We start from the raw sequence: 85,646 nt of genomic DNA, 5'->3' as shown, positions 1-85,646 counted from the left end.
CGGAGCATGTCCCGCTCCGCGGGACATGCTCCGGCAAGCCGGAGCATAGAGAGCGAATTGCGCAAGCGCAATTCGGATTCCCGCGCAAGCGCGGGAATGGAATTCCGTAAACGGAATTCCTGACGGAATGCAATTCGCGCAAGCGCGAATTGGAGGCGACCGCGCAAGCGCGATCACCCAGACTGACTACGAGGGGAGGTGCATCGGGTGCAGGACTGTGTAGGGCTTGGGGTTCTCAGCCACCATCCCTGCAACAAGGGTGACGGACTGTCGGCTCGATCGGGTGTCGGCCTCACTGTAGTGACGGGCTCCGCTGCGCTCCACCCGAACCACTCCCCCAGCCTCGAAACCGGCCGTTCACGTTCACTAATACCCTGCCATCATACATGCCGACCCCTTGCTGTGTGGCGGATTCCATCAGGTATCACCCGAGAGTGGGAAGGTGTGGCTTGTATGATGCATCACTGGTGCTAGCTGTGTAGCGTTTGGGCTCCAGGCGCGTCAGCATCAGCCCCGGCCATAAACTTACCTGATCAATTCGATTCATGCGGACTGGAATAACCTCAGCCACAGGACGGAAGCCCGATATGCGAATGCCGGAATTCGGCGTGCGGAGGTACATGAGCCGTCCGGCCGCCAGGCCGTACGGCGGAGCTCATCAGCAACACTGGCCACGCCTGCAGCGTTTTGAGCGTCACGGTCGGTGCCGCCCGATACTCAGAGCCGCTGCTGTTGTCCCGAGCCCGCACCGGACCATGGTGCCGCACGCGAAGCGAGCTCAGCCACAGGCGCCGGCCCCCTCGAACCGGTCGTTGTCGAGGGCGACACGCCCGTCGCCGAAAGCTGCTTGTGCCGCGCGGTGCGCAGCGTGGCTGTGGGGGTTCAGGTGGCGGCCGGTCTCTAGTGACACATAAGAGCGTTCCGCGCTGAAAATGGTTCTGACCTGCGGTGATGCGAAACCGTTTGTTCTGGAGATCCAGAACAAACGGCTCCCGGGTGTTCTGGATCTCCAGAACAAAGACCCCTCGAACCTGACGGGTCATCAGGTCACCGCGCGCCACGGTTTGTTCTGCCCTTCCAGAACAAGCCGGTTTACCTAGTGCTACCGTTCAGGCTGAAATGTTGATCATCTCTGGAGGACTGTGCTGATGGACCAGCTGCCGATCGTCCGCCCCGGCGAGCGAGTTGTTGCGCGGTCGGACGGCAAGGGCGGCTTGATCCTGGGCGTGGAGAAGATCAAGGGCCGTGAGTTCGCCGCGAGTGCGGAGTGCAGCGGCTACGTGCTGGACGCCCGGCTGCTGATGGACGTCCTCGGCAGCCTCAAGATGCCCGGCTCCTGGTTCCAGGTCTGGTGCAAGCTCGTGGCGCTGCAGAACGCCAACCGCGCCGACGACCAGACCCGCGCCGCCGCCCGCGGCTTCGTGAAGACCAACCAGCGCGACCTCCAGGCCCGGTGCAACCTGTCGGCGGCCTCGGTGAACGAGGCGTCGCAGTTCTTCGCGCACGTCGGCTGGATGCGGACCGCCAAGCGCGGTGTCCTCCAGCTGAACCCGTGGCTCACGGTGGCCGGTACCTCCGGCGAGCAGGAGAAGTGGCAGGCGCTCTGGAACAGCGCGGAGGGCCCGGCCTGCATCATCCCGCACGCCGACTACCCCACCGAGTGGCGCCAGGTGCGGGAGGCGGAGAAGAAGGCCGCGGAGTCCGCCCGGCGTAAGGAAACGGTCGTCACGCTCCGGCAGCGTCGGCCCGTTCGTAAGGCGAGCGCATGACCTCGCGCGCCATATCCTCGGTACACGTCGACCTGATCGGAAGTGGTGAGGCTCCGTGAGCAGCTCTTACGTCCCCAGCCCTCCCACAGAGGCTCCCGTCGCCATTCCCCGTGCTGTCCTGCGCCTCCTGTCGCTGGTCGATGTCTCCACCGCCGGCCGCCGGGTCCTGGACGAACTGCTGTACCTCAGCGACCCAGAGGCCGGCACTGCCGCGATCAGCCAGAACGAGATGGCGCGCGAGCTGGGCGCCAGCAAGCCGACCGTGAACCGCGGCTTCAAGGAGCTCCGCGAGTGCGGGCTGGCCTGGAGCCTTGAAGATGGCCTCTACCAGCTCCACCCGCTCCTCACCGGCGGCAAGGTCGCCTACCCCATGCCGATCCCGGAGATCCGAGCCGCCGAGCCCGAACGCTTCACCGCGCAGCGAAGGGCCCGGTTCGCCGCCCAGATGGCCAACCTCGCTGCGACAGGCTGACGCGGAGGGCCCTCGCAAGTCCTCCAGCGGTCTCTCGGCCCCGCGAAGACACCAAGGCGCTGCACCCCGGGTGCAGCGCCTTCGTCGTACCTGTTCACGATCAAGCCGGTAGCACTAACTAAACCGCCTTGTTCTGGGAGAGCAGAACAAACGTCAGCCGCTCCGCCGTCCTTGCCCGCCGCAAGGATCGGACGGCCGGTAGCACCAGGTGAACCGGCTTGTTCTGGAAGAGCAGAACAATCAGTGCCCCTCGGAGCCCGGGCGGCATGCAGCAGCTGTGCATAGATCTCCCGCCGGGCGTAGCCGAGGATGTGCCGCGGCTCTACTGTCCGCCTGCGGAGCAGGGAGCGCGGGCTCATGCTGCAGCACGCAGCAGCTGGCCGTGCTGCACCCGCCGGACCAGGCTTGCTACCCGTGCAGCACCCTTGTCCCGCCCGGCCCATGCAAATGCTGCGCCCACCCCGCACTCGGGCCTACTGCTACCCGGGGTCCACCACCAGGAGCACGAGCAGCAGCACCTACAGCACCGTCCCGGCCAGGGCCCGGCGGTCACCGGTCAGGGCGTAGCGGCGGGCAGCAAACCCGTGGTCGAGCGGCTCCCCGATCTGCTCGCACAGCAGCACCAGGATGTCGGCGGCCTCGGAGTCGGACAGGTACGCCGGGGCGATTTCGAGCATCAGCTCCCCCATCGCGTGGCTGCTGGCGACGAGGTCGTCGACGACGCGGCGCAGCGCGGCGACGGCCGGGTCTGCCGCCGGATCGGCGGGCGGTGGTGTCGGGGCGGTGCGGACATCGCGGACGGCCTGGCGGACCACAGCGCGCACCGCGGCGGCGTCGAGGGCCTGGAGACCACTGTGGGCGAGCGCGGCGAGTCGGCGAGCTCAGCTCCGCGACGGTGTCCGTGCGGCCGGAGACGGCGATCAGGGCCCGCTGACACAGCCCGTAGTCGAGCGCGGCCGCGGCGCTGGGGTCAGTGTCTCGCGTGCGAGACGTCCCAGGGCTGGCGGCGACGGCGCCGTGGATCGCGGCGAGCGTGCGGGCGACCTCGAGGAGCCGGTACGCCTGGGCGCGGCTGATGTCGAACTCCGCCCGGCAGTACGCCTCCCAGCTGCCGTGCCCGAGGGGCGCCCAGATGCGGACGGCGTGCGCGTTGCGCACCCGGGTGGCGAGGACCGCGACGGAGCGGCGGACGTCGTCCATCGCCTCCCGCAGCCCGGCCGTCATCTGCCGGGCACGTGCTGCGGTGAGCAGCGGCTGCCCTGGTTCGACGATGTGTTCCTGGTCCTCGTCGTGTTCGCCCACGACGCCATCGTCGTGCGGGTCGGCGTGCTTCACCAGGGGCGTACGCGAGCACGGGCAACAGCGTCCTCTCACACCCTTACAGCCCTCACAGTGCACCGCGTCTACCTGGGGAAACGGCCTGTGAGCCTCCTAGCCTGGCAGCGTGCTCGGCGCCGCAGTGCCTCGTCGGCGGCGGTCAGTACCGCCGTCCGTGTCCGGGCAGGCCAGCAAGGATGGCGTACACGCTCGAGCTGCCGCTGCTGTCGGCGCGCTCGGGGTTCGAACTGTCGCTGCTGTCGAGGCGCTCGCGCCGCCACCCGTGGGCCGGTGGGGCCGCGACCATCCGTACGACCCCTTGCCCGGCCGGGCGTGGGGTCGGTGCGGAGATCGGCTCTCCGGACAGCGGGCACCGCTCGCCTTCCGGCATGTGGTGTTCGGCGAGTTTGTTCTTGAGGGTGGTTCGTGCCCAGGTGCCGCAGGCGCACTCGTAGCTGTCCTGGATCTCCTCGCCGCCCAGCACGACGGTTCTGGACTTCGGGCAGGTGCCAGGGCCTGCCGGTGCGGGGTGCTCGTAGAGGCGGCCGGTGGCCAGGCTCGCCTTCGTCCGGGTGCCGCAGGCAGGGCAAGTGATCGGCTTCGTCTTCCATGGTGCCCGGCCTTGCTTCGGCATCTCGTCACCCTTTGCTCGGCCAGTGCGCCCATTTGGTCAACTCGGCTTTGCTGCAGATCAGTTGGGTTCTCCCCGGGCTTGCTCGCTTCTACACCTCCCCTCTGCGCCCCGGGCCAGGGCTTCACCGTGGGCTCCTTCTTTCGGGTGTTTTCCCTCCTCTGGTCCTTCCGGCCCAGTGACCGATGGGTCGCTGCCGGTTCGTTTCCGGGCCGGAATCGTGAGGTGCTCGCGGGTCGGCCAGGCGACCGCCGTGGCTCCGAGGCCCTCGGCTCGTTGAGCCTCCGGCCGTACCGCCGGGCCCTATGGCGGGGTGGTGACCGCTGCTGTGATGCGAACGAGGACCGATGTCGAAGAAGCCCGCCCATGACCCGACGTACGGCTACGACCATGAGACGAGAACGGTCCGGGTCGGTCAGCACGACCTGGCGCGGCTGCTGCTGATGTTCCGCACGCTGATGTGCGAGCAGTCGCCGGGAAAGTGGAAGCACATGGACGACTTCGACCTGTCCTTCGAGCGCCTCGCGGACGCGGTCGACGCCAGCTCGGAGCTCCGGTACGGCAAGCACTGGACAGGGCCTGATCTGCGGATGCGCTGCACCACGACCGAGCCGGCCTACACCTGGCCGACGGGCGCCCCGTACGACGGAGAGGCGACGTTCACCTGGAAGGTGCCCAGCTACGGCTCACACGCCACCAAGGACAAATCCTTCCGCGGCATCACGCACGAGGCACTGTGCGGGTTCAGCTGGGCGAAGGGCGACCGGCCGCGCCAGGTGGCGGGTCCGCCGGAGTGCGCGGAGTGCCGGCGCGAGGTGCAGCTCGGTGCCGAGCGTCCGCGCGGCCCCTGGTGATCGACCATGTGGATACGCGTTGCCACCGGGTGGATATCCGGCTGGATACCCGTTGCCACCGAATGGCGGTGGTGCCGCGAGAGCCGGCGCGAGGCTCAACTGGGCGCTTGAACGTCCTCGCAGTGACCGGTGACAACTGTCTGGGTACACGTTGCCGCCAGGGTGGCTACCGATGGCAACGGCAGTGGCTACAACCGGAAACACCCTGGTACTGGGACTGTGATGCCGCGACCGGCTGCCTGCTCGGGCGGCTATCCGAGCCAGGTGATGGTGAGGACGGACAGGCGGTGTAGGGGCCTGTTGATCCAGTAGGTGAGTGAGAGCTGGCCGACAAAGGCGTGGCGCACGTCCTCGCCCTCGGGGTCGTCGGTGTTGAACGGCTGGAAGCCGAAGGGGTCGGCCGCGGCGGCGTCCAGGACGTTCCACACGGTGGCTCGCGCGTGCTCGGGCAGGGCGTCGAGGACCTTGGCGGACGGGAGCGAGAAGCGGACCTCGTACGGCCGTGCGGTCACAGGCGCTTGGTGCGGAGTTCCACCATGTCGATGAAGTCGCTGTCGTCGTAGCCGGAGGCGACGAACGCGTCGACGCCCGGGGCGGAGGCGATGCGGCCCTGCCACTCCCGGACGACTTCGTAGAGCCCGCCGAGGGAGAACGTGCGTCGCGATTCCTCGAGCGCGGCCGCCCACTGCCGCTCGAAGGCCGGCACCCAGGAGTCGGCGCGCGCGTCGGCGCGCAGCTGGGCGAGTAGTTCGGCCGGCGCCCCGGGCGCGGGGGCGTAGGTGGTGACGGGGGCGTGGTCGGGCTGCGCGCTCATCTGGTCCTCCCGACGGGTCGTCACCTCACCGTACGCGCGCCGAGTGGCCGTGGATGCGGACATGGGCCAGATCCCCCTTACCGGGTGCGCAGGGCGCGGGCGACGGCCTGGGCGTGCTCGCGCAGAGGGAGGTCCTGCTTGTCCCAGGTGGCGGCCACGTAGTTGAGGAGTTCGGCCGTGGCGCGCTCCGAGTCGCTCGGGTCGCTGACGAGGAGCCGGTCGGCGACATAGGCAACGTCAGCGGCCGGGGTGGAGTGGTCCTGGTCGTCGGCGGGGCGGTAACCGGCGGTCAGTGTGAGGGTGTACTCGTTGCCGGTGCGGGTGAGCGCGGTGATGGTGTTGAGGTTGAGCGGCCCGAAGGACGGCTGTTCGAGGGCGGCGCGGATGAAGTGCCAGTGGTTGCCGATCGCGGCGGCGACGGCGTCCCAGGCGTAGGCCGCCCGCTCACCGTCGGGGTTCGGCTCCACGGTGGTGAGGGACAGTTCGAAACCGGTGCCGTCGGCGTCACGGAACCCGACGGTCTCGTCGCCGGGCGAGGCCGGGGCGACGAAGGTGATGTGCGGGCTGCGGCGCAGGGCGTCGGCGATCCGGACGGCGTCGTGATCGGCGTCGAGCAGCGGGCTTTTGTCGCGGTCGATGGCCGGAAATTCCGTGGTCATGTATTCGCTCCTAGTCAGTAATCCAGATCGAGGTAATCGATGTCGCCGATTTCCACGTCCGACAGTCCCATGGCGCGGCTTCCGCCGTCCTGGAAATACACTTCTTTGAAGCCTTCGGCGATGATTCCGCGCATCTCCTGGTCGCTGGCGCCGGTGTCACGGGCGTCGAAGAGGCGCTGCGCGTACGTGGCGGGGAGCTTGACGGTGAGGCGGCGGAAGCGGCCGTCGTCGGTCGATCCGGCGGAGGAGGTGTACCCGAACCGGGCCCGGGTCTCCACCGTGATCCCGCCGGAGGTGGCGGCCTGCTTCTGGCGGCGCTTGCGCACCAGCGGCTGCCAGCGGGCCTTGACCGTGTCGTCGATCTTCGCGGCGATGTCGGGGCGGGCGTGCTTGCGGGCGCCGCGCCGGTAGCGGTTGACGGAGTCGGCGGTGACTCCAAGCTCCTGGGCGACGGCCTTGGCGCTGCCGAACTGCTTGATCAGGAATCCGACCTGGCCCTTGAGCGTCTTGGGCGGGTCCTTGGTGAACGCCTCGCGGTCGGCCCGCTGGATCGCGTCCTCGATCTCGTTCACGGCTCAGTCCTCGTAGGAGTAGCGGTCAGGGACCGGTTGGGCGTCCTTGGCGGCGTCGAGGTTCACCACGAGGCGCTCGGCGATGCCCTCGCTCTCCGGGATGAGGTAGCGAAGGGCGCGCAGTTCGCTGACGGCCTTGCCGAACGCTTCCCGGCCCTCGGCGGCCAGCCGCTCGGGGCGGCTGAGCGAGGTCAGCTGGTGCATCAGGGGGCGATCGTCGTCGGCGTATCCGACGGTGAGCTCGGCAAGGACGCCCCGGGCGCGCCAGGTCAGCCGCATGTCGCGCATCGCCTGGGCGAAAAGGATCGGGTCGTGGCCCGCCGGCTGGGTGGGCAGGGCCCAGCGGGGAGGGCGCTTGCGGTCGGTCATGGTTGGAACCCTTCGGGTGCGGACTGGCAGGACGAGTGGGAGGGCGGGCGCCGGGGTGGGCTACTCGCCGTCTTCGAGGACGGCGTCGCCGCCCTTGATGTGGCGGGCCGGGTTCAGGCCCTTCTCCATCAGGTCGACCGCCCACAGCATCGGCTGGACGCCTTCCAGCTTGGCCAGGCCGGGGGTGGGCCCGAGGCGGAACCCGCCCGGCTGCGGCTTGCCCGAGGCGGCGTAGGGGAGGAAGTCGAGCGGGCTCTCACCCGGGCTCGGGTAGACGACGCAGTCGGAGAGCACGGCGAGTGGGTAGAGCCCGGTCATCCGCGCCATGTTGCTGAGCTTGCGGTGCATGTTGACCCGGGCCTTGCTGATGACGGCGGCCCGGATGTCGGGGCGCCACGTCGGCCGGGAGAGAGCGGGCCAGGTCTCGCCCTCCTTGTAGTGCTTGCCCTGAGGGCGTTCACGGAGCTTGCCGACACCGCCCTTCACCGTTGCCTTGATCGCGGACAAGACGGCGGCCAGCGCCGGGTCGTTCTGCTTGTGCTGCTCCATCGCGGCGAGGAACGCCGTGTCGTCCAGGTCCTTGGTGACGCCCATGTCGGCGAGGGTGTCGACGTAAGCCGTCTTGAGGCGGTCGTGCCACGGGTCGAGGTACGCGCCGGTCTCGCGGCGCAGGTACGCCTCGATCGGGTGCACGTCGTACCCGAGCTCCTGGGCGTAGGCGAGGGTGTGCGTCTGGTACCAGGCCGGGCCCGTCGGCCGGGAGCCGTCCGGCGTGAACGGGCTGGGCAGGCGCGGGTCCTGCTCGATGTGGGAGAGGTCGGCCAGCCAGGAGCCGGGGATCTTCGGGTTGAACTTCGGGCCGTGGAAGTGGTCGGGGGCGGAGAGGCCGACGACCAGGCGGGCTGCGGCAGCGAGGAAGGCGGTGTTCAGGTCGAGGCCGACCGCGTACGGCAGGGTGCACTCCTCATCGGACAGCGTCTCCACCGAGCGGATCCACTGGTAGGCCTCCTCGTTGAGGAAACCGCCGGTCCAGCCGGAGTTCACGACGACGGGGTGCTCCGGGGTGGCCTCCGGCGGCGCCGGGTCCATCGGCTCGGTGCCCAGGCTGCCCGCGTTGTAGCCGGAGACCCAGTTACCGGTCTGAGGGTCCTGCACGGCCTTGGTCGGTGGGCGCAGCGCGGTCATCAGTTCCAGGCCGGAGACGGCGGTGGAGCCGCGCGGGGTGATGACCCGCTGGGCGTACACCCCGAGGACGCGGGCGATGTCGGCCGGCGCCATCTCGGCGACGCCGGGCCAGGAGCGCTCGTCGAGGGCATCCCAGGACAGGATCGCCAGCTGCACGCACTGGCGGTCGCGGCCCTGGGCCTTGCGGTAGATCCGCGCCCACGGTCCGAAGCCCCGCTGGGTGAGCTGCCACTTCGCCTTCGCGACCTGCTTGACGACCGGGTGGTCCTCGGGCAGGCGCAGGGAGCGGCGCTGTTCGTGGCCTTCCAGGCGCTCGGGCAGCCCCAGCTTCACGGCGGCGGCCGCGGTGAGCACGATCAGTGGGTCAGAGTCTTTGCCGTACCGGTTGAGCTTCGCGGCGCCCAGGCCGGACTCGTGCAGCGTCCACTCCACCAGCTCCGGCACGGTCGTCGCCGGGCAGTCCAGCACGATGCCGCCCACCGCGTACGCGGAGCCGTCGCCGTCCAGGACAGCCAGCGGGCCGTGCGGGAAGCGCGGGTCGGTCGCGGGCGCGGCCTTCTTCGCGGCCGGGCGCCGGGACGGCGTCGCGGTGCGTCCGGCCGGACGGGCGGGGCGCTCCGGCGCGGTGGAGGCCTGCGCGGGGTCGGTGGTGTCGGCGGCCTCGGGTGCGGCCGGGCCCGCCGTCGTGGCAGGCACCGGGACAGGCTGCGGCGCGGCCACGGTGGTCGCGATGGCCGTTCCGTGGGCCGGGTACTTCGCCGCCCACCCCTTCAGTAGCCGCTGGTAGGCCTCCAGGCGCGGCGGCTTCGGCTCGGAGCGGCCGTTCTCCCAGTTCTTCACCGTCTGGGTCGTCGACTTCAGGGCCTGCGCGAGGCGCGCCTGGGTAATTCCGGCGGCCTCGCGCAGCCGGGCGCGCTCTGCCGGGGGCGGGAGCTGCGGCTCCTCCTCCAGCAGTGCATCGATGTTCGCGAACAGCTCTTCTTCGGACGCCATGTCAATCTCCCTCCGTGGCCTCACCCTAGCATCACTTACCCTCTAGATTTAACCCTATCATTTAACCCTTCCGGATTGTCTCTCGGGTGTGTAGAGGACACCTTCCGCAGGTCTTGCCACACAGCAGACAGGCGACGCGCCTCACCACCTCACCTGCAAAAACATGGTGTGAGGCTCACAGCGGCCGGACCCGGACACTGATGGTCGGCTCCGAGTCCAGGTGCTCTGATCGGCCCGGGCCCCCTGCTCCCTGGGAAGGCACATCGGCTCGGCGCTGGTCACTACTGTCGCGCGCATGGAGAAGCAGATGTCCCGCCTGGACCACTGGGCGCTGCGGGCGTTGCTGTGGCTGGCCGTGCTCGCAACGGCCCCGCTGTACCTGGCGTGCCTCTACCGGATGGGCGAGCGCTGGGGCCGGCAACTGCCCGCCGGCGACGATCTGCGCTTCTGGCTGCCGATCGTCGTACCGCTCACCGCGTTCAGCTACACCACGATGTCCAGCCTGTCCTGGTGGCACAGCACCGAGGAGCGCCCCTATCTACTGGGGCGCACGGGTTGGTGGTTCCTGATGGTCTTCGCCATCGCCCTGTCCCTGATGGCGGGCGTGTTCGGCTCCCCGCACCACGACATTGCCGCGCTCCTGCTGGCCGCGATGCTCACGGCCATGGGCGTCCTGGGCCTGTGGCTCCTGCCGCCCGCCCTGTCCCCGCAACTGCTCCTCACTCTGCGGCCGAAATCGGGGTCGTGCTCGGGACGCGAGCTCACTTCTCCGTCTTCTGCGACCGATCAGGGGCGGGAAGATGGTCGAGCACTCCCTGGAGCAGCGCGTTGACGTAGGAGCGCGGCGGAAGGTCGTCCATGTCGATACGGCTGGCCTGGGCGCTGATCTGACGGTGCAGGACGTCGTCGGCGGGGTTACGGAACTCCGCGAGCTTCTTGACGTAGGCCTTGTCGGTCTGGCCCCAGGACACGTTGGAGACTACGCCGCTGAACTTGGCCTGCCCGAAGACGGGCGGCACGTGATCGAGGATGGCGCGCAGCAGCATCTGACAGGCATAGGGGTTGCCGCCGGCGTGGTTGTCGTTGAGTTCGCGGGCAAGGGCCAGGAGCTTGTCCACTCGCAGAGCGGTGTCCTTGGCCTCCAGGTCGAAGAGCAGGCCTTCGCTCACGTACGGCCCCGGTACGGGCCCCGGGGGCGCTGGGATAGCAACGGCAGCCGGCGCCGTAAGGTCCCCGGCCATGGCGGTGACCCGCGCTGTGGTGGTGCGCGCGTACTCCTCGAGGGTCGTGACAGAGCGGTAGTGGCGCAGTTCCCGGGTGAGTTCGCACGACCAGGCGCCGCTGGCAGGGACGCTCCGCGACCCGTTCCAGGTCGCGGGCTCCAGGCCCAGGAGCCCGTAGAGCCGGACTTGGAAGTTCTCGGGCAGGCCGGGGAGCTTCGCCAGGATGGTGTCGAGGGTGAAGCGCTGCTTGACGACCATCTGGGTCGACACCACAGCGATGCGCTGCATCCCGACCAGAACGTCCAGGACCTGGAGGAACGGCTCTCCGATGTAGGACCGCAACTCCGGCAGGTGCAACGCGGCCGCGATCGTGAGGGCTGGCCGGTCGTCCTCGGCGATGTGGGGCCCAAGGTGGGAGGTGAGACCGTAGGAAGGCCCGACGTGGCCGGTGGATCCGACCCGAGGCAGGGAACGGATCAGCTCCTGGGCATCAACATCATGCTGATCCAGCGTCGCGACGGTGAACTGCCAGACGGGCCACTCCCCTCCCATGAGGTACTGGTGCGCCATGGTGCGAAGGAGCAGGCTCTGAGCCGGGGAGAGCGGAGCCGTCAGGTCGTTCAAAGTCGTGGTCTTTCCGTCAGTACGTGGATCACGCTCGTGACCCAAGCCAACACGGAGCGGCACCAGGCGCACAATGCCTTTCCCGCAGTGCGCCGCCCGTGGCTGCTCGGCCCCCCTATTCACCGCCGACCGGGGCGAGATCTTCCAGCGTGATGTTCTCGCCGCGCGGGCGCACTTTGGTCCCGCGAGCAGTTCCGCGGGGGATAGCGGCCCGGACAGAACCGCGGTGGTGGCCTACGGTCGTGGTGGCGTGGGGCGCTCATCATCCAACCAGTTAGGCGAACATCAATGAACTGCTGGCCGATCCCTGCAGCTCCCTGCGTCCGTGTCTATCTCAGCGACCCGTACGCCGACCAGCTCGGCGGCGACGAGGCCCGCCATCTGCTGGCCGCCGCCTTCGCCAACCACCTCGCCGGTGTCGAGCCGCAGCTGTCCTGGGGGACCTTGTACGACGTGGCCTGCGTACGGCAGCTGCACGACCTCGCTGATCTGTTGCTCGCCGCCGACGGCCGCGCGCTGCCTCCTGCGGAGCACCTGCCCCCCGAGGCGGAGGCCCTGGCCATGGAGGCGGCGCGGGTTGCCGAACGTATCCGCCGCGAGGCGGCCACGCTCCAGCTCGGCGTCGTCGTCTCGCGCGCCACTGTGAGCAGGCGGTCTGCGGTTCGCGCTGGTCGTCCTCTCGCCGGAACTGACGGAGGCGGAGCCGAGGCCGGTTAGGTGCGCGCCCTGCAGGCTGGGGTACTGCCTGCGGCTGGTAGGCGCGACCGAGGCCCTCGCCGGGATGCAGCGAGGGCCTCGGTCGTACGCGGGGTGATGGGCGCCCTACACCTTGACCGGTTCCTCGCAGGCGGTGACCGCGTTGAGGGCGTGGTGGTGGCGGGCGGTCACGGTGTGAGCTCCCAGGGCCAGGCCGTGGGGCGTGAAGTGAGGTGGGGGGAGGTGGCGTTCGAGGGCGGGGAGGTAGTTCCAGCGCAGGCCGGGGTGGGCGGAGTGGGCGTAGTGGTGGAGGTCGCCGTAGGGGAGCCAGGTGGCGGCCGCGAGAGCGGCGAGAGCGCGGTTGCGGGGGTAGAGGCGCAGGCAGCGTCCGGCTTCGACGTGCGGCTGGGGACCGGTGCGGTGTTCGGGGTCGAACCAGGTGTGTTCGACGATCAGGCTGAGCCAGGCAAGGAGCGGGTAGAGCAGCAGGCGCGGGAGGAGCCAGCCCGCGAACAGGCCTGTCCATCCGGCCGTGAGGTAGGCGGCCGCGGGGACCGTGAGGAGTGCGGCCTGGCGGGCGGGGTGGGCGCGCAGGTCGCGGGCGAGGCCGGTCAGCGTGGCGGCGGCGCCGGCGGGGGTGAGCGGGTGGAGGAGCGCGAGGGCGAAGCGGATACGGCTGACGCCGGGACGTAGGCCTGCCTGGTGCAGGTCGGTGAGGTTGGGATCGGTGGCGAGGGTGGCGGCCGGGTGGTGGTCGCGGACGTGGCGCTGGTGGCGTACGGCGACGGGGGCCAGTCCGAGAGGGAGGTGGGCGAGGGCCTCGGCCAGGAGGTGGTTGGCGGTCCGGGTGCGGGCGAGGACGCCGTGGACGGCGTGGTGGCTGGCCTCTTGCAGGTGGCGCAGCTGGACGGCGACGCCGAAGGCGGCCGCGACGGCCAGGGCGGGGTGATGGGCGGCCAGGAGCCAGAGGCCGGCGATCTGGGTCCACTGTCCGGCGAGCAGCAGCGTGGGGGTGAGGTTGTTGGCGCGGGCGCGCTGCAGGGCGAGGAGCTGGCGGGCGGGGGCGGTGTGTGGGGTGTGGCGGGCGAAGTGCAGGCGGTCGGCCTGGCGCAGGAGTATCCCGGCGGTGATCAGGGATAAGGCGGTGAACATGACGGTCCCCCCTGGGGCAGGGGCAGGGACATCCCCCGCCCGACTGACACGCACAGTACAGCTAGTGCACTAGATGTGCGGAGGGTGGTCATGTTTCGTGTGCTGACGCGGGGGACGGGCGGTCCGGCGGGCTGGGATACTGGGGGCTGACTCCGGACGACGAGGGATGACTGGCATGCCTGAGGACGAGCTCGCACAGGGTGAGATCGCGGCCCTGACCCGCCGCTACGAGAACAACCTGCAGATCCTGCGCGGGGACATCGCCGGCCTCGACAACCGCCTGATGGGAGTCGAGCAGTCGGTCACCGCGGCCCGTCACGACGTCCACGACCTGCGTGGCGAGGTGCAGGCCATGAACGACAAGATCGACCGCAACCAGGCGCAGATCGTCGAGCTCCTCACCCAGCTGGTCGGCCGCAGCGCCAAGTAACGGCCCGGTCGGCCCTCCGCGCGACGGGGGCTGCACGAGCGGACAACGATGGAAGGGACCGCAGCCGATCGGCTGCGGTCCCTTCGGTGCGTCTGAGGGTGTGGGTCAGAGGGCGGCGACGGTGGCGTTGACCTGTTCGGCGTCCCAGGTCCCGGCGTCCAGCTGCGGGCGGGCGACAGCCTCGTAGGACTGCAGGGCGCGGGGCGCGGAGTCGGCGCCTTGGCCCCAGACGGACTCGAAGCGCGCGGTCCAGCGGCCCACGCCCTTGAAAAAGACGCTGGAGCGGCCGCGGTTGTACTCGGCGTCGCCCTGCTCCTCCTCCACCAGGGCCGCGGCGTGGGCGAAGACGACGAAGTCGACGGCCTGCTCGGCGCGCAGCCGGTCGCGTACCGCAAGGCCGCAGGTGACACCGAGGTCGCGATGCTGGCCGATGAGGTCCAGCAGGGTGCGGGCGAACTCTTCCTTGGCGAGGTCGGCGGCGTAGACGACGAAGAGCCGGTCGATGCGGCCGCCGGCCTCGGTGAAGCGGCGGTTGGCCGCGATGTACTCACGGCGGCCGGTCAGCAGAGTGGGGTTCGTGGTCAGGTCGGCGGCCAGAATCCGCTGAGGCTCTGAGCGGGCTTCGGTGACGGTTTTGACCAGCAGCGCCGACAGGCGCGGTACTTCGGAGGCGTAGACCCGCAGGTGGCCGTCGGCGATCTCGCCGTAGTCGGATATCAGCTCGGCCTCGAGCTGCGCGCGGACATGGTCGTAATACGCGGCATCGTCCATGGCTGCGAGGTTATTGGCCCGGCGCAGCGAGATGAAGTTTTTTCGCAGCCACAGGTGGCCCGCCGCCAGGAGCACGATGAGGAGGGCCTGCACGGCGAGCAGGGCCTTGAGGTTGACCCGGTCGACGGCCCAGCCGACGACGGGCACGGCCAGGCCGACGATGCCGATCGCGGTTCCGAGGGCGGGTGACCCTAGGGCGGCCGTCGCGCGGCTGAGCGGGTCCCGGCGTGCGGCCTCGGGCATGGTCGGCTCCTCCCCCAGTCGCCGCCCTCGTACGGGGCGGCGGGTCGACGGTTCCCCGGGCCCGGGGAACCGGTACAGCCAGTGGCGCAGCAGTTCGGTACGTGGCGCCCGCGCGGGTGTTCAGGCCGGCGGCGCGGTGAGAGTGATGTCGTAGTCGATGTCCCAGCGGTCCGCGGGGATGAGCAGGTCCGCGGTCTCCACCGGGCGGTCCTCGCGGTCGTAGAAGGTCCGCTCGATCCAGGTCGCTAGCGAGCCCACCGCGACGCCCAGCTTGCTCGCCTGCTCGCGGTCGACCTGGACGGGCCGGGGGCGTTCAGAGGCGCGGGCGACCGTGATGTCCAGGTGGGCCATGCGGTCCACGACGCTTGCCCCGGCGAAGGGCCCGCCGTCGGGCAGCACCACCACGGTGCCGCCGGTGATCGCCATCGGCTCCCAGCTCACCGCCGTCATCACCGGCCGGCGCGCGGTGTCGAGGAACTCGTACTCGGTGCGCACGCACAGCGCGCCCTCGCGGATGTCCAGGCGGGCGGCGATGTTCTCGGGGGCGGGGGTCTTGGCGGTGGAGTGGGCGTCCCAGGTCGCGATCCCGGCCGGGGCCAGCGGTACCGGCGGGGTGCCGGGGGCGGGGCTGCGCCGCATGAGCAGGCGCGGGCGGGGTTCGCGTACGTAGGTCCCGGCGCCGGGGCGGCCCTCGAGGAGGCCTTCGGCGATGAGCGTCTCCTGGGCCTTGCGGATCACGTTCTCGCCCTCGCCGAACTCGGCGCCGAGCTGGGCGCGGGAGGGCAGTCGGTGGCCGGTGGGCCAGGTGCCGTCGGTGATCCGCTCGCGGAAGGCCTCGGCGACGCGCTGGTAGCCGGCCGGGGTGCTGTCGGCCATGGATCTCCTCGCCCGCGGACGTGCTGACTGCTGGTCAGTACCGGGTTGACGACCGGCCCTCAAAAATCTAGTGCACCAGCTAGGATCTAGTGCACTAGAAGTGCTCCGAGTGAGCATCGGCGGTTCGGTGGGGGACATCGTGGCCAGCGCACAGCACGGCACCACGCTCCGCACGGCCCTGGACGCACTCACCCGCCTGACCGGCACCGAGCCGCGCACCACCACCGACGCCCACGGCGTGACAGTCGAGATCGACGTCGACGCACAGCTCACCGCCCGCTGGCAGGACCTCGTCGACATCCTCGACCTCGCCACCGCCTACGGCATGAGCACCACCCGCGCCCGCAGCCACGTCTGGCTGCGCTTCACGGAAGAGACACCCCGCCCATGACCGCGCTCACGTACATCCCCTTCGCCAAGGGCCACGGCACCGGCAACGACTTCCTCATCCTCCACGACCCCCAGGACCACCTCGAGTTGCAGCCCGACTACATCACCCAGCTGTGCAGCCGCCGCGAGGGCCTGGGCGCCGACGGACTGCTGCGCCTGGTGCGCACCACCGCCCACCCCGACACCCGCGCCATGGCGGGCCGTGCCGAGTGGTTCATGGACTACCGCAACGCCGACGGCTCCACCGGATCCATGTGCGGCAACGGCGCCCGCCTGGCGGGCCGCTACCTCGTCGACGCCGGCCACCACCTGCCCGGCCACTTCTCCCTCGCCACCCGCGCGGGCCTGCGCGACCTTCACGTCCCCGCCGACCCTCACGAGGACGTCGCCGTCGACATGGGCCGCCCCAACCTGCCCCGCCCCGCCCGCGTCCACGTCACCGTCGGCGAACGCCGCTGGCCCGCTCTGCACGTCGACGTCGGCAACCCCCACGCCGTCGTCTTCACCAACGACCTCACCCAAGCCGGCGACCTCCAGCAGCCGCCCCGGATCACCCCGGCCGGCGCCTACCCGCACGGCACCACGGTCGAGTTCGTCCACAACCTCGGCTCCCACCACCTGGTCGTGCGCGTCCACGAACGCGGTGTCGGCGAAACCCCCTCCTGCGGCACCGGAGCCTGCGCCGCCGTCACCGCCGCACGCCACGTCGGACCCCAGCCCGCCGGACAGGCCCGCTACGCCGTCGACTTTCCTGGCGGCCGCCTGCACGTCGACGTCGACACCGACGGCGCCATGACCCTGAACGGGCCCGCACTCCTCACCGCCCGCGGCATCCTCGGCCTCCAGGCCAGCCCCCATGTCCTCGCCCGCGCCGCACCCGCAGCCACCTTCGACTGAGCCGGAGCAGTCGCCCCGACCGCTGCAGGATCAGAGAGACAAGGGCCGTCGCCAGCTCCCCGGAACCCGGGAGCCGGTGACGGCCCTTCGCCATCTGCGTCGTGCGGCTGCCGGGTGCCGGAGGCGGTTACTGGAGCTGGTCGAGGACGCGGCGGGCGAAGCCGAACCAGCTCTGCCCGGCGCGTCGCGCGCACAACCGTGTTCAGCAGGCATCTCACCGGGCTGTGCTGTTCACCTGAGCCCAGGCGGCCCTCAGACGGTCCTCTCCCGCACCGTGCCCGGCAGTACGGAAATGTGCGCGCATCTTGCGGTAAGAGTCTGGTCTGTGGACGGCCACCAGGTGGTGCACAACGGAGACAAGCTGCGCATCGGTCAGCGGTCCGGTGGCAGCGGTCCACTGCGGCTCTTCGGGCGCAGAAGGCAGGGCTGCCCCGCCTTGCTGAGCAAGCTGAGTGGCCAGCGCCACTGCCTCATCACGCGTTAGGGCCAGGTTCTCCGCGAGGGCCAGGACGACGGGTCCGACAAGCCTGGCGCGGTCGTAGGCGCTGTTCATGCCTACCTCAACGAGTACGGGGAGTCGCGGATGCTGAGGCGTGGTGCTCGATCAGACCGGCCCAGACGGCCGTGCCCCGCACGTGGCCGGCCAGCAGAGCCCAGGCTGCGGCGGTGAGCAGCGCGGGCCGTACGACAATGAGTACGAACGGCGGGCGGTGCCCGCGGACCATGGCCAGGCCGCACACTCCCGCCACCACGACAGCCCGCACCACCCCAGGCGTACGGCAGCGGTTTCAGGAGCTCCCCGCCAGAGCGCGTCCAGCGACGACCCTGCTCTCGGCGATCACCGCCACCGCCGCTCCCCTCCGCGGCCGAACAATGTCACCCCCCGTGCGCTGGTTGTCGTCTGGCGCGCGGGCTGCGTCAGTAGGAGGAGTCCTCGCCGAGTTCCACGCTGACTTCCTTGATCTTGCCGCTGGTGCTGAGCGTCGCGTACACGTACCGCTCGCCCTTGGCGCCGGCGTTGCGTGCGAGCCGGATCGCGTTCTCGAGCTCGTCCAGCGTCATGTCCTTGTCCTCACCGCTGTACTTGATCCTGGATGACATACCGGCATCCTGACGTTCACCGCCGTCTTCAGCAGGCGTTTGAGGGAAATCGGCTCCTCGGGCGGCCCGCAGACCAGGAGGACCTGACGGCGGTACGGGCATGGGCCCGTGGCCGCGCCCCGAGCCGGTGAGCCGGCCGGGGGTACGGCCCTCCCTGCATTCTCGGGAGGGCCGTTGTGCACCTGCGCCGCACCGTCCTGGGGTCTGCACCTACCACTGGTGGCGCAACCGGATGTGGTCCTGCGTCACGTGGGCCAGGAGCTCGGTGTCGTCGTCGGGCACCGGACGCCCAAGGCTGTGGGCGAGGGCGCGGTACAGGTGCAGCGCGTCCTGTGTCCCGGTCGCGGCGAGCACGGCCGACCACAGCGGGTCCTGGGGGCGGGTCTTCTTCTCCACCGCCGCCAGGACCTTCAGTTGGTCCTGGAAGGTCAGGCGGGCCAGCTCGCGCTGACCGGTGCGCTCACGCAGCTCCTGCCAGGTGCTGGTCCGGCCTTCCCGGGCCGCCTTCTTCAGTGCCCCCAGCGTGAAGGGGACGAGGAAGGCCAGCCTCTCGGCCTGCTCCTGCTCCGCCCGCAGCGCCTCGGCCTTGGCCCGCTCGCGTTCCGCGGCCAGGGCTTGCTGCGCGCGCTCACGCCGGTCGGCTTCGATCTCGGCGAGCCGTTGTTCGCGCGCTGCTTCCTGCCGGCGGCGCGCCCGTTCGGCCTCGTGCTTGCGAGCAGCGCTGCGTTCCTGCTCCAAGCGCTGGTGGCTGGCCTTGGCACGCTGGTACTTCTCCCGCGCCAGGCGGACGATCTCGCGTTCCGCGACGCTGACGTTGTCGTCCTTCATCAGCTTGTTGATCTGTGCGAGCAGCCCGACGGTGGGCGTCTTCTGCAGTTGCTGCAGCAGCGTGCTGCGCTGTCGAGACCGCTGGTCCAGCAGGATCTGGCCCTGGTCGCGGGCGATCGTCAGCCGGGTGACGTTGTCCGGCAGTGTCTCCGTTTCCAGCAGCTTCTTGATGGCGGCCACGGCGGAGTAGACGTGCTCCGGCTGCTGGCGCAGGGCGCGGTCCAGGTGCATCACGGCCCGCATGACCGCGTCGTTCTCCCGCGCGGTGCGGGTGCTCTCCGGCCTGGGACTAATCGTGACGATCTCACGCGGGGCCGACGGACCCGACCCGTACGGTGCTGGCCGGTCGGTGAGCGGGGCCCGTTCGGCGTCAGGCCGGGTGGTGGTGTTCACGCCCTTCGCCGTCAGCTTCACGTCGTCGAGGCTGTCCCAGGTGGTGCCCTCGCCGGGGTGCTCGGTGCCGAACCGCATGATGCGGCCGCCGCCGGGCCGGTCCTCGAACCGGATGCGCTGTACGTATCCGCGCTGGTTGAGGACGTTCGCGGGGACCGGTACGCCGGGACCGAGGATGACCTCCCACGTGCTGGCGTTCCAGTCGACGGGGTAGCTGCGGTCGAGGTGGACCAGGAGCGTGCGTCCGTCATCGAGCTCGGCCAGGACGGCGGAGCCGAGCGGCTCGGGGTAGCTGAACTGGGCAGTCGTGCCCTGAGCGCGCAGCCAGGACGACAAGTGGGCCTTGGCGAACAGGTGGTTGGCGCTGTCCTTGCCCTTCGCCGTACGCGCGCACTTCTCCCCGGAGCCGTCGGAGCCGTAGTGCGCGAAGTGACAGATCTTGTCGTGGTACAGGCGCGTGGTGAGTCGGCGGCCGCAGCCGCCTTCGAACTTGGTGCCGCACCAGAGCGTCTGATCCTGGTGCTCGAGCCGGAAGGCTATGAGTTCGTCGACGGTCTCCGGGCATACCGCCGGGTCGTCGGAGTCCGAACTCCCGAAAACCGCAGTCTGGATGAGGCGACGATCCATCGTGCTCCCTGTGGTCCAGATGAGTGACTGGCAGCATTGTGCACCTCGCCACTGACAATCGCGGGGCACTCCGCGAAAGGGCCGTCAGCCCGGCTACGCCGAGTTCCCCCGGACGCGCGGTGAAAGGAACGCCGCAGCAGGCGGGAAGCGGGGAAAGCGGGCGGGAAAATCCCGGGTCATGGCGAAGAATCGTAAGACCAGCAGGCCTGGTCCGAACAAGCAGGCAACACGGGTGGCCATGCAGCGCAAGGCCCAGCGTCTGCTGGAGACCGACCCCCTATTCCACGGCAGCCCGCCGTACGAGGGGTACCGGGAGTGGCTCGTACCAAATCCGCGCACCGGCCGGTTCGATCTGTCGGCATCCGCTCCGGCGGACACCCGGGCCTTTATCGAGCGGATCGAAAAGCTTCTGCTGCCGCTCTACCAGGGGCGGGTGCCCTCAGCGGCCACCTATCTGGATGACCGCATCAAGGAAGGCGTCCTGGTCTTCGCGGAAGGCGACGACGCCCACCACAAGGTGCGGGAAATCCCCGTCACGGAATTCGCCGCGCAGATGGGAAGCCACCACGAGGAAGACGACCACCACGAAGTGTGCCCGCAGCTGAACTGCGTGGGAGAGCAGCACGTGGCCGCCGAGCACCGGGTCTGGATCCACTTCCACCACCTGCACGCCAGCGGCCAGCTGCTGCTGAACGACCGCGATGCGATCCGCTTCACCATCCCTCCGCAATCTCCCGGAGGCGCGTGGCAGTTCGTCTTCTGACCGGGGCGAGAGCCCCGCCCAGCACCAGACCGGGGCTGCACGCACCGGCGGTCTCCAGCAGGAAGGGTCCGGGGCGATGCGACGGGCTCCGGCCGGTGTCGGGCAGACGAAGCCCGCGGTGGCCGGTCCTCGGTTGGAGGCGTTGCGGCAGCCGCTGCTTCTTGCTCCCTCCCGAGCCTTGTACTGCGGCCGGACTGGCCGACGCGACCGCAGGCTCCTGCGGGCCTACGCTGGAAGCCTGGCCAAGGGGGGCCGCCGGGAGGTCCGTGTGCCGCGCTCCGCCAAGACCGCAGACCGTGAGGCCGCCGCCGAGGTGCCCCGGTACGGGCACGCCATCTGGAAGGGCGCGATCAGCTTCGGTCTGGTCAGCATCCCGGTGGGCGTGGTCGCGGCCACCGAGAACCGCTCGGTCAGCTTCCACCAGTACCACCTCGAGGACATGGGCCGGATCCGCACCCGCAAGGTCTGCGAGCTCGACAACGAGACCGTCGCCCAGGACGACATCGGCCGCGGCTACGAGACCGCCACCGGCGACCTGATCGAAGTCACCGACGCCGACCTGGCCGCCCTCCCGCTGCCCACCGCGAAGGCCATCGAGATCGTGGCCTTCGTCCCCGCGGCCAGCATCAACCCGATCAGCCTCGACACCGGCTACTACCTCGCCGCCGCCGGCCCGGTAGCCGCCAAGCCCTACACCCTGCTGCGCCGCGCGCTGGAACGCAGCAGCAAGGTCGCGGTCGCCAAGTTCGCCTGGCACGGGCGCGAACGCCTGGGCCTGCTGCGCGTGAAGGACGACGCGATCGTGCTCCAGAGCCTGAAATGGCCCGACGAGATCCGCTCCGAGGCCTCCCTCGCTCCCCCGGCCGTGGAGGTGACGGAGACGGAGATCGACGCGGCGCTCACCCTGACCGACACCCTCGCCGCCGACGACCTGACCGGCTTCACCGACCACTACCGCGAGGCGGTGGAGGCCTTGCTCGCAGCCAAGTCCGGCACCGGCACCGGCCCTGCCGCAGCCGGCCGGGAGGAGCAGCCCGCAGCGCAGGTCGTCGACCTGATGGCCGCGCTGCAGGCCTCCGTCCGCGACGCCCAGCAGGCGCGCGGGGAGACCACCGCGCCTGCGGACGCGACGGTGCACGCGCTGCCCAAGAAGACGGCGAAGAAGCCCGCGAGGAAAGCAGCCAAGAAGACGGCCGCGAAGAAAGCGGCAGGGGGCCGGGGGTCGCGCAGCGCCTGAGGGGTTGAGCCTGGGGTGTTGTTCCGTGCCTGTGCGTGCCGCTGGCCTCCCGTGGGGAGGTCCGGGAGGCGCGGCGGGCTCCCGGCTGCCTTGCGGCTGTCCGGGCCCGGGTGGCCGCTTCCCGGCTGGCGTGCCGGAGCGGCTACGTGATCAACGATGCACCTGTTCCGGCCGTCAGGGAAGTGGCAGGCGGATCTGCCTTGGTTTCGCTGGAAAGGCCGGGAGACGCGTGACAGCAGACCCGTACGGCTGGGAGCTGCCCGGACGCCGCCGGTTCGGGAGCTCACCAGCCCTGCATGCCCTTCTCGAACCCGTGCAGCAGCGGGTCCAGTTCGTAGCAGGCGCCGCACAGGGCACAGACCCGTACCCGCGGGTCCTGGGCAGCCTGAAGGGCGCCTTCGACGGAGAGCACCGGCGCTTGCTCGGGTGCCTCGCGGCAGTCCGGGGCGTGCAGGACACTGCTCGCGCTCTGGCCTGGCCGGGGCTTGGCCAGTACCCAGCCGGACGGCCGCCGGGGCCCCAGGATGCGCCGGCTGGCGGGGAGTTTGTGGGTGGGCACCGCGTCGTAGGAGACGCCGTCGACGGGGCGGGCGTGTTCGGGCGCGCGGACCCAGACCCGGTACTCCACCTCTTCGATCACCCCGTCCTCCCGCCCGGAGTATCCGGGCAGGCCTACCTGGTAGATCCATCCCGCCTCCAGCTGACGCCGTTGGTAGAGGTGGGCGGTCACTACTTCCCCGGTGGGCAGGATCACCTGGACCGGCGGCGGGTCGTCCGGGACGGGCGCCGTCATACGCCGGCGCTGGACCCGGACCGAGCACCCTTCTGCGCGGCGACCTCGGCCTCGCGAACGGCGCGGCAGGACGGGCACAGCGGATTCCCGCCGACGCCGTAGCGCAGTGTGGCCTTGCCGCACTTGGCGCACGGGCCGCCCTGGCCGCTCGGGATGACCTGGGGCGGTGCGGGGACGGGTCTGCTCATCAGCGGGGTTCCTCTCCCACAAGATGCGAATGCATGTTCTATTTCGGTGATTCTCTCACGCACCCCGCCCAACCGGACCGGCCGCGGGGCCGGGCATCAGGCGACCTCACCGGCCTGGCTCAAGGACACAGAGTCCGACGGCCTGCTGGTCCGGCGTTCGGCGCGGGGCCCGGCGCAGCGCGGCGGCCTCGGTCACGGCAGCCTGGCGGCGGCGCTGCGCTCGGGCTTGCTCGATCGGCGTCGGTGCGTCGTCCGGGCTGAGGGCGGTCTCGGGGAACGCGCGGCGGCTCAGTTCACGCATGGCCCGGTTCTGCCATTCGATCGCCTGGGCGATGCCCTGGTCGACGCGTCGCTCGGGCACGGCGGCGTGATGGGCGGCGAGCGCACGGGGGGAAGCCGGGCGTGGCCATGTCCCGGGTCTTCACCGGCGCCTGGGGCGCGGCGGATGCTGTCGGCGCGGTCACCGTCTCGCGGGGCGCGGGAGCCGTCGGGCCCACCGCCAGGACGCGGACGGAGCGGACTGTCTGGGTGCCGGTCGTGTCGTTGATCGCAGCGACGATCCGGGGGCTGATCAGGCGGAGCTGGGTGGCTGTACGCGGCGGATACCGGGCGCAGGTACAGCTGGCCGGACACTGCGCGGAGGTGAGTGCCTGGGAGTGCTCGGCGAGTTTCAAAAAGCCGGCCGCGATCTGCGGCCACCGGTCCAGGGTGCTCTCGCCAGCGGCCGGGACGTCCCGGTCCCGGCTTCTGGGGCTTGCGTCAAGTGCGGGACACGCGCGATGTGCAGTGCCCGCTCAACACCTTGATGTGATCTGCATCACTTCGAATGTGACCGATTCGAAGGGGCCGCTTTGCGCAAAGCGACAGTCCGGGCTGCCGCATCTGACAGAACGGCAGGTCACGCACGGTGGCGGCGCGAGGCGGCGGGGTGGCGGGAGGTGGCGGCGACAACTGCGAATCTCTGTACGCAAGTTGCCGTAACCGGAGAGTCACATTCCGTTGAAAAATCATTGTCATGGGCTCTGCACGAATCGGCGTACCCAAGCGCTTTCCTGTTCCCACGAGCAATGAGGCTCCAGGCACCCGGCCGCTCCCCTGGGGACGGTGCGGCCCCGCGCTGACAGAACGTGAAGGACTCCGAAACACCGTGGACCTCGATACAGCCAGTTTCCTGCTGGCACTCGCCGCCGCCGGACGCGCCTACGCGCCCGACGTGCGGTCCGTACTCCGCCGCCTGCTCGGCGCCGGAGTCAGGGTCGGCGCCGCTGCCCTGACCGAGCACACCGCGCACCACCCCGCTGCCCTGGACGAGGGGGAGCGCCGATGACCGGCAGCCAGTCCGGCGACCCCGCCGACCATGCCACCCGCGAACCCCGCGACATGCTTCCCCACGCCTTCTGGGCCTTCCACGAGCTCTACCACCGCGCCTACTACGAGTACGCGCGCGTCCAGCTCGGCAACGCCACAGACGCCCGCGACCTGGTCGACCGCGTCTTCACACACATCGGCTTCATCTGGCGCAGTATCACCGCCGAGGAGAACCTCGGCGCCTATGCCTGGGCACTGCTCAAGGAGCGCGTCGACAGCGAGCTCACGGCCCAGGGCCGCGACCCGGCCGCCGCCGAGACCCTTGCCTTCCACCGCGCGATAGGCGCCGCCACCGGGCCGCTGCTGGACGACTTCCGTCGACAGTTCAAGGCGCAGGTTAGTGAACTGGAGTCCTCCGTGGGCCTGTTCGCCGCAATGGCCCGCCTGCCCGAGCGGCAGTTTGATGTCATGGTCCTCAACTACGCCCTGGGCTTCAGCACCGGCAGGACGGCCCTCGCCATGGGAATCAGCGAGGCCACCGTCCGCTCCACCAGGCGTACGGCCAAGAGCCGCTTGGCCGCCGACCTCAAACTGGACGTCGGTGCGGACGCCGACGACGAGGAGTGATCCACAGATGCCCCGCCCCCGGCGCAGCATCGAAGACGCCCTGGAGCAGGCCCGGGTCTTCGACGGCGAGTACACCCGAGCCGACCTCGACGCCTCGCGCCACCGCATCACCGAGGAACTGACCGAGTTCCGCTGGATGCAACTGCTGGCCGCGGACGGCCCCACCCGGGCCCGGGCTGGCCGGCTGCCCACCAGCCTGCACGAGCGGGCCGCGCACGACCTGCGCGCCCTGTGCCAGAGCATCGTCCACGCGGGCGATGCCGCCCGCCGCATCGCCCGCTTCGACGATGTACGCGACCCCGGTGGTGCCCTGGCCTTCGCCTGCCTGCTCATCCTGGCGGGCAAGGACGAAGGCGCCCAGTTCTGGCTCCAGTACGCCGCCGGTGCCGGCAACGTCACCGGCGCCCTGTGCCTGTACCTCCTGCACCTGCGGCGTGGCGAACGCCGCGACGCCCAGTACTGGGCCGGGCAGATCGCCCAGCTCGAGGCCGAACCGGGGCCGTGCCAGTACATGCCGGTCGCCCACGAGGTGGTCACCACGACCGGGGCCGCCACCGGGATCGCCGTGCACTACGCACTCCCCCAGGCCGAGGCCGCCGTGGCAGAGGACGCGGTCAAGGATGCCGTCGACGAACTCGACGCCCCCCGCCTCGACGGCCTGGGCCCCATCCCCCAGCCCAGCGCCGACCTCGCCGACCAGTGGGACGACCTCGTTACCCGTTGACTGGACGCCGGCGGGATTCCGGGCACCACGTACCGGTCCCCGTCGGCGTCGCGTGCTGACTACTCCCGCAGAGGCAGGGGAGCCGGCCTGTGCGGGTGGAGGCGTCGGATTCCCGGGGCTGGCCGCGCAGACCGGCTCTGACCTTCACCTAACCGAGTGATTCGGTCACACTATAAGGAAAGCTGCTTAAAGCCCAAAAAGTGCATGAGGGGCCACCAGATGGTGGCCCCCACACTGACTAGGGTGCGCCGGGCTACCAGCGGTACCAGCGGGCGTTGGCGCTGGTGCAGTGGGTGGCGAGGTCGGCCTCAGCGGTCCGGAAGCGAAGTGGCTGGGCTGCGGTCGCGGTCCAGGTGAGCGAGGGCGAGGAGCCGCTCTTCGGGATGCCGGGCCAGTCGGGCCATGGCCCACGCGGTGCGTGCGTCCATGCCGTCGCCGAACGCGGCGGCCAGGCGGCGGGCCTGCCATGTCGTGCGGGGCGCGAGCACCCAGCGCGCGAAGGAGAAGCGGACCATACAGCCCGGTGCAGAGCGGCGGAGGTTGCCGAGGACGAAGGCAACGGAGCGGTTCGCAGGGGGCACGGCAGAAGTCTGCTGGCGAGCGGGCCGTCCGAGACCGGGGTTGCGCTCTGCTCACCGCAACGAGTCTTCCCAGCACGACTGTTGACCGGCCCTCCTCGACGGACAAGCCGTGTCACCTGTTCGCGTGATTCCGCAGAGGCGGCGCCTCTCATCACCGCCGATTTGATGCATGATGGCTGTACCTGGCCCGAGGCGGGCCACGTTCTGATCGCCGCCCGATCCGGCGAGGGGGAACGCAAGGAGCGTAGGACAGCACCGGCCTTCTCCACACAATTCCGTCATCAGAGGTTCCTCAGTGCCCTTCGGCACGCCAGGATCGGGCAGGCGCGCCAGGAAGGCCCTGCGGTGAGCCCGCGCAACTCCTCCAAGTCTCACAAGATCCGCTACTGGTCCCAGTCTCAGGGCAAGTCCCGCAGGGCCAGCACGGCCATGGACCACCCGGCCCCACAGGCCTCCCGGGCCCAAGCCCGCTTGGAGAGCGACGTCCTCGAAGGCCTGGGTACCTCTCCCGGTCTGTGTGCGCATCCCTTCGGTATCAGCGCGCTGACCCCCACTGCGACGGGTCTCACCCTCCACCTTGATCCCTACCTGGGCCGGTCCCGGTCCTCGTTCCCCCAGCACGTGCTCGGCCGCCTCCTCCCGGCGGCCCCCGCGCCTGGAATCGCCGATGACATGCGCGGGATTCCAGGACTGCGGGTGAGCACTGGCCAGTCCACCGAGCGCCGGCTGACTCTGTACTCGGTCAGAACTCCCGGCCCCGCCCCGTCGCTCACGCTGGCGCTGCCGGCTGCCGTCACCGAGGGGTGGGCCGCTATCGAGGACCGCTTGCATCGCTGGTACGCAGAACACGATCTGCGGATTCTGTGGCGCACTCCGGAATTGCACCCGGTGGAGACGGCCTACCTCGGTGACTTTCCCGCCCTTGATGACGGCCGCGAGCAGCGGTCGCTCGTCGGCAGCGCGCTGCTGCGCCGTATCGCCTTCTTCCACACGGTCGCCGACTTCTACCGAGTCCAGTGCTGGGAGGACGGCGTAGGTTGGAAGATCGATGCCCGAACCGCCCAGCCGCGTCCCCACGGCCATGACCGACTCATCCAGCAGTTGTGCCACCCGCGGTGGGGCCTGCCTGTGCAGAGCTCCCACCGGTTCTGCTTCTGCGGCGACCCGTACGGCCCGCTCCAGTGGGGCCACACCTGCTCGTTCTACTTCGACGGCCACCGCTCCGACGAGCGGGACCGACTGTTTCTGCGGATCCACGCCAGCCCGGAAGGCTACGACTACGACCGGCAGGTCGAGACTCTGCAGCACGTCGGTGCCCCACCTGGCTGGATGGCGCGAGCCTTTCCCCAGCAGGCCTTGCAGGAGTACGCCCGTAGCCCGTTCCGGCTCAGCGGCGAGCCTCGGAGCCTCTAGGCGGAGGCCCTTCGTGCGGTTCTGCAATCGGCTTCAGGAATGGCTTCCGTTCGGGATCTGGTGGGAGTCGCCAGACAGGGCTCGGGGCGGAGCAAGGGCCGGTTCCACTTCAGGCTGGCTTCCTGATCACCACTGGGATGCGCGCCGGGGGGGGTACGGATCTTCGGTGTTCGGCTGCGCCTGGGTGGGCGGCGGGCGCATTGTCAGACCGGCGTGTTGTCATACACCGCATACAGCCAGTGACTTCGGCGTGAGGAGCCGGATATGCGGGTGCAGATCACAGGGCGTGTGAGGGATCTTCGGCGAGGAGCGCGGTCGCCCTGGCGGGCAAGACGTCGGCCTCTTGATCGATTACGGTACGCGCGGATGACGGCCTGGCGTCTGCTCTACAAAGGGTCCGCCGCGTGCCTGGTCACCCTGACCATCTGCATGGCCATCCTGTATATCGGCTGGTGGACCAGATGGTAGCCTACGCCCTTCCCCGATGCCCTCGACGCCTGTGGGCCGCTCGTCTTCCTGGCCTTCGCCGGTTGGATGCGTCAGCGCACCGGCCGCAGCGAGTGGGAGAGTGCGCACGCGGCGAAGCCGCGTCTGGTGAAGTCGGCGGAAGAGCTTGATGCCCTGGACCACGCGGGCTTCGAGTACGCGATACGGGACTTGATGCGCCGGGACGGCTTTCGGGCCAAGCGCGTCGGCGGGGCTGGTGACGATGTGTGCGATGTCTGGGCCGTCGATCTGGACGGCCGGGTGTGGACGGTCCAGGCCAAGCACCGCAGGGACGGCAAGCACGGCGCCGCGATCGGCGTAGACGTACTGCAGCGCCTCAAGGGAACGGCAAGCCCGGTCCACCGGGCCACGTTCGCCCTGGTGGTCACGAACGGACGGTTCACGAAGAGCGCCGTCCCCTGGGGGCACAAGCACGGAATCCACCTGGTCGACCGCGACCTTCTGATCGCCTGGGCAGCCGCCTCGCGCCCCTTGTGGGAACTGCTCGACCGCGTGCCCCCTCCGCTGCGCCACCCCGCGGACTGGCAGCGTGGCAAGGCCTGAACCGGTCGAGCCCGCTGGCCCTCAGCCTGAATGGTGGTTCCGCAGTTTCGCCACACGGGATCAACGATGATGCAGAGCGTCAATCAGCTTGGCGGCGGCGCGAACGACAGGATGATCGGGGGGCTAGCCGTCAGAATTCACCGTAGATTCTCGCGCCCCACCGGTAGTGCGGGCTCCCATCGGTGTCGGGCTTGCCGGATGGCGGGCGTGTTGCGGATGGCGTCGTCAGAGCTCAGCCGCTTGCCGACGTTCGCCAAGACCGAGGTGAGCCAGACGCGAGGTTCGCAGGCCGTTTCTTTCCAAGGACTGGAGCTCCGTAGCGTTGCGGGCAAAGACCTGCTGGAAGGCGAGCTGCGGGGAGAGCTGGATCAGTTCTGGGCAGGGCCGCACGATCCCGTAAAGCAAGTGGTCGGAGTGGACTGGGATGCCGTACGCCCAGCAGGCCTGACCACTGGTCTCTTTCGGAAAGTGGATGCGTACGCCGTCGTCCTCCCAGGCCGTCTGGGCCAAGGCAACGAACACGTCCTGCACCTGACCGTGTGTCAGCTGGTCCCACCACGCCTGCCCGGCGGCCTTGGCTTCCCGTTGCAGTTCATCGCGTTCCCTCCTGCGCTCCGCGTAGAAACGCCGCTGTTCCTCGGCTTGCTGGGCCAGGAGCCGCCGAACTGCTTCACGCTCGGCCTCCTGCTGGGCCGCCTTGCGCTCTTGCAGCTCACGCCGGCGCTGCTGCGCGATCTGGCCTGCTGGCGTGGCGAGCCACACCTCTCGCCGGGCGCGCGCCGCGGCCTTCGCCTTCTCTTCCCGGACCCGCTGGGCCTGCGCTCGCTCATGCCGCTGCTGCGCGGCGAGGGCCTCCGCTTCCTCTCTGCACCGCCGGGCCTCCTCGATTCGGCGCCGCTCCCGCTCCGAGGAATCCTGGGCCTGGGCGGATGTGCGGGAAGTCCACCACAGCTCCCGCCTCAACCACTCCTGGCTCGCGCCGGTGTCCCGGACCACGCTCTGCTGATGCGGGAGGCTTCGGCAGGGCCTCAGCTGCCCGCGCACGACCCAGCACACGAACTGTGCCAGGTCTGCTTCCCGGAACGACCAGCGGTCTGAGGCGAAACTTCCCAGTCCGTCGTCGACCCTCCATACCTCGCCAACTTCCTGCGGGGCTCGCACCCGGACGGACGGCACCACGCCCATCCACACCGGGGCCTGGCCGTGCGGCGACACCCAGCACACCCCGATCCCCGCGGCCGCGTACCGGTCGGTGCGTGCCTGGATGTCCTCCACGGTGATCGCGGACAGCTGTGCTTCCCAGGCGATGCGCTGGCTCCCGTCGGGCGAGGTGGCCATCACGTCGGCTCGCCATGAACCGTCCGGGGCCGCGACCTCGAGCTCGGCGTACCAGCCGGCGTCCCGGACGGCCCAGCAGCACTCCAGCTTGAGCATGTGGTGCTCGCGCGACTCGTTCGCCAGTGAGCAGTTCTGCGGCCGGCCGCCGTCGTGGCAGAAGTACTTCACCTTGTGAGGCGAGTGCTTGGCGTGCACGGCCCACCCGCATTCCGGACATCTCAGCGCCACCCTGGGTGAGACCCGGAAGACCTGCTCCCACGTCAGGCCAGCTCCGAGATCCGGCTGGGTGGAATCGATCCGGCCTACTTCAGGGTGAAGAGCAGTGAAAGGCATAAAAGTTATCTCCTGCACTATTAGCCGTGTATGGCTCGGAATTTGATACACAGGAGATAGCAGGCGGCACTGACAGTGAGAATTGCGGTGGCGCTGGTCGCGGGTCTGACCCAGGCACTGACTGACGCTTCTGTTGTCCTTGCGATGAATCGTCGGCTCGCGGGCAGCGCCACCGCGCGCGTGACCATCGATGTCCGTCCCATACGTGCCAGCCGAATCAGCCGGAGCCCTCTTCCGCACAGGGACGCCTGCCTGTGAAGCAGCCGGTGGGTACGTGCCGAGCCGTCGCTCGATCGCCATCACTGTGATCCTTGAGAGGATCGGTTCGTGACCGAAGAAGCGGAGGGCCAGAGCAGCATGTGGGGAGACGGCAAGACCCTGTACGACGTCGTCCCCGTCCTTGAGGCTCTCGTCGAGACTGTCGGGCGGGATCTGGTCTTGGAGGAGTACGCGCTAGCGCGTGCCGCGGCGGACATGGCGGCGGCATTGATCGTGGAGCAGCGGGAGTCGACGGGGATCGCCGACGAGAAAACGGCACTGCTCGTCGTCCGCGCACTCGCCGAGTCGGCTGCTGCTACAGAACGCGCGCTTGATGGATCCAGTTCGTAGCAACGCACCATGGCGGTCAGACTGCACTGAGAACCACTCAAGGTCCGATGCGACAGGACAGTGGCCGGTCTTTCCGCGCGTGGGCCTTCGTGGTCCCCTGAAGCCTTGTGATCAAGGGGGGTGGAGGCGGTGGACAAGGCACGCCTGTTCCAGAACGGCACGATCGGCCCGAAGGTCTTTGCGTACGAGATCGACGGCGAACCCTGGTGGCGCAGCCAGAAGGCCCCGCTGATCTGCGCGTTCTGTAAGACGCCCGTGGTGTCCCAGCGCATCACGGTGGGCCGTGCTCCCCGCGGTGCCCTGTTCCGGCTCGCCCGCGACCGGCAGCACGAGGACATCTGCCCCCTCAACCCCGTCGAAGTGCTACAGAAGATCGCACGCGGCTCTCAGGGCGTGGCCGTCATCGACGGCGACGAGCTGCACCTGGTCCTGCCCGACGACGTGCACCAGATCGGCGCCGCCGCCCCCGTCATCGACACGGACCCCGCCGACGGCGGAGACCCGTTCGGCGTGCACGTCTCCACGGTCCGGCCGCTACTGCCCCCTCTGATCAACAGCGCGGTCGTCATCGTCCGCTTCCTGCAGAAGCACGATTACGACACCGACGTGGTCGCCCAGTTCAAGGTGCGGTGCCCCGGCGAGAAGGAGGCGGTGAGCTGGGGTGAGTTCTGCTACGGCCCCGCGCCCGCCGACCAGGCCCGGCTGTACACACGCCTGGCCCGCGGGTCCAGGCCACCGCACCCCGTGGCCGTCTATGGCCGCATCGCCAAGGTCGAGAAGGACAGCAGTCAGGGCCGGCCCGTCCTGCGGCTCGCCGACGGGAGCGGCTTCACCGTACGCATCCGGTCCGAGCACGACAGCCTCCTCGCCCCGCTCGCGGCCGGCGCCTTCGTCATGGCCGTGGGCACCTGGAAGATCTGGACACGCCGCACGGGCAGACCCGAGCTGCAGTTGTTCGCCGAAGAGCACTGGCAGCTCGCCTACTGGTCCTACGACGCCGCCACCGGACACAGCAGCCCGCCCGCCTGCCCACCGCCGCTCTCGCTCGCCCAGCGCACCCTCCGGCAGACCCGGGCGGCCACCACCCGCAAGCCCGGACCGCGACGGCCGACCCGCCTCGCCCCCCAGATGCCGCGCTCCACCGGGCCGTCCCCGTCTGCCGCACCACCACCGGCTGCTCAGCCTCCAAACCCGCCAGTGGCGCCAGCACCTCCAGCATCGCCCGCCCCGGTCGGACCGGATGCGGCACCACCCAAACCGCCGACGCCCACGACACCGCCGCTTCCGCCGAAGCCCTCGGCGCCGCCCCCACCGGCGGTCCCTCCCCGCCAGCGGACGCGGCGGAGCTGGTGGCCCTTCGGCCGTCGCTGATCTCGTACGCAGAGCGTTCGATCAGATTGAGTCGAGAGTGGGGCGGACACGCAAGAAGGCCGTTCGGCAGATGCCGGACGGCCTTCGAGAAGTCTGAACCCTGGGTGTGTGGCCTGCCCCTTTCGGGGCTACCCAGCAGGCCGAGGTCCGCCGCAGCCTCCTCGCCGACCTGGACGCCGCTGTTGCGCGGCATCAGCGAGCCGCCCGAGGCCCTGCGGAACCTCCCGCCGCTCGTCGACCTCGCCTGACGCGCCCCGAAGCCCGTGGACCCCGGCGGTCGGCCGCCGGGGTCCACGCACGTCCAGGAGCAAGGCCCGCGCTACTCGAACGCGTTGGGCTCGGTCGCCTCACCGGGCCCCGCGACGTACAGGGCCAATGTCGTCCAGGTGCCGCCGCACCTGGAGTTGGGGCAGGAGCGGATCTCCCACACGCCGTCCTCGGTCACCTCTCCGGGCGGCCACTCGACGTTCTTGAGGCAGTCCTTGCAGATCATCTCGATGTGCCGGCGTATCCAGGTGCCGGCGGGGAGGTTCGCCATCCCACCGCCCTACGCACCACCCTACGAAGGTCCCTCTCCTGTCAGAGGTCACCGACCGGGCGCGCTGCAGGCCTTCGCTCACACCTCACACCCTGACACAAAACCCTTCCCACCTGCACGAACAGGGTGTGAGCCTGACAGGCGGGCCTGCTTTCGTCTCGGCTAGACGGGCGGGCGCCGTGTGCCGCCGCCGCTGCCGTTGAGCGGGATCAGCGTCTCCAGATGGGCGCCCTTGACCCAGGAGCCCAGCAAGTCGCGGTGCAGGGCCACGATGTCCTGGCGGACCGCCAGGCCGAGCGCTGCCTTCGTGAACGTGCGGCAGGTGGTGACGAACAGGGCGACGTCCGCGCCGTGCTCGGGACGGGCGGTGCCGACGAACTTCTGCATGTCCTGCGAGGACACGCTGCGCTCCGGCGCGTACTTCTTGACCTGCACGACGAGCTTGCGGCCATCGGCGAGGTAGCCGACGACGTCGGCGCCCAGGTCACCGCTCTTGCCGCTGACGACGACCTTCGTGCAGCCGTCCCGGCGGCACAGGTCGGCGACGTACTTCTCGAAGTCCTGCCATGTCAGCGCGTCGACTTCCGCCATCGACAGCTCCCGCGCCTTCGCTTCCTCCTCGGCCCTCCACCGCTGGTCCGCGGTGACCGCGGACCGGTGCGCACGCATCAGGACCCAGCCGATTGCGCCCACCGTCACGATGGCGAGCGCGGCCAGCAGCACGGGCCACACCGTCGCCCAGTTCCCCGCCACCCACACTGCGGCGACCACGGCTGCCGCCGCGGCCCACCCTTGGAGCTGCCTGCGCGTCCGCTTCTTCAAGCGTCGGCGCCGTCGTCGTGCTGCCATCACTCCCCCACTCCCCTGAGTCTGTGATCCGCAGTGTGAAAGCCCTGCTCGGCCCCGGCAAGAGGGCCTGGCGCCGCCTCGGGCGCTGCCGTGGTCACTGGTCGAACCGAATCGGGTAGGAGACCGTCGGCGTCGGCGCGGGCTTCGGGTCGTCCCAGCCCTCGAAGTGCACCGGGTACGTGACCGTCGGCGTCGGTCGTGGCGAGTGACCAGGACCGTCGCTGTCGGCCCCTCGTGTCGTCCCGCCGTAGCCCACGGCCGCGAGCCCCAGCAGGAGCAAAACCGACAGATCTCGCTTCGCTCCCGGCGCCCACCGGAAGTACCGGCGTACCTTCCGCCCGCCGCGCTCGTGCTCCTCAACCTAGGGCAATGTTCCGCTCCTTCGCCGCAACTCGGTTGATCCGACGTCCCGTTGAGATGAGGACACCACCCGGGTCTGACAATGCGTCACGAGTGGGCTGCCGAGAGCAGCAATATCCGGACGCCGACGCCTCCCCCCGCGCCTCCCGCTGAAGTCGGCGACCAGGCTGTTTCCGTGACAAGGGAAGCAGGAACCAGCCGAATGCGGCCCTGTAAGGCGGGCGCGCCGGGCACGGCTTCACTGGCACAGCCAGTCTTCGTCAGGTCATGCCTCTGTGCCGGCCTCGGGCCGGGGCTTTCGAATACGGGTGAACTCCTTGGCCCGTTCGACGCGTGAGCGGTGCGGGCCGCCCGGCGTCGTGCACCGGGCGTCGGCGCCCTGGCCGCAGTCAGGGCAGCTCACCTCATACACCCGCCACGGGGGCGGCGGCTTCGGCTGGTTCCGCTGCCGTTCCCTGCGTTCGTCGATGATCGGCTTCAGCCGCTCGTCATGGGGCACGCGCCGCACCTGACGGGTGCGGCTCCCGTTGTCGACGACGCACTCCTGGCCGCTGCCCGCCCGGCAGCGTGGACAGCTGGTCTTGATCCAATACCGTTAGTTTAAGCTCTCCCTGGGGCGATTCTGATGGATGCTCAGGGAGTGGGTATGGGGCCGGGGTTGCGTGACGTGGTGAGTGTGGGGGTGCTGGCCCGGGTGTATCCCGCGGGTCTGGTGGACCAGGTGCTGGAGTCGTGTGAGCGGGTCGAGCGCCGTTCTCGGCTGCTTCCGGCCCGGCTGGTGATGTATTTCGTGCTCGGGATGGCGTTGTTCTCGCCGGATCCGTACCTGGAGGTCATGCGCAAGACGACGTTCGGGCTGCGGCAGATCGGGCTGCTGGGGGCCTGGAGCGAGCCGAGCAAGCCGTCGATCTTCCTTGCTCGTCGGAGGCTGGGATCGGAGCCGCTGCGGGAGTTGTTCGTCCGGGCCGCTGTGCCGCTGGCCGATCCGGTGGAGAGCTGGGCGTTCTGGCGGGGTCTGCGGCTGATGGCGGTGGACGGGACCTGCCTGGACCTGGCCGACACTGCGGCCAATGAGGAGGAGTTCGGGCGGCACGGCGGCCAGCCCAAGGCGGGCAAGACACCTTACAAGCGGGCGGCGTTCCCGCAGGCCAGGGTCGTGGGACTGGTCGAATGCGGTACACACGCCATCGTTGACGCGCAGGTGTCGGCGTACACGGTGCACGAGGCGGTGACCGGCCGGGACCTGGCCCGCTCGATGGGGCCGGGCATGCTGGTGCTGGGTGACCGGGGGCTGCCCGGCGTGGACCTGTGGCGGGCCTGGTCGGCCTCGGGAGCGGATCTGCTGCTGCGGCTGGCGAACAGGCGCTACCGGCTCGACCCCGAGCAGGTGCTGCCGGACGGTTCCTGGATCACTACGATCCACGGCCGGACAGACCACCGGCGCGAGCATGGCATCACCGTCCGGGCCTTGCGCTACCAGCTCGACGACGGCCAGGAAACCTACACCCTGCTGACCACGCTGCTCGACCACGAGCTTTACCCAGGGCCCGAGTTGGCCGCCCTCTACACCGAGCGATGGGAGATCGAGACGACCTTCAAAGAACTCAAGACCCAGCAGATCGGCGCGAACACCGTCCTGACCAGCAAGACCCCGGACGGAGTCCTCCAGCAGATCTGGGGCCACCTCCTCGTGCACTACGCACTGCGCGTCCACATGCTCGAAGCAGCCCGCGCCAACACGGACGCCCTCGACCCCGACCGGCTCTCGTTCACCACCTGTCTGCGCGCCGCCCGCCGCATCGCCCTGATGCCGCCGGCGGACTTTCCCCCCTCACCACCGCAGCCCCTTCACCCTCGCCCTCGTTCTTGACGAACTCCTGGCCACGATCAACCCGCCACGGCGGCCACGGACCAACCCGCGCGTCACCAAACGCATCATCTGCCGCTACCGCGTCAAGAAACCCGGCGACCAGGGCACACCCACACCCCCACACACCCCAACACTCCAACCCCACCAACTCTTAAACTAACGGTATTGGGTCTTGATCCAGTGCCGCCGCGCGATCTGCTTGTGCAGCTGCGGGCGCTGTTGCGGCCGCGCCACCGGTGTGCGGGGCGCGGTGGTCTGGGCCGGGGCCGGCTTGTCGAGGCGCGCGCGGGCCTTCCACCTAGCGATCTGGATCTCCTGGCGCGGCCGGAGAAGACGGCCGGCTTCGGCCGCTGCCTGAATCAGCTGCTGCACCTGGGGGCGCAGCTGGTATTCGGGCCGGTTCCGGGGGAGGCTGCGGAGGTCCTCCAGGAGAGCCTGTACGCACTCGGCCGCCGCCGAGGCGACCGAGGCGAGGTGGTCGGCGGCCGCGCCGACCACGCGGATCTCCTCCTCGGTTCGGTCGGGGACGGCGGTCATGTTGACGTGGGTGAGCAGCGTCCGAACACGTGGGGTGTGGCCTGCGGCAACAGCGGCGTCCAGGTCGGCGAGGAGGCTGCGGCGGACCTCGGCCTGCTGCTCCAGCCAGCGCCCGGCGTCCGCGACGGCGGCCGCCAGCTGTGCCTGCGTCTCCTCCTTGGCGCCGGTGACCTCGGCGATCTGGTCACACAGCCGGGTCACCACGACGACGGCCTCCACCTTGCGGGCATCGGCGAGCCCGCGCAGCAGAATCCGCGCCTGCAACTCGACGTCCAGAACCTGCTCCCGCAACTCGATGTCCGGGGCTTTGTATGCCCTGCCGGGAGTCCAGGCCGGGGCGGGCCTGCTGGTACGGGAGCGGATGATCTTCTCTACCGCCGGTGTCGACAGGCCGCGCTCGGTCATCGTGCACGTGTCCAGCGCGAACCACTCGGTGGGCCGTGCGAACGCCTCGGTGCCGATCTGTACCCGGCGGGCGGTGCCTTCGCTGTCCAGCCGGATCCGGTGCACGTACCAGCGGCGGATCAGGGTGTCCCGGTCGACCGGCACCGACAGCCCCAGCACCGGCTCGATACCGTCGTCGTCCCACACCGGCTCCACCGCCTGGTCCAGGTGCACGCGCAGCCGGCGGTGCCGGGAGGTGATGTCCACCAGCGAGCCGACCTGTGCCCCGTCCGGCTGGGCGAAGGCGATGTCAGCCTCCTCGCCCCGGCTGCGGAACCAGGCGGCGGCCGCGGACTTCACGTACAGGTGGTCGGCGCTGGAGATACCTCGGGCGCGGCGGCCGCAGATGTGGGGCTGGCAGTCCGGGCCGGGGTGATGGGCGAAGTGACAGACCCGGTCGGTGTAGAGCTTCGTGGTCAGCTGGGCTCCGCATCCACCGAGGAGCAGACCACACCAGAACGTGTCGCGCTGATGCCGGCGGCGGAAGGCGTCCAGCTCGATTGCCTCCAATGGCAGCAACAGCGGCTCCTCCGAGTCCGCGCTGCCCAGCACCGCCGTCTGGATCTGCCGCCGGTCACCCCTCATACCCCCACCCTTCGTCCCAACTCATGCTCCCACCACAGGTATTGGGTCAACAGCCGATCTCCGTGTTCACGCCGTCGTACGCAACGGCGGTGACCGCCGCACGACGGCCTGCGTCCCGGCCAGCCGAGCGGCACGCTCTGGCGGCTGCTGTTCTTCCGGCCCTGCTCGCTCGCGGCCCGCAGCGCGACCCGGGCCAGGCCGACACCGACACCTCCCCGCCGCTGCTCACGCCTGCCCCCAGGTGGTGTAGCCAAGGCCCAGGTGCCCCAGCCCGGACAGCCGCTGCGCCTGGTCGACCAGCCGGTTGCTGAACAGCCGCCGGGCCGAGGCCTCGCCGTAACGGTCGATGTGGGCGAACAGCACCTGGTGGTCCTTGAGCGCCCGCACCCGCCAGTCGCGTACCTCGTCGGGAGTCAGCTCCTCGAGGACCAGCTCCCGCTCCTCGTCGACGTCAGCGACCGCCGCGACCTTCGGGACGCGGGCGATGGCAGTCGGGCGGAGCGCGGACGGCCCGGCCGGGGCCACCGGCCCGGCCGGAACCTGATGCTGCGCGGCCGCGGCTTCGGCACGGGCCCGCGCAGCCTCCTCCCGCTGGGCACGGAGCTGCTCCCAACGGCGCTGCTTGGCCCACGCTTCGGCAGTGACGTCCTGGTGCAGCTGCACGGCGGTGGCCGCGCGGCGCTCCGCCGCCGAGGCCTCGGGCAGCGCCGCGTCGACCCGGGCGGCGACTGCTCTGCGCTGCGCGTGGCGGTGGGCCAGCTTGTCCTCGCAGCGCGGGCAGTCCTGCCCCGAGCCGATCAGGGTCCGCTCGTCGCACAGCGCGTCGCCGCACTCCTGCCGCTGCGGGAGCCCCACCGCGAGCAGCCAGCCCACCGGGTCCGTGATCGGCCCGCGCATCCGCAGCTGCTGCGAGAGCCGCCGGGCCAGCCGGTCGGCCAGCACCTGCTCCGCATCGACCTGGTGGCACAGGCCCGTCACCCGCACCAGCTCGCGGCGCGCCGCGTCCCGCACCAGGCGGCGGGCGCCCTGACGCTCCAGGCGCGCCCACACCAGGTCCACCGGAGCCAGGACGCCCCGCAGGTCCTCCGGGGGCAGGGGCACCCTCCCCTGCTGCTGCCTGCCCTGACCCACACCATCCACAACCCTCACCGGGCCAGCGGCCACCGGCCCGCAGCTGACCTCCAAGCCTCCGACGACCGGGGACTCCTGTGGCTGTTCCCCGCGGAGCGGGCCGCCGTCCTCGCGCACGCACGCGCGGTCCGGCAGACGGCGGTTCCCCCCACGGCCTTCGCCGGAAAAGCCACCATCAAGCTGCAGTGGAACGACGGGAGTAGCTACAGGAGCGTGAGAGGCGTGAAGGTGTGCTGCATCGGCGCGGTCTCCGGGCTCCGCCTCCAGGCCCTCCACAGCACCCTGGATCCCAGCAACCACAGGGGCCACGGCTGCAGCCGTAGCCTCATGATCTCCGGATGCAGTACCAGCGCGGTCTGAAAACACCAGGCTCGCGGCCTCCCGGGCCTCCCGGACAGCGATCCCGTTCGCCTTCGCGACCGGCAGTACCCGGACCCGGCTGCGCCCGTTCAGGCCCGACGCCGTCTCATCCCGGCCAACCCACAGCGCCCCCTCTGCCTGCAGCCGCGAGACCATCTTCGCCCCACCCGCCGGCGAGCAGCCCATCAGCCGGGCAGCCGTCGCCGCCGGGCGGCCGCGCTCGGTGTCCACGCTGCCCGAGCACAGCCGCAGCCAGCCCCGCGCGTTGCAGGACAGCACCATCAGCAGCAGCCCGAGCCGGTCCGTCGCCGCCCCACGCCCCGTACGCTGCGCGAGCATCCCCGCCGGAGTCACCCGGCCGTCCCCGTGGTGCCAGCCCGGCGCAAACAGGACCTCGATCAGCGCCAGGAGCAGGATCAGCTCCACCCGCGACAACGCCAGCACGTGCCCCCGGTCCTCACCGTGCTGCGCCCGGTACATCGGGATCACCCAGCACTCCAGACCCGTCACCCGACCCGTCTCGCTGACCGTCTCCCTAGACCCGACCACGCCCCGCACACGCAACTGCGGCAGGACATGGTGCGCGACCCGGGACGGCCGCAGCCCGAGCCACCTGCCGAGCTCCTTCGCGGTGATCGCCGTCCGGTAGTCCGCCGCCACCTTCGCTTTCGCCATCAGCACCACCGCAGCCAGACGCGCCGGATCACCCGCCCCGTCCAGGGCAGGGGCGGACACCAGGGCACGCACCGCGCCGAGCAGCCGGGTGCGCATCGTCTCCGTCAGCTGCAACGGGTTGCCCAGCTCCAGGGGCACGACCGGCCCGGCCTGCGCCGGGACCGAGCGCAGCCGACGACGGACAGCCCCGCCGCCGGCCGTACGAGGACGCGGGAACACGGCGGCCGGTGCCGCCACGGCGCTCATCGGCCCACCAGCCCGGCCAGAGCGGAACCCGCAGTACTGGTCGTGATCTTCTGCGTCAGCATGACGCCGGTGTACGCGCGAAAGCGGACACCCCTCTTGAAATGCGTTTTCGGCGCACACCCGGCGACCATGCACCGGTCAGCCTGTGGACGGAGGGCGGCCAGGCAGGACGGGCGCTCCGCCGAGCCCACCGGCGCGGGAGCCCACGGCCCCCGCGCACGAGGACGGCCGCCCTGGGCGGCCAGCGCCGCAAGGCCAGCGCGCGAGACCACCGCGAACCGGTACGACCTGCAGAGAACTGCAGAAAGGGAAACTTCATATAGGAAGCCGTGAAACGCGCCAAAACGGCAGGCCAGTCCCGTGGGATGGGGCACATCGAAGTTGCAGACCCGGTCATTCCGGGCGCGCTTCACATGACAAGGAACGGCAGTCTCGTGCACTATGGCGAGGACACCTCTCAAAAACACGGACGCACCACACCCCTCGCGGGGCGCGGACAACGGCCGGGTGGATGGGTGAGTGGCCCCCTCCGTGAGGAGCGGGCACCGATCGAAGATCCAGGGGCGAGTCCTTTCCTTGTGTAGGTCTTTCGTCTTTGCGTGATTCGAACGGATGTTCCAAAAGCCCTTGCCGGGGCCGATGGAACGGTGCAGAAGCCCTCGTCAAGGGGCTACTGCGGTGCGGTTACCGCTGCTGCGGTTACTGCGGTTGTAGTTGTGGTGACGCTCGGTCTTGCCGGACCGGGTGGAACGACCCGCTTGTCAGGCGGGGTAGAACAGCAGAAGACCAGCTCGATGAGCTGAGCCCAGATCCGGGTGAACCGGGGCCTGGGCGGCCGACCTGGACAGTGAGTCTGGTCGGTGAGACGGGCCGCGAGAGGCCGAGGCGGATTGTCAGTCCGCTTCTTGGCGCGCGGTCGATGGCCGTTAGGTCATCCCGACCCCCATCCAGGAGTCGGCGTCAGCATGCCCGCGGCGGGCCTCGATGGAGTGAACACGGTGAGGAAACGGCCAGGTTGCGCGTTTCGTGCCGCACGCGCGGGTACCCTGCATCCCGCGATCACCTCCCATTAGGTGCGTCGCCAACGGAGGCTGAGCCACCGTTCGAGAAGCCCCAGCAGACCAGGCCCGGTTGCTGGGGTTCTCGCGTTTATGGATCACTGCTGTGCACAGGGTAGCTGCACATGCTGACAAATTTGCGGGACGAATTTGCGCGATGTCCGAGACGCCCCAAAAAGCCATGCAGGGATGCCCGCCTGACGGGAAGTGGGAAAGTCCGACTCGTGGGTTCATTGGCCACCCCGCAGTTCACGGAGGTGGGTGACGAACTCCTGGGCCTGGGGGGCGTGTCCGTAGTGCGTCTGGAGGGCCTGCCCAAGGTCGGCGGCCACCATCGCGAGGCTGGGCAGCGACTTCCGCTCCCCCGCCAGGGCCCGCTCTCCGTAGGCGAGCGCGGTGTCCAGGTCCCCCTCGCGCGCGGCAACCACCCCGAGCGTCACGCGGGCCTCCGCGATCCGCATGGGCGACCGCTCCGTCCCGTCGAAGTCCGTACCCGCCCGAATGACCTCGGTGGCGAGTTGCCCCGCAAGGCGGTTCTCGCCCGACTTCCTGAGCGCGTCCATGCGGTAGAAGTCGTATTTCGCGGGGTCGACCACGAAATGGTTCTCGATGTTCTCGGGGTACGGCAGCAGCTCGAGGATCTGGCGACCCTTGTCGAGCGCGATCTCGGTCTGCGACCGGTCTCCCAACCGGGCCCACGCCTTCGCCTTTTGCGCGTACAACTGCGCGGCGACACTCTCGTTGGGCGCCACGGCGATACCGGCCTCCGCGGCCGCGATGACGCCGCGGTAGTCGCCCCGGGTCAGCGCGAACCACGCACGCATCTCGTGCGCCCAGCCCTGCACGCTGAGCTCCCCGGCCTCCTGACCGAGCATCAGCGCGGCCTGCCGGGTGGCCTCCGCGTCGCGGGGCCGGCCGGAGTCGTACTCGACACAGCCCACCAGGAGCGAGAGCTTCCCGGCGAGCGCGATGATCTCTCGGTGCTGAGCGAGGCTGACCCGCTGGTGCTGGAGACCGACAACCCGCGCGAGCCACGCCTTTCCCTCCAGGAGCAGTTGGTCGGCGGGCATGTAGGCGTACTCGCAGCACAGTCGGTCCGCCGTGATCCGCAGCGCGTCCAGCGTCGCGACGTCGACGTCCGACGCACGCAGCCGCGCGATGATGTCCACGGTGTCCATGCCGCTGACCTGGAGAATTTCAGCGCGTCCGTCACGGCGAGACTTCTCAGGGAAGAACGCCCCAGTGGTGGTCCCGAAGGTCTGGGCGATGGCGGCCCTGTACTTGAGCGGCTGAGCGTCCCCGGCTTCCCACCGCTTCCACTGCCGGACCAGGTCCTGTTCGCTCACGACCTGGTCCTCGGGGAGCCGGGCCATCAGTGCGCGCACTGCATCAGTCTGAGACCAGTCCCGCGCCGCGCGCTCTTCCACCATTCGGCGAGCCCAGTCAGGACGCTCGTCAACCATCGGCGTTCCCCTTCCCCGTACGGTCCAGCGGCGCAGCCTGCGCACCGCCGGGGTGATGCCCGCGGAGCGGAAGCCGGCCCTTCTGTGGCCGAGCATGGCACGGGCTGGTGATCGCGCGGAGGTGACAAGTGGCGGTGACATTCCAGATGTCACCAGCGGTCGTCACTTTGCGCAGCGTCTCAAGGGGCGCATGGTGTGTGCCGTTCATACGAGTCGATCCACGTTCCCGGGGGAGGCGAACGGCGTATGCCGAGTTCCGTCCGGCGTCGGCGAATTGAAGGAACACCGAGTGCAGCAGGTGATGCTCCATGGATCCTCCTTCGCTGCGGTCATGGGGATCTGAATCAGCGCATCTTCCCTGTGTTCTACGGTGCGATCTCCGAGGCAGCACGTCGGGCCTGGAGCACGTACGCGTATGCCGTCCCGAGGTGCCCGTACGTGCTGCTGTCGTCTCCCGCCAGGGCCGATGCTGCCGATTCGGCGGCGCGCTCCAACTGGCGAGCGACGGAGGCCGGGATGTCCGCAGTGGCGAAGTCCCGCAGCGCTCCCGCCACCTCGGTGAGGCCGACGCCCTTAGGAAGGCCGTTCGGCCCTTCGATGCCCGCGAGCGCGGGAATCCACCCCGTGTCCGTGTCCAGGGAGCTGCGGAGTTCTTCCATCAGCTCGGGGGCGGTGAGGCGCTGCTCGTTCATTCGAGGGTCCGTTTCCAGAAGTCCAGAGGGGCTGGCTGCGGCGGCACCCCGGCGAGACCGGGACGCCGCTCGCGGAGGTGCGTCAGGCGAGCGGAGCGGCGTAGCGCAACTTCCAGCCCTTCCCCAGTACGTGCTGGGTGACCTCGACTACGCGGCCATCAGCCGTCTCACCGATGTGGCTGATGGTCAGGACCTCAGCGCCCTCGGGCAGCCCGAGTCGGGTGGCCTCTTCCGAGGTCGCCTCGCGGAGCTCGATGTCCTCGGTGGCGGTGTCGCCCTGGTCGTACCCGGCTTCCTTCATCCGGCTGATGATGCCGCCGATGCCGGTGTCCTCCTGCTCGATGCCTGCGGCCTCTGCGACGTCGGCCGGGATGTACGTGGTGACGAGCTGGATGACGCGCTCACCGTCGAACATTTCGCGAGCCCGTACGACGACGTCGCCATCGACGCCCAGGAGCTCCGCGACATCCGCCGGCGCGGCGGCACGACTGACGGTTACCTCCGTGCGCGGGCTGCGGCCGGACCGGCGCAGCTCAGCGTCGAACGCTCCGCGAGCGCCGTTCTCTTCGCGCTGGCCGGTGGTGTACCGGGTCCGCGCGTCACGCAGGATCACGCCGTTGTCTTCGATTCGGTTGCTAGCCATGTGCTGAATGCTCCTTGCTGGTGTGGTGGTGGACGCTCGATCCGTCCTGGCGCTTGCGACGTCAGGACGGGAGTTCTTGCTACTCAGCCGCTCTCCGGCGAGTCGATGACCCACTCGTATGCGAGCTTCCATTTCGAGCGGGGTAGTACGTGGAGGCAGATCTCCACGATCCGGCCTTCGACGGTCAGTCCCTTGTGGGTGATCTCCAGGACTGCCTGTTCAGCGGGGATGCCGAGCGCTTTGGCCTCCTCCTTCGTAGGAGACCTGACTTCGATCTCCTCGCGCAGACGGACCTGCCGGAAGCCAGCCTCCGCCATTCGGGACTTGCTGCCGCCGATGCCGGTGTCGTATTCGGCAAGCACGGGGCAGGCATCCACGACGTCGGGCGGGAACCAGGACGTCGCCACCTGGACGACCTCCAATGCCTCAGCGTCGTCAGGAATGCCGACCGGCATGATGCGCTCGCGCTTCAACGTCTTCGCCCGGTGGTGCATCTCGAAGATGTCGGCGACCTTCTTCGGCGGGACGTCCCGACCGATCGTGACGATGGCGTCCTTGGGCTCGAGGCCCATGGCCCTCATCTCGGCTTCGAAGGCACCGACGGCGCCGCCGGCCTCACGCAGCGCGGGCAGGTACCGCCTGGTGCGGTCGGACATCATCTTCCCGATCACCAGGGACACGAACGTTCCCTTGCCGCGCCGAGAGAACACGAGCCCTTCGTCCTCCAGGAGCCCGTAGACCTCTCGGGCGGTCTGGTAGGCGATGTCGTGCTGCTTCTGGAGTTGAGGGACGCCGGGCAGGCGGGACCCCGGCGCGAGTACGCGCCGCTCGATCTTGTCCCGGATGTCGGCGGCGATCCGCTCGACCTTTCCGGGCTCCCTCTTCGTCACCATCCCCTGCCCTTTCGATCCCAACACGGCGAGCGTCTCTCGCTGCCGGTCCCGCACAGCATGGCATGTCTAGTTGTTTCCCGAAAGCCGGGCGCGACACGGGTCGTTTCCATGCGCGAGTGAACGCCTATGTGTCGGAGCAAAAGCGCAGCTCAGAGCGATCTTTGGAAGCTACTTAGCTAGACAGGTTGACGAGACCCCCGGCATGGGTCTCTAATCAAGGTGTTCCCGGCGCAGGGCGAGTAGCTGAGCGCGGGGAGCAGTGACCACTTGCACTACCGCAGCAGATCGCCACTTCGGTGGCCGGAGTCCAAAGCCCTAGCCACCTCGGTGGCCGGAGCCCGAGGCACCTCTAACTCCTCCGCCCATGGTCTGCGGCGAGTACCACCCGCAGCGCTGATGCGTTGTCCGTCCTCCAGGATCCGCCGGTTCGCCGTGCGGCCTGGAGGGCGGAGAGAGCACCTGCGACGCACCCCTGCCCCTCCGTACGAAGGAGCCCTCATGCTTACGCGAACCCGTGACCTCACCGCTCAGAAGCGTCCGCGCCGGGCCCGATCCCGCGCCATCAGCACCCTGCCGCCGTTAGTCGTCTCCAGCCTCAAGTCGCACGAGGTCGATCTCGCCTACTCCACGCTGGTCTGCCCCACCTGCCGCACCTGGGTGCCGATCAGCGCGCCGCAGAGTGCGCGGTCCAAATTGGTCCCCCACCACACGGAGAAGGCCGGCTCCGAGGACCCGGTCCGCTGCCCCGGCAGCCACCGCCTGGTCACCATCGACCTGACCGTCGACCAGTGGTTCCAGCGGCTGGAAGAGGGCCTGACCCAGACGAACGGACGACGCTCCACCCGCGTGATCCGCAAGCCGAAGACCGGTTCGACTCCCGCCGTCATGCAGATCGTCGGCGGCACCGTCGACGACAAGACGGCCCGCAAGCTGGACGAAGGCCACGTCCGCGGCTGCTCCACCTGCTCCATCACGGACGACAAGGGCACCGTCCTGCGCGCCGCCGACATCACCTCACGGTGCACGGACGGCCGCCGCCTCGCCCAGCTCGCTGCGCACACCAAGCGTCTCGCCCCCGCCCGCCGCAAGGCGCAGATGGACCGCGAGGACCTCAACGACCGTCGCGCGTGGGGCCTGCGCCTGCTGCACGAGCAGCAGTGGCAGAACATCTCCGGGCCGGTCGCCGACGCCGACCTCCGGCGCGTCCGCGACACCCTGGCCGCGCTGATCCAGACGCTCAACCCGCGCAAGGCCGACGCCCCGAAGCTCACCGCCTGGGAGCGCGCCGACCTGATGAGCGCGATCACTCTCCTGGCGACGCAGGAAGAGCAGCTCACCCGGTAGGACACTTCGACAAACGACCGCGGCCCCGGCCATTCCGAGTGATCGGGGAGGCCGGGGTCGCGGAGCTTGAGTACGGGCGGCCGACTGGCCGGCCCGCCACATATGTACGACAGCCCCGGGGTGGCCGCCCCGGGGCTGTCTCTCCATGTACGGACCTATCCAGGAGGCCCAAATGCGCGACTCCATCGTACGCACCACCTACTCCCCCGCCGCGAACCTGCCGGTCAACACCAACTGGCGTGACCGCGCGGCCTGCCGTGAGGAGGACCCCGAGCTGTTCTTCCCCATCGGCACGACCGGCCCGGCGGCGCTGCAGATCGCCGAGGCCAAGGCCGTCTGCCGTCGTCGGTGCCCGGTGATTACCGAGTGCCTGCGCTGGGCGCTGGACTCGGGCGAGGAGGCCGGGGTGTGGGGCGGCCTGGACGAGGTCGAGCGCCGCCGCCTCAAGCGCCGCAACTCCCGCCGCGCGTCCGGGGCCTCGGCGTCGTGAAAACGACCCGCACCCCATGCGTGCCCCGGATGCCGCGCGGGCCTGCCGACGGTGTCGAGGACGAAGCCGCGCTGCGGTCCCTGCACCTGCTGGTGCGGCATCTGACCGCTGACGGTGACCGGCGTGCTGCGGCCGCGGGCCGTCAGGCGCGGCGCACGTACCAGCAGATGACCGCGATCTGAGTCCGCCCGCCAGGCGGGACGCCGACCCGTTCGTTGGCCGGTCCTACGGCTCCAGCACAACACGGCGGCCCGCCCGGCGGGCGGCTGTCTTGCACGGTTTCTCGGCTCCGGCGTCGCCTGGAGCACGCTCCTTCTTACTTGAGGAGGCTCGTATGCCTGCCCTTCCCGTACACCGCGAGTCCTGGACCGCCGCTGACTACGACTCCCAGGAGGTGCTGATCCTCCTCGGTGTCATGGACGCCCCGGGCCGCGTGAACGCCGCCCGCCTGGCCGCCCCCGAGCCCGTCCCTGCTGGGGACGGCTGGCCGCGGCGGACTCTCGTCGACGAGGTCTGATCTGCCGACTGCCTGATCCGCCTCGTTCCGGCCGCGTGAAGTCGCGGGACGGGGCGGTGAGGGGAGCCGGACAGCCCGGACGCCCGGTCCCCGCCGGTGCACGCGATACGAGGAGAACCCGTGGCACAACAGCAGATCCACGCCGTCCAGCCGCAGACCCGTTACAACGAGGGCGACCTCGTCCTGTTCCGCGACGTCGAACGGTTCTGGCTCGGGCTTCCCGGCCACACGTTCGTCGGCCGAGTGGTGCGTGCCTGGCGCCACGTCGACACCGGCAAGGTCCTCTACGACCTGACCGAGCTGAGCAGCAACCGGGCCCGTGCCGGGATCGACCCCGATTACATGCGGCCGCTCCCGGCTGCCGACGCGATGCACGACATCGACACCGCGCCGCTGCGCGAGCCGGACACCGGGGCGATGACCCCGGCCGCAGTCGCCTGGCTGCGCCAGCACCTCGGGAAGGACAGCAGCGCGCTGCCCGCCCGGCCCTGACCACCTGTCCTGAGCAGACGGCCCTCCGGGGCCCCGGCATTTGAGCTGCCGGGGCCCCGGAGGGCCTGGTCACGACCCTACCGACCGACGCCGACCCGCGGTGCCCCTTTCGTACGGAGGCGCCACACGTAAGGGAGGACACCCCGTGGCCAAGACCGCCACCCGCCGTAGGCGGCAGCCTGCCCCGGCCGCGAAGCCCCGCGCCAACGGGCGCGCCGCGCTGGCCTCGATCCCCGCCCAGACCGCCGCCCTCGAGGAGACGGTGCCGCTGGTGCACCCGGAGGCCGACCCGGTCCTGGCCGACGCCGCCGACCGCGCAGCCGACCTCCGGGACCAGGCCGCCGCCGACGTCGCCCGCATCCTGGCCAACGGCAAGGCCCGCGCGACCGAGCTGCTGAACGACGCGCGCACCGAGGCGCGCACCGAGGCGGCCTCGATCACCGAGACCGCCTCGAGCGAGCAGTCCCGCCTCCTGGCCGTCGCCCAGGCCGACGCCGACCAGATCCGCACGGAAGCCGCGAGCACCGCGGCCGCCGCCGCCGACCAGGTCCGTGCCGATGCCGACGCGAAGGCCGAGCAGCTGCTCGCCGACGCCCGCCGCCAGGCCGACCAGGTCACCACCACGGCGGCCGCGCAGGCCGACGAGGTCCGCACCGAGGCCAAGCTGGCCGCGGCGAAGACCCTCGTCGACGCGGAGACGAAGCGCACTGAGCTGCTCGCGGCTGCGGAGCGCACCGCCACGGAGACCCGCACCCGTGCCGCCAGCGACGCCGAACAGGTGCTGGGGCGGGTGCGGGGCGAGGCCGACCGGATGCGCGAAAGCGCGGACGACCAGGCCGCGCAGGTTCGGACCGGGGCGGAGCGGATGGCCGTCGGCCTTCGTGCCGACGCCGACCGTGCCCTGGCCGACGCCCGCACCTCCGCTGAGGAGCTGCGGGCCGCCACGGACAGGGACGTCACCCGGCTGCGGGAACAGGCGGAGATGGACGCGGCGACGGCCCGGGAGGCAACGGCGAGGGCCACGGCCAACCAGACCGCCGCCGCGCAGGCCCTGGCCGAAGCCGAGCGGGTCCTCGAAGCGGCGACGCAGCGCACCGTGCAGCGGGCGCGGCGCCGGGAGATCCGGACCGAGTCGCGCGCCGCACGGCGCAGGGCCCGCGATGAGGCCCGGCCGGTCGGCGGGGTGCCGCCGCTGTCCGGGCAGGAGCTGGTCCTGGTCGTCGGGATCGTCCTGGCGGCCGCGGTCGTGTCCACCCTCGGGCTGCTGTCCTCCTACACCGCGCTGGAGACCAAGGCGGCCGGGTGGGGCTGGGAGTGGCCGTGGCTGCTGCCGGTCGGCATCGACGTCGCCATCCCGGCGTTCACCGGCGCCAACCTGGTCCTGATCCGGATGGGCATGGAGCTGCGCTGGATCCGCTGGGTGCCCCGCGCGCTGACGGCGGTGACCGTGTACCTGAACTGGCACGCCTCGGACTCTGCTTCCGGCCGCATCGGGCATGCCGCCCTCACGCTGCTGTGGGTGGTGTTCTCGGAGATCGCCTCGCACGTCTACGCGACGCGGATCGGCGCGGTCACCGGCAAGGTCCGGATGGAGACGGTACGGCGCTCGCGCTGGATTCTCGCCCCGATCCCGACCGCCCGGCTGCGCCGCCGGATGATCCTGTGGGAGATCACCTCCTACAAGGAGGCGCTCACTCGCCTCCAGGAGCAGACGTATCTGCGAGCGCAGCTCAAGGAGACGTACGGCTGGCCGTGGAGGTGGAAGGCTCCGCTGGAGCTGCGGATGGCGCTCAAGCTCGGTGAGGCGCCCGCCGCGCTCGCCGACACGCTCACCCCCGCAGACGTGCTCACCGTCGAGCGGGTGGAGGAGAGCGCCCGCGCTCACCCGGACATGAGCGCGCTCACCCCGGGCCAGACGCAGGGCGAGCGTGAGCGCCCGGCGCTCACCTCTGGCGCTCACGAGGGTGAGCGCGACATGGGGGACGACGACGCTCAGCGAGCGGACGGCGCGCTCACGCGCAGTGAGAGCGAAGCGCTCACCGAGCGCCGCCACGCTCGCATCCGTCTCCTCTACACCGAGCTCGGGCGCCGACCCGAGTGGACGGAGATCCGCGACGCGCTCACCGAGGCGGGCCTGGACGGTTCGACCGGAACCCCGGTCTCCCGGCCGACCGCCCAGCGGCTGCGCGCTCAGGTCGAAGAGGTCACCCCGAGCGCGTAGGCGAGCGCTCGGTGAGCGCGGTGCGCTCGCCCCCGGTGAGCGCCAACGCGCTCACCCTCTGGCAGAACCCCTGCCGCTCATGGTCGCCCCCGGTCCGCGCTCACGCTCGGGAGCGTGAGCGCGGACCGGTGACGGCCACGGCCGGCAGGCCGCCCGCCCGCGCCCGCCCCGAGCGGGGCGCGGACGAAAACGCTCCGATCACCACCCCGCGCAACAGCCTCGGGGACGGACGCCCTCTCCCCAATCCCCGAGACCTGGAGGTCTTCCCGAATGAACAGCAACGACCCGAACTACTCCCCCCTGCGCGACGTGGCGCAGAGCCCGGAGGCAACCGCGCGGTACCTGGCCGACGTTCAGCGGGTCCTGCTGGACATCGGCAGCAACCTGGAGACCCTCGCGCTCGAGACCCGCGTGCACCTGCGCAAGACGCACGTGGAGGGCGACCGCTTCTACCACGCACGACTGCGGGCCATGCCCGTCGAGCAGGCGCTGGCCAGCGTCCTGAACAGCCTGGAAAAGCTCACCAAGAACATGGAGAAGACCGCCTACAAAAGGCACGCCCACGACGAGAAGGCCGCGAACACGGCCCGAGAAAGGAAAGAAAAGCAGCTGGAAAAGCAGAGGAAGAAGAACCCGCGCTCGCTGCAGGCCGCTCCGGGGTCGCATCAGCAGGCTGGACATCAGCCCGTATCCGGCTATGGTGGACCCACGTCGGTATTCGACCTGCGCGGCCGAGGGAACCGGGAGTCCGCGTGAACCCCGGTGGCCGCCCGCTCACGAAATCCGAACGCAAGCAGTTCAACCGGGCCCAGCATGAGCAGAAAATCAAAATGCAGCTCGTTGCGGAACACGGCCCGGAGCTCGGTAATTTCTACTACTGGCTGAGGCTGATGAACATTCGCGGCACCCAGGCATTCCGGACCGGGGACGTGCAGTTCATCCGCGATGTCGCGCTCGCGCTGGAGAACGTCTACCGCAAGCACCAGCGCCGCTAGTCCAGCATCGGGCCGCTTCGCCCGCACCCCGATGAAGGGGCCGTCCCGTAGCGCGGGGCGGCCCCTTCGGTGGTCCCATCGCGTGCCGCGCGTGACGCGTGCCGCGCGTGCCGTGCGCGCGTGTACGCGAGGCGACGGCCGACTGTCAAGCACGGACGGGAGGGTCGCATGTCGGATGACGGCGACAGCAATGTGCTCCATCTCCCCGCTCGGGACACGGATTCCGGCACCGTTCCGGAAGCCCCCGACGCCGGGAGTTATTTCTACACCGAACCCCCAGAAACACCGGCAATAAATACTGCTGACCCGCAGGCGGCAGGCTCTCTCACTGTGCCGTCCGCACCGGATCCCGCGATGTCCCTGCGCTCCGAAGGAATTCAGGGGTCGCCGGAAGGCGCGGATGGCGACGAAGGAGATGATGATGAATATGAATTGCCGCGCTCGTTGGCCGACCGGCTGGGAGACTGGATTGAGTTCCGGCTGGAAAGGGCGCGGGACCGGATGGCGGGTGAGGCGCCTCTGCGTGAGGCGGACATCGCCCGGAAAGTCGCCCTGATAGAGGCGCATACGGCGCAGGAAGTCGGCCTCATGGAGGCCAATGCCAAAATGCGCCAGGCCCTGGTGAAGGGAAAGGGCGACAAGGCGGCGGCCCGGGAGAAGGCGTCCGCGTCCGGCCTTGGTGCGGACAAGGGCCGTACGAAGTCCCCTACCGGCGGTGGCGGTTCACGCGGAGGCGGCGGAGGCGGTTCCCGGGGCGGATCGGGTACCGGCCCCGGAGGGAGCCGTCCTGGCGGCGGCAACCGCCCAGGAGGCTCCGCCAACCACACCAAGACCCCCGGGAAGGGTCCTGAACGGGGCACAGGCGGCCAGGGAGGCGGCGGCGGGCGGAACACTCCATCCGCCCCCGGCAAAGGCCCGCAGAACGGCTCCAGCGGCCTGGGCCGCGGGGGTGGCAAACTCCCGGCCGGGCACGGCAGTTCAGGCAACAACGGTGCCCCCGGCAAACCCCTCCCCCACACCCGGGGCGAGCGGCTGGGCGCCCGCCAGGCTGCCCGGCAGGAGCGCCGGGCAGCCCGGCAGCAGGCGGGCCTGGCCGACCGCAGCGCGGACCGCGCACAACGCCGAGGCCAGCGCCAGACCCAGTGGGACAAGCGCCAGAGCGACCGAAGCGACCGCGACGCCCACAAGCAGCAGCAGCGACAGCAGCGGGCCGCCGAGCGGAAGAAAGCGAAGGAGACCAAGTCCGCGACGGCCGCCGCGAGCGGGCGGGTCACCCTGGGCGAGGCCCTCGCCCGAGAGGCCGAGCGCCGCTGGGACAGGCGGCGCGCGGAGCAACTCGCCAAGAATCCCCCGCCCAAAAACAGCAACACGAAGACCATGCCGCTGGCGGGCCCGGCCGCCACCAAGCCCGGCGCCGGGACCTGGAAGAACGCGAAACCTCTGAGCGGCAAGACCCCGGTGAACAGCACCAAGAACGTGAAGAACCCGCCGCCCGCGGCCACCGGCACCGCGGGCACGGCGGCCCCGGCTAAGCCCCATCCCGCACCCCACCCCGGAGCCACCCCGTCCGCCGGCCCGCCCCGCACGCCCGCGCCGGCCAAGGCCCCGCCCCCGCCGGCCAAGGCTCCGCCCGCGGCGGCAAAACCCGGCCCCACCCCGGCGAAGCCGACGGACGGGTGGAAGAACAAAGCCGCTTTCACCAAGGCCAAGGCGGCGCAGGACCTGGCCGATGCCCTGGCCCACAAGCTCGCGCCCAAGCCCGCTCCAGACCCGGTCACGAAGGACACCGGCAAGAGCACCACGAGCGCCGGAGCGGCCGCCCGGTCGGCGGCTGAGCAGCAGGCGTTGAACCAGCAGTGGCTCATCGACGCGCTGCGCGCCCACGAAGCTGCCTGGAACGTGTTCGGGGAACCGCCGCGTACGGCACGCACAGCCCGGACCAAGGCCAAGGGCAAGCGCCCGCACCGCGACACCGGCGCTGCCCAGGCCACGCAGGCGGCCGGTGACACCAGGGGCACCCAGAAGGCCGGTGAGCAGCAGGACCCGGACGCGGCGGGCTGGTTCGACGCCTGGCTGGATCACCTCCGTGATCTGCGCGAGGAGCGCCGGGAACGCTCCCGCGCCCGGCACGCACGATTCAGTGCCGCGCCCGCGGATGCGGCCGAGCCCCGGCAGTGGGCGGACATCCCCGACCACCACGCCCGCCCGCCCCGCCGCGCCCAGACCACGCAGGACATCGTCGACGCGGTCCTCATCGAGGACACCGAGAACACCGGCGGCCCGGCCGCCAGCACCCCGGGCCCCTGCGGGTACCCCCGCCGTCCCCAGACCCCCACCAAGGAGGCCCCTATGGGCGCAGACGTCCATACCGCTTCGCCCCAGGCCGGGATGACGGCCCAGCACCGCACCAACGTCACCTTCGACGAGTACCTGGTCGACATCACCAACATCGCGCTGGCCGCCGGGCTGGACAAGGACCGCGCGGCGGAACTCGCCGTCGCGCTCGGCAAGGTCGCCACCGCGCTTCGCGAGATCGCCGGTGACCTCATCGGCGACCACAACATCTCCCCCAAGGTCGTCGACCGCGTCACGGACCTGGCCGACTCCGCCGCCCGGATGCGCCAGAGCGCCGAGCGCTGCGCCACCGAGTGCGAGATCGCCTCCCAGGCAGCGCAGCTCGCGGCCCTGTCAGTGGCCCGCGTCTACGGCGAGGACCTCCAGGCCATGGACGACGCCGGCCTGGCCCAGGCCTCCTCCGCCGCCCACCACGACTAGAAGGCGAGCACCCCCTTTCATGAGCAAGCCCGCACCGCAGAGCAGCACGGCGGCCGTGACCGCCGACGACAACAACCGCTATAAGGCGCTGCAGCACAAGCTGAAGACGCTGGCCACCACCATGGACATGGCCGGGGACGAGCTCCAGACGCTGCTGCGCAACATGCGCGCCAACGCCGACCGGGCGGCGACCCTCGCAGCCCACATCGCCCACGCCGAACTCGACAAGAAGTTCGTGGAGATGACCAACCAGGTCTCCCTTGCCCTGGGTGGCGCCGCCGTGGAAGTACGCAAGCTCCACGAAGAGGCCCAGGAAGTCACCGGCCTCGCCCACGGCGCCCAGCGCACCCACGCCCAGCTGTACGAGGGCCTGGACACCATCCGCTCCGGCCGCCCGGAGCGCACGCCCAAGCCGGGCTTCTTCGTCCACTAGCTCCCGGCCCCGCCGAACTGCTGATGGGCGGTCGCGCCACCGACGGCCGGCCGCCCATCGCCCTCTCCCGAAGGGAACACCCCGTGTCCGTGCCGCGCAGCGTCGCCCTGGAGCGCACCCTCTACACCCTGGCCGCCCCGGTCCTGGCCGCGGCCCCGAACCTGCACCCCGACAGCCCCGTCAACGCCGTCGTACAGCTGGCGGGCGTCGCCGGCGTCGGCGGCTGGTTCCTCGCCTGCAAGAGCGATCAGCTCGGCGCCGGACGCAAGATCTTGCGGTGGGCGCCGCTGGTCCTGGCGGCCGCCGTCGACGTTGCCGCCGGGCACACGAGCGGCTGGGGGCCGTGGGGCCTGGACGCGCTCCTGGCCGGCGGCTGGGCGGCAGCGGGGATGCTGGTGCTGCCGTTCTCCCGGCATACCCGCGCCCACCACCGTCCCGCTCTGGCCACCCCGCTCCCTGACCCGCTCGAACTGGAGCCCTTCGTCGAGCAGGAGTCCGCCTGGCAGCCGGACGACGGCGCGGACGCCTTCACGCGCAGCGTGCGCCAGCTGTGGGAGAACCGCGGCATGCCCGGCCGCACCCTCGTCATCTCCGCCACCCCGCACGAGGGCATGCCCAACGACCTGGAGATGGTGCTGCGCGCCAGCGAGCCCGGCCGTCCCATCACCGGCCTCACGGTCGAAGGGGTCGCGGCCGCGTTCGGTGTCGACGTCAGCGACGTGCAGATCAGGGAGGTGGCCCGCCAGTACGGCCGCGAGGGCGGCCCCGGCTGGAAGGAAGTCCACGTCACCCCCGACCGCAACGAATGGCGCCGCACCAAGACGCCCACGACACAGGAGTGGTGGGCTGACCGGATCGGCTGCGAGAACGGCCCCGTAGCCGCCTCGGTCCTGCTCAAGAAGGTCCGCGATGCCGAGCGCGAGGTCACTCACTACATCGCCCGCGTCCCCGACGAGCGAGGCGAACCCCAGGTGAACCTCGACGCCCTCGCCGCCGCGCTGGCGACGAAGTACGACGAGGGGCGGCTGTTCGTCACCCGCGACGGCGCCGATGTGCTGGTCTCCCTGTGGGACGCCAGCCCCCTGGCACGCACGTTCCCCGCCAGCCGGGAACTGCTGACCCCGGACGCGGACGGCCGCTGGGTGACCGGCTACCTCGGCAACGGCCAGCCCGCCCGCAACCGCGTCTACACCGACCGCGGCGCCGCCCACGGCCTGTTCGTCGCCCCCTCCGGCGGCGGCAAGACCCAGCTCATGGGCCTCCACGTCGCTGCCGACGCCTTGTTCGGCGCGGTGGTGTGGCTGGCCGCCGAAGCCCCGGACGAGAAGGCCGCCAAGCTCGGTGCCTACACCGACCGCTACGGCATCGGCGCCCTGTACATGCTCCGGCTGCTGCGGGCCCTGAACGCGCTGATGGAGATCCGCGGCGCGATGGTCTGGGACGACGGTCTGGTCCACGACTGGAACCCCACACTGCCGGGCTGCCCGTACCGGATGCTGTCCGCCTACCTCGACGAGTTCCTCTCCGCCGCCCGCCATGGCCTGTACGGCACAGAGATCATGGATCTCGCCGAGACGGTGTCGGTCAAGGGCCGCAAGTACGGCGTCGGCCTTAAGGTCGCGGGCCAGTCCATCTACGTGCAGGACGGGTTCACCCAGCTGCTGTGCGAGAACCTGCGGGAGAACTGCATCCCGGTCGTCCTCAAGGTCGCCCCCAAGAAGATCAGTGACATGTTCAAGGCCCTCGGTATCCCGCCGGAGAACACCCCCGGCCCGCTGCCCCGCTCGTTCTCGCCCGAGGAAGCAGGACGCATCGCGCGGGTCATGCGCGGGGAGCCCGAACCGCCCGCCAGCTCCGACACCGGCGGCGCCGGCTGGATCGTCGAAGCCAAACACCCCGAAGTCCTGCGCACCCTCTACATGAACTTCAACAAGAGCCTCGACGACTACTTCCCCGACATCACCGCCACCCTGAGCGACCACGAGATCCGCGAGCTCAAGACGCGGGACCTGTGGTTCGACTGGACCCTGCCGCCTCAGCCCGGCGAGTTCGGCCCCGAGCCCGACGACGAGGACGAAGAGAGTCCCAAGCGCAGCGGGCGCCGAGCCAAGACAGGAGCGCCCGCTGCCAGGAGGGACACGGTCAGCTCACCCCGCCAGGCCCTGGAAGCCCTCAAGCACCTCTCCCGCACCTGACCGCCGGAACTCCGCACACCCCGCCGCAGCCGGCAGAACCCGTGCGCACCACCGCGCCGGTGGCGCATCCTGATCCGCAGGGCTGAACACCTGGGGGGTCACGATGGGCGTCGCGCACCTGCACTACGACTGCTGGAACTGCGGCGAGGAAAACGTCATCGAAGGCGACAGCTGCACCTGCTGCGACCGCATCGACAACATCCCCTACGAATGGGACTGCTGGTACTGCGGCGCCACCAACGCCACCCCCGACCTCGACTGACACCCACCCACTCACTGCACTGCACCAGGGGCGCCACCGGACACCCGGCGGCGCCCCTGCGCGTGCGCGCCCGCCACCAGGAGCCGCGATGCCCTACGCCCCGCCCTCCCCCGCACCTACCAGCGCAACCACGCCCACCACGGCACTGACCCTCGAAGAACGCCTCGCCCTGGTCAACACAGCGATGAACGCGCGGCTGGACGAAGCAGCCGTCGCCCACGAGGTCAACATCGCCCACATCCCCATTGACCCCTTCGACCTCGCCGACATCATCACCTCCCCCATCCCCAGCACCCCGGCCGCTCCCCCCGCTCCGTACGCCACCCCGGCCGCCGCGCTCCTGCAGCGCGCCCACCATCAGCTGCTGACCGGCGGATGGTGCACCGGCGCCCTGGTCAACGCCGACGGGGCCCACTGCATGCTCGGCGCCATCCGCGCCGAAGCCGGGGTCGACCACCGCGCCGAGAGCACCGCGATCGGCGTGCTCCTGGACGTCCTGCACCGCACGTTCGGCCACGCTGCGGTCTCCCTCCCGGCGTGCAACGACGCCCACAGCAGCGCTCGCGTCCCACTGCGCCTGCTCGGCCAGGCCGCCGCCCTCGCAGACGCCCGCGGCCTCTGACCGCACCCCGACCGGGCCCTGTGCCCGCACCCGACGCGCGGTTCGCGCTTCGGGCGCGAGCCAGGCCGCCCGGCCCCGCCCGCACCTCCCACAGCCAAGGAGCTCCTGTGACGCAAGCCCCGAAAGTCATCGGCGTACTCACCGAACCGGCACCGGCCAGCTGGTGGCGCCGCAACCGTCACCGCGTCTACCTCGCCCTCGGCCTGTGGGCCGGATGGCAACTGTGCACCCACCTCCCCGGCCAGGCCGCCACCCCCACACCCCGCCCCGCCTACAACGGCCCGGCCACACCCGGACCCGACAGCAGCGTCAAGCCCCTCCCCCAACCCACCTCCCACACCCGGTGAACCTGATGAGCCAGCTGCGCTGAGCGGTCGCCCCGCCCGGCCACCAGCGCCCCGCCCCACCAGGCGGCGGCACTGGTGACCGGGCAGGCCCACCGGACCGCACACCGCGCTCCCACCCGCCCAGGCGCCCCGACACCCGAGGCGGCGGGGCGAGGCATGTCCGCCCGACAACCAGAAGGACTCACTCGTGCTCATTCCCCGTCCCCGCCGCCGCATCGGACGGCCCCGCCCGCAGCGCCCCGGCCCCCGCTACCCGCAGCGCCCCGCCCGGCTTCCTGGTACCTGGAGCCGGTGATGCCGCGCCCTCGGAAGAAGCGGCGCCGCGAGCTCAAGAAGGTGCCGCGCAGCACCGCGACGCTGAAGGAGTTCGACCGGCGCTCCTGTCCCGAGGGCCTGGTGACCAGACGCCAGCTGCGCGAGCGGGGCCTGTGCCCCGGCGGGCACGGCCCGGTCGCGGTCCTGCGCTGCAAGTACTGCGCGTACCGGCCCGACCAGTCGTGCAACCACCCCACCCGGGCCTGGCTTTACGACGTAAAGAACGCCCGGCCGAAGCGGACGCCGACGATGGCGCAGGAATGGGCGCTGGACAGGGCGATGGCCGCGAGGTCCACCTGCCCGCGGTGCCTACGCCGGTACTACTTCTGCCTCCCGCTGCGCACCCAGGGCTGCTGTGACCCCTGCGCCCGCGGCTACGAGCCCAGCCCCGACACCTACTTCGCCTCCACGGCCCCGGTCATCCACCGGCTGGCCGCCTGATCAACGAACCCCTCGAAGGAGAGTCACCGTGGCTCGTCCACCCCTTCGCCCGGCCCTGCCCCCGCGCGCCCGCACCGCCGTACTGGGTGCGGCCGCCGCGCTCATCACGGTCGCCGCGGCCGCCGTCCTCGAGTCCGGCCGCTGGCAGTTCTACGCCGACCGCCACCGCCTCGCGCTCACGCCCCGGCCCCGCCGCTCCTGCCCCGACTGCCAAGGCGCGGGCGGCTGCTGGATCGGCGGACCGTTCCCGGAGATGGAGGCCTGCGACTGCTGGACGAACCGGCGCGAGCTGTACATCCGGCTCCTGCCCGTCCCGGTCTGGCAGCTCGAACCGCCGTTCTGAACGACCTCCGCCCCGGCCTGTGGCCGGGGCGGAGCCCGCTCACGGGGCCGACTGCAGCATCGGCAAGAGGTCGGCCGCCCCGCTTCTCTTCCACCCGGAAATCCGAGATCAGGAGAACCCCAGCATGCCTCGTCTGTTCCTCAGCACCGAGCGCCTAGCCCTCTTCGGCACCCTGCTGGCCACCTTCGGCGAGCTGCACCCTGCCTGCGACCACTGGGTCCAGGGCAGCAAGACGGCCTCGCGGAAGCGGCTCTACGGCGACGACCTGGTCCACGCCGACGGCTCCCCCGCCACCGCGGACTCCACCCGCCCGACCATGACCACGACCACCCTCGGCAGGCGCGCGGTCGCCTCCCACGTCGCTTCGTACACCGCCGTGCAGCTCGCCGCGACCCTCGCGATCACCCGGGCGTTCGGCTACCGCGTCACGCCGACCGCGCTGCTCGCCGGCGCGGCCATCAACGCCTCGACGCATGCTGCGATCGACCGCGGAGCCCTTCTGCTGTGGCTGGCGAAGAAGACCAAGAAGACCGGCTACATCGATCACTGCCAGGCGGTCCGCCTCGACGACGAAGGCGCGGTCACCAAGGAGATCACCGGACCGGGCAGCGCATGGATGGAGCTGGATGCCGCTCTGCACCGCGCGATCGGCGTCGGCGCCGCAGCCATCACCGTCTGGCTGACCACCCGCCCCGGTTCCCGCCGGTGACTCGTACCCGACTGGACCGCTACCGGGCAACGGCCCGGTGACGCACCAACCCAGCCCACAGGAAGGGTCCACACGCTATGCCGTTCCACGTGATCTACGAGGTCGACGTCCCGATACACCGCAGCGACGACCCGGACCAGCGGGGCCTGCACGTGTTCACCGGGGAAGCCGACTCCCCCACCACCGCACTGCAGTTCGCGCACGCCGCATACGACGCCGCACTCACCGGACACACCTCACCCGTGCCCAACGGAGAGCCGAGCGGGTGGCGGGTGAGGGGTGCGCGGCCCGGCTGGGACCTGGAGTGGGACGCGGCGACCGTCACCCCGTGGCACAACCCGCACGGCTGGATGACCCGCAGCCCGATCCCCCTGTAGATGCGCCCCGGGACAGCCGCTCTGCTTGCCGGCTTCGTCGGCTGTCCCGGGCCTACCCAACCCGTACGAGACGAGAGGGCACGTCCAGTATGACCACGAGCCCGCCGTGAGCGACCGCGCTCGCACGAAACAGTCCGTGGAGCCGGGCCTGGTGCCCCGGCCCGGAGAACTCCTGAACTGGCGTGCCAGCCTGCACTACGACCGCCGGGACAACTTCCCCTGCACCCTGTGCAAGCGGCTCACGCCGATGCGCTCCCACTCCGGAGAGCCCGTCCACAAAGCCTGCGCCGAGGACTGGATCACCACCCACCCCGAAGAGGCCCGGCGCACCGGCCGGTTCACCTCTGACGCCCAGCCCCGCACCCGCACCGATCACGACCACGCCTGACCGCACACCCACGCCCGAGCCCGGCACCACGCCGTGCCCGGGCGTGGGCGTTCACCCCTACCTTGGAGAAGCAGATGTCCGTCGACGCCTTCATAGCCACAGCCGCGTCCATGCTCCGCAACGGCGACGACCCCGAGTCCGTGCGCACCACCCTGGGCCTGTCCGCCGAGGAGCTCGACCAGGCTCGCGCATTCACCGAGCCCACCACTCCCGAAGCACCGAAGCCCACGGAGCCCACCGCGACTTCGCGGCCCGCCCTCAAGGGCGTCCAGGCGCTCCTGGTGTGGGCCGAGGAGCACGCGGCGGCCGGCATCCGGGGCCGCGCCGCCCGCATCCGCAGCGACCTGGCCGACCTCGAGGCCCGCCGCGCCGTCGACCTGGCACAGCAGCAGGCCGAACAGCGCGTCGCCCAGGCCCGCGCCGACCTCGAGGCCGCCCAGGCGGAACTGCGCGAGCTCAAAGCCCAGCCCCGCACCCAGGCGACCCCCGCCGCGCGCGAACTCGCGGCCGCCAGCAGCCGCACGTGCCCCCGCAGCCCGCAGGAGCTGGCCGCGGTGCGGGCCTGGGCCCGCGCCCACGGCCACCAGGTCGCCGACCGCGGCCTGGTCGCCAAGCAGGTCCTGGCCGCCTACGACCACGCCCACCCCCACACCACGCCCAGCCTGAAGGAGGCCTCGTAATGGAGCTCGCGCCACACGTCGTGGACGGCTACGTCGACGCCGCCCCCATACCCGGACCCCACGGCAGCGCCCGCTTCCAGCTGGTCCTCTCCCCCACCGACGGCAGCACCAGCACCGACATGAGCCTCGCCCCGGACCAACTGGCCGCGGTGGAAGAGGTGCTGGACTGCACGGCCGTCGAGCCGCGTGTCGCCGAGGTGCTGCTGAGCGCGGTCCAGCCCGGCGACCTGATCCGGGCCACCGGCACCCTGCTCTACCCCCAGCAACCTGACGGGACCGTCCAGCTCGTCATCACCGCCCTGGAACTCCTCGCCGCAGCGCCGGTGGGCGAGGCCTACGACCTGGTCCTGGAGTGCTACGGCCCCTACGTGATCGCGTTCAGCGCCGAGCAGGACAACGTCCCCGTGTGGCAGCGCGACGGGACCTGGGTCGGACAAGCCACCAGCGCCGAGACCATCGGCGCCCTCATCGACGCCTACGAGAACGGCAGCCCCCGATGACCACAGCCACCCCCGCACCCGCGCAACGCACCGTCCTGGAGCGGTTCCCCGCCGGTCACCCCCGCGGCTCCTGGCCCGCCGACGACTACGCCGCCACCCAGCGCGCCCAGGGCACCGACGCTCACGTCGTCATGGACCTCACCACCGACGCGTTCCTCGTCGTCACCCACACCACCTAGCCCCACCCCGAATGCCCTGCCCGCCCCGGGGCGGCGCGGCACTCCGCGTCCCAGTCCCTCACCACCGAACAGGAGGCTCCCTTGCCCCCGACCCGTCTGACCTCATTCGGCTACCTGCACCTGCCCACCGGACCTGACGGCTCTACCACCCCGCCCGCCGCCGACCGGATCGAAGACGTCCGAGACCGGCTCCGCGACCCGGCAGCCGCCCGCGACATCCTCGACCTGGACGGCCTCAACCCCCGCGTCCAGGACGTCGTCCTGAACACCCCCGGCGCCCGCGAGTTACTCGCCAACCTCACCGACTACGCCAGCCTGCCCGCCGGACCCCGCCGCATCGCCATCGGCTGCGCGGGAGGGCGGCACAGGGCCAGCAGCCTCACCGAACTCCTCGCCCGCGAACTTCGCCACCGTGGCCGCGAAGTCATCGTCGAGCACCTGCATGTCCACCTGCCGCGCATTCTGACGGTCCCCGCCCACGCCCGCACCGCCAACACGGAGAAGGAGAACATCCGATGAAGCGCCTCCCGTTCCACCGGTGCGGCAACGCCGACACCCTCTCCCCCGAAGACCGGGCCACCGTCGACGAGTTCCGCGCGCTGCTCGCTGCCACCCGCCACCCACAGCCCTGGACACCCGGACGGTTCCAGGACATCGCGGTGCGCGTCGGCCCGTTCATCGAGCGCGCCCACACTCGCCCCGGCGACGACCACGGCACCGAGATGATCGCCGTGGCCCTGGTCCACCCCGACACCCCGCACGCCGCCGCCTCCCTCCACGGCCGCAAGCTCGGCTACACCGACCGGGGCTGGCTGCGCTGCAAGACCACCTCGATCCTCGGCGTCTGGCAGCAGGCGTACACGATGCTCACCCACGCCGCCGCCAACCTGCCCCTCCCCGACGACGTCGGCATGGGCCCCGCTCACTACGGTGTCCACGTCGAAGCCCACCGCCCCGACAACACCGGCTCGATCCTGCTGCGCCTGGGCCCTTACACCCAGACCTGGCTGGCCTCCCGCGACGCCGACCGCCTCAACACCGAACTGGCAGGCCGCGCCGCACTCGTCGTCCCCGGCTTCACCGTCACCGCCAAGGACGCCCTGTTCCACGTCAGCGACCACGACAGCTACTTCGCCCCGTACGGCGGTGACATCACCGAGCTCCTGGCCGACGCGATCGCCGGGGTGAGCCCGTGACCACCTCGGCGCTGTACGAGATCGAGACCAGCCAGGCCGACGACGGCACAAGGCATCCCGCCGAACAGCTCTGGACTCCCGGCGAGGACGCGACGGAGAACGGCTTCCTCACCCACCGCGGCCTGTACGTCACAGGAGTCGACGACGACAGCGCCGACCGCCCCTATCCGGTCGCGTTCCTCGTGCTCGGGCACCAGCGGTGGGCCGACATCATCGAGGCCGCCGCCGCGTTCATGGCCCGGATCCACGGCTGGCGCAACCTGCACCTGTACCCGGGCGACGACCCCTCCGTCCTCATCCCCCGCATCCCGCGCGCCGTCCACACCCACGGCGTCTTCCTACGACACCCGCACCCAGACCACAGCGACTGCGGGTGCGAATGGGACGGCACCTGGCGCATGATCTGGGTACCCGCCACCGAACCCGGCGCCATCCCGATCACCGCACTGCGGCACCCCGCCGCACCGGCGACCGCCGCAGGCATCCCCAACCCCGACGTAGGCGCGCCCGCCACCTGGGCGGGCTGACAGTCGAAGGCCCGGTTCCCTCACAGTACGGGGGAGCCGAGCCTTCTTGCGTTACTGGGCGGCGCTTTGACCGGTCAAGGTCAGCCGGTGCGAGAGGGCTCGGCCTTCGCGTTGTTCAACAGGTGCTTCACCAGCCGGGCCCGTTCCTCACGAGACATCCGGGACAACAGCACCTGCCCGGCCTCCTCGCCGTCAGTGAAGGGGAACGAGCCGAACTCCGAAGCGGGCAGACTGGCCGCCCGGGGCTCGGGGACCGACTCCCTGTGCTCGGTGTCAGTGGTTACCGCGGTAACCACCTTCGCCCGCTCCTGATCGACGCGAGGGCTAACGCTCTCGGTGGTTACCGCGGTAACCACTGGATCAGAAGCGGAGGCCGGCGGTGCGGAGGCTGGCGGGGACTGCTTCCGCAGGGCCTGAGCCTCTTTTCGGGCCTCCCGCTCTGCCTCCCACGCCGCTACCTGCTCCGCAGCGGGCACGCGAGCCAGACGGCGCGCATCCCGAACAGCCAGGTCTCCCGAGCGCAGGGCCTCCTGCATCTCCGGGGACAGCTTGAGTAGAGCGCGGCGCTGGGAGATCCAGCCGTGCGTCCAGCCGCGAGCTGCAGCCGCCTCGCGGCTGCTCGCGTACTCCGAGACGACGGCGTCTACGGCCTTGGCCTCCTCGATCACGTCGAAGTCGCGCCGGCTGACGTTCTCGTCAACGGCCGCGCCCAGGAGGTCCCCTCGCGATGCTGCGACGCTCTCGTCGTGAACGAGCAGGATGTCGCTGCGCCCGAACTTCTGGGCGGCGGCGAGACGCCGGCAGCCGTTGACGACGACGTATTTGGCGTCGCCGATTTGCTCGGCGTCCTCCGGCCACAGCGCGAGGTAGCCCTTGGCGGACACTGCCAGACACGGCTGGAGCTGTCGTGTCGCGATCGACTGCAGATCGTTCAGATCGCCCACGGTGTCGCGCGGGTTGCGGGGATTGGCCACCACCAGGTCGAGGGGAACGCCCGCAGAGGCTTCAACCGGGGCCGGGACCGCTACCGGCTTGTCGTCGACATTCGACAGATTGACCCGGCGCCCCATTAGACCTTGCCCTTCACCGGCGACTTGCGCTTCTGCTTCGGAAGCGGGCGACCGCCGATCCCGAGCTCCAGCGCGAGACGGAAGAAGTCCTCCCGCGCCTCAAGACCGATCCGGCCCTTCGGGTACTGCGTGCAGACCTGCCCCTCGGCCGCCGCACGCTCGTGGATCTTGTAGTGGCGGATGACCGTGTTCAGACGCGGCCACTCCTTGCCGTCCACGTAGTCCTGAGTCTGCTCCAGGTCGACGCGCCCGTCCCGCGGATCCCAGTCTCCGATCAGGATGCGATACGGCATGTTCCGCGGTTCCAGGACCGTCTCGATGGTGCGCCGAGTCGGCGCATACGCCATGGCGGCCGGCGGAAGCGGGACGACCACCTCATCGGTCGCATCCAGAGTCGCACTCAGGATGTGCTTGTCCTCGATGCTGCCAGGGCTGTCGACGAAGACGAACTCGTACTGGTCCAGCTTCTTAAGCCGAGCCAGTTCCTCCGGCTTGTCATCGCACTGGAGGTAGTCGAAGGGCAGCTCTTCCTCAGCCACCCGGTCCGCCCACCAAATCGTCGACGCCTGGGGGTCGGTCGAGACAACCAGCACCGAGCTCTCGCCCGCCGCTGCGCCTCCCAGGACTTCCCCTGCGATCGCGGCGAGGTTGACCGTGTTGGTCGTCTTCCCCACGCCGCCCTTCTGGTTTACGAACGCGATCACGCGTGCCATGTGGTTCTCCTACGGCCCGTACATTTCGCGGACTCTCCGGTACTCCGGGCCACGCGCCACTATCGCAGAACCCGCCCCGAACTAGAGGCCTGACGGCTCGCCACGCCGAGGGCTATGGCAAACGCCACGTCCGCAGAGTGGTTACCGCGGTAACCAGTAGGTGACGGATCAGCCCCCGACCTCGAGGCGGGTGGTTACCGCGGTAACCACCCGCCTCGGTTACGACGACCTGGCTTGCCGCCGGGCCACGACTGCAGGCTCTACAACGCGGTCATGTATGCGTGGATGGCAGCCTTGAGCGCGTCAGCGTTCCGCTGTGCCGGACCAAGTCCGTTCCGGATCTGCTCGCTCTGCTGGAGGATGACCGAGCGTTGGTGGTCAGGCATGTCGTCCAAGACGGTCCGGAAGCCGATGTGCCTGTTCCTCGCAGGGAGCCGGCCGAGAACGGTGAGCCCACGGTCGGCGAGCTCGGCGTCGACGAGGAAGTCGAACTCGTCCGCTGCATCCTGGACCTGCAGCACCAGGCCTGTCACAGGAAGATGGGCCAGCGGGATGCGCGTAAGCCGGGTGTGCAGCCACGCGACCGCCGACTCGGCGGGAGACAAGGCAACCGCGCGATGTTCGAGGACTGCCGCTCGCATGGTGGCGGTCTGTGTCGCGCGCGGGAACACGCCACACACCACGACAAGGTGATCATCGGCTAGCGGCGAGAGTCCGGCCATGGGCGGGTCGAGGTAGCTGGCTTTTACCAGGATGGTGTGGTCGAAATGCTTCCTGGCTCGGGCAAGTGCACCTGCCAATTCTCCCGAGCCATAGGCGATCCTCTCCTCGAACATGCCACCAGCCCCTGGAGACAAGCGCACTGGCCGCCAGTGGGCACTCTTGCCATGGACCACTCGAAGGATCAACGTCCGAAGCCCTTGGTAAGCCCACGCTGCTGCAAGATGGCTGGCTACCTCTGCCCTCTTCGTGTTGTCCGTGGACGGCTTGAGCAGCTGGGTGACATGCCCCAGGGGCCTCCGGCCCGACGAGACCGGAGAGGCCTGCCAGCGCAGCAGCTCCGCCAAAGAGCGTTGACGGGCAGTGTTGAGGCCTGCCGTCGGGAAGACGCCGGTGCCCGGCACTGACCGGACAAGCAGGCGCCCCGACGCGAACGTCTGGAGGCACTCTGCCTCGCCGCAGAGATGCCCATCTGTGTCGGCCGTCAGCCCCGACCCCATCACCCGCTCACCGAGGACTGCGCCCACCCTCTCGTCATGCAGCTGCTCCCCTGCTGGAACGATGCGCTCCACGGTCCAGGCAGGGCCCTCGACTTCGCTCTGCGGCCGGCACGAGATCGTCACCATGCCGCCCGTGGACAGCTCTTGCCACAGACGCACCCGGCGCAGTAGCGCACTTGCCACGTCCGGATCAGAGGCGACCAGTCCCACAGGTGCCCGCCGCTTAGCGGACGCACGTGACTTACGAAGAGGACGAGGTAGAGGATCATGTGGCGTCTCCTCCGTCCACAACGGAACGTGCTGGCGCTCTTCGATCGCTACCCGGTGCGCCGTCAGCACTGATGGAACGTCGCAGCCACGTGGCCCGAGCAGCTGCACACGTCCGCTTCCGCTCCGCCCGAGCGCGAGCCCGACACTCCTGCTCTGGGACACCGCGCGCAGGTCGATGACTCCGTGTCGCGACTTGCGCCGGTCCTTAAAGGGAAGCAACGACAGGACTGCGCTGACGGCTTCCGGCGACTCGAGCCGCAGTGTCAACCGGTCGGTCAGAGGGACCGCCTCGACCACGCCCAGGGGATGGCGTCCCTGGACATGGCCCAAGGCCTGCAAGACGTACGCTTCCAACCGCCGTTGCTCGCTGTTCCTAGCAGCTGGGATCGGTGCCGACCAGTCATCCAGCTCGCCCATGCGATGCCGTGCCCCCATGAGGGTCTCTCCCGTGAACTGCCGCCGGACATTGACGACGTACCGCTCGATGTCCATCACGCTCTCCTTCAGTGACTGCCCCGACCCGGCAGAAGGCGCGTGAAGATCCAGAACAAGAGGTGGTCTGCGCATGGAACCAAGGAGGGTTGGCCGTCGACGCCAGGGTCGGTTCACAGCGTCCGGCACTGGCCGCCTCGCACAGCCATGTGGCATCAGGAAAGCTAACGGCGAGACTGCGCCGCAACCTGAAGCCTTGAGTTTCACCCGCACGAATCAGTGGGCGCTCGCAGTTGACCCCAGCTCCGTGTCGCAGCCGACCAAGCGCAAGACTGGGACGCAGGCAGGACACAGAGAAGTGGTTACCGCGGTAACCACTTGCGCTTGACCTCATCGATCACGAAGGGTGCTCCCCGGGCCCACAGCCCGCCAAGATCCAGCTGAACTGTGCAGCGTCAGGTGCAAGGTCAACCTGTCCTATGCGCGATCAGCCGTTGCAGGACAGTCAGGGCCTCGTGCACAGGGTGGACCCCTCGTAAGAAGGGCCGTTGCGCAGCATTTGCATGGCCTGGGTGGTGCCCGTCGGGCGGTCGCGGCACCTCCGCAATGGCCCGCCGTACGGGACCGGGCGTGAAGTTCCAGTGAACCCTCCCGCCCCACGGGAGTGCGCTTTTCTGCAGCTCAGAGCCGGTGTCCCCTGTGGGGATGCTGAGTGTCGCGAAGGTTCAGACGCGGAACGCGTGGGGGTACTACGTGCTCGGGGTCGCGTACGGGGACGGCCGCCGTCCGTCCGGCCAGTCGCTGAAGGTGGTCCAAGAGCTGGCTGGTCTCCCGCCGGGACGTTGGCGGGGGCGCGGCCTGCCCTTACTCGGGCTCACCGAGGGTGCGGAGGTGTCCGAGCGGCAGATGGAGCTGGTCTTCGGGCAGGCCCGGCACCCGGATGCTGACCGGATCGAGGGGGAGCTCCTGGACGACGGCGCCGATGAGGACACCGCGTGCCGGGCGACGGTGCTGGGGCAGCCGGTCGAGGAGGTCGAGGCCCGCGGGCAGACGCCGCTGATCGCTCTGGACTTCGTCTTCCGTCCGCAGGCGTCGCTGGTCGTGTTGTGGGCACTGGGAGATGACGACACGCGCCGGGTCATCGAGCGGGCCCACGAGCGGGCTGTGGCCACGGCGCTGCGCTGGATCGAGGACGGGGTCGCCCAGACCCGGTGGGCCTCGGGCCGCAGCCGCGCGAAGACCCCGGCGCTGGTGGCCGCCGCGTACCGGCACTACGAGAACAGGGACGGCTTCCCGCTCCTGCACGAGCACGTCCTGATTCTCAACCGGGTGGAGCGCCCGGACGGCCAGTGGGGTGCGCTGGACACCCGCCGTCTCTACCAGAATGTGGTGGCCGCCGGGACGCTGTACACCCTCGCGATGACGACCGAGGTGTGCGAGGAGTTGGGTCTGGCAACCGTGCCGAGAGAGGTGACGCCGGGCCTGCGCCCCGTCATGGAGGTAGCCGGCGTCGACGCCGAGCTCATCGACTGGTCGGCCACCCGCCGCCAGCAGATCGAGGACGTCCTGGAGGGCCTGACCTACGCGTACGCGCAGCAGCACGGACGGCTGCCAGGGGAGAAGGCCCGGGAGGCCCTGGGGTGGTGGGCGGCGCAGGACACCCGCCGAGCGAAGAAGACCCCGCGCCCGCTGGCGCAGTTGCTCGCGTGGTGGAAGGCGTCCGCGCTGCTGAAGGTCGGCAGGGAGACGGTCGACGGGCTCCTCCGGCGCTGCCGCGCGGCGGGTGCGGCGATCCGGGCCCGGGTGAACCCGCACGTTGACGTCATGCTCGCCGCCGTCGACGTCGCCGCGGTCGTCTTCACCGTGCGCGGCAAGTTCGCCCGCCGCCACCTCGTGGCCGAAGCGCGCCGGCACCTGCTGGAGACCCTGCGCGGCCGCGCGTTCCCCCGCGGCCTGGACGACGACATCGCCGACCGCGCCCTGGCCGACCACGGCCGCCGCCCCACCGCCAACCAGCCCGGCCGCCGCGCCCCGGCCGCCGACCAGACCTTCTACACCGCCAACTTCCCCACGCCCGCCCCCTGGTGGATCGCCCACTGCGACGGCAAGCCGCCCCGGGAGTCCTCCCGCTATGAACGGGCCCGGATCGCCAGCCTCGCCGTACGCAACGCGATCCATACCGCCCGCACGGCGCCCCCCGAGCCGACCGACGCCCCAGCCACGCCGCCCTCGGCCACCACGCTCATCTTCGACGAGCACCATGACCCGGCGTCAGTGCCGCCTCCGCCGCCGCACGCAGTCGACCACCCCGACCGGGACGCCGACCTAACCCCGGCGCAGCAGGCCGCCGCCACCTTGGCTCACCTGCACGCCGCGATGCCCGACGAGTACCTCGCAGGCCGCACGACCGACGCGGCGACGTGGCTGCGCACGCCGAAGAACCTGGAGCGGCTCGCCGCCCTCACCCGCGCCGCCGACGCCCGCCGCCGCGCCTACGAGGAGACCGAGACCCCGGCCGCGCTCGACGCCCTGGTCGAGAACCGCCACCGGGAGCACGAGCAGCAGCACCAGCAGCACGGACACGGCCAGGACCCCAGCCGACCGCGGTGACCGTCCGGGGAGACCCGGCGCGCACGGCCGTCACGAGGCGGTCTGGGGGAGTGGGCAAGCCCAAGGAGGCCCTGGGCAAGCCGCGTGGGTCGCTGGCTTGCCCACCCCTGGCCGTGCAGGGGCGGTATCGGTCATGGCCTCGGCCTGGAGGCTGGTGGCGAGGCTGCTGCTGGCCGATGGCCGATGGCCGATGGCCGATGGCCGGTGACCGGTGACCGGTGACCGGTGACCGGTGACCGGTGGGCGGGCAGTTGCATGGACCGGTCACAGCTCTGACATGCCACTTGACCGGTGTGGAACGGCAGTTCGGCCACGTCGGCCCTGCCCCGTGACCGGCCAACGACTACGGGGCAAGCCGCAGGCCCACTGGGCAAGCCCACCGTCAGCCAGGCTTGCCCAGTAGGCCTGGCCGGGGCTGGCTCTGCGGCTCTCCCGCCCTGTCGGTCGCCCTGGGCATACTGCTGGCCATGACGCCGCCGCTTCCCCTCCGCCTGCACCTCATGATCGCTTTCTTGGTGGCGGTGGCCGGAGCGCTCGCTGGGGCCGTACTCGGCGTGGCGCTGTCCGGCCACCTGCTGTCGCTGGCCTTTGCCGGGGCCGGCGGGCTCGGCGCGGGAACCTGGGCGCTGCTCTCGCGCCGCCAGATCGTCGGCTTCTTCGAGGAACTGCTCCGACCCGCCCGGGAGGTCCCCCGGCCGGCCGACGGAGAGGGGGAGGCTCTCGCCGACAATTTGGTGGCCGGCCTGTGCATGTACCAGGCCGCGGTGTTCCCCCTGGAGCCTGGCGGGGTCAGCTCTGCTGAGATCACCGCCCGCCGGACGGTGGCCTACCGGCTCTCCGCGTACGAGGGCCTGCCGCGCCGGATCCGGGTATCGGCAGCCGCGGCCCTGGAGGCCATCGACCAGGGGCAGGACGAAGCAGAGGCGGCGCAGGCGATGAGTGATCTGGGGCTCGCGGTCTACGACCATCGCAACAGCCGGTAGGAGGCGCGGTCAGGGTTGTACCGCAGGGAGGCTGCAGAGGTGGTTACACGGTTGCCTCCGGCGGGGGACCGGAGGTGTGACCGGGAGTGGGAGCCCGACAAATAGGACACGCCTCGTTGTTGCTGGTCAGCCCCGGTGGGCAAGCCTGCTTTCGGCACGGACACCTCTTTCCCACGCAGTAGCCGTGGGCGAGAGGTCCTCTCCGGTCCGCGGCCGGCGACCAGGACGCGACACAAGCGAACCGGCTGTTCTACGTTCCCGCCCGCCTGGTCCCGCGACCGCGTCTCCAACCGGGAGCCCAGCGTGGCCGGGCAGAAGGGAACCAACACTATGACCTTCATCGAGCCCGGCCTGTCCGTACGTGATGGCTTCGCCGAAGGACCGCTCGCCGACGCCGCACTGTCCCGAGCGGCCCGCGCCGCCCAGATCCTCAGGAAGCTCCAGGAACAGGCGCCGACGCTGACCGACGGCCAACTGCGGGACGGCGTGCACCGGGCACTGCGCCACTTCACACGGGAGCAGCCTCCCGCCTGTCAGGTCGACAGCATCACCGCGCTGATCCGCCGCGGGGTGCGCATCGACTGGACTGCGCCTGTCCGACTGCCCTGCGCCTGACGCCCGCCGGGCAGAAGAGCCCCTACGTGTCCGCCCGCCCGGCGGGAGAGGCCGAACTGCCAGGTGGCGCAGGCCTTCCGCTGCCGGTGGTGGCGGGGGCTGGCCGGGTGGGCGCTGCACGACCCGCTCCCCGGCACCCCGCCCCCCGACCGCCGGTTCGGGGGGCGTGGCGTGGCTTCAACTGCTACGGCGGCACACCCTGAATCCTGGGACCGCCGTACGGTGCCACCTGCCCGGAGCTGTCACACCGTCCCGGGGGCGCGGCTCGCGGTGGCCGGGCCCACACTCCCGGCCTGCAGCACCGCGCCCTCCAGCTGCCGCAGGGTGTCGGCGACGTCGCCGTCCTCGTCGGTGAGGATGTTCTGAGAGAAGAGGGTGATGGTCTCGGCGATGCCCGGCGCACCGGCCAGGCATTCGCCCTCGCTCAGCAGCTCCAGCAGCAGCCGCCCCAGCGCCGCGGCGAGGAAGGAGTGCGTGCACGGCTCCCCGTCGTGCTGGTCCACGGCGGTGACGGGGATGACGACGCGCGCGGCGACGTCCAGGAGCAGCCGGTGCAGCTCGGCTCCCGCCTCGCCGGCGATCGCGCAGGCGGCGTTGATGTCGTCGGCCTGCAACGAGCGGATGTAGGCGAAGGCGTAGGCGACGTCGTCCGGCTCCATCGGCGGCAGCGGGGCGATGACGGTGTTCTCGGGCATGGCTGACTCCTCGTGGTCGGGCCGCCTCGCTGACCGCGGCGGCCTCAACACCACCCTCGACTCGCCGCCCTGTGGACAGAGTTCGGCCGCTGACCCGGGACAGGCAAGAGGTATCGCCTGCCTACGGGCCCCCTTCGCGCGGGAGCAGACGATCCGTGCGCGTCTGCCCCCTTCTCCACCAGGCGCGCAGCGCCCCGGCCGCAGGCATGCACCGCCCAGCGCCTCGCCTCTCTACCAGACCCACGAGCGCGTGGGGCGGGAACGCGGGCCGCCGGGCAGCGTCCGGCGTGCCTCGGTAAGGTCGGCTTCAGCCCGCGCCGGCATGGGTGCGCGTGGTCAGGCCCGGTGCCCACAGCTTGTGACGGCTTCGGGAGCAGTACCACCGGGCCGCCCCTCCAGTTCACCAAGCTGGACGCCATCCCGGAAGAGACCTGTTCAGCAGGTGATTGTCCGTGGCAGGCTCGTGGTCTTCCAGGTGAGGGGAGTACGCGATGGAGGGCTTCGCGAAGACGGAAGGCGAGCTGTGCCCGGACTGCCAGGCGGGCCCGGGTCCGGAGAACGCCTGCGTCGGAGTGGGCCTGCCGATCCAGATGTGGCACACGCCCGACTGCCCGCAGTGGACCATCATGCAGATCGACTTCGAGGCTGGCTCCCGGCGCATCAAGGAAGAGGAAGGATGGGCCAGGGGCGTTTTCCCGGCCGCGCACGAACGCCTGAAGCAGGCTGCCGCCGGGCTGCCGTCCGGGACGCCTGCCCAGCCGTTCGTCGACGCACTGACCGAACTGGTCCAGGCACAGGCTGACACCACCGGCGTCGTGGTCCTGCACCGGTGGGCGGAAATCCTGGAGAGGCATTTCCCGCCGCAGCTGCCAGACCCCGAGCACACCACCGAGTAGCTGCGGCCGCAGGGGTCCGGAGCGGTCAGGCGGCGTCGCCGTCGCCGGCCGGAAGCTGAGGCCGGCGGATCCGCTCACGCTCGACCTCGGCAGCAATGACCGCGCGCTGCGTCTCGCCACGCTGCTCAATGGCCGTCCGCTCCGTCGCGCCGCGCTGCTCGATGTGCGCCTTCGCCACTCGCCCGGCCACCGTGACCGCCGTGGCGAGGGGCAAGGCCGTGACCAGGATGCCCGGCCAGGCGGAGCCGGTAAGGGAGTCACCCGGCTGGAAGTCGGTCGGCGGAACAACAGGCTCGTCTGTACTCATAGCCCCCATCGTCCGGCCCTCGCACCCCTGTTGACCAGCACAGTCACCCGTACGGCCCACAGGGGGCGGTCAGGGGTCGTGATGTGGTCGAACTCTATGGACGTCACCGCTCGGGCAGTTTGCGGCGAAGACCGTCCATCGCCTTCTTCACGTCCCCGAGCTGGTCGCCCAGCACCCGCATACGCCAGTCCAGGCGCTCCATCCGGGCAGCGGCCGCCAACGACGCGAACGTCTGCGCCATCTGCGCCGCGCCCGCCTCGCCCGCCAACGCCTTCTTGACGTATCGGGCGGCCATCGCCTCGTACTGCTTCGCGCGCTCCACCGCTGCCTTGAACTCGGGCGCTTCGTCGTCGTGTTCGGTCATGCAGCCCCTCCCAGGTTGATCTCTCCTCACCGTTGTACCGACCGCGGCTCACAGTCGGGGCGTCTGCGGATTTTCGGACCGGAAAGTCGTCCACAGATCGCAGCTCAGGGCCCACTTTTCGCCGCGCTCTGTCCACAGGCTGACGGCCCTATCCAGGAGGTGTCCGCTTTCGGGTGTGAAGTGCCCGGACGCACACCGACCGGGAGGGCACGCCGTGGGGCAGACGAAGTTCGACAAGCAGCTGGAGGAGGACGCCGGTTCCGTGGCGTTCTGGATCGGCCGGTTCCTGGCCGGCCGGGACCTGGACGGGGTGCGGCGTACGGATGCCACGTTCTGGCGTACGGGCACGCGGGTCCTGCCGGGGGTGGAGGGCCGGGTCCGGCGCTGGTCCTACCTGCCCGGCTGGCGCCGATCGTCCTTCCGTACCGTGCTGGGGGCCGCCGTCTCCGGTGTCACTTTCCAGGCTTCCTACCGCTTCGACATCACCGCGGCGACCGGCCAGGAGGTGTGGGAGCACCGTCAGGAGGTGCTGGCCGCGTTGGAGACGGGCGGGATCGCCGCTGCGTCGACCGGGGTCGTGGGGAGCGCCGCCTACCTCGCGTGGACCCGCGAGCGCCGGGAGCTGATGCGCGAGTGGGTGCTCCCGCTGCACGACGCGCTCCACCGCCCGCTGGGCCTGGCGGAGCAGACCGACCCGCGTCGCTACCTGCACATCCCGAAGAACTTCTCCGACGACGATGCGGAGATCCGCATCGACCTGCCGCGCCAGCTCGGCTTCTCCCGCGAGGTGGTCGCCGACGTCATCGTGCAGAAGCTCGCGCTGCAGGGCGTGTCGTTTTCCTGGCACCCCGAGGGCCGCCGCCCGTACGTGCAGGTGAAGAAGACCCGCAAGCCCCCGGCCCGGGCCGTCTTCAAGGACCCCAGGACGCGAGAACTCGTGGCCGCGGCGAAGGAGTCCGCCCCCGTCATCGGGCTCGGCGCCGGCGGCCAGGTCGTCACGGTGGACCTCGACGCCGAGTCCCCGCACATCCTCATCAACGCCTCCACCGGCGGCGGCAAGTCGGTGACCCTGCGCGCCATCGCCTGCCAGATGCTCCACCACGGCGCCCGCGCCTTCGTCCTGGACACCAAGCGGATCTCCCACCCGTGGGCCCGCGGCCTGCCCGGCGTCACCTACTGCGCCGACATCGCCGACATCCACGACCAGCTCATCGCCCTCGGCACCGAAGGCCGGCGCCGTACCCGGGTCGCCGACGCCCTCGGCATCGACGCCGACCCCAAGGCCATCGGCCCGCGCAACCTGATCCTCCTCGAAGAGATCAACGCCACCATGCGGCAGCTGGCCCGCTACTGGGAGAAGACCCGCGAGTCCGGAGACCCGAAGATCTCCCCGGCCGTCGACGCCCTCAACGAGATCCTCTACATGGGCCGCCAGCTACGCATGCACGTCCTCCTGGTCGCGCAGTCCGCGACCGCCCGCGCGCTGGGCGGCCCGGAGGTCCGCGAGCAGTTCTCCACCCGCATCCTGGCCCGCTACAGCGTCAACGCCTGGCGGATGCTCGCCCCCGAAGTCCACCCCGCACCGAAGTCCACCAAGCACCCCGGCCGCGCCCAGGTCGTCTCCGGCGGCTCCGCCCGCGAGACGCAGGTGCTGTTCTTCACCGAGGCCGAAGCCCGCCAGTGGGCCACCAGCGGCAACCCGGCCCCGGCCACCGCCGAGGCCCAGCCGGGACCGGCGCAGCTGCAGAAGCCCGCCGCCGACTCCCTCGACGACCCCTGGGCCATGCCCGCCCCCGACCAGCCGACCACCGCCATACCGCCCGCCGACCACGACGAGCTCGCCGACGCCTGGAACCTCACCCCGACCCCGGCCGCCATCCCGGGCAGCCTCACGGCCCCCGCCACGCCGCCCACGACGGCGCCTGCGACCGCAGCCCCGGCCGACGACGACCAGGTGGTGGGGCTGCGCCAGGCCGCCGAACACCACCTGCCCGGCATCACCCTGGCCGCGCTGCGCTTCGCCCGCGCCAACGACCCCGCCTTCCCCGCCCCGGCCGCCAAGCGCGGCGCCGAACTCCTCTACCGCGCAAGCGACCTCAAGAAGTGGGCCCGCAACCGCCCCCGCGCCGCCACCGGCACCACCGACCTCGACTGACAAAGCGGACCGCGCGGGCCGCAAGTCCCGCCCGCCACCCGCCGATCCGGACCTGTCCGCTTCCGCCGACACGATCCCCCAGCCCTGGAGAACACCCGGTTCACCAGGCACCGCACAGAACAGGAACACCCCGCCATGACCAAGACCGCGCTCCCGACGATGCTCAGCTTCACCGACCCCGGCCTGCGCGAGCAGATAGAGGCCCTGCCCGAGGGAACCGTCCTCATCGGCGTCAGCACCGATGGCCGCGCCGTCGCCGTCGACCTGGACGCCGAAGCCCCGCACGTCCTGGTCAGCACCGCCACCGGCGGCGGCAGCACCACCGTGCTGCGCTCCCTGACCGCCCAGTTCCTCCACCAGGGAGCCCACGCCCTGGTCCTCGACCCCCGAGTCTCCCACCGGTGGGCGAAGGACCTGCCGGCGGTGACCCACCGCGGGAACACCGTCGGCATCCACGACGCCCTGGTCGGCCTCGGAGACGAGCTGTCGCGCCGCCTCGACCTCCCCGACACCCAGCTCGCCGCCACGCCCCGGCTCATCGTCTCCATGGACAGCACCAACAGCACGCTGCACCAGCTCACCCGTCACTGGGAGACCATCCGCGACACGGACGACCCGCGTACGTCCCCGGCCGTCACCGCCCTCGAGGCCGCGCTGTGGAGCGGGCGCGCGGCCCGCGTGCACGTCCTTCTCGACGGCACGCCCGCCAGCAACGTCCTGGGGGCGGCGCCGCACGAGCTGTTCGGCACGGTCATCCTGGCCCGGGTCACGGCCACCACCTGGCAGCGCCTCGCCCCGCTCGCCGGCCCCGCGCCGACGCCGGGCAAGCACCACGGTCGCGGCCACGTCATCCAGCACGGCGAGGTCCACGAGACGCAGGGCATTTGGATGACCGACGCCGACGTCATCAACTGGCTCACCGACCCGCAGGACCCGGAGAACTGACCGAGCACGGTCTCGGCTGTCGGCGAAGGGGCGCGCACCAGCATGGCGGGTGCCCCTTCAAAGCCGGTAATCGCAAGGCCCGTTGTCAGACCCGGTCCGTACCCTTGGCTGAGGTACCTGCGACAGGAGGGCAACGTGGCCCATGATGGCATCAACAGGCGTGAGATCGACAAGTGGGCCAGGGACCTGGTCAACGAGCACAAAAAGAGCCTGGAACGTGCTCAGCGACGGAACCCTCTACGCCTGTCCGCTCCGATCAACACCATGAGCACCGTTGTTCCCGGTGGCGACGAGACCGCGATCAGCGGCCACTTGGCGCGACTGCTGCTGTGGCTGGATGAGCAGGCACGACAGAATCCGTCGCACTACATCAGGGTGAGCCGCTTCATCGAGGAGCAGCAGCTGAACGACGAGGACGCGTCTGTGCTGGCCTTCGAGCTGGAACAGCGGGACTACGTTCAGCTCTCCCGCGCCTTCAGCGGTGATGCACCGGATGTCTATCTCACCGACGCGGGACGCGCCGCGATCTACCGGCTGAAGAAGCTGCGCCTGGACCGTGCCGCCCGTCTGCGCCACACCATGGACGCCTTCCACCGCTGGCTGTTCGACACCGCCGGGGATCAGAAGCCCATCAATCCGGCGCTGTTCCTTGCCACGCCCGCCTCCTACTTCGCCGGGTCCGAGATCACCGGCACCGAGCTGTACGAAGCGCTCGCTTACCTGGCAGAGCACGAGCTGATCGAGCACATCGACACCGAGCCCCCCACGGTCGCCATCACACCCCAGGGCGCCCGCTGCGCTCTGACTGGAGGAAGCGTGCAGGACCACGTGAACCAGCCCCGCCCCGGTACCACGTACAACACCTACCTGCCGAACGCCAAGGGCGTCATCATCGGTGAGCAGCAGAACTTCACGCAGAACAACGCCGACGGCATCGACCCCACGCTGTTCGCCCAGCTCGCTGGGTACGTCGGTCAGGTCAGTCCCATCCTGGGCCTGACCGACGAAGACCGCGTCGAGCTGGAGCGCGTCGCCCAAGACCTCCACACCGAGGCGACCTCCGCCAGCCCCGAGCCCGGCCAGCTGCGCCAGTTCGCCACCCAGATCAAGGACAAGCTCCTGGAGGCCGCCACCACCATGGCGGCAACGCAGGGCATCCAGATGGCCGAGCAGGCCCTCGCCGCGTTCATGCAGTAGCTGCTCTTGGCACACGGTCTCCAGGGGATCAGCCATGACCTTCCTGGCCACATCCAACAGTGGTACCTGCCCAGCTCAAGCGCGCTTGGGCGAAGCCACCGTCAGCTACGAGCGCGCCAGCAGCTAACGGGAGGGTGCGACGCCGATCGCCAGCGTCCCACCCTCCCGTGGGCTCACATGGTGGCCAGCTCCGGCATTTCAAGAGCTTCTGCGACCCGGCGGGCCATCCTTGCCATCTGCGGCGGCAGGTAGTCATCCAGCGAGTCGAGGTCTTCGCTCAGCCTGGCTCGCAGTCCATGCAGGCACGCCTCGGTGAACAACAGCAGAGGTTCTTCAACAGGGAGCTGGGCCTCCTCCGCTTGCTCTTGGCCCAAGCTGTGCTGCATCCGGTTCGAGGGCGCCCGCATCTCCACGTACGACAGTGGCTCGCCAGCCAGGCCAGCCGTGTAGGCACGGTCCCTCTCCAAGGGTGCCGCCGACCGCAGTTCCTGCTGCCCGACCTGCAGGTATCTCTCCAGGGTGTGAGCGGGCATGCCCGCGCGCTGGCAGTGCGCGGCGATCAGCATGGCGGCCATGTTCATGGTGTCTGCGGCATCGGTGGAGCGGTACAGCGTCATTCGCTTCCAGTCGCGGGCAGCGAAGCGCTCGGTGTAGGCCAACACGTCCTGGCAGTTCTGCACCGTCTCGGCAACCAGTTGGTGAACCGCCCGGCGCAGCGGCTCGGGCATCGCAGTGGAATCCATGGCCGCACGGTAGGCGGGCCGAGGCTTCTGTCTCTGGAGCTGCGCTCCCTGGTCACCCGCACGGACCAGATGCCGCTGCTCCTCGCGCCACCGCCCCGACTGTGTGGGACGCCCTTGACGCCGGATCCGGCCTGCGGGACGGTCATTGCGCAACAATCCGCAACTGGCCTGTCTTCGGAGGCGATCATGGCGTTACTTTTCTTCGGCACGGACCCGAACTCGGGTGGCGGGAACTGTCCTGCGGTGTGGGTGGACACCCAGGCCGCGGAGGGGCCGGAGCTGGTGTTGCAGGGCAAGCTCGCCGATGCGGCGACCCGGGCCGTGTGCGGCCACGACAGCCCGCCGGCGGACGACGAGGGCGTGATCCGGCTGTCGGTGCGGATGGTGGAACAGATCAGGAAGGCATGCGATGCCGCAGAAGCCGCCCGTGCCCAGCTTTGAGGACCTGCTCGACTCCGCCCACCGTCATGCCCTGCACCTGGAGCTTCGTGACGTGTACGCGGTGGGGGAGGAGCGGGAGGTCTACGACGCCTTCCTGCGCGAGGGGAGCGTGCCGGCGGACGACTCGGCGTACTGGAGCGGGTGGCTGCCGCTGGTGGAGCGCACCGTCGCCCGCGGGGTGAAGGTCCGCCGTGCCCGGGTCGTGTCCGAGCCCGTCACCGACTACGTCCGTTTCGAGCACGCCATCACCGATGCCAACCTCCGTGCCGGCGAGCAGGTCCGCTGGCTGTCCCGGCGCCGTGCCTCCACGCTGGCCCTGCCGGGCAACGACTTCTGGCTCATCGACGACCGGCTCGTACGCTTCAACGTCTTCTCCGGTGACGGCGAGGCCCTGGAGCCCGACCACACCGAGGACCCGCAGGCCGTCAAGCTGTGCTCCGAGGCGTTCCGCACGGTGTGGGAGCTGGCCACCGAGCACGCCGACTACCGCATCTGACCGACGCGCACCCCCAGGGACCATCCACCTCATGACGAACGCCTCCCCGTCCTCCAGCGCTCAAGGGGCCCGTGAGGCGCTCGCCGTACGGCTGCTGCACCTGCGCAAGGACGCCGGCCTCACCGGGAAGGACCTCTCCGCCCGGTGCGGCTGGCACCCCGCGAAAACCACCCGCATCCAAAAAGGCGCGGTCCTGCCCTCCGATGCCGACATCCGCACCTGGTGTGCGGCGTGCGGCGCCAACGAGCAGGCCGAGGACCTCATCGCCACCGCCCGCGCCGTGGACTCCATGTACATGGAGTGGCGCCGCCTGCACCGCAACGGCATGCGCCAGGTCCAGCAGGACTGGTACGACCTGCACGAGAAGACCCGCCACTGCCGCGTCTACCTCTCCACCCTGCCACCCGGCTTCCTGCAGACCCCGGCCTTCGCGACCGCCCTCATGCAGCAGATCACCCGCTTCCAGGGCACCCCCGACGACGTCGCCGAAGCCGTCGCCGCCCGCGTCGCCCGCTCCCGCTTCCTCTACGAAGGCGGTCACACCTACGTCGTCCTCATGGAAGAGTCCGTCCTGCGCTTTCGCACCGCCGACCCCGACGCCATGCGCGGCCAGCTGCGCCACCTCCTGGCCGTGATGCCGCTCGCCTCCCTCTCACTCGGCATCATCCCCTTCACCGCGCAGCGCACCGTCTGGCCACTGGAGGCCTTCTACGTCCACGACGACACCAGCGCCGTCGTGGAGACGCTCACGGCGGAGATCAAGGTGACCCAGCCCCGCGAGATCGCCGACTACCTCAAGGCGTTCACCGGCCTCGCGGAGATGGCCGTCTACGGCGACGCCGCCCGCGCCCTCATCCAGACCGCGATGGACGCGCTGGAGTGAAGTTCCGCAATATCCCGCAATCTCGTTGAGGACCGAGCCGGAGCCTCCGTAGCGTCGAACGACACCAACGCCACGCACCCAGCACACGGAGGCGGTGCCCATGAGCGCCCGCACACCCAGCGGCCCCGCGCCCGACGAACCCGGCCTCCAGCGGCCCGACTTCGGCCGGCCTTCACCCGCACTGCTGGAGCACGCCGTACGCGGCTACGCACGCTTCCTCGCCGACCCGGCCCCGGCCGCCGACACCGGCGACCACGGCCAAGACGACGACGCGGCGGGCCTGCGATGAGCGGGGCCTACGCCGTGCTCCACGATCCCGAGGGCCTGCTGGACGACGAACTGCCCCTGGACCGTGCCCCACACGAGGCCCTCGTCACCGCCGTCCTCGCGTGGAAGGACCCGGACCTCGCGCCCCGCGACTACGAGCAGATCGCCCTCCAGCTCACCGGACACGCCCGCGCGGTGGCCGCCGATGTCCGGCGTCTCGCCGCCGCCCTGCCCAAGAATGACGGCCGCGGCGCCCTCGCCGAAATCATCCTCAGCGAAGCCGACGGCCGCCTGGCCGCGCCCCTGAAGGGCACCGCCCACTGCGTCCAGAACCGCGCCCGCCTCGTACGAGCCCTCTACACCCGCCTGGACCGCCTCACCGAACCTGCCCCGGCAACCGCGTAGTTCCCCCGGATGACCCCCCGGGGGGCCTGCGCGGATGCCGCGGTGATGCCCCACTGCGCCACCCCCGGCGCATCGGCCCTGGGAGCAGTGCCGCTGGCCCGGACAGTGAAGGTCCCGGGTCGCCCCGTGCGCCCGCCCCCGGCATGCCTCGCACTGGCCTCGCTTGCGGCTGAGACGGGTGTCAGACCTCGCGCTGATAGCGCAAGAGCCTCGACTGGACTTCGTCGACCGGCAGCGCCAGGGCGGCTGCGATCTCTTCCCAGGACCGTCCCTCCTCCTGATCCTTCTGCTCGCACAACACCTGGTACGCCGTGTCCTGGCGGACTTCCTTCAGCTGTCGCTCCAGGCGGTCCAGGACCTTCAAGACGGCGAGAGGCTCGTCAACTGAGAGCTCTTCCAGCCGCCTGACCAGCTTCTCGGCACGCTTCTCCAGCTTGTCGGGCACCTGCACGGAGGCGGCTTCCACCTGCTCCAGGTGAGCACTCCAGTCCCGCTGGCAGTCACTGCTCGGCGCGTTCTCCACCCAGGCTTCACCGTCTTCCGTCGACCAGGCCAGCGGATAGCGGTTCTCGCCGCGCCAGCCGCAGGAACAGGCACCTCGTAAGGCTGCGGCCTGGGGGTTGCCGAACCTGCCGTCATGGTCCTGCCACCGGTATGACCGATGCACGGAGGGGCCATCGCTGGAAGCGAAGAGGGCAGGGCCTGGCTCGGTGCCGTCCTCGAGCAGCACCCCCGATCGCCCTTGGTGCGCCAGCCCGAACTTCCGATCGGTCCAGTCCCAGTCTGTTCCCACAATCCCTCCCGACTACGACGCGCGGCCACGAAGTTGTCGCCGGCCATTGGCAGCATGCCGGAGAGAAGTTGTACGTGAACCCCGTCTGGCGAAAGAGCCGCGGGCAGTAAGAAGAACCCGCCCCAGAAACCTGACACGAGCTCGACGGTCTCAGCCACCGCGCGCGGCTAGGGTGCACGGGTATGAGCTCACGAGCGCCCCGGCGGGACTGTCACATCTGCGGCCGCGACGTCGCGGTCGTCGGCGGCCGTCTGCACCGGCATGACCCGCCTGAGGGCCTTCGCGGGGCCGACCGGCTCACCTCCTGCACCGGTACAGGACAGGTCCCCAGCGTGCCGGTCCCCGGACAGATGTCCCTCGCTCCCCATGTCTTCGACCCCCGGGCCGAACGCACCCTCGAGCTTTTCCACGCCGAGGACTTGATGCCCGACGCATGAGGCACAACCGACCTCAGCATGCGGACCTCGCGGCACCACACGCGGTATCCGTGGAGCCGGTCCTGACGGAGCGCTCCAGTCGCTACACGCACTCCAGTGTGAAGCCGCACCTCAGGACCTGCGGCCCTCGCTCTCCAGTACGTGTAGGGCATGGGGCCGGTGCCACGGTCTCTGTGGATCACCAGTCGTCGGGTGCGCTGCCCGCCCACGCGATCGGCTGGCCCTCACGGTTGCGGCCCCAGTGCGGTTCGTCCATCGAGGTCTCGTGCCCGTCGGGCAGGACACAGATCCGCCCCCAGCGGCCGTGCTTGCCCGCGCAGCCTCCCACGAGCCGGGACGCGTCACCCTCGCGCACCGCCTGGTCGTAGCGGTCCTGGAACGGCTGCAGACGAGCGGAGAGCTCAACGCCGAGCTCCCTCTCCGCGCCCTCCACCCGGGCCCGCGCCTCCTGCACCCCGCGGTCGGACAGCAGAGCGGCGAGGGCCTTCTCTGCCTCGTCTCCCGCCACCAGCTCGGAGGGCTTCGGCGACGGTGCTGTCTCCGGGCCGACTCCGCTGGTGGTCAGGGCGATGGACTGCACGTCGATCTGGTCCGCCTGCCCCGCCAGGTTCGAGGCCAGGGCCCGGACGGTGTCCGCGTCCAGGAGGACCGGCTCGCGGTCGGCGGGCGCCCACAGCGGGGCGTCCCCGGCCGCGCACTCGCTCCAGGCCGCGGCGACGGAGCGCAGCAGCGCGGCGACGTCGCCGCCCCGGAAGTACACCTGCCCGTCGCTGCCACGCAGCGGCCGGAGCTCCCCGACGACCTCCGGCTCGCTCATACCGCCCACTCCAGCCCCAGCCCGGCCAGTGTGGCGAGCTTGTCGGCGGTCAGCTTCGCGCGCCGGGTCTTGGTGTTACTCAGGAACACCCCGAGCTTCACCTCGATGCCGCCTTCCAACGTCTCTACGTGGGCCCTGGGCACCGTCACCGAGCCCGTACGCGCCTTGTACTGCGCCAGGGCCGCAACGCCCCTCTCGAAGGCGCCCACGGGCACCGTGGACGGCTTCGCGGACACGTCCGGCTCCGGCGGGGCCAAGTCCGCAGCGCTCACGGTGACGCCGAGGGCCTCCAGGCGCTCGCGCTGCTCGTCGGCCAAGGCCGCCCACACCTCGCGCTTGCGCTGCCGGGCCAGCCACTTGCCGACGTCCATGCCGTGCACGGTGAAGCCAGGCAGCACCTGGTCCGCGCCGTCCTCGTCGCGCACGAGCTCGCGCAGCGCGGCGTAGTACCGCTGCCACTCCGCAGGCCACGAGGGGTTCCAGTCCTCGTCCACGGCCAAGAGCGCCGCCTCCCACTCCGGGTGTCCGTCCAGTGCACCGGGACGGCGCAGGTTGGACAGCCACTGCCCGATCGGCTTGTCGAGCGCGGCCGCCAACCGGGGCGCGCACAGCGTCCAGTGCTCCTGGTAGTAGACCCGGGCCGCCGCCAAGTTCTCCTGGAACCGCGCGTCGGCCGCAGACCAGGCCATGCCCAGCTTCTCCAGCCGCTGCGCCCGCCGGCCGTTCATCTGCCCGGCCCCGTACGCCCGCCGCTGCTCCGCCACCCACTGACCGAGCGGAAAGGCGCCCTCCTTGTGCTCGTACGGCACCCGGGCATGACCCTCGCGCTCGGCGTACGCCTTGAGCTTCGCCCAGCCCCGCGCCCAGTCCTGCCGCTCGGTGTCGATCACGTTGAAGGACACCCAGTTCGCGACCATCACCGGATCACGCGGAGCCGCAAAGCGAAGCAGCAACCGGGATTCTTCCTCGTTATCACCGGGCGCCATACCGATGTATTCAGAGGGTTCCACGACGTTCTTCTGAGGCTCCTGCGGAATGGCCAGCAACTCCACGGCCTCTTCGTCATGGGCCCGCAGACCTTCCAGCACCTTCACCAACGGCCGGTACGAACCGGAGGTGAACATGTCCTCCGGCTCCTCGTCAGGCTGGAGGAACACCGGCACGATCAACGAGGCGAGCTTGCCCTCTCCGGGCTTCTGACGCAGCGCCCGCCCGATGGCCTGGACGATGTCGTGCGGCGCGCCCTTGGGATCCAGGAGCGCCACGGAGTCGACGGCCCGGATGTCCACGCCTTCCCCCAGGACACGGCAGTTGGAGAGCACCGCCCGCCGGGCGGTGGTCCCGAACTGGCCCAGCACGTCCCGCCGGCGCTCCGGCACGTGCTCGCCGCACAGCCAGTCCGCCCAGACCTCCGACGGGTACTTCTCCGGCTGGTCGGCGTGCAACCGCTTGGCCACGCGCTCCAGGCCCTCCGCGTACGCCTGGGCCTCTATGGTCCGGTGGTGGAAGGTGATGCACGTCTGCAGGTTGTGCTGTTCCATGGTGTGCAGCAGAGCGGCCTGGAGGGCGCCCAGGCGCTGCCCGCGGACTTCCTCGCCGTGCCGGTCCTCTCCGGCCAGCCGCTCGGGCGTCACGACGGGGTCCTTCAGCTCCAGGACGATGATCTGGTACCGCGCCAGCAGCTTGCGCGACACCGCTGAGGCCAGAGACAACTTGTAGAGCACTGGCCCGAACACGGCCTCATCGTCCATGGACGCCGCCATCTCCTGCGGCAACGGGTCCCGCACCCCTTGCGCGACCTCCCAGTGCGCAGGCCGCTCCTGCCAGATCCGGGGCGTCGCCGTCAGGTACAGACGGCGACGCGCGGGGATCTTCGACTGGGCGTGGATGTCCGCCCACGCCTTCCCCATCGAGCCCGACGTCCGGTGCGCCTCATCGACCACCGCCAGGTCCACCGGGGCGAGCTTCTGCCCGTAGGCGCCCTCGAAGGCTTCCACGAGCACGCCCAGCGAGGCGTAGGTGGCGTAGATGGTCACCGGCCCCGCCTTGTGCCACAGCGCCAACTGCACGGGGTTGGTCGTGGACCGTACTCCCAGGTGCCACAGCTCCGGGTCGTCCAGCGGCGAACACACCATGACAGCCGGCCCCGCAGGTCCGACGCCGCTCCACGCCTTCACGGTCTGCGCCAGGAGATCCAGAGTCGGCACCACCACGAGGATGCGCCCCCTGGGCACGATCCTTTTCGCGGAAGCCGCCGCGATGATGGTTTTTCCCGTTCCGCACGCGGCGTGCACCTGCCCGCGCAAGCCATTCGAGGGAATTCCGCCCGGCGGGATGTCGAGGCCGCGCACGATGGCGGAGACGGCCTCAATCTGGTGTTCACGCAGTTTCACGGCCATTCCCGTGTTCTCCTTTTCGCGGAATGCGGCGCGTAATAGAAATGAGAGTCTGGCGCGGTGACTGGCGGGCGGGGGTGGTGATGTCTGGTACCAGACTCTACACATCTAGCATCCGTGATGCATCACCCGTACGACAGGTTCGCCCTGTAGGCTGATACTTGGCCGAATGCCGCCCTACGCGCACAGTTCATGGGGTATGATAGCGGGGCGTCAGCGAACGCGATCATCCGGTTTCGAGGGTGGGGAGCGGTTCGGGTGGAGCGCAGCGGAGCCCGTCACTGCGGTGAGGCCGGCACCCGATCGGACCGACAGTTCGTCACCCTCGTTGCAGAGGTGACGGCTGGGAAACCCAAGCCCTACACAGTCCCGCGCACGATGCACCTCCCCTTCGTAGCCAGCCTGGGTGATCGCGCTTGCGCGGTCGCCTCCAATTCGCGCTTGCGCGAATTGCATTCCGTCCGGAATTCCGTTTACGGAATTCCATTCCCGCGCTTGCGCGGGAATCCGAATTGCGCTTGCGCAATTCGCGCTCTATGCCCCGGCTTGCCGGGGCATATCCCGCGGAGCGGGATATGCCCCG

At 70.3% G+C, this 85,646-nt stretch carries 95 protein-coding genes; 55 read left to right on the top strand and 40 right to left on the bottom strand.

The features are described 5' to 3' along the window. Positions 1-1,148 precede the first annotated feature (1,148 nt). Both ABT160_RS24620 and ABT160_RS24615 read left to right on the top strand, forming a co-directional pair. Positions 1,149-1,769 (top strand): hypothetical protein, encoded by a 621-nt coding sequence (locus tag ABT160_RS24620; protein ID WP_351649940.1) that lies wholly within the window; start codon positions 1,149-1,151, stop codon positions 1,767-1,769. 55 nt (positions 1,770-1,824) lie between these two features. Next, positions 1,825-2,241: a helix-turn-helix domain-containing protein gene (locus tag ABT160_RS24615; RefSeq protein ID WP_351649939.1), complete on the top strand. Its 417-nt coding sequence runs from the start codon at positions 1,825-1,827 to the stop codon at positions 2,239-2,241. Positions 2,242-2,759: 518 nt separating this feature from the next. Here the strand turns inward: ABT160_RS24615 and ABT160_RS24610 are convergent. Continuing rightward, on the bottom strand, positions 2,760-3,065 hold the full coding sequence (locus ABT160_RS24610) for a hypothetical protein (RefSeq protein ID WP_351649938.1): 306 nt from the start codon (positions 3,063-3,065) through the stop codon (positions 2,760-2,762). Positions 3,066-3,718: 653 nt separating this feature from the next. Continuing rightward, on the bottom strand, positions 3,719-4,192 hold the full coding sequence (locus ABT160_RS24605; RefSeq protein WP_351649937.1) for a hypothetical protein: 474 nt from the start codon (positions 4,190-4,192) through the stop codon (positions 3,719-3,721). A 344-nt stretch (positions 4,193-4,536) separates the two neighbouring features. Here ABT160_RS24605 and ABT160_RS24600 point away from each other — a divergent pair, with 344 nt between their 5' ends. Continuing rightward, on the top strand, positions 4,537-5,043 hold the full coding sequence (locus tag ABT160_RS24600; RefSeq protein ID WP_351649936.1) for a hypothetical protein: 507 nt from the start codon (positions 4,537-4,539) through the stop codon (positions 5,041-5,043). Positions 5,044-5,294: 251 nt separating this feature from the next. Here ABT160_RS24600 and ABT160_RS24595 read toward each other — a convergent pair whose 3' ends face one another. The 6 genes from ABT160_RS24595 to tap all read right to left on the bottom strand — a co-directional run bounded on the left by ABT160_RS24595 (position 5,295) and on the right by tap (position 9,635). Further along, positions 5,295-5,555: a hypothetical protein gene (locus ABT160_RS24595; protein ID WP_351649935.1), complete on the bottom strand. Its 261-nt coding sequence runs from the start codon at positions 5,553-5,555 to the stop codon at positions 5,295-5,297. Then, complete coding sequence (locus ABT160_RS24590; protein WP_351649934.1) at positions 5,552-5,857, bottom strand: DUF6247 family protein; 306 nt, start codon at positions 5,855-5,857, stop codon at positions 5,552-5,554. The genes ABT160_RS24595 and ABT160_RS24590 overlap by 4 nt, the downstream gene beginning before the upstream one ends. A 77-nt stretch (positions 5,858-5,934) precedes the next feature. Next, entirely contained in the window at positions 5,935-6,516 is a 582-nt protein-coding gene (locus ABT160_RS24585) for a hypothetical protein (protein ID WP_351649933.1), read from the bottom strand. Between the two features lie 14 nt (positions 6,517-6,530). Beyond that, positions 6,531-7,088 carry a telomere-protecting terminal protein Tpg gene (tpg, locus tag ABT160_RS24580; RefSeq protein ID WP_351649932.1) on the bottom strand — a complete coding sequence of 186 codons (558 nt, stop codon included), beginning with the start codon at positions 7,086-7,088 and terminating at the stop codon, positions 6,531-6,533. A 3-nt stretch (positions 7,089-7,091) separates the two neighbouring features. Further along, on the bottom strand, positions 7,092-7,457 hold the full coding sequence (locus ABT160_RS24575; RefSeq protein ID WP_351649931.1) for a hypothetical protein: 366 nt from the start codon (positions 7,455-7,457) through the stop codon (positions 7,092-7,094). Between the two features lie 60 nt (positions 7,458-7,517). Beyond that, complete coding sequence (gene tap / locus ABT160_RS24570) at positions 7,518-9,635, bottom strand: telomere-associated protein Tap (RefSeq protein WP_351649930.1); 2,118 nt, start codon at positions 9,633-9,635, stop codon at positions 7,518-7,520. A 295-nt stretch (positions 9,636-9,930) separates the two neighbouring features. Here tap and ABT160_RS24565 point away from each other — a divergent pair, with 295 nt between their 5' ends. Continuing rightward, positions 9,931-10,467: a hypothetical protein gene (locus ABT160_RS24565; RefSeq protein WP_351649929.1), complete on the top strand. Its 537-nt coding sequence runs from the start codon at positions 9,931-9,933 to the stop codon at positions 10,465-10,467. Here ABT160_RS24565 and ABT160_RS24560 read toward each other — a convergent pair. Further along, a complete protein-coding gene (locus tag ABT160_RS24560) occupies positions 10,397-11,482 on the bottom strand; it encodes a hypothetical protein (RefSeq protein WP_351649928.1) in 1,086 nt (361 codons plus the stop codon). The genes ABT160_RS24565 and ABT160_RS24560 overlap by 71 nt on opposite strands. A 288-nt stretch (positions 11,483-11,770) precedes the next feature. Between ABT160_RS24560 and ABT160_RS24555 the strand changes: the two genes are divergently transcribed. After that, positions 11,771-12,199, top strand: coding sequence for a hypothetical protein (locus ABT160_RS24555; RefSeq protein ID WP_351649927.1), 429 nt, complete (start codon positions 11,771-11,773; stop codon positions 12,197-12,199). Between the two features lie 105 nt (positions 12,200-12,304). Here the strand turns inward: ABT160_RS24555 and ABT160_RS24550 are convergent, their stop codons facing one another. Further along, on the bottom strand, positions 12,305-13,330 hold the full coding sequence (locus ABT160_RS24550) for a fatty acid desaturase (RefSeq protein ID WP_351649926.1): 1,026 nt from the start codon (positions 13,328-13,330) through the stop codon (positions 12,305-12,307). A 175-nt stretch (positions 13,331-13,505) separates the two neighbouring features. Between ABT160_RS24550 and ABT160_RS24545 the strand changes: the two genes are divergently transcribed. After that, positions 13,506-13,760 (top strand): hypothetical protein, encoded by a 255-nt coding sequence (locus ABT160_RS24545; RefSeq protein ID WP_351649925.1) that lies wholly within the window; start codon positions 13,506-13,508, stop codon positions 13,758-13,760. Between the two features lie 105 nt (positions 13,761-13,865). Here the strand turns inward: ABT160_RS24545 and ABT160_RS24540 are convergent, their stop codons facing one another. Continuing rightward, complete coding sequence (locus tag ABT160_RS24540) at positions 13,866-14,774, bottom strand: hypothetical protein (RefSeq protein ID WP_351649924.1); 909 nt, start codon at positions 14,772-14,774, stop codon at positions 13,866-13,868. A 120-nt stretch (positions 14,775-14,894) separates the two neighbouring features. Further along, the gene (locus ABT160_RS24535) at positions 14,895-15,650 is read right to left on the bottom strand and encodes a GntR family transcriptional regulator (RefSeq protein ID WP_351649923.1); all 756 of its coding nucleotides are present in this window, start codon (positions 15,648-15,650) and stop codon (positions 14,895-14,897) included. A 109-nt stretch (positions 15,651-15,759) separates the two neighbouring features. On the opposite strand from ABT160_RS24535, the gene ABT160_RS24530 reads away from it, so the two are divergent. Together ABT160_RS24530 and dapF are read left to right on the top strand one after the other, a co-directional pair. Then, positions 15,760-16,041, top strand: coding sequence for a hypothetical protein (locus ABT160_RS24530; protein WP_351649922.1), 282 nt, complete (start codon positions 15,760-15,762; stop codon positions 16,039-16,041). Continuing rightward, on the top strand, positions 16,038-16,937 hold the full coding sequence (gene dapF, locus ABT160_RS24525; protein ID WP_351649921.1) for a diaminopimelate epimerase: 900 nt from the start codon (positions 16,038-16,040) through the stop codon (positions 16,935-16,937). Before ABT160_RS24530 ends, dapF begins: the two co-directional genes overlap by 4 nt. A 214-nt stretch (positions 16,938-17,151) precedes the next feature. On the opposite strand, the gene ABT160_RS24520 is transcribed toward dapF, so the two are convergent. The 4 genes from ABT160_RS24520 to ABT160_RS24505 all read right to left on the bottom strand — a co-directional run bounded on the left by ABT160_RS24520 (position 17,152) and on the right by ABT160_RS24505 (position 19,886). Continuing rightward, positions 17,152-17,490 carry a hypothetical protein gene (locus tag ABT160_RS24520; RefSeq protein ID WP_351649920.1) on the bottom strand — a complete coding sequence of 113 codons (339 nt, stop codon included), beginning with the start codon at positions 17,488-17,490 and terminating at the stop codon, positions 17,152-17,154. A 7-nt stretch (positions 17,491-17,497) separates the two neighbouring features. Continuing rightward, on the bottom strand, positions 17,498-17,701 hold the full coding sequence (locus tag ABT160_RS24515) for a hypothetical protein (RefSeq protein ID WP_351649919.1): 204 nt from the start codon (positions 17,699-17,701) through the stop codon (positions 17,498-17,500). Between the two features lie 154 nt (positions 17,702-17,855). Next, entirely contained in the window at positions 17,856-18,038 is a 183-nt protein-coding gene (locus tag ABT160_RS24510; protein WP_351649918.1) for a hypothetical protein, read from the bottom strand. Positions 18,039-18,248: 210 nt separating this feature from the next. Further along, positions 18,249-19,886, bottom strand: coding sequence for a hypothetical protein (locus ABT160_RS24505; RefSeq protein WP_351649917.1), 1,638 nt, complete (start codon positions 19,884-19,886; stop codon positions 18,249-18,251). A gap of 178 nt (positions 19,887-20,064) precedes the next feature. Between ABT160_RS24505 and ABT160_RS24500 the strand changes: the two genes are divergently transcribed. After that, complete coding sequence (locus ABT160_RS24500; RefSeq protein ID WP_351649916.1) at positions 20,065-20,649, top strand: hypothetical protein; 585 nt, start codon at positions 20,065-20,067, stop codon at positions 20,647-20,649. Between the two features lie 268 nt (positions 20,650-20,917). Then, positions 20,918-21,886, top strand: coding sequence for a non-homologous end joining protein Ku (gene ku / locus ABT160_RS24495; RefSeq protein ID WP_502984295.1), 969 nt, complete (start codon positions 20,918-20,920; stop codon positions 21,884-21,886). Positions 21,887-22,169: 283 nt separating this feature from the next. Here ku and ABT160_RS24490 read toward each other — a convergent pair whose 3' ends face one another. From ABT160_RS24490 to ABT160_RS24480, 3 genes are all read right to left on the bottom strand, one after another. Further along, on the bottom strand, positions 22,170-22,679 hold the full coding sequence (locus tag ABT160_RS24490; protein WP_351649915.1) for a DUF6233 domain-containing protein: 510 nt from the start codon (positions 22,677-22,679) through the stop codon (positions 22,170-22,172). After that, positions 22,676-22,867: a hypothetical protein gene (locus ABT160_RS24485; protein ID WP_351649914.1), complete on the bottom strand. Its 192-nt coding sequence runs from the start codon at positions 22,865-22,867 to the stop codon at positions 22,676-22,678. The genes ABT160_RS24490 and ABT160_RS24485 overlap by 4 nt, the downstream gene beginning before the upstream one ends. A gap of 106 nt (positions 22,868-22,973) precedes the next feature. After that, positions 22,974-23,228: a hypothetical protein gene (locus ABT160_RS24480; RefSeq protein WP_351649913.1), complete on the bottom strand. Its 255-nt coding sequence runs from the start codon at positions 23,226-23,228 to the stop codon at positions 22,974-22,976. A 786-nt stretch (positions 23,229-24,014) separates the two neighbouring features. Here ABT160_RS24480 and ABT160_RS24475 point away from each other — a divergent pair. Genes ABT160_RS24475 through ABT160_RS24465 form a run of 3 tightly spaced genes read left to right on the top strand, consistent with a single transcriptional unit; the run spans position 24,015 to position 25,526 of the window. Then, positions 24,015-24,194 (top strand): hypothetical protein, encoded by a 180-nt coding sequence (locus tag ABT160_RS24475; protein WP_351649912.1) that lies wholly within the window; start codon positions 24,015-24,017, stop codon positions 24,192-24,194. Continuing rightward, positions 24,191-24,802, top strand: coding sequence for an RNA polymerase sigma factor (locus ABT160_RS24470; protein WP_351649911.1), 612 nt, complete (start codon positions 24,191-24,193; stop codon positions 24,800-24,802). The genes ABT160_RS24475 and ABT160_RS24470 overlap by 4 nt, the downstream gene beginning before the upstream one ends. Positions 24,803-24,809: 7 nt before the next feature. Then, a complete protein-coding gene (locus tag ABT160_RS24465; RefSeq protein ID WP_351649910.1) occupies positions 24,810-25,526 on the top strand; it encodes a hypothetical protein in 717 nt (238 codons plus the stop codon). 308 nt (positions 25,527-25,834) lie between these two features. Here the strand turns inward: ABT160_RS24465 and ABT160_RS24460 are convergent, their stop codons facing one another. Further along, positions 25,835-26,107, bottom strand: coding sequence for a hypothetical protein (locus tag ABT160_RS24460; protein WP_351649909.1), 273 nt, complete (start codon positions 26,105-26,107; stop codon positions 25,835-25,837). Positions 26,108-26,803: 696 nt separating this feature from the next. On the opposite strand from ABT160_RS24460, the gene ABT160_RS24455 reads away from it, so the two are divergent. Together ABT160_RS24455 and ABT160_RS24450 are read left to right on the top strand one after the other, a co-directional pair. Beyond that, positions 26,804-27,520, top strand: a complete 717-nt coding sequence (locus tag ABT160_RS24455; protein ID WP_351649908.1) for a hypothetical protein — start codon at positions 26,804-26,806, stop codon at positions 27,518-27,520. 534 nt (positions 27,521-28,054) lie between these two features. Next, positions 28,055-28,570, top strand: coding sequence for a restriction endonuclease (locus ABT160_RS24450; protein ID WP_351649907.1), 516 nt, complete (start codon positions 28,055-28,057; stop codon positions 28,568-28,570). A 225-nt stretch (positions 28,571-28,795) separates the two neighbouring features. Here the strand turns inward: ABT160_RS24450 and ABT160_RS24445 are convergent, their stop codons facing one another. Beyond that, positions 28,796-30,103 carry a competence protein CoiA family protein gene (locus ABT160_RS24445; RefSeq protein ID WP_502984294.1) on the bottom strand — a complete coding sequence of 436 codons (1,308 nt, stop codon included), beginning with the start codon at positions 30,101-30,103 and terminating at the stop codon, positions 28,796-28,798. Positions 30,104-30,568: 465 nt separating this feature from the next. Between ABT160_RS24445 and ABT160_RS24440 the strand changes: the two genes are divergently transcribed. Beyond that, positions 30,569-30,850 carry a hypothetical protein gene (locus ABT160_RS24440; RefSeq protein WP_351649906.1) on the top strand — a complete coding sequence of 94 codons (282 nt, stop codon included), beginning with the start codon at positions 30,569-30,571 and terminating at the stop codon, positions 30,848-30,850. A gap of 129 nt (positions 30,851-30,979) precedes the next feature. Then, positions 30,980-32,221, top strand: a complete 1,242-nt coding sequence (locus tag ABT160_RS24435) for a hypothetical protein (protein WP_351649905.1) — start codon at positions 30,980-30,982, stop codon at positions 32,219-32,221. 319 nt (positions 32,222-32,540) lie between these two features. Here the strand turns inward: ABT160_RS24435 and ABT160_RS24430 are convergent, their stop codons facing one another. The 3 genes from ABT160_RS24430 to ABT160_RS24420 form a co-directional block, all read right to left on the bottom strand. Beyond that, positions 32,541-32,759 (bottom strand): hypothetical protein, encoded by a 219-nt coding sequence (locus ABT160_RS24430; protein ID WP_351649904.1) that lies wholly within the window; start codon positions 32,757-32,759, stop codon positions 32,541-32,543. A 162-nt stretch (positions 32,760-32,921) separates the two neighbouring features. Continuing rightward, on the bottom strand, positions 32,922-33,608 hold the full coding sequence (locus ABT160_RS24425) for a restriction endonuclease (protein ID WP_502984293.1): 687 nt from the start codon (positions 33,606-33,608) through the stop codon (positions 32,922-32,924). 625 nt (positions 33,609-34,233) lie between these two features. Continuing rightward, positions 34,234-34,554 (bottom strand): zinc finger domain-containing protein, encoded by a 321-nt coding sequence (locus tag ABT160_RS24420; protein ID WP_502984296.1) that lies wholly within the window; start codon positions 34,552-34,554, stop codon positions 34,234-34,236. 81 nt (positions 34,555-34,635) lie between these two features. Between ABT160_RS24420 and ABT160_RS24415 the strand changes: the two genes are divergently transcribed. Further along, the gene (locus tag ABT160_RS24415) at positions 34,636-35,838 is read left to right on the top strand and encodes an IS4 family transposase (RefSeq protein WP_351649941.1); all 1,203 of its coding nucleotides are present in this window, start codon (positions 34,636-34,638) and stop codon (positions 35,836-35,838) included. Positions 35,839-35,994: 156 nt separating this feature from the next. Here ABT160_RS24415 and ABT160_RS24410 read toward each other — a convergent pair whose 3' ends face one another. The 6 genes from ABT160_RS24410 to ABT160_RS24385 form a co-directional block, all read right to left on the bottom strand. Then, the gene (locus ABT160_RS24410; RefSeq protein ID WP_351649902.1) at positions 35,995-37,404 is read right to left on the bottom strand and encodes a hypothetical protein; all 1,410 of its coding nucleotides are present in this window, start codon (positions 37,402-37,404) and stop codon (positions 35,995-35,997) included. Between the two features lie 225 nt (positions 37,405-37,629). Further along, positions 37,630-39,816 (bottom strand): hypothetical protein, encoded by a 2,187-nt coding sequence (locus ABT160_RS24405; protein ID WP_351649901.1) that lies wholly within the window; start codon positions 39,814-39,816, stop codon positions 37,630-37,632. A gap of 1,288 nt (positions 39,817-41,104) precedes the next feature. Then, complete coding sequence (locus tag ABT160_RS24400) at positions 41,105-42,433, bottom strand: NsdA family TPR-like regulatory protein (RefSeq protein WP_502984292.1); 1,329 nt, start codon at positions 42,431-42,433, stop codon at positions 41,105-41,107. Positions 42,434-42,702: 269 nt separating this feature from the next. Next, the gene (locus ABT160_RS24395; RefSeq protein ID WP_351649899.1) at positions 42,703-43,029 is read right to left on the bottom strand and encodes a hypothetical protein; all 327 of its coding nucleotides are present in this window, start codon (positions 43,027-43,029) and stop codon (positions 42,703-42,705) included. 82 nt (positions 43,030-43,111) lie between these two features. Then, positions 43,112-43,672 (bottom strand): UTRA domain-containing protein, encoded by a 561-nt coding sequence (locus ABT160_RS24390; RefSeq protein WP_351649898.1) that lies wholly within the window; start codon positions 43,670-43,672, stop codon positions 43,112-43,114. Positions 43,673-43,755: 83 nt separating this feature from the next. Beyond that, positions 43,756-44,565 carry a GntR family transcriptional regulator gene (locus ABT160_RS24385; RefSeq protein ID WP_351649897.1) on the bottom strand — a complete coding sequence of 270 codons (810 nt, stop codon included), beginning with the start codon at positions 44,563-44,565 and terminating at the stop codon, positions 43,756-43,758. Positions 44,566-45,063: 498 nt separating this feature from the next. On the opposite strand from ABT160_RS24385, the gene ABT160_RS24380 reads away from it, so the two are divergent. From ABT160_RS24380 to ABT160_RS24260, 25 genes are all read left to right on the top strand, one after another. After that, the gene (locus ABT160_RS24380) at positions 45,064-45,909 is read left to right on the top strand and encodes a hypothetical protein (RefSeq protein WP_351649896.1); all 846 of its coding nucleotides are present in this window, start codon (positions 45,064-45,066) and stop codon (positions 45,907-45,909) included. Between the two features lie 172 nt (positions 45,910-46,081). Beyond that, a complete protein-coding gene (locus ABT160_RS24375; RefSeq protein ID WP_351649895.1) occupies positions 46,082-46,399 on the top strand; it encodes a WhiB family transcriptional regulator in 318 nt (105 codons plus the stop codon). 29 nt (positions 46,400-46,428) lie between these two features. Further along, on the top strand, positions 46,429-46,581 hold the full coding sequence (locus ABT160_RS24370; protein ID WP_351649894.1) for a hypothetical protein: 153 nt from the start codon (positions 46,429-46,431) through the stop codon (positions 46,579-46,581). Between the two features lie 152 nt (positions 46,582-46,733). Further along, positions 46,734-46,916, top strand: coding sequence for a hypothetical protein (locus ABT160_RS24365; protein WP_351649893.1), 183 nt, complete (start codon positions 46,734-46,736; stop codon positions 46,914-46,916). Positions 46,917-47,036: 120 nt separating this feature from the next. After that, positions 47,037-47,408 (top strand): hypothetical protein, encoded by a 372-nt coding sequence (locus tag ABT160_RS24360; RefSeq protein WP_351649891.1) that lies wholly within the window; start codon positions 47,037-47,039, stop codon positions 47,406-47,408. A 145-nt stretch (positions 47,409-47,553) separates the two neighbouring features. Continuing rightward, a complete protein-coding gene (locus ABT160_RS24355) occupies positions 47,554-49,629 on the top strand; it encodes a DUF2637 domain-containing protein (RefSeq protein WP_351649890.1) in 2,076 nt (691 codons plus the stop codon). Positions 49,630-49,899: 270 nt separating this feature from the next. After that, positions 49,900-50,385, top strand: a complete 486-nt coding sequence (locus ABT160_RS24350) for a hypothetical protein (protein ID WP_351649889.1) — start codon at positions 49,900-49,902, stop codon at positions 50,383-50,385. Continuing rightward, entirely contained in the window at positions 50,382-50,624 is a 243-nt protein-coding gene (locus tag ABT160_RS24345) for a hypothetical protein (protein WP_351649888.1), read from the top strand. Before ABT160_RS24350 ends, ABT160_RS24345 begins: the two co-directional genes overlap by 4 nt. Before the next feature lie 588 nt (positions 50,625-51,212). Then, the gene (locus ABT160_RS24340) at positions 51,213-53,399 is read left to right on the top strand and encodes a hypothetical protein (protein ID WP_351649887.1); all 2,187 of its coding nucleotides are present in this window, start codon (positions 51,213-51,215) and stop codon (positions 53,397-53,399) included. Positions 53,400-53,418: 19 nt separating this feature from the next. After that, positions 53,419-53,832: a conjugal transfer protein TraB gene (locus tag ABT160_RS24335; protein ID WP_351649886.1), complete on the top strand. Its 414-nt coding sequence runs from the start codon at positions 53,419-53,421 to the stop codon at positions 53,830-53,832. Between the two features lie 83 nt (positions 53,833-53,915). Next, positions 53,916-56,027 carry a chromosome segregation protein ParM gene (locus ABT160_RS24330; RefSeq protein WP_351649885.1) on the top strand — a complete coding sequence of 704 codons (2,112 nt, stop codon included), beginning with the start codon at positions 53,916-53,918 and terminating at the stop codon, positions 56,025-56,027. 103 nt (positions 56,028-56,130) lie between these two features. Continuing rightward, the gene (locus ABT160_RS24325) at positions 56,131-56,289 is read left to right on the top strand and encodes a hypothetical protein (RefSeq protein ID WP_351649884.1); all 159 of its coding nucleotides are present in this window, start codon (positions 56,131-56,133) and stop codon (positions 56,287-56,289) included. Between the two features lie 88 nt (positions 56,290-56,377). Then, positions 56,378-56,911, top strand: a complete 534-nt coding sequence (locus ABT160_RS24320) for a DUF6197 family protein (RefSeq protein WP_351649883.1) — start codon at positions 56,378-56,380, stop codon at positions 56,909-56,911. A gap of 107 nt (positions 56,912-57,018) precedes the next feature. Beyond that, positions 57,019-57,258: a hypothetical protein gene (locus ABT160_RS24315; protein ID WP_351649882.1), complete on the top strand. Its 240-nt coding sequence runs from the start codon at positions 57,019-57,021 to the stop codon at positions 57,256-57,258. Between the two features lie 294 nt (positions 57,259-57,552). Beyond that, positions 57,553-58,014 (top strand): RRQRL motif-containing zinc-binding protein, encoded by a 462-nt coding sequence (locus ABT160_RS24310; RefSeq protein ID WP_351649881.1) that lies wholly within the window; start codon positions 57,553-57,555, stop codon positions 58,012-58,014. A 28-nt stretch (positions 58,015-58,042) separates the two neighbouring features. Next, a complete protein-coding gene (locus ABT160_RS24305; RefSeq protein WP_351649880.1) occupies positions 58,043-58,357 on the top strand; it encodes a hypothetical protein in 315 nt (104 codons plus the stop codon). Between the two features lie 124 nt (positions 58,358-58,481). Further along, positions 58,482-59,066: a hypothetical protein gene (locus ABT160_RS24300; protein ID WP_351649879.1), complete on the top strand. Its 585-nt coding sequence runs from the start codon at positions 58,482-58,484 to the stop codon at positions 59,064-59,066. Positions 59,067-59,143: 77 nt separating this feature from the next. After that, a complete protein-coding gene (locus ABT160_RS24295) occupies positions 59,144-59,443 on the top strand; it encodes a hypothetical protein (RefSeq protein WP_351649878.1) in 300 nt (99 codons plus the stop codon). 106 nt (positions 59,444-59,549) lie between these two features. After that, a complete protein-coding gene (locus ABT160_RS24290) occupies positions 59,550-59,831 on the top strand; it encodes a hypothetical protein (RefSeq protein WP_351649877.1) in 282 nt (93 codons plus the stop codon). Between the two features lie 74 nt (positions 59,832-59,905). After that, positions 59,906-60,511: an Lsr2 family DNA-binding protein gene (locus ABT160_RS24285; RefSeq protein WP_351649876.1), complete on the top strand. Its 606-nt coding sequence runs from the start codon at positions 59,906-59,908 to the stop codon at positions 60,509-60,511. Then, positions 60,511-61,011, top strand: coding sequence for a hypothetical protein (locus ABT160_RS24280; RefSeq protein WP_351649875.1), 501 nt, complete (start codon positions 60,511-60,513; stop codon positions 61,009-61,011). Before ABT160_RS24285 ends, ABT160_RS24280 begins: the two co-directional genes overlap by 1 nt. Next, positions 61,008-61,190, top strand: coding sequence for a DUF8839 family protein (locus ABT160_RS24275; RefSeq protein WP_351649874.1), 183 nt, complete (start codon positions 61,008-61,010; stop codon positions 61,188-61,190). Before ABT160_RS24280 ends, ABT160_RS24275 begins: the two co-directional genes overlap by 4 nt. Before the next feature lie 81 nt (positions 61,191-61,271). Further along, positions 61,272-61,709 (top strand): RapZ C-terminal domain-containing protein, encoded by a 438-nt coding sequence (locus ABT160_RS24270; protein ID WP_351649873.1) that lies wholly within the window; start codon positions 61,272-61,274, stop codon positions 61,707-61,709. Next, positions 61,706-62,386 carry a hypothetical protein gene (locus tag ABT160_RS24265; protein ID WP_351649872.1) on the top strand — a complete coding sequence of 227 codons (681 nt, stop codon included), beginning with the start codon at positions 61,706-61,708 and terminating at the stop codon, positions 62,384-62,386. The genes ABT160_RS24270 and ABT160_RS24265 overlap by 4 nt, the downstream gene beginning before the upstream one ends. Next, positions 62,383-62,913 carry a hypothetical protein gene (locus ABT160_RS24260; RefSeq protein WP_351649871.1) on the top strand — a complete coding sequence of 177 codons (531 nt, stop codon included), beginning with the start codon at positions 62,383-62,385 and terminating at the stop codon, positions 62,911-62,913. The genes ABT160_RS24265 and ABT160_RS24260 overlap by 4 nt, the downstream gene beginning before the upstream one ends. 80 nt (positions 62,914-62,993) lie before the next feature. On the opposite strand, the gene ABT160_RS24255 is transcribed toward ABT160_RS24260, so the two are convergent. The 3 genes from ABT160_RS24255 to ABT160_RS24245 form a co-directional block, all read right to left on the bottom strand. Next, on the bottom strand, positions 62,994-63,983 hold the full coding sequence (locus ABT160_RS24255; protein WP_351649870.1) for a ParB/RepB/Spo0J family partition protein: 990 nt from the start codon (positions 63,981-63,983) through the stop codon (positions 62,994-62,996). Further along, positions 63,983-64,696 (bottom strand): ParA family protein, encoded by a 714-nt coding sequence (locus ABT160_RS24250; RefSeq protein WP_351649869.1) that lies wholly within the window; start codon positions 64,694-64,696, stop codon positions 63,983-63,985. The genes ABT160_RS24255 and ABT160_RS24250 overlap by 1 nt, the downstream gene beginning before the upstream one ends. Before the next feature lie 260 nt (positions 64,697-64,956). Then, positions 64,957-66,678, bottom strand: a complete 1,722-nt coding sequence (locus ABT160_RS24245) for a hypothetical protein (protein ID WP_351649868.1) — start codon at positions 66,676-66,678, stop codon at positions 64,957-64,959. Between the two features lie 645 nt (positions 66,679-67,323). On the opposite strand from ABT160_RS24245, the gene mobF reads away from it, so the two are divergent. The 3 genes from mobF (at position 67,324) to ABT160_RS24230 (ending at position 70,826) form a co-directional block, all read left to right on the top strand. After that, entirely contained in the window at positions 67,324-69,228 is a 1,905-nt protein-coding gene (mobF, locus tag ABT160_RS24240) for a MobF family relaxase (RefSeq protein WP_351649867.1), read from the top strand. A gap of 467 nt (positions 69,229-69,695) precedes the next feature. Next, a complete protein-coding gene (locus ABT160_RS24235; protein ID WP_351649866.1) occupies positions 69,696-70,211 on the top strand; it encodes a hypothetical protein in 516 nt (171 codons plus the stop codon). A 330-nt stretch (positions 70,212-70,541) separates the two neighbouring features. Continuing rightward, complete coding sequence (locus ABT160_RS24230) at positions 70,542-70,826, top strand: hypothetical protein (protein ID WP_351649865.1); 285 nt, start codon at positions 70,542-70,544, stop codon at positions 70,824-70,826. 242 nt (positions 70,827-71,068) lie between these two features. Here the strand turns inward: ABT160_RS24230 and ABT160_RS24225 are convergent, their stop codons facing one another. Then, complete coding sequence (locus tag ABT160_RS24225) at positions 71,069-71,521, bottom strand: hypothetical protein (RefSeq protein ID WP_351649864.1); 453 nt, start codon at positions 71,519-71,521, stop codon at positions 71,069-71,071. 491 nt (positions 71,522-72,012) lie between these two features. Here ABT160_RS24225 and ABT160_RS24220 point away from each other — a divergent pair, with 491 nt between their 5' ends. Then, positions 72,013-72,417: a hypothetical protein gene (locus tag ABT160_RS24220; protein ID WP_351649862.1), complete on the top strand. Its 405-nt coding sequence runs from the start codon at positions 72,013-72,015 to the stop codon at positions 72,415-72,417. A gap of 25 nt (positions 72,418-72,442) precedes the next feature. Here the strand turns inward: ABT160_RS24220 and ABT160_RS24215 are convergent, their stop codons facing one another. Together ABT160_RS24215 and ABT160_RS24210 are read right to left on the bottom strand one after the other, a co-directional pair. Beyond that, a complete protein-coding gene (locus tag ABT160_RS24215) occupies positions 72,443-72,724 on the bottom strand; it encodes a hypothetical protein (protein ID WP_351649861.1) in 282 nt (93 codons plus the stop codon). Positions 72,725-72,827: 103 nt separating this feature from the next. After that, positions 72,828-73,088 (bottom strand): hypothetical protein, encoded by a 261-nt coding sequence (locus ABT160_RS24210; RefSeq protein WP_351649860.1) that lies wholly within the window; start codon positions 73,086-73,088, stop codon positions 72,828-72,830. Between the two features lie 214 nt (positions 73,089-73,302). Here ABT160_RS24210 and ABT160_RS24205 point away from each other — a divergent pair, with 214 nt between their 5' ends. The 3 genes from ABT160_RS24205 (at position 73,303) to ABT160_RS24195 (ending at position 77,385) form a co-directional block, all read left to right on the top strand. After that, complete coding sequence (locus ABT160_RS24205; RefSeq protein ID WP_351649859.1) at positions 73,303-75,243, top strand: helicase HerA domain-containing protein; 1,941 nt, start codon at positions 73,303-73,305, stop codon at positions 75,241-75,243. A 135-nt stretch (positions 75,244-75,378) separates the two neighbouring features. Beyond that, positions 75,379-76,188, top strand: coding sequence for a hypothetical protein (locus tag ABT160_RS24200; RefSeq protein ID WP_351649858.1), 810 nt, complete (start codon positions 75,379-75,381; stop codon positions 76,186-76,188). A gap of 135 nt (positions 76,189-76,323) precedes the next feature. After that, complete coding sequence (locus ABT160_RS24195) at positions 76,324-77,385, top strand: hypothetical protein (RefSeq protein WP_351649857.1); 1,062 nt, start codon at positions 76,324-76,326, stop codon at positions 77,383-77,385. A 173-nt stretch (positions 77,386-77,558) separates the two neighbouring features. Here ABT160_RS24195 and ABT160_RS24190 read toward each other — a convergent pair whose 3' ends face one another. Next, positions 77,559-78,128 carry a hypothetical protein gene (locus ABT160_RS24190; RefSeq protein ID WP_351649856.1) on the bottom strand — a complete coding sequence of 190 codons (570 nt, stop codon included), beginning with the start codon at positions 78,126-78,128 and terminating at the stop codon, positions 77,559-77,561. A gap of 114 nt (positions 78,129-78,242) precedes the next feature. Between ABT160_RS24190 and ABT160_RS24185 the strand changes: the two genes are divergently transcribed. From ABT160_RS24185 to ABT160_RS24165, 5 genes are all read left to right on the top strand, one after another. Next, positions 78,243-78,569 (top strand): hypothetical protein, encoded by a 327-nt coding sequence (locus ABT160_RS24185; protein WP_351649855.1) that lies wholly within the window; start codon positions 78,243-78,245, stop codon positions 78,567-78,569. After that, positions 78,556-79,065 carry a DUF6879 family protein gene (locus tag ABT160_RS24180; protein WP_502984291.1) on the top strand — a complete coding sequence of 170 codons (510 nt, stop codon included), beginning with the start codon at positions 78,556-78,558 and terminating at the stop codon, positions 79,063-79,065. Before ABT160_RS24185 ends, ABT160_RS24180 begins: the two co-directional genes overlap by 14 nt. A gap of 31 nt (positions 79,066-79,096) precedes the next feature. Beyond that, entirely contained in the window at positions 79,097-79,948 is an 852-nt protein-coding gene (locus ABT160_RS24175; RefSeq protein ID WP_351649853.1) for a helix-turn-helix domain-containing protein, read from the top strand. Positions 79,949-80,048: 100 nt separating this feature from the next. After that, on the top strand, positions 80,049-80,237 hold the full coding sequence (locus ABT160_RS24170; RefSeq protein ID WP_351649852.1) for a hypothetical protein: 189 nt from the start codon (positions 80,049-80,051) through the stop codon (positions 80,235-80,237). Then, complete coding sequence (locus ABT160_RS24165) at positions 80,234-80,620, top strand: DUF6415 family natural product biosynthesis protein (RefSeq protein WP_351649851.1); 387 nt, start codon at positions 80,234-80,236, stop codon at positions 80,618-80,620. Before ABT160_RS24170 ends, ABT160_RS24165 begins: the two co-directional genes overlap by 4 nt. 181 nt (positions 80,621-80,801) lie before the next feature. Here the strand turns inward: ABT160_RS24165 and ABT160_RS24160 are convergent, their stop codons facing one another. The 3 genes from ABT160_RS24160 to ABT160_RS24150 form a co-directional block, all read right to left on the bottom strand. Then, positions 80,802-81,350, bottom strand: coding sequence for a hypothetical protein (locus ABT160_RS24160; RefSeq protein ID WP_351649850.1), 549 nt, complete (start codon positions 81,348-81,350; stop codon positions 80,802-80,804). Between the two features lie 678 nt (positions 81,351-82,028). Beyond that, positions 82,029-82,667 (bottom strand): hypothetical protein, encoded by a 639-nt coding sequence (locus tag ABT160_RS24155; RefSeq protein ID WP_351649849.1) that lies wholly within the window; start codon positions 82,665-82,667, stop codon positions 82,029-82,031. Further along, positions 82,664-85,066: a DEAD/DEAH box helicase gene (locus ABT160_RS24150; RefSeq protein ID WP_351649848.1), complete on the bottom strand. Its 2,403-nt coding sequence runs from the start codon at positions 85,064-85,066 to the stop codon at positions 82,664-82,666. Before ABT160_RS24150 ends, ABT160_RS24155 begins: the two co-directional genes overlap by 4 nt. Between the last annotated feature and the right edge of the window lie 580 nt (positions 85,067-85,646).

The sequence above is a fragment of the Streptomyces sp. NPDC001941 genome (assembly GCF_040296945.1).
In the GTDB taxonomy this organism is placed as follows: domain Bacteria; phylum Actinomycetota; class Actinomycetes; order Streptomycetales; family Streptomycetaceae; genus Streptomyces.
This window is presented reverse-complemented; position numbering and strand designations above follow the sequence as displayed.

Bases quoted from the DNA above. Each gene is read 5' to 3' on its own strand.
- ABT160_RS24620 (WP_351649940.1), top strand. From the start codon at position 1,149: ATGGACCAGCTGCCGATCGTCCGCCCCGGCGAGCGAGTTGTTGCGCGG.
- ABT160_RS24605 (WP_351649937.1), bottom strand. From the start codon at position 4,192: ATGCCGAAGCAAGGCCGGGCACCATGGAAGACGAAGCCGATCACTTGC.
- ABT160_RS24600 (WP_351649936.1), top strand. From the start codon at position 4,537: ATGTCGAAGAAGCCCGCCCATGACCCGACGTACGGCTACGACCATGAG.
- ABT160_RS24590 (WP_351649934.1), bottom strand. From the start codon at position 5,857: ATGAGCGCGCAGCCCGACCACGCCCCCGTCACCACCTACGCCCCCGCG.
- ABT160_RS24585 (WP_351649933.1), bottom strand. From the start codon at position 6,516: ATGACCACGGAATTTCCGGCCATCGACCGCGACAAAAGCCCGCTGCTC.
- ABT160_RS24575 (WP_351649931.1), bottom strand. From the start codon at position 7,457: ATGACCGACCGCAAGCGCCCTCCCCGCTGGGCCCTGCCCACCCAGCCG.
- tap (WP_351649930.1), bottom strand. From the start codon at position 9,635: ATGGCGTCCGAAGAAGAGCTGTTCGCGAACATCGATGCACTGCTGGAG.
- ABT160_RS24565 (WP_351649929.1), top strand. From the start codon at position 9,931: ATGGAGAAGCAGATGTCCCGCCTGGACCACTGGGCGCTGCGGGCGTTG.
- ABT160_RS24555 (WP_351649927.1), top strand. From the start codon at position 11,771: ATGAACTGCTGGCCGATCCCTGCAGCTCCCTGCGTCCGTGTCTATCTC.
- ABT160_RS24550 (WP_351649926.1), bottom strand. From the start codon at position 13,330: ATGTTCACCGCCTTATCCCTGATCACCGCCGGGATACTCCTGCGCCAG.
- ABT160_RS24545 (WP_351649925.1), top strand. From the start codon at position 13,506: ATGCCTGAGGACGAGCTCGCACAGGGTGAGATCGCGGCCCTGACCCGC.
- ABT160_RS24540 (WP_351649924.1), bottom strand. From the start codon at position 14,774: ATGCCCGAGGCCGCACGCCGGGACCCGCTCAGCCGCGCGACGGCCGCC.
- ABT160_RS24535 (WP_351649923.1), bottom strand. From the start codon at position 15,650: ATGGCCGACAGCACCCCGGCCGGCTACCAGCGCGTCGCCGAGGCCTTC.
- dapF (WP_351649921.1), top strand. From the start codon at position 16,038: ATGACCGCGCTCACGTACATCCCCTTCGCCAAGGGCCACGGCACCGGC.
- ABT160_RS24520 (WP_351649920.1), bottom strand. From the start codon at position 17,490: ATGAACAGCGCCTACGACCGCGCCAGGCTTGTCGGACCCGTCGTCCTG.
- ABT160_RS24510 (WP_351649918.1), bottom strand. From the start codon at position 18,038: ATGTCATCCAGGATCAAGTACAGCGGTGAGGACAAGGACATGACGCTG.
- ABT160_RS24505 (WP_351649917.1), bottom strand. From the start codon at position 19,886: ATGGATCGTCGCCTCATCCAGACTGCGGTTTTCGGGAGTTCGGACTCC.
- ABT160_RS24500 (WP_351649916.1), top strand. From the start codon at position 20,065: ATGGCGAAGAATCGTAAGACCAGCAGGCCTGGTCCGAACAAGCAGGCA.
- ABT160_RS24490 (WP_351649915.1), bottom strand. From the start codon at position 22,679: ATGACGGCGCCCGTCCCGGACGACCCGCCGCCGGTCCAGGTGATCCTG.
- ABT160_RS24485 (WP_351649914.1), bottom strand. From the start codon at position 22,867: ATGAGCAGACCCGTCCCCGCACCGCCCCAGGTCATCCCGAGCGGCCAG.
- ABT160_RS24470 (WP_351649911.1), top strand. From the start codon at position 24,191: ATGACCGGCAGCCAGTCCGGCGACCCCGCCGACCATGCCACCCGCGAA.
- ABT160_RS24465 (WP_351649910.1), top strand. From the start codon at position 24,810: ATGCCCCGCCCCCGGCGCAGCATCGAAGACGCCCTGGAGCAGGCCCGG.
- ABT160_RS24450 (WP_351649907.1), top strand. From the start codon at position 28,055: ATGCGTCAGCGCACCGGCCGCAGCGAGTGGGAGAGTGCGCACGCGGCG.
- ABT160_RS24430 (WP_351649904.1), bottom strand. From the start codon at position 32,759: ATGGCGAACCTCCCCGCCGGCACCTGGATACGCCGGCACATCGAGATG.
- ABT160_RS24425 (WP_502984293.1), bottom strand. From the start codon at position 33,608: ATGGCAGCACGACGACGGCGCCGACGCTTGAAGAAGCGGACGCGCAGG.
- ABT160_RS24410 (WP_351649902.1), bottom strand. From the start codon at position 37,404: ATGAGGGGTGACCGGCGGCAGATCCAGACGGCGGTGCTGGGCAGCGCG.
- ABT160_RS24405 (WP_351649901.1), bottom strand. From the start codon at position 39,816: ATGAGCGCCGTGGCGGCACCGGCCGCCGTGTTCCCGCGTCCTCGTACG.
- ABT160_RS24400 (WP_502984292.1), bottom strand. From the start codon at position 42,433: ATGCTCGGCCACAGAAGGGCCGGCTTCCGCTCCGCGGGCATCACCCCG.
- ABT160_RS24395 (WP_351649899.1), bottom strand. From the start codon at position 43,029: ATGAACGAGCAGCGCCTCACCGCCCCCGAGCTGATGGAAGAACTCCGC.
- ABT160_RS24390 (WP_351649898.1), bottom strand. From the start codon at position 43,672: ATGGCTAGCAACCGAATCGAAGACAACGGCGTGATCCTGCGTGACGCG.
- ABT160_RS24385 (WP_351649897.1), bottom strand. From the start codon at position 44,565: ATGGTGACGAAGAGGGAGCCCGGAAAGGTCGAGCGGATCGCCGCCGAC.
- ABT160_RS24380 (WP_351649896.1), top strand. From the start codon at position 45,064: ATGCTTACGCGAACCCGTGACCTCACCGCTCAGAAGCGTCCGCGCCGG.
- ABT160_RS24375 (WP_351649895.1), top strand. From the start codon at position 46,082: ATGCGCGACTCCATCGTACGCACCACCTACTCCCCCGCCGCGAACCTG.
- ABT160_RS24370 (WP_351649894.1), top strand. From the start codon at position 46,429: ATGCCGCGCGGGCCTGCCGACGGTGTCGAGGACGAAGCCGCGCTGCGG.
- ABT160_RS24365 (WP_351649893.1), top strand. From the start codon at position 46,734: ATGCCTGCCCTTCCCGTACACCGCGAGTCCTGGACCGCCGCTGACTAC.
- ABT160_RS24350 (WP_351649889.1), top strand. From the start codon at position 49,900: ATGAACAGCAACGACCCGAACTACTCCCCCCTGCGCGACGTGGCGCAG.
- ABT160_RS24340 (WP_351649887.1), top strand. From the start codon at position 51,213: ATGGAGGCCAATGCCAAAATGCGCCAGGCCCTGGTGAAGGGAAAGGGC.
- ABT160_RS24335 (WP_351649886.1), top strand. From the start codon at position 53,419: ATGAGCAAGCCCGCACCGCAGAGCAGCACGGCGGCCGTGACCGCCGAC.
- ABT160_RS24325 (WP_351649884.1), top strand. From the start codon at position 56,131: ATGGGCGTCGCGCACCTGCACTACGACTGCTGGAACTGCGGCGAGGAA.
- ABT160_RS24320 (WP_351649883.1), top strand. From the start codon at position 56,378: ATGCCCTACGCCCCGCCCTCCCCCGCACCTACCAGCGCAACCACGCCC.
- ABT160_RS24310 (WP_351649881.1), top strand. From the start codon at position 57,553: ATGCCGCGCCCTCGGAAGAAGCGGCGCCGCGAGCTCAAGAAGGTGCCG.
- ABT160_RS24300 (WP_351649879.1), top strand. From the start codon at position 58,482: ATGCCTCGTCTGTTCCTCAGCACCGAGCGCCTAGCCCTCTTCGGCACC.
- ABT160_RS24295 (WP_351649878.1), top strand. From the start codon at position 59,144: ATGCCGTTCCACGTGATCTACGAGGTCGACGTCCCGATACACCGCAGC.
- ABT160_RS24285 (WP_351649876.1), top strand. From the start codon at position 59,906: ATGTCCGTCGACGCCTTCATAGCCACAGCCGCGTCCATGCTCCGCAAC.
- ABT160_RS24280 (WP_351649875.1), top strand. From the start codon at position 60,511: ATGGAGCTCGCGCCACACGTCGTGGACGGCTACGTCGACGCCGCCCCC.
- ABT160_RS24275 (WP_351649874.1), top strand. From the start codon at position 61,008: ATGACCACAGCCACCCCCGCACCCGCGCAACGCACCGTCCTGGAGCGG.
- ABT160_RS24265 (WP_351649872.1), top strand. From the start codon at position 61,706: ATGAAGCGCCTCCCGTTCCACCGGTGCGGCAACGCCGACACCCTCTCC.
- ABT160_RS24255 (WP_351649870.1), bottom strand. From the start codon at position 63,983: ATGGGGCGCCGGGTCAATCTGTCGAATGTCGACGACAAGCCGGTAGCG.
- ABT160_RS24250 (WP_351649869.1), bottom strand. From the start codon at position 64,696: ATGGCACGCGTGATCGCGTTCGTAAACCAGAAGGGCGGCGTGGGGAAG.
- ABT160_RS24245 (WP_351649868.1), bottom strand. From the start codon at position 66,678: ATGGACATCGAGCGGTACGTCGTCAATGTCCGGCGGCAGTTCACGGGA.
- mobF (WP_351649867.1), top strand. From the start codon at position 67,324: ATGCTGAGTGTCGCGAAGGTTCAGACGCGGAACGCGTGGGGGTACTAC.
- ABT160_RS24235 (WP_351649866.1), top strand. From the start codon at position 69,696: ATGACGCCGCCGCTTCCCCTCCGCCTGCACCTCATGATCGCTTTCTTG.
- ABT160_RS24230 (WP_351649865.1), top strand. From the start codon at position 70,542: ATGACCTTCATCGAGCCCGGCCTGTCCGTACGTGATGGCTTCGCCGAA.
- ABT160_RS24225 (WP_351649864.1), bottom strand. From the start codon at position 71,521: ATGCCCGAGAACACCGTCATCGCCCCGCTGCCGCCGATGGAGCCGGAC.
- ABT160_RS24220 (WP_351649862.1), top strand. From the start codon at position 72,013: ATGGAGGGCTTCGCGAAGACGGAAGGCGAGCTGTGCCCGGACTGCCAG.
- ABT160_RS24215 (WP_351649861.1), bottom strand. From the start codon at position 72,724: ATGAGTACAGACGAGCCTGTTGTTCCGCCGACCGACTTCCAGCCGGGT.
- ABT160_RS24210 (WP_351649860.1), bottom strand. From the start codon at position 73,088: ATGACCGAACACGACGACGAAGCGCCCGAGTTCAAGGCAGCGGTGGAG.
- ABT160_RS24200 (WP_351649858.1), top strand. From the start codon at position 75,379: ATGACCAAGACCGCGCTCCCGACGATGCTCAGCTTCACCGACCCCGGC.
- ABT160_RS24190 (WP_351649856.1), bottom strand. From the start codon at position 78,128: ATGGATTCCACTGCGATGCCCGAGCCGCTGCGCCGGGCGGTTCACCAA.
- ABT160_RS24175 (WP_351649853.1), top strand. From the start codon at position 79,097: ATGACGAACGCCTCCCCGTCCTCCAGCGCTCAAGGGGCCCGTGAGGCG.
- ABT160_RS24170 (WP_351649852.1), top strand. From the start codon at position 80,049: ATGAGCGCCCGCACACCCAGCGGCCCCGCGCCCGACGAACCCGGCCTC.
- ABT160_RS24165 (WP_351649851.1), top strand. From the start codon at position 80,234: ATGAGCGGGGCCTACGCCGTGCTCCACGATCCCGAGGGCCTGCTGGAC.
- ABT160_RS24155 (WP_351649849.1), bottom strand. From the start codon at position 82,667: ATGAGCGAGCCGGAGGTCGTCGGGGAGCTCCGGCCGCTGCGTGGCAGC.
- ABT160_RS24150 (WP_351649848.1), bottom strand. From the start codon at position 85,066: ATGGCCGTGAAACTGCGTGAACACCAGATTGAGGCCGTCTCCGCCATC.